The sequence below is a fragment of the Niallia sp. RD1 genome, from assembly GCF_024219955.1.
Lineage (GTDB): Bacteria > Bacillota > Bacilli > Bacillales > Cytobacillaceae > Niallia > Niallia alba.
The window spans coordinates 4,535,148-4,650,490 of the sequence record NZ_CP100420.1 but is presented as its reverse complement, the minus strand read 5'-3'; the positions used below and the strand labels follow the sequence as shown (position 1 = coordinate 4,650,490).

The window sequence follows — 115,343 nt, the reverse complement described above, 5'->3', positions numbered from 1 at the left end:
TCTAAATTGTTTATATAAAATGAATGGAGAAAGGACAATATACTCTATTCTTCATATATTGAATGGAAAAAAATCATCCCAAACTATCCAAGATATTCATATTTTTCAGTTGACCTCCTTATTTCAGGCATTTCCTGTATTAACAAGAGAAAAACTGGATCAAGTTGTGTATGAATTGATTCAAGAGGATTGGCTTGAAAAAACAGGAGAAAATCACTATTTAATTAAAGAATGTAGAAAACTAGAATTAGATAAGTTATTAAAAGCGAATCCTTTATCACTTCATTTAAAAGGCTGGAGGTATCATTCGTATACTCTCCCCTTTTGGGAAAGATTATCTTTATTCGTCCAAGTTTCTTCCCACTTGTCGGAAAAAAGTATACGTTATATGCCAGTCCAGAGAAATCTTGTTACACAACTGTGGCTAAAAGATACATTACATACTGTTTCTTTGGAAAGAAGTGAAATCAATCACTATCTGTATCAAGAATTAGTTAAATGTCTAGAAGAGGAAGAATTGAATCCTTCCATTCTCATAAACCGATTAACAGGGATTCATAGAATAGGACTTACTGGAGAACAAGTTGCTTTAGAATTGAATATGGATCCAGATTATTATCAGCTATCCTTCCTTGCTATTCTTCATTTTATGATAGAAAAAATCCTATCAAATAAGGAGGAATATCCACTGTTAAGCCAATTGATTAAGGAAAGTAAGAAACCATTAACACTAACAGAGTCAACAGCAAAGACGTTTGATTTTATACAAAAAGGCTATAGTATTGATGATATTGTTGTGGTAAGAAATTTAAAGCAAAGTACAATAGAAGATCATATAATTGAAATTTTATTAAATGTCCCTGACTATCCCATTCGTAATTTAGTAAGTAACGAAAACATAATAAAAATAAAAGCTTGTATTCAACAATCATCTTCTAAATCTTTAAAGGTAATAAAACAACAATTATCAGATGTTTCTTATTTTGAAATACGTGCTGTGATGGCAGGGTACGGTGATTTTTCATGAATTTAGAAGCAGCATTAAGAAAGTATTATCAACTAAGTCATTTTCGAAGTGGACAAAAAGAAACAATCCAATCCATTTTGAAGCAAAAGCATACTTTAGCTATGTTACCTACGGGAACTGGAAAGTCATTATGTTATCAGTTGCCAGGGAGAATTCTGGAGGGAGCAGTGATTATTATCTCTCCTTTGTTATCTTTGATGCAGGATCAAGTAGAACAAATGAAGATGAAAGGGGAAAAAAGAGTTGTTGCTTTAAATTCTTTCCTTACCTCGGTAGAGAAGAGTAGAGTACTACGACAAATTAGTCAATATAAGTATATTTTTATTTCCCCAGAAATGATTTCCTTACCATATATTCTTGATAAGCTTCAAAGAATGGAAATTAGTCTTTTTGTTATCGATGAAGCACATTGCATTTCACAATGGGGGTATGATTTTCGACCAGATTATCAAAAATTAGGGTATATTCGACAAAAATTGAATAATCCATTGACGTTAGCCTTAACTGCAACCGCAACGGAAGAGATTCGTAAAGATATAATTAACTCCTTACACTTAGATGAGGTAGAGGAGATTATTTATTCCGTTGATCGCCCCAATATTGCGATTAATATTGAAGAGTTAGTACACGGTCAAGAAAAAATGGAAAAGCTTCTTGACTATATTCAAAAACTAAATGGACAAGGGATTGTGTATTTCTCCAGTAAAAAGCTGGCTGAACAAACGGCAGCTTTTTTGAAGGAAAGATCGTCAAAACGCATGATGGCTTATCATGGCGGGATGTCACAGGAAGATCGAATCCTAGTACAGCAGCAATTTCAAACAGGACAGTTAGACGTAATCTGTGCTACTAGTGCATTTGGTATGGGGATTAATAAGGAAGATATTCGCTTCATTATTCATTTTCATCTGCCAACACAATTGGAGTCTTATTTACAGGAAATTGGTAGAGCGGGAAGAGATGGGCGTCAGAGTGTTTCATTCATTCTCTACACTCCTGGGGATGAGTGGATTGCTTATCAGTTAATCGAGTCAGAGTTAGCAGATGAATTACAAATAAATAAATGGAAATTATCTCTGAAAAAATATCCAACTTTTGAAGCTTGGCAGAAAAAAGAAGGTTTCCAATTAGAAATGTTATTTACAGAAACACAGTGGCGTGTGTTGGAGTCTTATTTGGAACCGAATAATAAAACTGTACCAGAATTATTGAGTTCGCTTGAAATGTATAATAATTTTAGGAATGAGCGCGTAACGGAAAAAAAACAAAAAGTCCAAGAGCTTATTGGCTGGTTACATTCTGCATCTTGTCGAAGAATGTATATAATGGATTATTTCGGAGAAAAGTACGAAAGCAAAGACAAAGAAAATTGCTGTGATAGATGTGGATTGGATTTATCTGCTTTCTTTAACAGCAGAAACACGAATCAACATAAAGTACAGGTGGATTGGCAGGAACAGTTAGCTTTTATTTTAAATATTAAAAAGTAGGCAATGTCGATGAATAAAGCAAAATATACAGCATTAATTAACCAATTGACAGACCGTGAACTATTAAAAAATGTTTATATGACACAGGTTATACTCATAATTGTAGCTTTTATTCTGCATATTATCGTTTTTCATTCGAACCCCCCCATTACTAAAGTTTTTAAGTATGAACGAACAGATTTTATCATTGGTATTATAGCTGGGTTAGTAGTAGTAGGGATAGATATTTTATTAATGCGTCGTTTTACTGAACAGTACCATGATGATGGCGGTGTGAATAAGCGGGTTTTTCAAAATAGACATCCATTACATATTGCGTTCATAGCATTAATTGTAGCGTTTAGCGAAGAATTACTTTTTAGAGGGGTAATACAGTCAAATATAGGCTTGTTATTAAGCTGTCTCCTTTTTGCCATTCTGCATTATCGCTATTTATTTAATCCGTTTTTATTTACCAATGTAGTATTAGTAAGTATTGGAATTGGTGTGCTATTTGAAGTGACAGAAAATCTTTGGGTTACAGTCATCATGCATTTTCTTATTGATTTCCTGCTTGGCTGTATTATTCGGTTCAATTTATTTCAAAAGGGTTAAAGATAAAAAGAGTACGCTTTGTGAAGCAGCTGCTTTATCCCACTCTTAATAGACAGTAAGACTCCCAAGCTTGTGAGGATACGAGGAATAGGTGGGAGATCAACTCCCATGAAAATAAACGGTTGTCACCTCGATTTTCATCCTTGTTGGTGAAGTTTGCTTCATGGATGGCTGTCCGTAAAGTCCGATTGGCTTAACTAACCATCAGTGGGGGAGGAAGGAAAACCCCACTGATGGAAGTTTCACTTTATGTTTAGGAAATTATGGGGAATTGTAAGGATGGGATGTTTATGAAAAAAGAAGATCCATACAGGGTTCAAGCAGAAACACAGAAACAACGATTAAAGAAAGTGACAAATGAAGAAGAAGCAACAGAAAAACTCCAAGAGAAGGAATCGTCTTTACCTTCAAGAAGTACTGTTCATAAGAATAAAAAGAAAAAAATAAAAATACCGGTAATAAGCTTATTAGCATTTTTATTTATTTTATTACCAGTAACCTTATTATTAATAAATAGTTTGTTAAATGGGAAAGATTTTTCCAATCTTTTATCAACAGAAAGTACGACTGGGTTATTTGAAAATGTTAATATTCAAAAAGAAAATCGAATGAATAATAATGATGAAACACTCAGTGACGATAAGGGGGATGAACAAGAGGATATAGTGATAGAAAGTAATTCAACAGTTGAAGAAGAAGAGATAGCAACAGATAATATAAAAGAAAATGATATAGAACAAGAAGAGGATAAATCCAAAGAAAATAAGACTAATTCTGAGGAACCGGTAAATAATGTACCGAAGGAAGAAGAAAAGCAACAAGAGAAGCAAGAAGAAAAGAAAACGGAAGAAGACACTCAGCAAACTAATTCTAAAGAAAAGATTGTCTATCATACAGTAGCAAAAGGAGAAAATTTATATCGAATTGCATTAAAATATTATCCTAGTGGAAATGGGATGGAAAAAATCAAAGCAGCCAATAATATGACATCAGATCAGGTTCAACTCGGGCAAACGTTAAAAATTGTAATCGAACCATAATAATTCTATTCTAACTTGTCCTTTATCTACATATAGTTAAATAAAGCATGATTTAAGTGTTAGATTTATAAATTTAACATGTGCTATTTAAAGGAGGGAGTGACTATGGAACGCTCGATCTTCCCTGAAAGCTATGAGTTAGATGGAACAACAAAAAAAGTTTTGCTGAAAATTATAGAGAAAAAAGAAAAATATGATAAGTTAAAAAACAGGCATTTACTGGTTATGTGGTTTACAATCTTTGCTGCTTTTTGTTATTTCATTTGGTTGTATAAGCACATTGCTATCCCGTATTCCCATTCATTCGCAGTCATGTTTTCTGTGTATGTTCAAGAAACGTTGAATTTATATATTCTCCTATTAATTATAGGTGCTTTTGGATATATGAATGTCGTTAGGCAAAAAAGGGATAAAGCGGAAAAGGAGTTCCATGATCTTCGTTGTGAATTTATCGATAAAAGCAAAGATCTATTCGGAAATAGTGAGACTTGGAATGTCCGTCATGAAATATATAATACAATCAAAAATACCTATGATATTAATTTATTTCATCAAGCTAAGTAAAAAATAGGTTGTTGCAGAAAAATATACTAATTAGTCAAAAATTAAAGCTGTTTAAAAGAATAAATAGACAAAAAGATACCTAAATAAAGGAGGGCACTGAAAAAGTCCTCATAGGGATTTCATAGCGGGTAGATGAACGATTTGTCGTTCATCTACCCGTTTTTTTGGAATCCGTTGATTTCCGTTCCAGGCGGACGCTTTCCGCGGGCGAGGCCAATCCTCCTCGTCGCTGCGCTCCTGCGGGGTATCGGCTGTCTCGCTTTTCCCGCAGGAGTCGCCACCTTCCACTCCAATCAACTAGTGTTATTACCACGGAAAACCTATCTTTTCTCTAAAAAACGCCATTTTTCCTGTATACTAAAATAAATAAATACAGGTGGTGCTCCTCATGATTTCAAACCAAGAAACACTCAATTTAAGTCCATACATGGAGATTTATGACATCGTCGTGCCAAAAGATAACATGCTTCGTCAGATTAATGAACTGGTCGATTTTTCCTTTATTCTAGATGAGTTAAAAACAAAATACTGTTTAGATAATGGTCGAAATGCGATTCCGCCTATCCGTATGTTCAAGTATTTATTATTAAAGGCGATTCATGATGTATCGGACATTGATTTAGTAGAGCATTCTAGATACGATATGTCCTTTAAATATTTCTTAGATATGGCGCCAGAAGATGACGTCATCGATCCAAGTTCACTGACAAAATTCCGTCGACTGCGTCTAAAAGATGTCGGTTTATTAGATATGTTAATTGGGAAAACCGTTGAAATCGCACTGGAAAAGAACATCATTAAAAGTAGCACAATTATTGTGGATGCCACGCATTCAAAAGCACGTTACAATCAAAAGTCACCAAAAGAGTTTTTACAAGAGAAATCCAAAAATGTTCGAAAAGCAATCTATAAAATTGATGAATCGATGAAAGAAAAGTTTCCTGCAAAAAATACTACTAATGATGTAAAAGATGAAGTAACTTACTGTGAAAAATTAATGGAAGTGATTGAAAAGGAACCAAAAATCGCACAAGTACCCGCTGTCAAAGAACGCTTAAATATGTTAAAGGAAGTTGTCGAGGATTACCAAGTGCACCTTTCCTATTCGTCAGATGCCGATGCACGAAAAGGTCATAAATCAGCTGACTCTTCTTTCTTTGGCTATAAAACACATATTGCGTTAAGTGATGAACGAATTATTACAGCCGCAGTCATCACGACAGGTGAAAAAAGTGATGGGAAGTACTTACAAGAATTGATCGAAAAAAGTAAACAAACAGGTATGGAAGTAAACACGGTAATTGGAGATACAGCTTATTCAGAGAAAGCGAATATTGACTATACGAAAAAAGAAAAAATTGCACTTGTTTCAAAGTTAAATCCAGCTATATCAGAAGGTAACCGAAAAGAAGAAGATACATTTGAATACAACAAAGATGCCGGACGATTTGTTTGTAAAGCAGGACATTTAGCAGTACGAAAAGCACGAACTGGTAAAAAGGGACAAACTAAAAACCACCTGAGTCCGTGACGTAATTAATAATAAATGTGCCCACAAAGCCTGATATAATAATGTTATCAGCTGATTTATGTTGATAATTTTATTTCACCAGGCAGGTGTTGAAATTGGTTAAGTTTATTTTAGAAGATTCCGATGATACATTAACGACCCATTCGGGTCTAGGTTTAATAGGTTTGCTTTTATCAAAAACAAAATTTTACAAACGTTTTTCATCCTTAAAGGTCCCAGAAATCAAGTCGTCTCCGGCCATTCTTAATGGGGATGTTACCACTTCTTATGTGGGTCTATTGTGCCAAGGTAAGAATGATTTCGACCATATCGAAGAATTTCGAGATGATCCCTTCTTTTATCGTGCATTGGATATTCAAGTGGTTCCATCAAGTCCCACACTACGGCAACGACTCGATCAAATTGCCAAGGTGACTGGATGGAAATCCATTGTTCTGGAAGAATCGGCTAAACTAATACGGCAATTTGATTCTCCTGTCACTCCAACAATTACTAGTGACAAAAAATCATACGTACCTCTGGATATTGATGTATCGCCATTTGATAACTCAAATACTAAGAAAGAAGGGGTTAGTCGCACATACAAAGGATGTGACGGGTATTCCCCTAACTTCTCCTATTTGGGTCAAGAAGGCTACGTTGTAAATGTGGAACTTCGGGAGGGAAGCACACACGTTCAAAAGGATACTGAGAAATTTCTCGAGAAAAGTATTATATATTCTCGGATGATTACTGATCTATCGTTATTGGTCCGTATGGATGCAGGAAACGATAGTGTCGAAAACCTAAAAGTTTGTGTGAATGAAAAGGCCGATTTCATAATTAAACGAAATCCTCGCCGTGAAAAGCCTGAAAACTGGCTCATGGTAGCTGAACAATTCGGTAAATGCGTTCAGGAGCGAGAAGGAAAACGTGTATTCTATGGTGCTTTAGAAACAACTCCAAAGGGAATGAAAAAAGCCATTCGCCAAGTCTATAAAGTAACAGAAAGAACGATTGATAAAAACGGCCAAATCCTCTTAATCCCAGATGTTGAGTTTGAGAGCTATTGGACTACCCTACCTAATGAAACAGAGGAAATAATTAGCCTTTATCACGAACATGCCACTTGTGAACAATTCCACAGTGAATTAAAAACGGATTTAGACCTAGAACGTTTCCCTTCTGGGAAATTTGCCACCAATGAATTAATCTTACATCTTGGATGTTTAACCTACAATCTCCTTCGGATTATTGGCCAAGAAAGCCTGAAATCAGGGGATGCGCCGCTTAAAAGAAAGGTCTTCCGTCGCCGAGTAAAAACGGTTATCCAGAATTTGATTACATTAGCTGCAAAATTGGTAAAGCATTCCCGAAGAATTTACTTAAAGTTTGGAAATCATAGTCCTTGGTTTCCTACTTTTAAACGACTGTATCTTTCATTTACAACATAAGCCTAGGAAACTGAATAGGTAATAAGACCTGAAAAAAATTATAGGTAAGCAGGTTTTATTTAGTGTACACAAAAAACAATCAATCCAACTTAAATTAGTACGAATGGCAAGAAAATAAGGAATTCCTAAAATTATCGGAAGAATTATTTTTTATCACGGATTCAGGAACCAAGTAGAAACACATTATTTTGATATTGAAAAATGCAAGGTATGTCCATTACGGGATGGATGTTACAAGGAAGGTGCGAAAAGTAAAACCTATTCGGTAAGCTTAAAATCCGAAACACACGCAGAACAATTGGCCTTTCAACAAACGGATAAATTTATCCAGTTAGCGAAGGAGCGCTATAAAGTGGAAGCAAAAAATAGTGAGTTAAAAAATGGACACGGGTACGATACGGCATCGTCTACGGGTCTATTTGGCATGGAATTTCAAGGAGCCACAACAATATTCGCAGTGAACCTCAAGCGAATATTGACGCTATTAAACGAAAAAGAGTAAGAAATAGACAAAGAAAGAAGGCACTTTCTGTTCAAAATCGAACAGAAAGTGCCTTCTTTTTATTCTGAAAAACCGATACGCAATAAAAAGCGTAAGTTTTTCAGTGCCCTCAAATAAAGGAGGTATCTTTTTGTCTATATAAGAAAAAACATAATTAAACCTAGATTATTCACCAACCAACACGAAATCCCACTGAAAAGCTGACTTATCGGCTTTTCAATGGGATTCTCTTTTTCACTTAAAAGATGAAAAAAGAATCCTTTTCTGTTAAGGTTATTGCGACTTACAAATACCAAAGAAAGGATTCTTATGATGACAACTTTAACGCAAAAACCTTTACATTTCAATCGTTCTATTAAATTATCCAATGATGGAGGTGCACTTTCTTCTGACACAGGTGAATTGATCTTCCGTGAGTTTGATGAAAAAATCGGCTTTTCTCAAACTATTGCCAAGCATCTTTGTTTGAAGGATACACGCACGTATTGTATTCATGAAAACGAACAACTTCTTCGTCAAAAAATCTATCAGCTCATCGCCGGCTATCACGAGGACGATGCAGCGGACCGTTTGACACATGATCCGGTTTTTACACAAATTCTTGGTACCCCTGCACTCGCTTCTCAACCGTCGTTATCTCGATTTTTTAAGCGCTTTGACACGCAAGCACTGGACCAACTTCAAGAGGCAAATCAGAAGTTACTTGATCGGGTTCATCATGCCCGACAATCCAAGACACTGATTTTTGATTTAGATTCAACACATGCCGATACATACGGAAATCAAGAAAATTCGTCCTACAACGCGCATTATCGCACAATGGGCTTCCATCCACTTGTCGCATTTGATGGGCTAACCGGCGATTTCTTGAAAGCTCAATTGCGCCCGGGGAGCGTTTATACTTCCAATGGTGTAGTGGATTTTATGCGCCCACTCATCGAACACTATAACGAAGTTTTTCCTGAAAAGTCTTATCTTGTCCGTGGGGACAGTGGCTTTGCGGTGCCTGAGCTATATGAATTGTGCGAAAAGGAATCGGTATACTATATCATTCGTTTAAAAGCGAACGCCAAGTTAAAAGCACTTGCGGAAGAACTGCATCCAATACATGAAATTCGTGATGTGTCCGTGACAGAAAGCTATGTGGAAGAATCTATTTATCAAGCATCGTCTTGGTCAAAGCCTCGTCGTATTGTTATTCAATCGACCCGCCCAGCAGGTGAACTATTCTTTTTACATGCTTTTTTTGTGACGAGTCTCGGTGAAAGCTTTTCGCCTCAAGCGATTGTCACGTCCTATCAACAGCGAGGCACAATGGAAAATTTCATCAAAGAAGCAAAAGATGGCTTTGGCTTGGATCAGATGAAAAGCCATCATTTCCTCGTCAATGAAGCTCGGATGATGTTAAGTCTGCTTGCCTATAACTTCACAAACTGGCTACGTACACTAAGTTTTCCAGCTGCCTATAAAAGCATTCAAATTCAGACGATTCGCACACGTTTGATTAAAGTAGCGAGTAAATTGGTGAGATCCGGACGCTCACTGTATTTCAAAATGTCCTCGAGCTTTGTTTATGAACGCTTCTTTTGGGACGTACTGACTCGGGTGCAGCAGCTAAAATTCAACTAAATAGCCTTTTTAAAAAATCGAACCCGTACCAAGGGAGGAGTCTGTCTAAAAATCAGTTTTCTCCTAAGACTCGTTTCAAACCTTCTCTAACTAGGCTATTTTCTTGGTACAAATTTACCTTAGCATTACTAATCTAATGAAATCCTTAAAAATTTTAGATTGCGGTGAATAATTCAGGTTAAAAAATCTTTCGTTGCTGGCGATCTTCTTTAATAATTTCAACTGCTTCTCTAAAACGTTGAGAGTGTACGATTTCGCGTTCTCTTAGAAAACGGAGACTATCATTTAAATCAGGATCATCACTCATATTGATGATCCATTGGTATGTCGCTCTTGCTTTCTCCTCGGCTGCTATATCTTCATAAAGATCAGCAATTGGATCACCTTTTGCTTGAATATAAGCGGCAGTCCAAGGGTTGCCGGAAGCATCATGATAGAATAGCGCATGGTCATGATTAACATAGTGGTCACCTATACCGGCTGCCTTTAGTTGTTCGGGTGTAGCATCTTTTGTTAATTTATATATCATGGTAGCGATCATTTCTAAATGAGCAAATTCTTCTGTACCTATGTCTGTTAATAATCCAATAACGCGATCAGGTATAGAGTACCGCTGATTTAAGTATCTTAATGCTGCTGCAAGTTCTCCATCAGCACCTCCATATTGTTCAATTAAAAATTTGGCAAGCATTGGATTGCAAGTACTTACTTTTACGGGGTATTGTAATTTTTTTTCATATAACCACATAAGATTCCATTCTCCTTTATCGCAAAATTAAATTTTTGACATCATACTTGCCAAGGCCAAGGGGCAGAATCCCAATCCCATGGCGAACCAGATGGGCTGTTTCCATATTGCAATAAAGGACCATAGTTACTTTCATATAATTTTTTGAACTTTTCACGTTCTTTCACATAATGATTAAATTGATTAATGGCATCTTGATCATAATGGTGGGTATCTAAGTATAAGGTGAGTTCAACTAGTACAAAATCGATTGCTTGGAGTTGTTCTAATAATTGATAGTATTCCGGTGGAAGCTGCTTCATTCAATATCACTCCCTTAGCTCTTTTTTTCGTTAGGACCGTAGTAAGGATCGTAAAATGTTTTCCATAAGGTTCCTGCTTTTAATGCTTCCATTGGACTAAACTGAGGAAGATGTGGTGGCTGAAAACCTAAGTATAAATTCGGCGGGGTTGAATATACTTTTGTTTTTATTGGTGGACAAGGATCAAATGGGCTGATATAAGGGTGATATTCTTTGTAGAATGACGGCATAGAATTCCCTCCTTTTCTGGGGTTTACTATACATCCTATGATAAAATTTTTATTTCCATGCTTGCTTTTAAAAAAGCTTCAACTACCCTTGTTGTTTTAGTAAAAAACATTTAAAAGGTAAAAAAAGCGGGCAACTTTATATTTTGCCGATAAATATTCAGCAATCGTAATAAAAGAACTTAAACAGTGGTATATAAAGGGGAGAAGATTTTTCTTAAAAATGGTAATTCATGTAGAAGGTGTATTAAAATATAAGAATCATTCAATGAAAAAAGAGGAATTTTAGGGGGACTTTATGATATTCTTACTTGTTACTTTCATTTTACTTGTTTTTTTAGGGGTGGCTTTATTAATATATATGAGAAAAATTGCAAATGAGAATAATGTAAAATATGAGATTTTTTATTTTCCAAACTTTCCATCTTCAATCCGAGAAATTACCCTTTTCTTTATTTCAGATATTCATCGAAGAACTGTTGATGATACCATCATTGATGAAGCAATCAATGTTGCGGAGATTGTCATAATAGGTGGAGATCTTTTAGAAAAGGGTGTAAAGTTGGAAAAAACCCGGGAGAATCTACGGAAGTTAAAAAAAATTGGTCCTGTTTATTTTGTTTGGGGGAATAATGATTACGAAATTGAACGAGATGTTTTAGAAACTTTATTGAAAGAAGAGGACATTATCTTATTGGATAATAAAGCAGTTTCTTTCCGATCAGATAAAGGAGAAAGTTGGTCCTTAATTGGGATTGAAGATTATTCTTTAGAGCATGATGATTTAGAAAAAGCGTTAGAGCAAACAAATGCCAATGATTTTAAACTCTTAGTGAGCCATAATCCGAAAATAATAGAAAAAATGAATGAGGTAGAACAGATTCCCCTCATATTAAGCGGGCATACTCATGGAGGGCAAATACGAATATTTGGTTTCGGACCATATGAATTAGGTGGAGCAAAAGTAATTGAAAATACGACTGTATTTGTTAGTAATGGGTATGGAACAACTAGTATTCCGTTAAGATTAGGAGCAAAGCCAGAAACACATATTATAAGTATTAAACATAAACAAAATGATGAATGAATTAAGATGTTTGTAGTAAGTACAATCAACCGTTCTTAGCGAAATATTGGCTTTTCAAGCAAAGCCTGAACCACTTTGGAATATTACTCACCGATTACTCCTTCCTTTCATAAACTGCAGTAAGAGTTTTTTCAAGGAGCAGGCAGGAGGCGTAGTCATGCGTTTGGAGAGATTAAATAGCAACAGAATTAAAATCCATCTGACCACCGATGATTTGTATGAACGTGGATTGACAAAGGAAGATATATGGAAAGACTCGATAAAGTGGCAGTATTTTTTTCATGAAATGCTTGAAGAAGCCAATGATTTATTTGACATGGAGATACACGGATCGGTAGCTGTTGAGATATTTTCAATGAAAGCTCAAGGCATGGTTATGATTTTAACAATAAGTGAAAGTGAATTGGATACGGAAGAATTATTATCTGAAGGTTTCTTAGAGATGCAAGTAACAGTAGAAGAAACAGTGGATATATTATATGAGTTTAAGGATATAGAAGATGTAATAAATGCCGCAAAGCAGTTAGTGCAAAATGCCTTTTATGGCGGTTCTTTATATCATTTTAATGGAATGTATTATTTATGCTTTGTTGATATTTCTTCGTTTAAAGAGGAACAAATTATTGCCATCCTAAGCGAGTATGGAGAAGTAAGTTTAAAGAGCATATACATCATTGAAGAATATGGAAATATAATAAAAAAAGAGAATGCATTGGAGACATTGGTGCATTATTTTTAATCCTCCATAAAGTAGATAGAATGATTCCATTTTTTTGAAGTTGTTCTCGGAGACACGAGATATGGAAACTTCAGCAGTTTATTGGAATTGTCTATCTTTTTTATGTGTTTAAAAGAACTTTAATACATAAAAATTTAAAACTTGATGATTGGTAAAACTTGTTGAAAGTGTTAAAATGAAATAGGGAAGATACATAAGATTATTCCCCTTCTTTCATCTTTTTTGTTTAGCAACAATTATTTTTATCGTATAAGGAAATAAGTTTTAGAGACTAATGAATTGATGATAATTAAATGAGGGTGAGGTAGGACAAAGAATCGTTTAATTGAATATACTGATATTAAAGTAAGGAATAAAAAACAGTTATCCACAGTGAAAAAATGATATTTGTAGACCTGCCGTAACGAATAATCGTAAGATGATAGTGAAACTAACAAGTTCCTGAATAATTATGTTATTTCAATTGTATAATTTTGCTTGCATCTTGCAGGTAAAGGTGTATACTATGCTTTGAATTAGCTATAAAACCTAAAATTATGTTTTCCATTTATCCCACTCTTAACGGACAGTAAGACTCCCTCCTCAAGTTTATGAGAATACGAGGAAGAGAGGTGGGAGATCAACTGTCCGTAAAGGTCCGATTGGTTCAACTAATCATCAGTGGGGGAAGAAGGAAAACCCCAACTGATAGAAGTTTCACTTTATTAAAAATGCTAAATAATTATTCTTATAAAGAAGAACTACGGTTTATAAATTAGTAGTTTTTTAGGAGGATTTATTAATGGTAGCCAAAAAATCTAATGAGAAGAATCATGTAGAAGAGCAACACGATGTTTTGAAATCAACACAAACAGTAATTCATAAGGCTTTAAACAAACTTGGTTATTCAGATGAAGTTTATGAATTATTAAAAGAGCCGATTCGAATGATGACAGTTAAAATTCCTGTGAGAATGGATGATGGAACTGTAAAAATCTTCACAGGCTACCGTGCTCAACATAATGATGCAGTTGGTCCAACAAAGGGTGGTATTCGTTTTCATCCTAATGTTACCGAAACAGAAGTGAAAGCACTCTCTATCTGGATGAGTTTAAAATGTGGCATTGTCGACCTTCCTTATGGTGGCGGAAAAGGAGGAATTATTTGTGATCCTCGTGATATGTCTTTTAGAGAATTAGAAAGATTAAGTAGAGGCTATGTACGAGCAATTAGTCAGATCGTTGGCCCAACAAAAGATATTCCTGCTCCAGATGTTTTTACTAATTCGCAGATAATGGCATGGATGATGGACGAGTATAGCCGAATTGATGAATTTAACTCTCCAGGTTTTATAACAGGTAAGCCACTTGTATTAGGTGGTTCACAAGGACGAGAAACAGCTACTGCAAAAGGTGTAACCATTTGTATTCGCGAAGCAGCAAAAAGAAGAGGCATTTCCATTGAAGGAGCACGAGTAGTTGTCCAAGGATTTGGAAATGCAGGGAGTTTTCTAGCAAAATTCATGTATGATGCGGGTGCAAAGATAATTGGAATTTCTGATGCGTATGGAGCATTGCATGATCCTGAAGGGTTAGATATAGATTATTTATTGGATAGAAGAGACAGCTTTGGTACTGTTACAAACTTATTTAACAATACCATTTCGAATAAAGAATTATTAGAATTAGATTGCGATATCTTGGTTCCAGCAGCAATTGAAAACCAAATAACAGAACAAAATGCGCCGAATATTAAAGCAAGCATTGTTGTGGAAGCTGCTAATGGACCGACAACATTAGAAGCTACTCGTATTTTAACAGAAAGAGGAATTTTATTAGTTCCAGATGTATTAGCTTCAGCTGGCGGGGTAACTGTTTCTTATTTCGAATGGGTTCAAAATAATCAAGGATACTACTGGACAGAAGAAGAAGTGGAAGAAAGATTAGAAAAAGTAATGAGCAAATCATTTAAAAATATTTATGATACTGCTGAAATACGTCGTGTCGATATGAGACTAGCAGCATATATGGTGGGAGTTAGAAAAATGGCGGAAGCATCTAGATTCCGCGGTTGGATATAAATTTGACTAAACCTATTGCTGATTTTATAAAAAGAGGCTGGGACATAAGTATTCCAGTCATAGATAAAACCGAACAACTATCAAATAATCCTAAATGATTGTTCGGGTTTTATTAGTTTTATAAAAGGCTGTTTCAGTACAGTTAGTGTTAATATCCGCAGCCTGAATACACTTCGCTTTCCATGGGGCGAGCGCCGAGCCGCTTCGGCCTCTGGCCTGCAGGGTCTCGGACTTTCTCGCAGCTCCCATAGGAGTCTACGTGTATTCAGGCTGCTCCATATTTCCTACTAATTCATTTTTTCTAAAAAAACAATATTTTTTAGGGAATTGCCTTTAAAAACAGAGTGGAATGGAGCGGAAGACACTCGACTCCTGCGGGAAGTAGAGCAAAACCTAAGACCCCACAGGCTTTAGCCGAGGAGGCTTAGGTTGCTCCCCGCGGAAAGCGAGTTTCTGTAGCGCAATGGAACGAATTAGTTTTTACACTTGACTATATTTAAAAACATAAATAACCATTGTATAAAAGGAACCTTTATTTAAGAGATAAATTAGAGATTGTTCGTCTTTACAGATTGGCTATCTAGTTTTGTCCCAGCCTCTTTTTTATTTTGGAGCTTTTTGGGGAAAACGTTAATCTTATTTATCCCACTCTTAACGGACAGTAAGACTCCCCCCCTCAAGCATATGAGAATACAAGGAAGATAGGTGGGAGATCAACTGTCCGTAAAGGTCCGATTGGTTCAACTAACCATCAGTGGAGGATGAAGGAAAACCCCCACTGATGGAAGTTTCACTTTATCATTTTGTTAAAGGTTTAAAGGGGAAGTAATCCCGTTTTTTGTAAAAGGTTAGGAGTGAACGGTTTTGAAAAGAGAACAAGCAATTATCATTGGTGCAGGTCCATGCGGTCTTGCAGCAGCGATCGCTTTAAAGGAAATAAATATAAATCCACTAATTATTGAAAAAGGAAATGTCGTAAATGCGATACATGGTTATCCTACACATCAGACATTTTTCAGTACAAGTGAAAAATTAGAAATTGGCGATGTCGCTTTCTTAACAGAACAATATAAGCCTAATCGCAATCAAGCGCTCGTTTATTATCGAGAAGTAGTAAAAAGAAAAGAACTTCGTATAAATGCATATGAAGAAGTAATAGAAGTACAAAAAACAGAGGAACAGGATTTTATTGTAAAAACGAAAAAGTCCGAATACTTAGCTCCATATATTATTGTTGCAACTGGTTATTATGATCATCCGAACTATATGAATATTCCGGGCGAAGAATCGGCTAAGGTAATGCATTATTTTAAAGAAGCACATCCTTATTTTAACCATGATGTAACAGTAATCGGCGGGAAAAATTCAAGCGTGGATGCTGCGATTGAACTTGTGAAAGCCGGAGCAAGAGTAACGGTTTTATACAGGGGCAGCGAATATTCTTCTAGTATCAAGCCTTGGATTTTACCAGAATTTGAGTCCTTAGTGCGAAAAGGAACTATTAAAATGGAATTCCAAGCAAGTGTTGTAGAAATAAAAGAAACCTCTCTTTTATATGAAGTAAATGGAAAGCTTCATGAAATTAAAAATGATTTTGTGTTTGCGATGACAGGATATCATCCTGATCACGAATTTCTGAAAAAAATGGGAGTGGAAATCGAAAAGGAAACGGGGAGACCTGTGTTTGATCCAGAAACAATGGAAACAAATGTGAATGGTATATTTATTGCTGGGGTAATTGCAGCAGGAAATAACGCAAATGAAATCTTTATTGAAAATGGAAGGTTTCATGGTGTGCAAATTGCGAATGCTATTCTAGAAAAAACTAGATAGTCGAACACTCAGAAACAGGGGAAAAGGGGAAATGAAATGTTGGCGATTTTTTCAGCCGGAATAGCACCTGGTTTAGCATTGTTAAGCTATTTCTATTTAAAAGACCAATACGATTCCGAGCCAATATCGCTTGTCATGCGGTCTTTTATAACAGGTGCACTTCTTGTTTTTCCAATCATGTTTATTCAATACGTTTTTCAAGCAGAGAATGTCATTCCAGAAGGGATTTGGAGTGCTCTACTTACAACCAGTTTATTAGAAGAATTTTTTAAATGGTTTATTCTTTTTTATACGGCAGTAAAGCATGCTGATTTTGATGAGCCTTATGATGGAATAGTATATGGCGTTGCAGTGTCATTAGGGTTTGCAACCATGGAAAATATTCTATATTTAGTGGCAAATGGACTGGAGTATGCGATTGGAAGAGCTTTGCTTCCTGTATCAAGTCATGCCCTTTTTGGGGTTATAATGGGTTATTATTTTGGAAAGGGTAAATTTATTGTGCCTAGAGGGAAATGGCTTGTTTATTCCCTGCTTGTTCCTTTTCTGCTTCACGCTGTGTATGATTATATTGTATCTTTAGAGAAAAATTGGCTGATCTTGATTACCCCATTTATGTTTTATTTATGGTGGTTAGGCCTTAGAAAAGTAAAAAGCGCAAGAGAACTAAGTAATGAACCTATTCAAAAAATGACAGGAACTTAACGTTAAAAAGGCTAAAGGGTAATATTTACCATCTGGTAAAAGGAAGTTTCACAATCCTCTTTGGAATAGGATTGTGAAGCATATAGTATGTAAGAAAGTAGAGTGGAGTACATCCCTCTACTTTTTTTTTTGTATAAAAAACCAATTGCTACAAAAAATACAGTTAATGTTAATAGTAATTAGTTATGGGGGTAATAAGCATGAATAAAAAGTTTTTACTCACAAAAATAGCGATCATCTTTTTTGTTATGACAGGATTACTAGCTGTTCCTTTACATGAACAAAAAGTACATGCTTTTTCCGATCAAGTTATTCAGCATGGAGCAGTAGGGGATGACGTTATTGAATTACAAGCTAGACTACAATATGTAGGATTTTATAATGGGAAAATTGATGGTGTATTTGGTTGGCAAACCTATTGGGCATTAAGGCACTTTCAATATGAATTTGGATTGCCGATTGATGGTTTAGCTGGCGCGAAAACGAAAGAAAAGTTAGCTCGCGCAACTAAATACAATGAGCAATTTGTAAAAGAACAAATAAATCGTGGGAAAAAGTTCTCCCATTATGGAGGGGTTGATTTAAATAAACAAAAGACTCCTTCTCCTAAAAAAGGAACAACACAAAATCAAGCAAAAAAACAAACGAATAACAAAGTAAAAAAACCAAATACTACTGCGCAAAAAAAGAAAAATCAAAATGGTGCTGCACAAAAGCAAACAAATAATGCAGCAAAACCAAAAAACGCAACAGAAAACAAATCTGGTCAGACAGGAACAAATAATAATAACACTCCTGCACCGCAAAATACTGCCAATACGAATGGCGGCGAAAACACAACTGGGAAAAAAGTAACTGCAGCAAATGTTCCGAATGGGTTCTCGCAAAATGATATTCAATTGATGGCAAATGCAGTATATGGTGAAGCAAGAGGAGAGCCATATGTAGGTCAAGTAGCTGTTGCAGCAGTTATTCTCAACCGAGTTAACAGTCCAACATTTCCAAATACGGTTTCAGGGGTTATTTTTGAACCACGCGCATTCACTGCTGTTGCTGACGGACAAATTTGGTTAACTCCAAATGAAAGGGCAAAAGAAGCAGTATTAGATGCTATTAATGGATGGGATCCTACTGGACATGCTTTGTATTATTTTAATCCGGATACCGCAACAAGCGGATGGATTTGGGGTCGACCACAAATTAAACAAATAGGTAAGCATATATTCTGTAAATAGTGGGGTGAGACGATGTTAAGAGGAATATTAATAGGAGTATTAACACTCGGGATCGCAGGGGTAGCCTTTTGGGGCTATCAGGAGCACAAAGAGAAAAATGCAGTTTTATTAAACGCAGAGAATAACTATCAAAGGGCTTTCCATGATTTAACGTATCAAGTAGATTTGCTACATGATCAGATTGGTACAACTTTAGCAATGAATTCACAGGAATCCCTATCTCCTGCGTTGGCAGAAGTATGGCGAATTACTTCAGAAGCACATTCAGATGTAGGTCAACTACCATTGACACTGCTCCCGTTTAATAAAACAGAGGAATTTTTAGCGAACATTGGTGATTTTAGTTATCGGACAGCGGTGAGAGACTTAAATAAAGAGCCATTATCGGAAGATGAGTATAAAACGTTAAAGAAATTGTACAAAGAAGCTGCAGATATCCAAGACGAATTACGCAATGTTCAGCATTTAGTGCTGGAAAACAATCTCCGTTGGATGGATGTTGAAATGGCATTGGCAACAGATAAGCAATTAGATAATACCATTATTGACGGTTTGAAAACAGTGGAAGATAAAGTAAAAGGATATCAGGAAACGAGCTTTGGCGTTACAAGTGTAAATATGGAAAAGAAAGATGAGAACTTCAAAAACTTAAAAGGAAAGACAATATCAGAAAAAGAAGCAGAAGAAATTGCGAAAGAATTTGCGGAATTTAAAAATCCAGTTGAAGTGAAAATCACGGAAAATGGAAAAGGATCAAATTATGGCTTTTATAGTGTTACATTAAAAGAAGAGGGAACAGATGTAGAAGCAAGCATGGATATCACCAAAAAAGGAGGATATCCTATCTGGTCCATCGTATCCCGAGAAGTAAAAGAAGATAAGATAAGCCTTAATGAAGCGAATAATCAAGCAGTTAAGTTTTTAAAAGATCATGATTTTAAAAACTTAGCACTATTTGAGAGTATGCAATATGAAAATATGGGTGTGTTTAATTTTGTTACCGAGATTGATGGAGTAAAAATTTATCCAGATAGTATTAAAATGAAAGTGGCCCTAGATAATGGAAATGTTATTGGGTTTGCTGCAGAAGATTACTTGATGGCAAATACAGAAAGAGAAATCAAAGATCCAGCGATTTCTAAAGAGGAAGCATTAAAGAAAATCAACAAACAGGTAGATATTATGGATGATGGTTTAGCAATAATCCTAAATGATCTGAATGAAGAAGTTTTATGTTATGAATTTATTGGAACATTAGGGGAAGATACCTATCGGATTTATATTAATGCCGATAATGGAATCGAGGAAAAGGTAGAGAAATTAAAGAATGCTGAACCAGTTTATGAAGAAGTAGTTTAAAGAAAAAATAGCTGTCGACATACTCTAATACGAGAATGTTGGCAGTTTTTTTATCCTTCAAATCAAGTGGAAAGACCTGCATGGATAGAAGTTATACTTTCTGAATGGGTAGTATTGCCAAATATAAAACATTCATGCAATAATGATACTTAAATATAGGTATTTTGTTATAGGTATAAAAATAATGAGTCTTAATGACTATTATTAAGATATCGGTTTATCAAGTGATTGTGATAATTTACTCATTTCTTAAAGAGGAGTGAGACTCAACCGCAAGCTGAGGAGAATCGAATCGAGGAAGCTAGCTCCCGTAAACGTCCGATAAACGCAATTAGCCAGCAGGGAAGGGGAAGGAAAAAGCCCACTGATGGAAGTTGTATTTATATAAACATAAATACATTATGGATAAAAAATCTTAAGGTATTCATACCGTTAAAAAGAAAGTGTGAGAAAAAGTGATTTTTATTGGAGATACATTAATTATTGAACCGATTCATGGGGAATCAAACGGTGACCAATATAAAAGTCGTGTATTAGGAATAGCAGAAAAATCGATATACATAGAGTATCCTATTCATCTTGTAACAAATAAACTACTTTTTCTTATGAATGGTGCTCAATTGAGGGTTAATTTTGTGACAAGTGAAGGGATTGCTTATTTATTTCATTCCGAAGTGATTGGAAGGAAAAAGGATAATAATGTACCAATGCTTATTCTTTCATTGCCTGCAGAAAATCAAATGGTTAAAATTCAGCGTAGACAATTTGTAAGAATTGAAACGAGTGTTGATATCGCAATCCATCCATATGAGAAGGACGGTCAATTTGAACCATTTACAACCGTTTCTTTAGATTTTAGTGCTGGTGGGGCTGCTGTTATTGTGCCTAAGCATATAAGATTACAGGAAAATAGTAAATTAAAAGTTTCATTAGTTCTGCCTTTACAAAATGGAGAGTATAATTATTTGCATTTGATGGCAGAAAGCAAAAAAATCTTTGATTATAATGAACATAGCAATAAAATGACGATTGAATTTTTAGAAGTTGATCCTGCGGATCGCCAATCAATGTTAAGGTTTAGCTTTGACCGTCAACTTTCCTTGAAAAAGAAAGGGATTGAAATCTGAATAAAGGCTTATGAATACTCCGATACTAGTCATATAAACTAAAAACGAAAAAGCAAAATAGCTAAGTTTTTAAGTATATGAAAGCTTTTTGGAAAGCAAAAAGGAGTTGCGTAAAGTGAAAACGGTGGAAAGAATTATAATGAAGATTATCATGTTTCAAATCGTTTTTTTTATAGTTGGTCAAATGCTTCATCAGTGGGATTTTATCCCGGAAATAAGAACAATCACTCAATATGAAGGTGTTATGGATTCTAATTTTATTTCCTTTCTCGAGACATTCGGAAGATAATAGCGATGTTTATTTTTTGTTGTCATATAGAAGAGATACATAAAAGAGATGATATTTTTAATAAAAAAGTCTAGAGATTATGGTAAAATAAAAGATAAGTAAGCCATTTAAAAATAAGGGCTAGGCTTGTACTCCACATTAAAAATCATGTTTGGATGTAAAAATGCTACAAGCATAATAATTGCCTACTATACTTTAGGAGGCATTAATAGTGTAGAGTGAATATTATAAGAGAATTGGTATAATTGAGCCAGTAGTTCAGGAGGAATTATGGAAAAGAAAATTAGCATTGCAATAGATGGACCAGCAGCAGCAGGGAAAAGTACTGTTGCAAAGATTGTTGCCGAACAATTAGGATACATTTATATTGATACAGGAGCGATGTATAGGGCTTTAACCTATAAAGCAATAAACCATAACTTAAATTTAGAAGATGAAAAAAGTTTAATAAATATGTTAAATGAAACAGTTATTGAATTGTTCCCAGGTGAACAAGGTCAATTAATTTTTCTAGATAACAAAGATGTTACAAAGGAAGTTCGTTCAAGTGAAGTGACGAACTCGGTTTCTATCGTTTCCAAGCATAAACTTGTTAGGGAAGAAATGGTAAGAAGACAACAAATGTTTGCAGTAAACGGTGGTGTGGTAATGGATGGTAGGGATATTGGTACCCATGTGATTCCAGCCGCTGAAGTAAAAATATTTCTTTTAGCTTCTGTAGATGAAAGAGCAATTAGAAGACATAAAGAGAATGTACTAAAAGGTTATGAATCCGATTTAGAACAATTGAAACAAGAAATTGCTGCCCGGGATAAATTAGATTCAGAGCGTGAAATTGCTCCGTTAAAGAAGGCGGATGATGCAATTGAAATGGATACGACTTCACTATCTATAAATGATGTAGTTGAAAAAATCATGGAGCTAACACGAGAAAAAATTAGTAATTGATCTTTAACATATGCAAGCTTCAGGTAATCTTATAAACTAGTCTAGTAGTTCTTACTTGACAAAAAAACAAGTTTGTAAGAACTTTAAAGAGAAGGATTATAAAAATCGTATGCATGATTAATTTATTTTAAGCTGCATGTTCATTTTCGAAAGAGAGTGCATGCAGCATAGAGTCGAAGGAGGAGTACATATGTCTGAGGAATTAAATGATGTAGTTGTAAATAATTATACTGTTGGAGACGTAGTAAATGGTCAGATCACGAAGGTGGAAGAAAAACAGGTAATTGTTGCAATTACGGACAGTAAACTCGATGGGATTATACCAATAAGTGAATTATCTAGCTTGCACATTGAAAAGGCAAGTGATGTTGTTTCAGAAGGGGATCAGCTTGAATTAGAAGTGATAAAAGTAGAAGAAGATGCTCTTGTTTTATCCAAAAGAAAAGTTGATGCAGAAAAAGCTTGGGATCAACTTGAAGAGAAATTTAAAGCAGGCGAAGTTTTTGAAGCAGAAGTAAAAGACGTTGTAAAAGGCGGACTTGTTGTTGATCTTGGTGTAAGAGGCTTTGTACCTGCCTCCTTAGTAGAAGCTCATTATGTAGAAGATTTTTCTGATTACAAGGGTAAAACAATTTCTTTTAAAATTGTGGAATTGGAGAAAGATAAAAGTCGTCTTATTTTATCCCATCGTGCCGTTGTAGAGGAAGAGAAAAGCAAACAAAAGCAAAATCTCCTAGACTCAATAGAAGTTGGACAAACCCTAACAGGAACTGTTCAAAGAATCACGGATTTTGGTGCATTTGTTGATTTAGGGGGCATTGATGGATTAGTCCATATTTCTCAATTGTCATATGATCACATTTCTAGTCCAACAGATGTCGTTCAAGAAGGGCAAGAAGTAAAAGTAAAGGTGTTAAGTGTAGACCGTAATAATGATCGCATATCTTTATCTATTAAAGAAACACAACCTGGACCTTGGGCGAACATTGCAGAACGTGCAGAAAAAGGTAGTGTACTAGATGGAACAGTCAAACGTATTGTTTCCTATGGTGCGTTTGTTGAAGTGTTCCCAGGTGTCGAAGGACTTGTTCATATATCCCAAATTGCACATAAGCATATTGGAACACCTCATGAAGTGTTGAAAGAGGGGCAAGAAGTCCAAGTAAAAGTATTAGATGTAAATGAAGCGGAACAGCGTCTTTCTTTAAGCATTAAAGAACTAACAGAAAAAGAAGTAGACGAGGAAGAAGTTTATGAGCTTCCAGAAGAGTCAAAAGGATTCCAATTAGGTGATATGATTGGGGAACAATTGAAGAAATTGAAAAACTAATCATTTCTTTCTCTTATACAAAAGAAATTTGTAGGGGTGGCCATTGAGGTCACCCTTATTGTGTGTTTTCTACTTATTATCGTTTAATAATCTGCCTTCTTCTGGACTTTGTAATCTAGTTGCGCCATTGTAATGAAGTGCTTGATCACGGTCTGATTCAACTCTGTTGCTTTTTTTTAATTTTTTTTCCTGTCTATCCTTACCCATAAAAAAACTCCTCCTACCAATAATAAATTTGAAACGTTCGACTTCCTTTACAGAAGTTTAATTTTATTATTCTACATCGTGCAGAAAACTACTTAATGAAAAAAATTCCTACATAAAAATACAAATACAGTTCCATTTGTTACTTCTATCTTTTTCGTTTAAATTACATACTTCCGAGACATAATGGAAAAATAGGAGAGTGAGAATGATGGCAGGATCAATTTTTTTATTTTGTACCTGGTTTCTTTGGATATTTACGACTTTTTTTATGGATAAAAGGAACCAAAAGCGAACGGAATATTCCATTTATTTATTATTAGCGATTGTTTTATGTGGGTTGAATTGGGAGTGGCAACATGTGCGTTTTTCGATTTTACCCCTAGTTGTATTGGTCATTTCATTTTTTTATACAAGTCGTCTACACTGGAAAAAATCTATGTACTGTATAGTTTCGTCTTTTTTTGTGATGTTAGCTTATATTACATATGAGCTAATGGCGATTATTGATCCGATATGGGTATTTATCCCGGGCGTATGGCTTAAGGCAAGTATATTATTTATACTAGTCATCCTTTTACATAGAAATATCGTTTGTCAAATCCTTATTCTGTCAATCGGAAGTATGATGGGGGATATAGTATTAAGTTTTGTTTTAAGGAGCTATCAGATGAATTATTCGATTGGCTCTATGCATTTTTTTGATTCTTTTATGCTTGGTATGCTGGGAATGATATCTCTTTTTTATCTAAAAATGACGCTTGCAAGATGGGAACAGTATGTATTTATGCTTGAAAAGGAGAGAAAAAATAACGTATGAGTAATTTCGCTTATCCAATTCTATTTGGGGTAATTGTCGGGACACTATTAAGGATATATATGCTTCGAACTGATTATAGACAATATCCTACTTATTTACATGGGAAAATAATTCACATTGCCTTAGGCTTTATCGCTGCTGGTTTAGGTTCAGTAGCTATTCCATCTATTTTAAACAAAGACTTTACGGCAGTAACATTCTTAACTGTTGCTGCTTCCCAATTTCGTGAAGTTAGGAACATGGAAAGAAATACACTTACTGAATTAGATAGTTTTGAGATGGTTCCAAGAGGAAAAACATATATTGAAGGAATAGCCATTGCTTTTGAAAGTCGAAATTATTTAGTGATGTTTGCAGGTCTGGTCAGTACATTTGGCTATATTGCTTTCAACATCTGGACAGGAATCCTCGCAGCTATTTTCTCGGCAGTGGTAGCAAAAAAACTAATGTCTGGTGGACATTTAAAAGATATAGTAGATATTCAATATGTACAACCAACGTTTGCGGGTGCTGGTTTACATGTTGATACAATTTATATCATGAACATTGGTTTACCGGAGCGACAGAAGGAAGTATTAAAATATGGAATGGGGTTTATTTTAACCCCTAAGAATTTTAATGCAAGAACGACTATTGCAAACTTAGGCCAAAGACAAGCTATTCTTTATGATGTTACTACAGCACTAGGCGTTTACCGCGACTCAGGAACACCTGCGTTAGTGCCGCTAGCTAAAAGAGATCTGGAAGATGGGAGAGTAGCAATTTTCGTATTACCACAAATACAAAATGAAAAGAAAGCCATTCGAATTATCGGTGCAGTCCCAACATTAGAAAATGCTATTCGAATGCCAAGTAAGCGTGAAGAAAGAGAGGAAGAGTTAGAATGAATGTAGAAAAATACATTTTAGCCTCCATAACTACGAATCCTAATAAAGTTGCACCAGGCAGTGGTGTGTTTTATTGTGAAGATACAAAGGAACTGGAAACAATAGCGACTAATTTAGAAGCTATACTAGATGGGATTGCGCATAAAATCAGTGAAGAAGTCTTTATAATTGTTAAGCATTAATATCGAAACAACGCTATATAAATGATTGTTATGGAAAGAAATGCAGTTTTATGTTGCTAGGATAACTTCTCTTTGATAAAATGTTTTAGTTAGGGGTCTACCTTACAGTTTTCGGGTTAGCCCCTATTTTACTATTTTTTGTTAAAGGGTATTACTTGAACAGTCGATTATTGATTTCGTTCTTGATAGAATTTAGGAATAAGTTTAAATAATTTCTACTAAAAAACGGAGCTGTAAAAACGGAAACTACTAAAAAAATTAGTAGTTACGTTCATAAAAGCAAGAAATAATCTAAGAATGTTCTTTAACATCGTGATTACCTTACGCTTGAAAGCATTTAATCGTAGGAATCATGTTGCATGGATAGAATGATTATGTATGAAGGGATGATAGCGATGGCTAAACCAGTTATTGCAATAGTTGGACGACCGAATGTCGGTAAATCAACTATTTTTAATCGGATAGTAGGAGAACGTATCTCCATTGTAGAAGATATACCAGGAGTAACAAGAGATCGTATCTATAGCTCAGCAGAATGGTTGAATCATGATTTTAACCTTATTGATACAGGTGGAATTGATATTGGAGATGAACCTTTTTTAGATCAAATACGTATGCAAGCGGAAATTGCAATTGAGGAAGCAGATGTAATCATCTTTATAACAAATGGTCGTGAGGGCGTTACAGCTGCAGATGAAGAAGTGGCAAAAATTTTATATAAAGCGAAAAAGCCTGTTGTCTTAGCTGTAAATAAAGTGGATAACCCAGATATGCGAGAACAAATTTATGATTTTTACGCCTTAGGTTTTGGAGAACCATTCCCAATTTCTGGATCACATGGTTTAGGATTAGGGGATTTATTAGACGAGGCGGCAAATCACTTTCCAAAGCGTGATACGAAGGATTATGATGATGATGTCATTAAGTTTTCCCTGATTGGGAGACCGAATGTCGGTAAATCTTCGTTAGTAAATGCAATGCTAGGTGAAGAAAGAGTAATTGTTAGTAATGTGGCTGGTACTACACGAGACGCAATTGATTCTGAAGTTACGGTTAATGGCGAAAAGTTTGTTATTATCGATACAGCAGGAATGAGAAAAAAAGGTAAAGTATATGAGTCTACAGAAAAATATAGTGTATTAAGAGCATTACGTGCCATCGAACGATCCGATGTCGTTTTAGTGGTTATTGATGGAGAAGAAGGAATTATTGAGCAGGATAAAAAAATTGCAGGTTATGCTCATGAGGCTGGAAGAGCAATTATTATTGTAGTGAATAAATGGGATGCTGTAGAAAAAGATGAAAAAACAATGAAAACATTTGAACAAACAATTAGAGAACATTTCCTATTCTTAGACTATGCACCAATTGTTTTCCTTTCTGCAAAAACGAAAAAACGTATTCATACATTAATACCGATGATCAAGGTTGCCAGTGAAAATCATACACGCAGAGTAGAAACAAGTGTGTTAAATGATGTTATTATGGACGCTGTTGCAATGAATCCTACTCCAACTGATAAAGGAAAAAGATTGAAAATATACTATACTACCCAAGTTGCGGTAGGACCACCTACTTTTGTTGTATTTGTGAATGATCCAGAATTGCTTCACTTTTCTTATGAGCGATTTTTAGAAAATCGGGTTAGAGATGCCTTTGGTTTTGAAGGAACACCGATTAAAATATTTGCAAGAGAAAGAAAATAAAGAGGTGTAAATGATGAAAGATAAGAAATCCGTAGCAATGATTGGTGCTGGTAGCTGGGGAACAGCTCTATCATTAGTTCTTGGCGACAATGGTCATACTGTTCGACTTTGGGGAAAAGATGAGAAAAACATTGCAGAGATAAATAGCTTACATCAAAATAGCAAATATTTGCCTGGGATTACCCTGCCTAACGAAGTAGTTGGAACAACTTCGTTAGAACAGTGTATTCAGGAAGCAGATATCATTGTATTGGCCATACCAACCAAAGCAATGCGTGAGGTTATTCCGCAAATGCTTCCTTACATTAAAAAGCAGAAAACATTCGTTCATGTTAGTAAAGGAATTGAGCCAGGCACATTAATGAGAATTTCTGAAATAATGGAGGAAGAGATACCTGAAAGCATGCGTAAAAGTATTGTTGTGCTCTCAGGTCCTAGTCATGCGGAGGAAGTAAGCCTACGTCATCCAACAACAGTTACAGTATCTTCTAAGAAGATGGATGAAGCTGAACTTGTTCAAGATTTATTTATCAATCATAATTTCCGAGTATATACAAATCCGGATCTTATTGGGGTCGAAATTGGCGGTGCCTTGAAAAATATCATTGCAGTATGTGCAGGAATTGCAGATGGATTAGGATTTGGCGATAATGCTAAGGCGGCATTAATTACAAGAGGTCTTGCTGAGATGGCAAGATTAGGAACAAGAATGGGTGCAAATCCTCTTACCTTTGCTGGTTTAACAGGGATTGGAGATTTGATTGTTACTTGTACAAGTGTTCATTCTAGAAACTGGAGAGCAGGCAATATGCTTGGAAAAGGTCATGCGCTAGAAGAAGTGCTGGACCAAATGGGAATGGTTGTGGAAGGTATACGTACTACAAAAGCAGCACATCAGCTTTCTGAAAAATATGGAGTAACGATGCCTATTACAAATGCTTTGTTCCAGATTTTATTTAATGGACAAGATGCCAAAGCAGCAGTAGAGAGCCTGATGGCAAGAGGGAAAACGAATGAAATGGAAGATTTAATAAACATTCTTGCCTCTCAGTACATAGAATAAAAAAAGATGTTTAATTGCACTTACCCCTGTCAAGTAGACAATGAAAAAAAGAGTATATTAAGCTGCGGCCTTTTCTCGATATTCAATCGGGGAAAGGTCGTTATATTTTTTCTGAAATCGTTCGTGATTGTAATAGAAAATATATTCGTTTACAGCTTTGTAAGTTTCCTCATACGTTTTTGGTGCAACTAAATAAAGCTTTTCTGTTTTTAAATGTGAAAAGAACGACTCTATACATGCATTATCAAAACAATTTCCTTTTCTAGAATGGCTACCGACTATTTTCATACCTTCTAAAAGCTTTTGATATCGCTTAGTTGTATATTGAAATCCTTGGTCAGAATGTAAAAGTGTTTCTCCATTCTTAATTAAAGATGGATTTAATTTAATTACTGTATTTTGCACTAATTCTAAATCATTTCTAGTAGACATTTCCCATGCTACAATCTCATTATTATAAAGGTCCAAAACGGCTGATAAATAAACAAATGAATTATGTCCAATTCGAATATATGTAATATCCGTCACAAGCTTCTGATAGTAATTTTCTGCGTAGAAATTTTGATTAAGAATGTTAGGAAATACTATAGAGCCTCTTCTTCCATAGAAAGGACGTTTTTTTCGAATAACAGAACGAATTCCTAAATCTCTCATTAACCTTCTAACACGTTTGTGGTTTATAAAAATCCCTTCTCGTTTTAAAGCTGTAGTCATGCGTTTGTATCCTAAATGGGGGTGCAATTTATGAATAGCTAAAATGTGTTCCTTGAATAAACCATCCTCGTTTAGACGAATAGCTCTCTTTGAATGAGTTTTCCTCCACTTATAAAAGCCTGCTTTTGAAACTTCAGCTATTTGAAATAACCAACTTAATGAATGTCTTGATCTTAATTTATCAATGATTTCAAACCGATTTACTTTGAGGACCACTCCTTCCCATGTAGATTTGGATTGCGCTTTTTTAAATATTCTACCTGCGCTTTCAAATAGGCATTTTCCTCTTCTACACTTGAAAAGTTTTTCCGATTCCAATTTCCTCTTTGATCATCAAAGGACTCTCCATTTTTTACTTTCTTAACCCATTCTGCTATTTGGGCATCACTCTTAATACCGAACGTTTCCCATAACATTCGGTAAGACCAACCTTCCTCCAATTTTAAACGCACTACTTCCTTTTTTAGACCTTCTGTATATTGTGAAAAGGTTTGTCCTTTTTTGGCCATAAAAAATCCCCTCCAGATAGACTATTAAGAACATAATAACATGCTCTCTCTTTTTTTACAGTCTACCTGTAGGGGATAATATCAAATTCATAAAGCCTTTCTTTTGAAAGGAAGAAACAAACAAAATCTTTTTATGGAAATTTAGGCGTTTTAATGGTTCGAAAATGTATGTTATAACATAAAATGCTTTGAGCAACCTAGTGGAATGAACAGGGTTTGGGTCAAATAGTCGATGGAAAATCAAAGTAAAAAGTTTCCCCTACTTTTTACTTTGATTTTTTTTATTTTCCATTTTTTAATCTAATCGATTGGTTTCACTCTCTATTGGGTCATGTGCACCCTTTTTATCCCACTCTTAACGGGCAGCCATCCATGAAGCAAACTTCACCAACAAGGATGAAAATCGAGGTGACAACCGTTTATTTTCATGGGAGTAAGAAGCCCATTGATGGAAGTTTAAATGAATGTTTGTACACCATGTGGGCTCGTTTTAATAGACTGGCTGCCCTGCTTTATGGTTATTTACTTGTCTTCCTAGCTGTTTTCCTAACAAAAAGTGTCATATCCCTTCTCTTCTTGTATATATTGAAGAGAAGGTTTTTTATTTTATGCATAAAGAAACAAATAGTCTTATGCTAGTTTCAATAAATATAACGTATGGATGGATATCATTTTTACGTTCATAAACAGAGAAAATGCTACTTTCAAATAAAACTAGCAAAAAAAAGGAGGAGAAAATAAAAAATAAGTCATAAAGAGATAGGACAACATCATAAATATATATTGTCTAATAGTATTAAATGGATAATTCTATCCCATGTACTAGGAAAAGTTCAGGAGGGGATCACTTGGAAAAGGTAAATATTTTTAAAGATATTGCCGAAAGAACGGGCGGTGATATTTACTTAGGTGTAGTAGGTGCAGTACGTACTGGAAAATCAACTTTTATAAAAAAATTCATGGAATTGGTTGTTATCCCGAACATGGAAAATGAAGGAGATAGAGCTCGTACAAAAGATGAGCTTCCTCAAAGTGCAGCAGGAAAAACAATTATGACAACAGAACCAAAGTTCGTTCCTAATCAAGCGGCCTCTATTAAAGTAGATGAGGGATTAGAAGTGAATATTAGGCTTGTTGATTGTGTTGGGTACACTGTACCAGGAGCACAAGGCTACGAGGATGAGAATGGTCCTAGAATGATCAATACACCTTGGTATGAGGAACCTATTCCGTTTCATGAAGCTGCTGAAATAGGAACAAGAAAGGTTATTCAAGAGCACAGCACAATTGGAGTGGTGATTACAACCGATGGTACGATTGGTGACATTCCAAGAAGTAACTATTTGGAAGCTGAGAATAGAGTAATTGAAGAATTAAAAGAGGTTGGAAAGCCGTTTATCATGATTATAAACAGTGCGCAACCATATCATCCTAATACAGAAGCTTTAAAAACAGAGCTTTCTGAAAAATATGATATCCCGGTTATTGCTATGAGCGTAGAAAGTATGCGTGAAGCAGATGTATTAAATGTTATGCGTGAAGCATTATTCGAGTTTCCGGTCTTAGAAGTAAATGTTAACTTACCAAGCTGGGTAATGGTTTTAAGAGAAAATCATTGGTTAAGAGATAGTTATCAAGAAGCAGTTAAAGAAACGGTAAAAGATATTAAGAGATTAAGAGATGTAGATAGAGTTGTTTCACAATTTAGTGAATATGAATTTATTGAAAATGCTGGTCTGGCTGGCATTGAAATGGGGCAAGGAATTGCGGAAATTGATCTATTTGCACCAGATGAGTTATATGATGACATCCTGAAAGAAATTGTTGGGGTAGAAATTAGAGGAAAAGACCACTTATTAGAATTAATGCAAGATTTTGCTCATGCAAAAACGGAGTATGACCAAATATCAGATGCATTAAAAATGGTAAAACAAACAGGTTATGGCATAGCTGCACCATCATTAGTGGACATGAGTTTAGATGAACCAGAGATTATTCGTCAAGGCTCGAGATTTGGAGTCAGACTGAAGGCTGTTGCACCTTCTATTCATATGATTAAAGTAGATGTAGAGAGTGAATTTGCTCCTATTATTGGATCAGAAAAGCAAAGTGAGGAATTAGTAAGATACTTAATGCAAGATTTTGAGGATGATCCGTTATCCATTTGGAATTCAGATATTTTTGGAAGAAGCCTAAGTTCCATCGTGCGGGAAGGAATCCAAGCCAAACTTTCATTAATGCCAGAAAATGCCCGTTATAAACTAAAAGAAACATTAGAAAGAATCATCAATGAAGGTTCTGGTGGATTAATAGCAATTATTTTGTAAGAACTCTATTTTAGAGTTCTTTTTTTTGTGTATTTAAAGAACAAAAATTTTTTAAAGGTAGATGAGATTTTAGAAAAAATATCCTATTATTTGTTTATATACCCGCTATTGATATAACGGAAACTACAGAAATATAGTAACATTTTCGCTCGGTTTTTGGATGTAAATGGAAATTTTATGGTTTTAATGTTACGCTTTTATTTCAAAATAAGAAAATATTGCTATCAATTTATAAAATTTCTTGATATGCACAAATGATTATGATAATCTTTTAAAGGAATTAGCGTTATAAAAGGATTCTTAATCTTTTTTATAAAAGTTAAGTCTCTTAATACTTGAATAGTTCTTAGTGTGATCAAATGCATGACATTTAAGAAAAAATTCAGTAGGACGTATATAATTCCGTTAATTTGTTTACAAATAAAGATATGAAACTAATTTTAAGCTTTTATTTGAAACACTCGGGAGGAGGTGAAAGGCATGAACAAGACAGAATTAATCAATGCAGTTGCTGAAGCAAGTGAACTATCAAAAAAGGACGCTACTAAAGCAGTTGATGCTGTTTTCGATACAATTTTGAATGCTTTAAAAGATGGTGATAAAGTACAACTTATCGGTTTTGGTAACTTTGAAGTACGTGAGCGTGCGGCTCGTAAAGGTCGTAACCCACAAACTGGTGAAGAAATTGAAATCGCAGCAAGTAAAGTTCCTGCTTTTAAACCAGGTAAAGCACTTAAAGACGCAGTGAAATAATTACATACAATAATAGTATTTCACTAAAACCGCGAAATTATCGCGGTTTTTTTATGTTATTTTTTAGTATAGTAAAGAAAAGATACTGCATTTTGATGCTGTAGATTAAATTAGTTACAACAAAACAGAGAGTGGAATCTTTCCCAAGTGGTATGAGTAAAATGTTTGTGGGAGAATAAATATCCTTTTTGTCTAGTTGGGGGACGAGTCCCCCAACTAGACAAAAAGGCCACCAAGCGAAAGCGCGGTAGCTGGAAAAAATTAAGTATTAAAAAAGAGAGCTTCCTTTTGTAAAGTAGAGTTTGACTAGAAAACTACGAAAAGGAGAGGCTCTCATGAATCAATGTAACATAAAAATGCCATCATTAAAAGAATTGGAAAAAACTTTATTTCGAACACTACAAATGACGTTTCAAGAAATCCTTATTCAAACGTTAGAAAATTGGGATCAAGAGATTGCCAAGCAACGAGACAAAAGAAGATTTGCTTTACGTGATAAACGAGAAATACGATTAGATACAGCGTTTGGAGCTGTGGAGCTGAAGCGTAATTATTATTTTGATCGTGTGACTAAAAAATATATTTGTCTATTAGATCACTATTTACAGTTTCAGGGGAATAAGGGATTTAGTCCGCTACTAGAAGAATGGGGGTTAGAACTAGCGACGAATGGCTCCTCCTATCGAAAGGCGGTGGAAACGTTCGAACAATTTTTAGGCTATTCGGCGATGAGCCACGAAGCATTACGGCAACATCTTCTTCAAACAAGCGTACTTCCCGCTAAGGAAAAACGCCCTTTTCAAAAGGTATTGTTTGTCGAAGTAGATGGATTATATGTGAAGAGTCAAGAAAAGAAAAAGCGTGGATGGGAGTTGAAATTCGCCGCTGTACACGAGGGATGGAAAGAAAACGGAAAGCGAATCAGGCTCCGAAATAAAAGGCATTTTCTTTATGAAGGAAAAGAACCCTTTTGGGAAGCCTTTGAAACGTTCTTACAGAATCATTATGCGTATGATCCAACCCAAACCTTGCTTATTATTAATGGCGATGGAGCAGGCTGGATAACGGCATGTCGGGAGTATTTTCGGGAACGCGCCTTTTTCACCATGGACCGTTTTCATGTCGCTCGTTCGATGAAGCAACTAATGAAGAGCCATCCTCGATACCGCTACATGAAAAGAGCGTTAAAAAACTACCAGGTAGAAACATTACTTCTAGAGTTGAATAGCGCAGTAGGAACAATGGATACACCAGAAGAAGAAGAAAAACTAGCACATTTCCTCGGCTTTTTAACGCATCATCAGGAAACCATAAAAGATTACCGTAGTTGGTTACAGGAGAAAGGCGTGGACACGACAGCGTATCGTCCAATGGGAAGTGCAGAAGCAATGATGAATCAATTAGCCAAACGATTAAAAAATGGAAGAGCATGGAGCAAAAAAGGCGTCATGAGCATGGCACGTTTGTGGATTGGGTTGAAGGATGATCTATCTATCCAAACGATATATGGAAAATGGGAAAAAGCCACGGAAAAATCAAAGAAAGAGCATCGACCGAAAAGAAAAATACCCACAAAATTAGTAACAGAAACCGTGCGTCAGAACATGCCATACTTAAATCAAGCGATTGGAAAACCCGTTCACTTTGCCTTACAGGGATTAAAAGGTTTTTAAAAAATGAGAGAATCAACAGTTGGAAGAACAAAACCAATTGGAAAGCGGATACAAACTTAGAGGTTTTACTTTATAAAAAAGGGAGCTAAAAAAACTCCCACAAAAACTTGACTCAATCTCCCAAGTGGCTATTGTATCCCTTTACTTTCTGTTGTGATATAATATTTAAAAGATATGATAGAAATTCAAATGAACTTTTACGTAAAGTTGTTGCACGGAACTTTAAGTTAAGTCTAATGAAGATGGCTTTGGCTTTTTACTTCTGTGCGTAGCAGTAAACAGCTTTATACTTATTAAGCTATAAAGCAAAAGTGAGGATATTTATTTTCCATAAACGAGTATGAAACGATAATCAGGAATAAATGGGAACAAGGGTGATGTTATGGCTATTCAAGAATTATTAGAAAGTGTAAAAAGAAGAGTGGTTGAAAAAACCTCGAATCATTATTTGCAAAAGCATATACCAAATCCAATTTTAGATGAACATAAGCTTCTACTAACAATATCTGTTCTGTTACAGGTAAAGATAAAAAAACAAGACATTATTACATATGCAACAACAATTACACTTATTCAGATTGCCCTTGATACCCATGAGCTTATTACAAATGAAAAGATGCATAAAGGGAACGAAAGAAATAGACAGCTAACTGTATTAGCAGGGGATTTATATAGTGGGCAATATTATAAAATATTAGCCGAAATCGAAGACTTTAGAATGCTAAAATTCCTAGCGGAAGGAATTAAAGAGGTTAACGAGAATAAAATATTCTTTTATCACCAGAATGCAAACTCAATCGAGCAGCTAAAAGAAAGTCTGAAAACTATTGAGGGAGCGTTAATCCAAAAACTTGTCGACTATTATCAATTGGATGGATGGAAATTATTCGTCAGAGAATTTTTATTTCTTTCTCGAATCCGAAAAGAAAAAGAGGAATACAATCATACAAATAGTTCAATAGTAGTCGATGCTTTTTGTGAGTATGAGAATAAGAAATTATTACCTATAAATAGTAATAAAGTAGCGGTGTTAGATAAACATATAAAAGAGACAAGTTTTCGCTTAGAAGAGTTGCTAGAAAATCTTCCTGATTTACAAGCAGAGTTGAGAGAAAATGTCTATCAATTATTGAAAGTAATAAACAAACAACAATTGTACGTAGAGGAAGGGTAATAAAATGCAAGAGCAGCAATCTAAAGAAGAAAAGGTACATAATGTATTTGAAAAGATTTATGGTAATTACGATAAAATGAATTCTGTTATTAGTTTTCAACAACATAAATTGTGGCGAAAAGACACAATGAAAAAAATGAATGTACCAAAAGGAGCAGCATGTCTGGATGTATGCTGTGGAACAGCTGATTGGACAATTAGTCTAGCCGATCAGGTTGGGCCTTCTGGTAAAGTGATTGGGCTTGATTTTAGTGAAAATATGTTGAGTATTGGGAAAGAAAAAACAGCTGATTATCAAAATATAGAACTTCTTCATGGTAATGCAATGGAATTACCCTTTCCTGACAATCATTTTGATTTCGTGACAATTGGCTTTGGCTTACGAAATGTTCCTAACTATTTAACTGTTTTAAAAGAAATGAGAAGAGTAGTAAAACCAGGAGGGATGGTAGTATGTTTGGAAACATCTCAGCCAACAATGCCGATTTTTAAACAAGGATATTATGTATATTTTCGATATATCATGCCTCTTTTTGGTAAATTATTTGCGAAAAGTTATAAAGAATATTCTTGGCTCCAAGAATCTGCACGTGATTTTCCAGGAATGAAAGAACTTGCTACTATGTTTAAAGAGGCTGGTCTACATAAAGTGACTTATAAACCGTATTTCGGCGGAGTTGCTGCAGTTCATTTAGGTTATAAGTAAACGAGTCAGAATTAGGATTTAAACAGTCTAAATACGTGTGCACTTATAGTGTCTAATCGTGAAATCTTACAACACAAATGTTGAGTATTTCAGTAAACTTATCGTCATGTATTTAGACTACATGTTAATAATCCTAAACCATTTGAGACAGATTATTTTTACTTAAGCATTTTATAATGTGAAACAATACTTAATTATTTCAAAATATCGATACAAGTTGGGTGAGTAGTTGGTGAAATTAAAAATGATGTACTCATTTTTGAATTCGGATATAGAAAAAATTGAGCGAGCATTGGAAGAAACAGTACAGGCAAACTCTTCCATATTACATGAATCTTCCTTGCATTTATTGCAAGCGGGCGGAAAAAGAATTCGACCGATATTCGTATTGCTTGCTGGACAATTTGGGAACTATGATATTCAAAAAATAGAGAAAGCAGCAATTTCTTTAGAATTAATTCACATGGCTTCTTTAGTTCATGATGATGTTATAGATGATTCGGATTTAAGAAGAGGACAACCTACGATTAAAGCAAAATGGGATAATAAAGTTGCCATGTATACAGGGGATTATATTTTTGCCAGGTCAATGGAAATAATGAGTGAGATAGATAAGCCTGCTGCTCACCGAGTCCTTGCTAATACAATAGTGGAAGTATGTATCGGAGAAATACAGCAAATTAAAGACAAATATCGATTTGATCAGAATATCAGAGATTATTTTCGGAGAATAAAACGGAAAACGGCTCTATTAATATCAGCAAGCTCTTTAGTTGGTGCAATAGTCTCTGATGTAGAGGAAAAGTATCAGCAAAAGTTATATCAATTTGGCTACTATGTGGGAATGTCCTATCAAATCATTGATGATGTGCTTGATTTTGTCGGGACGGAACAAGAATTAGGGAAACCTGCTGGAGGAGATTTACTTCAAGGCAATATTACCTTACCTGTTTTGTTTGCGATGGAATATGAGCAGGTTAGGCAAAAAGTGATAACTGTTCACGAAACGATGCCTAAGAACGAATTAATGGACATTATTGATAGTATTAAAAGTACAGATGCTATTGATCGATCTTTACAGGTTAGTGATATGTATTTAAACAAAGCGTTGCATACCATTCGTGATTTACCAAGCGGAAAAGCAAAATCAGCACTTACTAATATTGCAAAGTATTTAGGAAAACGCAAATTTTAGAAGAAATGGGAATTTCCCAAAGTAATCATCCTATATGAAAGCGTTTGAAAAAACTTTTGCAAAATTTGGATTTTTATGTTAAGTTTTTCATGAATGACCATGTTTACTAGTCTAATACATATGGTAGGAGTGAGCTTATGGAAAGAACATTTCTAATGGTAAAGCCAGATGGGGTACAAAGAAATCTAATAGGAAAAATAGTAACCCGATTCGAAGAAAAAGGTTTTCAGCTTGTTGGCGCAAAGTTTATCCATGTTTCTGAAAATATAGCTGAACAACATTATGCAGAGCATAAGGAAAAGCCTTTTTTTACAGAATTAGTAGATTTTATCACTTCTGGTCCTGTTTTTGCTATGGTTTGGCAAGGAGAGGGAGTAATTGCAAAATCAAGACTAATGATGGGCAAAACCGATCCTTTAGAAGCTTTACCAGGAACCATTCGAGGAGATTTTGGCGTAGTAAAACATAAAAATATTATCCATGGATCAGATGGAAGAGAAAGTGCGCAAAGAGAAATTTCCCTTTTCTTTCGAGAAGAAGAGATAGTAGAGTATAACAAATTATTAGATAGTTGGATTTACTAATATTAGCTTACGATAGCTGTCCTATGCAGGGCAGCTATTTTATTTCACTACACACGCCACTAACCGGGCCCTGCGCTTTTCTTGTCTCCCAAGGGCTGATGGGCTTTTCTAGTAATTATATGAATTATCGGAATAAAATTTGGCCCTTTTGCGGGAAAATCGTATATACTAAAAAAGAAGTAGATATTATGATGGTTGAGAGGAATTTACATGGAGAAGGATTTTCAAGATTTTATAAAGAATTTCTATCGAATATCAGGAATAGATTTATCTTTATATAAAGAAGCTCAAATGAAAAGAAGGTTAACCTCTCTTTATGAAAAAAGAGGCTTTACTTCCTTTGCAGAGTATTTTAAGGCAATACATACAGATAAAAATTTGTTAGACGAGTTATTAGATCGAATGACAATCAATGTCTCCGAGTTTTATCGAAACTTTAAACGCTGGGAGGTATTGGAGAAAAAAATATTGCCCGATCTCCTCCAATCAAAATCACAGCTAAAGGTTTGGAGTGCAGCTTGCTCAACAGGAGAAGAGCCGTATACTTTATCCATGCTCTTAATGAATGAAATGAAGGCAAGGGACTTCCAAATTCTTGCGACAGATATTGATATTAACGCACTAGAAAGAGCGAAAAAGGGTGTTTATTTAGAACGAGCATTGAATGAAGTGCCAATTGCTCAAAAGGATAAGTGTTTTGAAAAAGAAGGTACAATGTACAAAGTTAAAGAAGAAGTGAAAAAAAATGTTATGTTTAAGCAGCAAAATTTATTATCTGATTCGTTTGGTGGACCATTTGACTTAATTGTTTGCAGGAATGTTCTGATCTATTTTACAGAGGAAGCGAAAGATCAGCTTTATCATAAATTTGCCCAAGCATTAAGACCTGGTGGGATATTCTTTGTCGGTAGTACGGAACAGATTTTTACACCTGCCAAATATGGATTAGAAACAGCGGATACTTTTTTCTATCGAAAAATATAAAAAATTTCCATCCATGGAGTTTTTTTCTTCATCCTCCCCCGGATGGTTAGTTGCACTTATCGAATCTTTACGGGAAAGTTCCAGTCTCGCTTCATCGATTTTCGGCAGTTAGCTGACTGGTTAGCTGCTCGTTAAGAGTGAGGAAAATAATGGCAAAACAATGATGTCATTTTGTCGTTGTTTTGCCATTGTTTGAATCAGTGTTTTTTTCTTATGTGATAGGAAAACGATATTCTAATATTTTGCAAAGATTTTTAGATTTTCTCTATTCATAACAGGATTGGTATGTTATATTGGAACATAATCACTTTAAAGCGTTGAAGGGAGAAAGGATTTATTTATGAGATACTTAACATCTGGGGAGTCGCATGGTCCCAAATTAATTACGATTATAGAAGGACTTCCTGCTGGAATGCCTTTATTAGCAGAAGATATAAATGAGGAACTAGCTAGAAGGCAAAAGGGGCATGGCAGAGGAAGAAGAATGCAAATTGAAACAGATACTGTTGAAATTGGCGGTGGTATTAGACATGGCTATACATTAGGTTCACCTGTTTCTCTAATCGTAGAAAATAATGATTGGAAGCATTGGACCAAAATTATGGGGCAGGATCCGCTTGATGATGCAGAAGCAAATGATATAAAAAGAAAGATTAGCCGTCCAAGACCTGGGCATGCCGATCTAAACGGGGCCATTAAATATGGTCATCGTGATATGAGAAACGTGTTAGAGCGTTCGTCAGCACGTGAAACGACAGTTCGTGTGGCAGCAGGAGCGGTAGCGAAGAAATTACTTGCTTTGTTAGGGATTAAAGTTGCTTCTCATGTAGTGGAAATTGGTGGTATAAAATCAAAAGTTGCAGATTATGAATCGATTGAAAAGCTTAAGGAAATCACAGAAAATTCTCCAGTTCGCTGTTTAGATGAAGAAGCGGGACTGGAAATGATGAAGGCGATTGATGAGGCAAAAGCGAATGGCGATTCGATTGGCGGAGTTGTCGAAGTGATTGTGGAAGGCATGCCGATTGGTGTTGGCAGCTATGTTCATTATGATCGTAAGCTAGATGCAAAGCTTGCCGCTGCCATAATGAGTATTAATGCATTTAAAGGAGTAGAGATTGGCATTGGTTTTGAAGCTGCGAGAATGCCTGGAAGTGAAGTCCATGATGAAATTATCTGGGATAAAGAAACCGGTTATTCACGTAGAACGAACCGTTTAGGTGGTTTAGAAGGTGGAATGACTAATGGAATGCCGCTAGTTGTAAGAGGAGTAATGAAGCCGATTCCGACCTTGTACAAACCGTTAAAGAGTGTTGATATCGATACAAAAGAAGAATTTACAGCAAGTATTGAACGAAGTGATAGTTGCGCGGTTCCAGCTGCGTCAGTAGTAGCAGAGCACGCTGTTGCTTGGGAGCTTGCTTCAGCCATTGTTGATCAGTTTTATTCTGATCGTTTCGAAGGACTTGTAGCTAATATTGCTGAGCACAATAGACATGCGAGGGAATTCTAATGCACACTGTTTCTATTCAAACAGCGTCAAAACAATACGATGTATGGATTGGGGAACATGTTATTAATCAGCTAACTTTTTTTATACAAAAGAATTTTGCTGACGCAACAAAAATCTTGATTATTACAGATGAATCGGTAGAAAAGCTGCATTTGAAGACAGTAGAAAATAAACTTTCCTCTTTTCCTGTTATTACATATACAGTACCAGCAGGAGAAAAGGCGAAAACTTTTGACGTTTTTTATGCTTGTTTGACTTATATGCTCGAACAACATTTAGACCGTAAATCATTAGTGCTAGCATTGGGTGGGGGGGCGGTTGGTGATTTAGCTGGTTATGTAGCTGCGTCCTTTATGAGAGGAATTCCTTTCATTCAGATACCTACAACTATTTTAGCTCATGATAGTGCGGTTGGGGGGAAAGTCGCTATTAATCATCCTCTTGGAAAAAATATGATTGGTGTTTTTAATCAGCCAGAAGCAGTTATCTATGATACAACTTTTCTAACTACGCTACCACTTCAAGAGCTGCGTTCAGGGTTTGGAGAGGTAATCAAGCACGCATTAATAAGTGATGTAGCGTTTTATCATGAATTGCAAAGTCAGATAAGTGATTTATCAAAAGTAAATGTAGGTTATTGGTCAGCGATTCTGGAAAAAGGAATTCTTGTTAAACGGGCAATTGTAGAAAAGGATGAAAGAGAAGCAAATGTACGTGCCTTTTTGAATTTTGGTCATACGTTAGGTCATGCAATTGAAGCTGAGATGGGTTATGGGAAATTTACGCACGGGGAAGCAATTGTTATAGGAATGATTTTTGCGTTAAGATTAAGCAAACAGAAATGCGACTTAGTATTTTCTATTGAGGAATTCATAAAGTGGCTTAAACAGCTTGGATATGCCTATGATATTCCAGAAAATTTAGAAATAGACCGTTTGATTGATCGAATGAGACAGGATAAAAAATCGGTAAATGGAACGATCCGTTTTGTCCTTTTGAAAGAATTAGGAATTCCTGTTCTAGTAGAGATGACTGAAGAGGAAATAAGAAAAGAATTAGCGTTATTCAAAGGTGGGAAGTAGATGATTAGAGGAGTTAGGGGAGCTATAACGGTTGAAAATAATATCGAAGCAGAAATATTATCAGCTACAGAAAGCCTTTTTAAAGAGATGATTAAGGCAAATAAGATAAAAGCAGTTGATGTAGCATCAGTATTCTTATCGGTAACAGATGATATAAATGCTGCTTTTCCAGCTAAAGTTATTCGAATGCAAGAAGATTGGACCTACGTTCCAGTAATGTGCATGAAGGAAATAGCTGTTCCGCAGGCGTTAGAAAAGTGCATTCGTATTATGATGCATTGGAACACTGAGCTTCGTCAAGATGAAATCCAGCATACTTATTTAGAAAAGGCTATTCAATTAAGACCAGATTTAACAAAACAATAAAACTACTCGGGGTGAAAAAAATGAAATGGAAACAGCAGCTTTTAGGTTTAAAAGCTTATCAACCAGGTAGAACGATAGAAGAAGTGAAAAAACAATTTAATTTAGAACATATTGTAAAACTTGCGTCTAATGAGAATCCATTTGGAAGCTCTCCCAAAGTATTAGACGCCTTAAAAAAAGTCGATGGTTCTTATGCTTTATATCCGGATGGATATGCTACAAACCTTCGTTATGCGCTAGCTGATTTCTTAAAAGTTACACCAGAAGAATTAATACTAGGAAATGGTTCAGATGAAATCATTTTAATGATATCTAGAGCTTTACTAAGACCAGGTTTAAATACGGTAATGGCTTGCCATACGTTCGGCCAGTATAAGCATAATGCAATTGTTGACGGGGCAGAAGTTAGAGAAGTTCCACTTACAGAAAAAGCGGAACATGATTTGCCTGCTATGCTTGCAGCAATTGATGATAATACAAGTGTTGTTTGGCTATGCAGTCCGAATAATCCAACTGGCACATATATTCCTGAAAAGGAATTACTCACTTTTCTAGAAAAGGTTCCAGAAGACATTCTTGTTGTGCTGGATGAAGCATATTACGAGTATGTAGTTGCAGGCGATTATTATGATTCTATTTCTCTAACTAGACAGTTTAGTAATCTTATCGTGTTACGAACATTTTCAAAAATATATGGTCTTGCGAGCTTCCGTGTAGGATATGGTGTTGCGAATGCTACACTATTAAACACGTTAGATCCGATTAGAGAACCGTTTAATGTCAATACATTAGGTCAAATCGCAACAGAAGAAGCATTAAAGGATCAGGAGTTTGTGGAAAGTTGTAGACAGAAAAATAGAGAAGGATTAGAGCAATTATATCGTTTTTGTGAGGAAAATAACTTATCCTACTACCCATCACAAACAAACTTTGTTTTAGTTGATTTTAAAATAGACGGCGATGAAGTATTCCATTATTTAATGAGTAAAGGATTTATCGTACGTTCTGGAGTTCCTTTGAAATTCCCTACTTCTGTTCGTATTACAGTCGGATCAAAAGAAGAGAATGAAGGATTGATTAAAGTTATGACGCAATTTCTTACTGAAAAGAAAGTAGCGAAATAATAATGCGAATAGAAGGCGGTGCTAGAATGAACGGTCGCGTCTTCATAATAGGTTTAGGACTTATAGGTGGATCGTTAGCTTTATGCATAAAAAAAGAACACCCAGAAAGCATCATCACTGGTTACGATATTTCACAGGATAATTTGAAATTAGCGAGCATGCTAGGTGTTATTGATGAACGCTCAACAACAATTGAAGAAGGAGCAAAATCGGCTGATCTCATTATTCTTTCTACACCAGTTAAAGAAACAGAAAAAATCATGGAAACTCTTTCTAAAATGGAGTTAAAACAAAATGTATTAATAACAGATGTTGGGAGCACCAAGTCTGTTATAACGAAAAAATCGCAAGTGCTATTAGATAAAGGCATAACCTTTATCGGAGGACATCCGATGGCGGGATCTCATAAAAGTGGAGTGTCTGCTTCAAAAGTGATACTTTTTGAAAATGCATTTTATTTATTAACTCCTCCTGAAAGAGTTAATGATCAGCATGTTCAACACTTGCTGAAATGGTTACAAGGAACGAATGCAAAATTTCTTGTTATTTCTCCAGAAGAGCATGATTTATTAGCAGGTGCAATCAGTCATATGCCTCATATAGTTGCGGCATCTTTAGTTCACCAGGCAGATCATATTAGTGAACAACATAAACTGGTAACAAGATTAGCTGCTGGTGGATTCAGAGACATAACTAGAATTGCCTCTAGCAGTCCTTCTATGTGGCGAGACATATTAATACATAACAAAAACGTATTAATGGAGTTAATGAATGACTGGAAAAAGGAAATGGATAAAGTCCTCTCATTTATTGAAAAGGAACAAGCAGAGGAATTATATGACTATTTCGCTAGAGCTAAAAAGGTAAGGGATGGCTTGCCTCAAGATCAAAAGGGTGCGATACCGGCGTTTTATGATTTATTTGTTGATGTACCCGATTATCCAGGGGTAATATCTGAAATTACTGGTTATTTAGCAAAAGAAAATATAAGTATAACTAATATTCGAATAATGGAAACTCGGGAAGAGATTTTTGGAATCTTGGTTATTAGTTTTCAGACAGAGGAAGATAGAGTAAGAGCACAGAAGTGTATTGCTTCTTATTCAAATTATGATACTACGATTGGATAGAACGAAGGTGAATCAATTGAATTTAATAACACTTAAACAAAATACTTACGGATTAAAAGGAGAAATTACAGTACCAGGTGATAAATCAATTTCTCATCGTTCCATTATGTTTGGATCGATAGCAAAGGGGAAGACGAGGGTTACCAATTTCCTTTTAGGGGACGATTGCTTAAGCACTATCTCTTGTTTTCGAAAATTAGGAGTATTAATAGAACAGAATGAAGAAGAAGTAGTTATCCACGGAAAAGGTACAGAAGGACTACAAGAACCAAAAGAAATTTTAGATGTTGGGAATTCTGGTACAACTATCAGGTTATTAGCGGGAATATTATCAGGTTTGCACTTTCATAGTACATTAATCGGTGATTCTTCGATTGGTAAGCGTCCAATGACAAGAGTGGTTACTCCATTAAGAGAAATGGGTGCGAAAATTGATGGAAGAGAAGATGGTAAGTATACTCCTTTATCTGTTCGCGGGGGCGACTTACAAAGTATAACTTATCGTTTGCCAGTAGCAAGTGCCCAAGTAAAATCCGCTATTCTATTTGCTGGTCTAAATGCAGATGGTGTTACAAAAGTAATTGAGCCAGTCGCTACAAGGGATCATACCGAAAGAATGATAGAGCGATTCGGTGGAGAGATTAGCAGACAAGGAAATGAAATTTATGTAACAGGTGGTCAGAAGCTTACCGGAACGGACATTCATGTTCCTGGGGATATCTCTTCAGCGGCATTCTTCCTAGTGGCTGGTTGTATTGTTCCTAACAGCTATATTACGTTGAAAAATGTTGGCCTAAATCCGACGAGAACAGGAATATTGGAAGTTCTTCAAAACATGGGAGCAACCATGGAATTTCAAAAAAATGATGCTGATATTTTTGAACCTACAGCAACCATTACAGTATCAACAAGTGATTTGAAGGGAACTACGATTGGAGGAAACATCATTCCGAAATTAATCGATGAAATCCCGATTATTGCTTTGTTGGCAACACAAGCAGATGGTGTAACGATAATAAAAGATGCCCATGAATTAAAGGTAAAGGAAACAAATAGGATTGATACAGTAGTGTCAGAGCTAAAAAAATTAGGTGCAGATATACAAGCAACAGATGACGGAATGATCATCAAGGGAGGAAAGAAGCTCACTGGAGCGAAAGTAGACTCTCATGGTGACCATCGTATTGGCATGATGCTTGCAATTGCTTCACAGATTTGCGAAGGAGAACTTATTCTTGAAAATGCGAATGCGATTGCAGTATCCTATCCCTCTTTCTTTTTGCATCTTAATAACTTAGCTGTTTAAAGATAAAAAATCGTCGATGAACTTTATGTTTATCGACGATTTTTTGCTTCTACAGACAATCAGAAAATCTTGATTTGTGGAATATTTGCTAACTCTAAATCATAGCTTGTCTAAAAAGACTAGGTGGTGATTTGGGATGCAATATATTATTGAAGATATACATTTATTAAAGCGGCAAAGGGTAAAAAAGACTTCAATCCTTATCGAGGAAAATCGAATTGAATTGTTGAAAGAAAAATTCCACTCCTACCAATACATGTGAATGGATGGAAATCCTTATATAATGACTCCCACTACAGTTATTTTAGAAAATCAAGTGAAGCAAATTACTTCTACTTCTCAACAAAGAAATTATATAGAAGAGAATTTAATCAAAAAAGGATGTACAACCTTTCTTTTTTATTTAGAAGTAAAAAGAGAAAGGGAATTGCCCATACAATTAAAGAAAATGAAGAATCAACTACTAAATTGTGCAATTGATTATGTAACAGGAGTAAAAATTCCTTTGAAATTATTGTCACCTAGTTTTGTCCGCGCTTGCAAAAGAGAAAAACTTCCCGTCTTATTTATAGAAATTGAGGAAGTAAAGGCATTGTATCAAGTTCCATGGGGCTGGATTAAAGAGGCGCTATTCCCTTATAATGCACCATTAGTTCCGATTTTTTTAATGGAAGATGAGCAAGAAAAGAAAATGGCTCAAAATATATGGTCAAGATTAATGAGAGATGTTAAAATACCAGCTATTCCCCATGAAATAAAAGAAGGGATAGCAATTGCCTATCCTGATTTAGTAAAAATGGGGATATATCCATTTAAAGGAAATATTTATCAAGGTGGAGAAGTAACATATAATTTATTTGCTTTCGACGATTCAATCATAAATATTGAAGAAAATGATTTGTTTCATTATCATTATGATAGAATACAAATGACTATTCACAAAGGAAAATGTATTCGAGCAGGGGATAAAGTATTTTACCGTCCCGGCTATGGTGAATTACTTGAAGTAAAAGTACCTTCCTTCCTGACAATATAGAAGGAGATTAGAGAGGATATCATATGGAAAGAGTTAATGAAATTATCGCTTTATTAGAAGACGGACAACAAGAGAAAGCGTTGAAATATTATCAAGATGTATTGAAATCGGGTAATAATGAAGAAAGATTTGTGCTAGGAGAGGAACTATTCCAGCTAGGATTTTTGGAAGAAGCAAAAGATCTCTTTTTAGTTTTACTGGAAGGTTATCCCGAAGAAGGAGAATTGCTTGTCTTAGTTGCAGAAGCGGAAATGGAATTAGGGAATGAGGAAATAGCGATTTCTTATTTAGAACAAATCAACCCGAATGATCCTTCTTTCCCTCAAGCATTGCTATTGCTTGCAGATCTTTATCAAATGGATGGGCTGTATGAGGTCAGTGAACAGAAATTGAAAGAAGCAAAAAAAATCCTGCCAGATGAAGTGATTATTGATTTTGCGTTAGGGGAATTATATGCCGAACAAGGGAAAATTACTGAAGCAATTAAGTCCTACCAAAAAGTATTACCTACAGAGGAAAATATCGCTGGAGTAAATATCAATGGAAGAATCGCGGATAATCTAAGTGCTGGAGGAGCATTTGAGGATGCTATTTCTTATTATGAAAAAGCATTAGAAGAAAAAATCGAGATAAATACACTTTTTAATCTGGCTTTGACAGCTTCGCAAGCTGGTTTATATACGATTGCTATTAATCGCTTTGAAGAGGTAAAAGGTTTGGATCCCTCTTACCATTCTTTATATCTATATTTGGCTCGTGCGTATGAACATGAAGAAATGCTTGATGATGCGTATAATACGGTAGTCGAAGGGATAAAGCAAGATGAGTTTAATAAAGATTTATACCTATATGGTGGTAAATTAGCTTTAAAACTTGGGGACGAACAAAAAGCGGAGGAACAATTTAGAGAAGCGCTTGCGATTGATCCTGAATTTACAGAAGCAGTTCTTTTGTTGAATAAGTTATTTTTAACACAAGATCGATTTGAAGATGTTCTAGAGCTAATTGAGATGATGGATAAGCTCGAAATAGAAGAGCCACAGCTACATTGGGATGCTGCCAAAGCATTTCATGGAATTGAAAAATATTCAGAGGCATTAAACAAATATCAATTAGCATATACTTTCTTTAAAGAACTTCCAGATTTTCTATATGATTATGGATATTTTCTTTTAGAAGAAGGAAAAAGAAGGGATGCTGCCGAAATTTTTAATATGCTTTTACAAACAGATCCAAGTAATGAGGAGTATATTGAAATATTGCAACGCCTTATGGATAACGAATAAGTGTTTGGATGAAAATCTTTGAAAATCATTGTACCAAGAGGCTTATTGGCCGCTTAAGAATTGTCATTTCCTTAGGAGCGATGCAGGTAAAACAGGTTGGATAATAAAAATTTGTTGCAAGCAGAGGAGGGAATTACAAAATGAAAACCCCTGTATCTGTCAACGAAAAAAAAGACTTCATTCGTTGGTTTTTGAATCACTATCAATTGAAGAGACGGGAATGTGTATGGATTTTAAATTATCTTATGAGTCATGATCAATTGATGGAAAAAGTCCATTTTGTTGAAAATGCAGAAAAATGTCCAAGAGGTTTAATTATGTCCACGCATTGTGTAGATGAAGTACCTTTTAGATTTTATAAAGAAAATGTGATGACAACAGATGCAGAAAAGTCTTTTCATGATATTAGACTAAATCGAGATGAAGATATTTACATTCAGCTCAACTTTTACGCATCAAATCAAGTTCATCAGTATGCGGCTGTGTTGGTAGAAAATCCATTTATGCCGAAAAAGCTGCAAATTACCGAAAAAGATAAAATGATTGCAGAACAGTTTTTAGTAAACAGTATAGAAAAATTCCAAAAGGAAAAAATTCTCCAGTTAATTGATGAAGCGTTAGATAATGGCGATAAAGAGATGTTTAACACCTTAACGAATCAATTAAAATACTTGCAAAATAAATAAAAAATAAATAGTTAATCCCGAATGGTTAGAAACTATTCGGGATTTTTGTATGTACTGTATGAGTAAAATGTTTGTGGGAGAATAAATATCCTTTTTGTCTAGTTGGGGGACGAGTCCCCCAACTAGACAAAAAGGCCACCAAGCGAAAGCGCGGTAGCTGGAAAAAATTAAGTATTAAAAAAGAGAGCTTCCTTTTGTAAAGTAGAGTTTGACTGAACACTACGAAAAGGAGAGGCTCTCATGAATCAATGTAACACAAAAATGCCATCATTAAAAGAATTGGAAAAAACTTTATTTCGAACACTACAAATGACGTTTCAAGAAATCCTTGTTCAAACGTTAGAAAATTGGGATCAAGAGATTGCCAAGCAACGAGACAAAAGAAGATTTGCTTTACGTGATAAACGAGAAATACGATTAGATACAGCGTTTGGAGCTGTGGAGCTGAAGCGTAATTATTATTTTGATCGTGTGACTAAAAAATATATTTGTCTATTAGATCACTATTTACAGTTTCAGGGGAATAAGGGATTTAGTCCGCTACTAGAAGAATGGGGGGCTAGAACTAGCGACGAATGGCTCCTCCTATCGAAAGGCGGTGGAAACGTTCGAACAATTTTTAGGCTATTCGGCGATGAGCCACGAAGCATTACGGCAACATCTTCTTCAAACAAGCGTACTTCCCGCTAAGGAAAAACGCCCTTTTCAAAAGGTATTGTTTGTCGAAGTAGATGGATTATATGTGAAGAGTCAAGAAAAGAAAAAGCGTGGATGGGAGTTGAAATTCGCCGCTGTACACGAGGGATGGAAAGAAAACGGAAAGCGAATCAGGCTCCGAAATAAAAGGCATTTTCTTTATGAAGGAAAAGAACCCTTTTGGGAAGCCTTTGAAACGTTCTTACAGAATAATTATGCGTATGATCCTACCCAAACCTTGCTTATTATTAATGGTGATGGAGCAGGCTGGATAACGGCATGTCGGGAGTATTTTCGGGAACGCGCCTTTTTCACCATGGACCGTTTTCATGTCGCTCGTTCGATGAAGCAACTAATGAAGAGCCATCCTCGATACCGCTACATGAAAAGAGCGTTAAAAAACTACCAGGTAGAAACATTACTTCTAGAGTTGAATAGCGCAGTAGGAACAATGGATACACCAGAAAAAGAAGAAAAACTAGAGCATTTCCTTGCCTTTTTAACGCATCATCAGGAAACCATAAAAGATTACCGTAGTTGGTTACAGGAGAAAGGCGTGGACACGACAGCGTATCGTCCAATGGGAAGTGCAGAAGCAATGATGAATCAATTAGCCAAACGATTAAAAAATGGAAGAGCATGGAGCAAAAAAGGCGTCATGAGCATGGCGCGCTTGTGGATTGGATTGAAGGATGACCTATCCATCCAAACGATATATGGGAAATGGGAAAAAGCCACGGAAAAATCAAAGAAAGAGCATCGACCGAAAAGAAAAATACCCACAAAATTAGTAACAGAAACCGTGCGTCAGAACATGCCATACTTAAATCAAGCGATTGGAAAACCCGTTCACTTTGCCTTACAGGGATTAAAAGGTTTTTAAAAAATGAGAGAATCAACAGTTGGAAGAACAAAACCAATTGGAAAGCGGATACAAACTTAGAGGTTTTACTTTATAAAAAAGGGAGCTAAAAAAACTCCCACAAAAACTTGACTCAATCGTATGTACTCTCCCATTTTCCTGTTCATAGTAAACTATGGTAAAATAGTATGAGAAGGAAAAGGAAAAGGGGAAAATAGAGTGAGATATATTTATATGATATTAAGCAATCGATCTTTTTTAGGATTATTGCTCATTATTAATATAGTTGGAACGGCATATGGGTATTATTGGTACAAAACTCAGTTAGCAGAAACACCGACGAGGTTTCTACTCTTCGTTCCTGATAGCCCGACAGCTAGTCTTTTTTTCGTGTTTGTATTAATAGCATTTCTGTGGAAAAAGAACTGGCGGCTTATGGAAGCATTAGCATTAGTTACATTGTTTAAATACGGAATTTGGGCGGTTGTAATGAATTTTCTTGTCTATTTTGAAACAGGAACAATCGGGATTGATTCATGGATGCTCATTTTTTCACATGGGGCTATGGCGATTCAAGGTTTGCTGTACATTCCTTTTTATCGTTTTAAATGGGTTCACATTATTCTTGCAGCTATATGGACTTTACATAATGATGTAATAGATTATGTGTTTAAAATGATGCCGAAATATAGTGTCTTGGATCAATATATGGCAAATATCGGCTACTTTACATTCTGGCTGAGTATTTTAAGTCTAATGATCGCATTCTACGCATTTAAAAAAAGCGAACAAATGCAGTGGAAGATTCAATAGAATTATGATTTTTTAGTCTAACCTTGTCCAACTCATCATACATTTTTAATAGTAGATAGAGGAGGGACAAGAATGAAGGCTAAATTGGTTATGTTGTTAATGATATTGATTTTACTTTTGCCTATCTCTTATTCTGTGTATGCAGACCAAAAATCGCCTGCTAAAGAATTAGATGAACTAGATACACTGTCAGATGAGGTATTGCAGCTTGTACGATCAGAACGCTATGAGGATGCAAAAAAAATTCTTGACTATTTTTCGAATCAATTTAGCTCAGCAACGGTAAATGGGAGTGCATTTACGCTTGATGAGCGGAGAATTTTAACTGGTACACATGATGAAGCGGTAGAGGCAATTACCAATCCATCGATTAATAACGATGAACGGATTAATTCAGTAACGAAATTTCGATTGGCAGTTGATGCTGTTTCATCGGGGGAACAACCGTTGTGGACACAAATGGAAGAGCCTGTAATGACAACCTATCGAGATATGAAGGATGCTATTATTTCTGAAGATAAAGAAAGATTTAACGAGAAGTTAGATTCTTTCCTATCGTTATATCAAATTATTCATCCGAGTCTTAAGCTAGATGTTTCTACTACGCAATTTCAAGAATTAAATTCCCTCGTTGAATTTATGAATACGTATCGCTTGCAAGTCTTTAATCAAAAAGGTCAGCTAGAAGAAGTAAGTCAATTAGAAGGCGAATTACAAGATGTTTTCAATCAGTTGTATGAAGATGAGGCAGATCCTTCTTTATGGTGGGTAATTATTTCTACAGGAAGTATTATCATCCTTACTTTATCATATGTAGGGTGGCGAAAATACCTCGGGGATAAAGCGGAAAAAAGGCAAGCTAAACAAAAAAGGGATAATATTTGACTTTGGTGTTTTTCCTGCTTACAATAAAAATATACTACAAGATGAAATAGGGGGAAAAAACATGATTTTTGTATATTTCATATTAATAATTCTCATACCTATTTGGGCACAAATGAAGGTGAAAAGCGCATATAAAAAATATTCAAAAGTAGCTTCTTCTTCACAAATGTCTGGTAGAGAGGTAGCGAGAAGAGTATTGGATTCCAATGGGCTATATGATGTATCTGTAGAAGAAACAAGAGGCGTCTTGTCAGACCATTATGATCCTCGCTCTAAAGTGGTGCGTTTATCCACTGAAAATTATCACGGCCATTCTGTTGCAGCAGCAGCTATCGCAGCACACGAAGTTGGTCACGCTATCCAAGATCAACAAGAATATTCTTTCTTGCGATTCCGTTCGGCATTAGTACCAGTTGCTAATTTCGGAAGTAATGCATCTTGGATTTTTATCATGATTGGCATCTTCGCAAGATTGGATGGAATGTTATTACTTGGTATTATCTTAATGGCTGCCGGTGTATTGTTCCAATTTGTTACACTTCCAGTAGAATTTAATGCTTCAAACCGTGCGATGGATCAGGTGGTTTCATTAGGGATTATTAGAAATGATGAAGAGAGAGAAACGAAGAAAGTACTTAATGCAGCAGCACTAACCTATGTAGCAGCAGCAGCAGTAGCGGTTCTCGAGCTAGTTCGTTTACTTTTAATTTATACAGGTATGTCGAGAGACGAATAGAAATTAAAAAAGATGCAAAAGGACTTACCTTTTTGCATCTTTTTTTTGTTGTGATTAATATCTATTTATTTTGATTCTTCGAAAAAATATAGATTCCAAACTTTTCTAGGTGTATAATTAACAATGCCATTTACATAAACGAATAACAAGGAGAAAGAAGGGTTTTTTTGCAAACTGCTGAATATTTACAAGGTAAAAAGCAACAGGAGCTGACGGTTTATCGGATTTTATTTGCGATAAGCCTAGGGCATTTTTTGAATGATTGTATGCAATCTGTTGTGCCAGCTTTGTTTCCTGTTATCCAGCAGTCGATGGGGTTTAATTATACTCAAATTGGCTGGATTGCTTTTACCTTAAACATTACATCATCTATTCTACAGCCGTTTTTTGGGGTTTTGGCAGACAAAAGGCCTACACCTTACTTATTGCCAATTGCTATGTTCTCCAGCTTAATAGGGATGTTTGGGCTTGCACTTGCACCCAATTTTTATTTAGTTTTAGTATCGGTTTTATTTATTGGTTTTGGCTCAGCAATTTTTCATCCAGAAGGTTCACGTGTTTCCTATATGGCAGCAGGAGCAAAACGAGGGCTTGCCCAATCGATTTATCAAGTCGGCGGGAATGCTGGTCAATCATTAGCGCCAGTTTTTACGGCATTTATTTTTGTAAGAACAGGCCAATTTGGAACTATTTGGTTTACGCTTCTGGCTACAATAGGGATCATAGTATTATTTCAAGTATCCACTTGGTATAAAAAAGAACTGTATATTAGAAATCCACAAAAGAAACAACAAACGAAGCGTGCATTTGTTGTCAATAAAGAAATTATTGTTGCGGTATGCTTATTGATTTTCCTAGTATTTGCTCGTTCTTGGTATGGTGCGGGGATCAGCAACTTTCTTCACTTTTATTTAATTGAGAAGTTTGGTTTAAGCATCGAAAATGCACAAATATTTGTTTTTGTGTTTTTACTTGCTGGTGTTATCGGAACTTTCCTTGGTGGGCCGCTGGCAGATCGTTTTGGAAAAAGAACTATTCTTCTATTTTCACTTGTAGGCTCTGCTCCCTTTGCCTTACTTCTACCACATATGCCTTTTTGGCTAATTGGACCTTTATTATTTATAATTGGTTTTATTTTGCAGTCTAGCTTTAGTGTAACCGTAGTTTATGCTCAAGAGCTGCTCCCAGGTATGATTGGTCTTGTATCAGGATTAATTGTCGGATTAGCGTTTGGTATGGGAGCTCTTGGTGCAGTAATCTTTGGCGTTATCGGAGATGCATTTAGCTTGCAAGCGATTATGATTATCTGTAGTATGCTCCCGCTTCTGGGGATATTAACGTATTTACTGCCAAGTGATAAGCGTGTAAGTGAAATTCATTCCACATTAAAATAAGAAAACAGGATAGAAAAGTAATCCTGTAATAGATAGCTTAATTAGATTAGCCTTGAGACAAATACGGTCGATTTTTTTGTGTGAAAAAACTATGGGATCGATCGTATGTTCGTTTTGTGTGGTATAATAGTTTTAAAAACATAGGAGGGCTATGATGATGTTTGCCGCTTTAAATGTGAAGGAACGAATGGAGCATTATAAAATAGCTGGCTTAAGTCTAGCGCTAATCCAAGATGGTAAGATTAATGGTACTGAACAATATGGTTTAAAGGAAGCGGATACAGAAGATAGAGTTAATGAAAATACAAGCTTCCATTCCTGTTCCATTAGTAAATTCATGACAGCAATCCTTGTTTTGAAACTAGTAGAACAAGGTTATCTTGATTTAGATGAAGAAATTAATGCTAAACTTACTTCTTGGAAGTTAAAAGCTAGTGAGCAGATAAAAGGAAAAACGGTTACTTTAAGAGATCTTCTGAGCCATCAATCAGGAATTATTGATCCTGAAGGAAGTTTTAGCGAATGGAAAGAAAACGATGAAGTTCCTACTATATTAGATATTTTGAAGGGGAGCACAACCTATTGTAGGGGGCCGATTAAGGTAGAATGCGAGCCAAAAAGTGAATTTCATTACTCGGATGCAGGATTTTGTATTATTCAACAATTGATTGAAGATACTTTAAAGAAATCTTTTAAAGAAGTGATTAAAGAATCCCTCTTCCAGCCGTTGCAAATGAATAAAAGTTTTATTGATATAACTGGTCTTGAAAATATCTCTTCTGGTCATAACAAAAATGGAGAGCTTATCTCCAGAAAATACCCTTTTTATCCATATCCAGCAGCCTGTGGTATTTGGACAACGCCTTCCGATTTAGCAATATTAGTGTTGGAATTAATGAATGCTTTGGAAGGAACAAGTCAATTAGGAATATCGATAAAAAATGCGAAGGAGTTGGTTAGCCCTCAAGGAAATGTAAATTGGACAGGACTCGGTGTATTTTTAGACAGTTTCGATAAAGATGTTGAAATTTCTTCATTAGGATGGGGGATTGGTTTTCAGTGTATGCTTGTTGCCTACCCGTCATTAAAAAAGGGTGCGGTAATTATGACAAATACAGATTTAGGTGTTCATCAAATGAAAGGGCTGATAGGAGAAATTTATTCTTCCTTTTTTGGGAATTAATAATCAGTTTGGTTAATAGTATAAAATTGTATCCACTTTATATCTATTAAAAAAAGATAGATGTAAAGCTGAATACAATTTTTTTTAAATTATTTCTCGAGAGGCTGTTTATACTCATCTAAAGTAAAACCTTCGCCCATTACATCATGAACGACACTAACAGACACAAATGCATGTGGATCAATGCTTGTAATAATACTTTTTAAACGAACAATTTCTGTTTTTGCTACAACACAATAAAGGACTTCCCGGTCTTGTTTAGTGAAAGAACCATGTCCTTTTAATACTGTAACCCCACGATCCATTTCGCTCATAATTTTATTAGCAATTTTCTCATTTGAGTCAGAAATAATCATCGCTCCTCTTGCCGCATATGCGCCTTCTTGAATGAAATCAATGACTCTTGTTCCTACAAAAACAGCTACTAATGTATACATCGCTTCTCTGTATGAAAGATAGGTAAGTAGTGACAGAGCGATAACACAAAAGTCGAAAACGAACATTGTTTTTCCCATACTCCATCCAAAATACTTAAAACCTAATCTCGCAATAATATCTACTCCCCCAGTTGTCCCGCCATAGCGGAAAATAATTCCTAAGCCGACACCAATAAACGTTCCTGCAAATAATGCCGCAAGAGTTAAATCTTCAGTGAGAGGAATATGTAACTCGATTTTTGGAAGTTGAAAAAACCATAGGAAAATAGACACCGCTACTGTTCCAATAATCGTGTAAATAAACACATTTTTACCTAATAATTTCCACCCGATAAGAAATAAAGGAATATTTAGCAGTAAATTTGTGATCGAAGGATCCCAATTCCATAATGCGTATAATAATAGTGTAATTCCTGTAAAACCGCCTTCAGCCAAATTGTTTTGCATATTAAAATGAACAATACCGAAGGAAAATATCGCAGATCCTAATAGGATAAATAAGACATTTTTGATTTTAATATTTTTAAACATCGATTCGCCTACTTTCTCTCTGTACAAAATGCATTGCTATTAGCGTATCCATTATATCGAATCACATTCAGTTGGGCAATGGAGGAAGAATAAATGAAACATAATAAGAAATAAGAGATGGAACATAAAGTTAGTACATTTTTTACGTAGTTATAGATTTATCCCACTCTTAACGGACAGTAAGACTCAACCGTAAGCTTATGAGAATACGAGGAAGATAGGTGGGAGATCAACTGTCCGTAAAGGTCCGATTGGTTCAACTAACCATCAGTGGGGGAGGAGGGAAAACCCCCACAGATGGAAGTTTCACTTTATCCCACTCTTAACGGACAGTAAGACTCAACCGTAAGCTTATGAGAATACGAGGAAGATAGGTGGGAGATCAACTGTCCGTAAAGGTCCGATTGGTTCAACTAACCATCAGTGGGGGAGGAGGGAAAACCCCCACAGATGGAAGTTTCACTTTATCCCACTCTTAACGGACAGTAAGACTCAACCGTAAGCTTATGAGAATACGAGGAAGATAGGTGGGAGATCAACTGTCCGTAAAGGTCCGATTGGTTCAACTAACCATCAGTGGGGGAGGAGGGAAAACCCCCACAGATGGAAGTTTCACTTTATCCCACTCTTAACGGACAGTAAGACTCAACCGTAAGCTTATGAGAATACGAGGAAGATAGGTGGGAGATCAACTGTCCGTAAAGGTCCGATTGGTTCAACTAACCATCAGTGGGGGAGGAGGGAAAACCCCCACAGATGGAAGTTTCACTTTATCCCACTCTTAACGGACAGTAAGACTCAACCGTAAGCTTATGAGAATACGAGGAAGATAGGTGGGAGATCAACTGTCCGTAAAGGTCCGATTGGTTCAACTAACCATCAGTGGGGGAGGAGGGAAAACCCCCACAGATGGAAGTTTCACTTTATCCCACTCTTAACGGACAGTAAGACTCAACCGTAAGCTTATGAGAATACGAGGAAGATAGGTGGGAGATCAACTGTCCGTAAAGGTCCGATTGGTTCAACTAACCATCAGTGGGGGAGGAGGGAAAACCCCCACAGATGGAAGTTTCACTTTATCCCACTCTTAACGGACAGTAAGACTCAACCGTAAGCTTATGAGAATACGAGGAAGATAGGTGGGAGATCAACTGTCCGTAAAGGTCCGATTGGTTCAACTAACCATCAGTGGGGGATGAAAGAAAACCCCCACTGATGGAAGTTTCACTTTATCGTCAAAAATATTTGTAAAAATGGTTTAGATTAGCTAACATGGAATTGGATAAGATTACTTATTGACTTAAGAGGTGCTTATATTGAATCAGGATAAAACAGTTAAAGATATTCAAAGAGAAGTAGATGAATACATAGGACAATTTAAAGAAGGCTATTTTAGCCCGCTGGCAATGCTTGCTCGTTTGACCGAAGAGTTAGGAGAATTGGCAAGAGAAGTAAATCATTACTATGGAGAAAAGCCAAAAAAAGAAACGGAAAAAGAAAAAGAAATTACGGATGAGATTGGTGATATGCTGTTCGTGTTAACTTGTTTAGCTAATTCTCTAAATATTGATTTGGAAGAAGCACATAATCGTGTTATGCATAAATTTAATACACGTGATAAAGATCGCTGGACAAGGAAAGACCAATAAAAAGCTGTTTTCTAAAGGATTGTTGTTATTCAATAGGAAAAAAGGAGCAGCCGGAATACATGTAGACTCCTGTGGGATTAGCGAGACAGATGAACCCCGGAGGCGAAGCTGAGGAGGCTCATCGCGAGCCCTACGGAGAGCGAATTGTATTTCAGTTGCGGGGATTAGTCACAAACTTTACGAAAACAACCTAAAGAAAAAATACATAGTAAGGAGATAACACATTGAGTAAAGTAAAAATCGTAATCGCAGGACCTAGAGGCAGAATGGGAAAAGAAGCTGTTTATTTAATGGGAAGAACGGAGCAATTTGAGCTTGTTGCAGTTTTAGACCACAAGAATGAAGGGAAAAGCTTAAAGGAGATAGAAGGCTTTTCCTCCTATGATGTACCAATTTATACGGATATTGAAAAATGTTTACAAACAGAAAAGCCGGATGTCCTTATTGATTTGACAACGCCAGAATTTGGAATGCACCATGCAAAAACTGCTTTAAGCTATGGAGTTAGACCAGTAGTTGGAACAACTGGATTTACAAAAGAAAATTTAGCTGAATTAGAAAATTTATGTGAAGAAATGGATCGTGGCTGTATCATAGCTCCAAACTTTGCTTTAGGTGCTGTGCTAATGATGAAATTCTCTAAAATGGCTGCACGCTATTTTGCAGATGTGGAAATTATGGAAATGCATCATGATCAAAAGTTAGATGCACCATCAGGGACTGCTGTAAAAACAGCCGAGCTTATTGCGGAAGTCAGAGAAAGTAAAAAACAGGGTCATCCAGACGAAAAAGAAACAATTCTAGGAGCAAGAGGGGCTGACTTTGATGGTATGCGAATCCATTCCACTCGTTTACCAGGTTTAATTGCCCATCAACAGGTAATGTTCGGGGCAGAAGGAGAATCGCTAACGATTAAACATGATTCCTTTAATCGCACTTCGTTTATGTCAGGCGTTAAATTTGCGGTAGAAGAGGTATTGAAAGTTAATGTATTGATATATGGGTTAGAAAATATAATGGAGTAGGAGTGGATTTAGGATGAACATTGCTTTAATTGCTCATGATAAAAAGAAAAATGATATGGTCGCTTTTGTCGTTGCTTATAAAAAGATATTTGCAAAGCATACATTATACGCAACAGGAACAACAGGTGCGAGAATTCAAGAAGCAACAGGGTTAGATGTACATCGATTTCATTCAGGGCCGCTCGGCGGAGACCAAGAAATAGGTTCATACATCGCTAATAATGATATGGATATGGTGTTTTTCTTTAGGGATCCTTTAACAGCGCAGCCTCATGAACCTGATGTTACAGCATTAATCCGTTTATGTGATGTTTATTCTGTCCCGCTAGCAACAAATATGGGAACTGGAGAAGTATTAATTCGAGGACTCGAGCAAGGAGATATAGATTGGAGAAAAATAGTTCATGGAAAGACAGAACCAGTGGCAAAAAAATTCACAGAAAAACTCAATGACAAGTAATGAAATCGATATACTAGCATTTGGTGCTCATGCCGATGATGTTGAAATCGGTATGGGAGCAACCATTGCAAAATATGCTTCACAAGGCAAAAAAATTATCATTTGTGATTTAACAGAAAGCAATCTTTCTTCAAATGGAACGGTAGAAAGACGCAAACAAGAAGCAAAAGAAGCAGGAAAAGTGTTAGGAATTGTTGATAGAATCACATTACAGATTCCTGATCGTGGATTATATTTAGAGGAAGACATCATTCAACAAGTGGTGGAAGTAATACGTGCGTATAAACCTAAGATAGTTTTCTCCCCTTACTGGGAAGATAGACATCCAGATCATGGGAATTGCACGAATATTGTGAAAGAAGCTGTTTTTTCTGCAGGAATAAGAAACTACAGTGCAGGTAACACAAATGCGCATAAAGTTCAAAATCAATACTATTACATGATAAATGGTTTTCATAAACCCGATTTTGTCATTGATACAAGTGAGTATATGAAGAAGAAGGAAGCTAGTTTAAATTGTTATCAAAGCCAATTTGTAAAAGGCGAAAACAGTGTGGACACTCCGTTGACAAATGGTTACATCGATACAATTGAAGCAAGGGAAAAGCTTTTTGGAAAAGAAGTAGGTGTCCTTTATGCGGAAGGATTTATTAAATCTAACCCAATATTATTAAATCAAGATTTATTAGGTGGAGACAAATGAAAAAATTAAAAATTGGCATAACCTGTTATCCGACAGTTGGCGGCTCAGGCGTTATAGCAACAGAATTAGGAAAAATGTTGGCAGAAAGAGGGCATGAAATTCACTTTATCTCCTCCAGCATTCCTTTTCGTTTAAATAAAATGTATCCCAATATTTATTACCATCAAGTGGAAGTAAATCAATATGCTGTTTTTCAATATCCGCCATATGATTTAGCGCTAAGCAGTAAAATGGCTGAAGTAATTAATCGAGAAGAGTTAGATTTGCTACATGTTCACTATGCGATCCCTCATGCTGTTTGTGCTATATTAGCTAAACAGATGAGCAACAGGGATGTCAAAATAGTTACAACCCTACACGGAACCGATATAACAGTATTAGGATATGATCCATCCCTTGCAATGGGAATTCGCTTCGGAATTGAAAAATCTGATCTTGTAACAGCTGTTTCAAATTCTTTGATTGCACAAACATATGAGGTAATTGAGCCAAATAAAGAAATTATACCTGTTTATAATTTTATTGACGAGCGAATTTATCGAAAGGTCGATGTAAGTCATTTGAAAAAAGAATTCGCTATTTTGGATACGGAAAAAGTCGTTATTCACGTCTCGAATTTTAGAGGTGTGAAAAGAGTTACAGATGTTGTAAAAGCATTTAAACATATATCTGATCAAATTCCAGCAAGATTATTGCTTGTTGGTGATGGTCCTGAAATGTCGAAAGTAACCAAATTAGTAGATGAATTCCAATTGAGACATAAAGTATTGTTTCTTGGAAAACAAGAAAATTTGGAGGAATTATATTCTTTAAGTGATTTAATGCTTCTTCTATCGGAAAAAGAAAGTTTCGGCTTAGTAGCGTTAGAAGCGATGGCATGTGGGGTTCCGGTTATAGGGACGAATGTTGGCGGTATTCCAGAAGTAATCGTTCCAAATGAGACAGGATTTATTTGTGAACTTGGCGATGTGGAAGATATTGCGGAGCATTCAATTAAGCTTTTGACAGATGAAAAGAAACATGCGCAATTTGCGCAAAATTCTATTTCGAGAGTGCGCGATTATTTCCGTGCAGATATCATAGTTGACCATTATATAGAGATTTATAAATCAATCTTAGAAACTGGTGAACCGAATGATAAATCCTTTTAAAGAAGCTCTCCCCATTATTAAAAAAATCGAGGAAGCTGGTTATGAAGCTTATTTTGTAGGAGGAGCAGTACGAGATTATTTATTAAATATACAAATTAATGATATCGACATTGCATCCTCTGCTACACCGGAAGAAATTAAAGCTATCTTTCCTCATACCATTGATGTCGGGATTGCCCACGGGACAGTTATGGTAATATGGAACCAAGATACATATGAAATAACAACTTTTCGAACAGAGTCCACGTATCTAGATTATCGCAGACCCGAGCAAGTATTCTTTGTACGCGAATTAAAAGAAGACTTAAAACGCCGAGATTTTACGATAAATGCAATGGCGATGGACAAAAATGGTCAAATTATCGATTATTTTAATGGCGAAGATGCCTTAAAAAAGAAAGAAATTAAAACAGTCGGCAATCCAAACGAACGCTTTCAGGAAGATGCTTTAAGAATGATGCGGGGAATTCGATTTGTCAGTACCTTAGGCTTCCAGGTAGAGATGGAAACACTAAAGGGGATCGTTGACAATCAGCAATTGCTTTCGAAAATAGCAGTAGAAAGAATAACCGCTGAATTTGAAAAACTTTTACAAGGTCGATGGTGTTCTGACGCTCTAGAAATCATGATAGAAACAAAGCTGTATCGATTTTTACCAATGCTTGAATCAGCTGAAAAAGCGATTTCTCAGTTAGCGAAATTGCATCTGACCAAACTCGAATTGCCTGAAAAATGGGCTGTTTTACTCTTATGTTTGGGAGTAAAGGATAAGCAGCAGATAGAGCTGTTTTTGCGAGCGTGGAAGCTGTCAGTTAAGCAAATAAAGACTGTTCAAAAAATAATCTATTGGATTTTGCAAAGAGAACAGATGTCAACTTGGTCAAGACAAGCGCTTTATTTTGCTACATTATCTATTGCAGTTAGTGCAGAGAAAATATATCACCTTCTATGGAATCAAGATATATGTTCAGATATTTCTAGCTTAGAAGAGCAATACAGGAAGCTGCCAATTAAATCAAAGGAAGAGCTTGCGATTAGTGGGAATGATCTTTTAAGATGGACAGAAAAAAGGCCTGGACCGTGGATAAAAGATGTGCTGTCACTAGTTGAGTCGAAAGTCGTGGAACAAAAACTTCCTAATGACAAGCAATTAATAAAGGAGTGGCTACAACGATGTCATCAGATATAAGAAAAGGATTGATTGAAGCCTTTACTAACAGCCCTGATACGTATTTATCTGGTGAATCACTTGCTGACCTTTTAGGCTGTTCACGAACAGCGATTTGGAAACATATTGAGGCATTACGAAAAGATGGCTTTATTTTAGAGGCTGTCCGTAAAAAAGGTTATCGAATTATAAGTTCACCGGAAAAAATTGTCTCAAATAAAATTTTATTTGGATTAAATACAAAGTTCGTAGGAAGAAATATCCATTTTGAAGAATCAGTAAATTCGACTCAAAATATTGCCCAGAGACTTGCGCTAGAAGGGGCAGAGGAAGGCACGTTAGTTGTAGCAGAAGAGCAATTAGGTGGTAGAGGGCGTTTAGAAAGAAAGTGGCAATCACCTAAATATAAAGGAATATGGATGAGCTTAATTCTAAAGCCTAGTATACCGATAATGAAAACGCCACAGCTAACACTGCTTACAGCTGTTGCAGTCGTTCAAGGGATCCAAGAAGTAACTGGAGTACAAGCAGATATCAAATGGCCCAATGATCTATTGGTGAATGGAAAAAAGTTAACAGGTATCTTAACAGAGATGCAAGCTGATAGCGATAGGGTCCATTCTTTAATCATCGGAATAGGGATAAATGTTAATCAACAACTTGAAGACTTTGCCGCAGAACTTCAGCCTAGTGCAACTTCTATTTATCTTGAAACAAAAACAAGCTGGGATCGAGCAAAAATTATTCAAGGGATTATGATGCACCTTGAAAAATTATATCTTCTATATTTAGAGAAAGGCTTTTATCCTATAAAAATATTGTGGGAAAGCTATTCCATCAGTTTAGGACAAAAGGTGACTGCCAATACGCTAAATGGAAGTATTGTTGGGTTTGCTAAAGGAATTACTGATGATGGTGTTTTATTGCTTGAAGATGAGCAAGGTGTAATCCATTCCATTTATTCAGCGGATATTTTAATGGAAACATAAATTGCCCATAGTCAGTAGAGTAAGGTTTTTGTTATAATGCTTTTGTCGGGCAGTATCTTAATGAACTGCACCCATTTGTTTAAATGTGCATGAACCATAATTTAATCTGCCTAGATCCACAATTGGACAAGGACAGAGGGATGAAAATAGAAACATAAAACAATCCTTCTATGCTTTGTAGAAGGTTTTTTGTTTGGCTGTTTTCTAAAAGGATTGTTGTTTTTTCAATCGGAAAAAAGAATTAGTTGGAAAAATGGAGCAGCCGAAATACGCGAAGACGCCACGCGGGGATTAGCGAGACTGTCTGAGACTCCGGAGGCGAAGCTGAGGAGACTTAAGCCTAGCCCCACGAAAAGCGAAGTGTGTTTCCATTCCCTCTTCCTATTTAAAAGGAGGAAAAACTTAGTGAAAGCTACAACAGACTTTATCAAAATGAAGCAGAAGGCTGAAAAGATTACGATGATCACAGCATATGATTATCCTTCAGCTAAATTAGTTGAACAAGCAGGAACAGATTTAATTTTAGTAGGCGATTCTTTGGGAATGGTTGTACTTGGATATGAGTCAACAGTACCTGTAACGATGGAAGATATGATTCACCATGGAAAAGCGGTAAAACGCGGAGCTAAAGATACGTTTATCGTAATGGATATGCCGTTTATGAGCTATCATTTATCTAGTCGCGATACACTAATTAATGCAACACGCTTAATCCAAGAAACTGGCGCTAATGCTGTGAAAGTAGAGGGCGCGGATGATGTTATTGACCAAATAAAAATCTTAACAAATGCCGGGATACCAGTTATGGCACACTTAGGTTTAACACCTCAATCAGTAGGTGTATTAGGTGGATATAAAGTACAAGGGAAAAGTTCAGATGAAGCAAAACTGCTTGTTGAAAATGCATTGAAATGTCAAGCGGCAGGAGCTTTTGCGATTGTATTAGAGTGTGTGCCGATGCAAGTTGCGAAAGAAGTAAGTGAAAGGCTGGAGATTCCAACAATCGGTATTGGTGCTGGAAGTGATACAGACGGGCAAGTTCTTGTTTACCATGACATTATCACATATGGCGTTGAGCGTGTTGCAAAATTTGTGAAGCAATATACGAATGTGAACGAAGCGATTTCTCTTGCTATCGACCAATATATTTCTGAGGTTAGAATTGGTGCTTTTCCTGAATTAAAGCATAGTTTTCAAATGAAACCTGAAGAAGTGAAAAGCTTATATGGAGGAAAAGCCTAATGAACATTATCACTAACCCACAGCAATTGCAGGAGCTGTCAACTCAATTAAAAAAGGATCAAGTAACAATTGGATTTGTTCCAACGATGGGTTATCTTCATGAAGGTCATCGAGCACTTCTCAAAGCTGCCAGAGAGCAAAATGATATTGTTATCATGAGTGTGTTTGTGAATCCATTGCAGTTTGGACCAAAGGAAGATTTAGCTTCATATCCACGAGACTTTGAGCATGATAAACAGGTGGCAATGGAAGAAGGCGTAGATTATTTATTTCATCCAGCTGTCGAAGCAATGTATCCTGTGCAAATGTCTGTGACAGTAAAAGTGGAACGACGTACAGATTGTCTATGTGGCAGATCGAGACCGGGTCATTTTGATGGGGTAGCAACGGTTTTAATGAAACTGTTCCATTTAGCTCAACCGACAAATGTTTATTTTGGCAAAAAAGATGCACAGCAAGTTGCTGTTGTAGATGGATTAATTGAAGACTTTCATTTTCCTATTAATCTAGTTGCTGTTAATACTGTTAGAGAAGAAGATGGATTAGCAAAGAGCTCTAGAAATATTCGTTTAACTCCAACGGAAAGGCAAGAAGCTGGAATTCTATATAAATCGCTTAGTATTGCTAGAAGTGAATTAATAAAAGGGAATGTTGATGTAGAAGCACTAAAGAATTCCATTATTGCTCTCGTCGAAAAAGAGTCAAGTGGAAAGGTCGATTACTTTGAGATACTAACCTATCCTCAATTAGAGCCGCTAAAGGAGCGAACAGGGAAGGTTATAATTGCGATTGCAGTTCAATTTAGTAATGCGAGATTAATAGATAATATTATCTTTGAATTAAGCAATGCACCTAGATAAACATATTAAGATAATGGAGGGTTATCCAAATGTTTCGGATAATGATGAACGGAAAAATCCATCGAGCAACTGTAACGGAAGCAAACTTAAATTATGTTGGCAGTATTACAATCGATGAGGATATTTTAGATGCAGTTGGAATGGTAGCGAATGAAAAAGTCCAAATTGTAAATAACAATAATGGAGCAAGATTAGAAACATATATTATCCCTGGAAAGAGAGGAACCGGGACTATTTGTTTAAATGGAGCAGCAGCAAGACTTGTACAAGTCGGTGATATCGTTATTATTATTTCTTATTGTTATGTTTCAAACGAAGAGCTAATTCATCATCAACCTAAAGTTGCTATTATGGATGAATATAATCGCATTACAACTATTCTTCACCAAGAACCAGAAAAGACAGTCTTGTAATAAATCGAGGCTGGAATATAAATCTTTCAGCTAAAGATAACCCCCAACAATCATACGAAGTGTTAACAAAATTTCGTATGATTGTTGGGATTTTTTATTGTGTTTTTTCTAATTTTGAATTCAAACTATAGGAAGAACAATAAAAAGAATTCTTACATAAAGAACTAACATCTTTCCCTTTTCTCATTTTTATGATACCGTTTGAATGACTGAAAGTTTGAGGTGGACGTAATGAGTAACAAATTTGTAGTAGTTGATTTGGAGACAAACGGTAATTCACCGAGAAAAGGGGATCGAATTATCCAGTTTGCCGCGGTTGTTATAGAGAATGGGAAAATAGTAGAGGAATACTCTTCGTTATTAAATCCTCTCCAGCCGATTTCACCGTTTATTGAAGAATTGACTGGGATAACAGATGAAATGGTGGATTCAGCACCAATTTTTGAAGAGATAGCTGATAAAATTGTTTGTTTATTAGAAGATGCATATTTTGTCGCACATAATGTGTTGTTTGATTTATCTTTTCTAAATGAAGAGTTAGAACAGGCTGGCTTCAGGCAATTTTATGGACCTATTCTTGACACAGTCGAACTAGCAAGGATTTTATACCCAACTGCAGACAGTTATAAATTAACGGATCTTGCAGCACAAGAAGGGATTGTCCATAGTAGACCACATCAGGCAGATAGTGATGCCTATGTGACAGCAGAACTATTGTTATTATTATTGGAGAAGCTGAACGCACTGCCTCAAGTAACAACAAAAAAATTAGAATTCTTAAGCTCATCGCTAAAAAGCGATTTAGATATTTATTTACAAGCTCTGCTGCAAGAGAAACAATCAAAAGTAGAATATATACCTGAAAACTGGGAGGTATATCGGGGATTAACCCTTAAACGCTTGCTTAATAACCTAGCTGGTAATCAAGGAAAAGACTATTCAGTTTCTTTTGATATGGATATAATTGAAAAACGCATGAGAGATTCATTGTCTTTTTATCAGAAAAGAGAAGGGCAATTAGAAATGATGAATGTGGTTCATCGAGCACTAATGGATAATCAGCATGGACTTATTGAAGCTGGAACGGGCGTTGGAAAGTCACTTGGCTATTTAGTACCTGCTGCTTATTTTGCGATAGAGCATAAAAAACAAGTAATTATTAGTACATTTACTACTCAATTACAAGAACAACTTTTTCGTAAGGATTTGCCGCTGCTTAAAAGTCTTCTTCCTTTTCCCATTACTTATACCTTATTAAAGGGAAGAAATCATTATATTAGTTTAGATAAATTTGAAGTCTCTTTAAAAGAACAAGAAGATAACTATGATATTGTCTTAACGAAAATGCAAATTTTAATTTGGTTAACCGAAACCGAAACAGGCGATAAAGATGAATTGAATTTGACGAGTGGTGGCAGTATTTATTGGGAAAAAATTAAAAATGACGGCAATTTTTCGTTGCCTATTTCAAAAGAGTGGGCACAGAAGGATTTTTATAGAAGGACTCGTAATGGTGCTCAAAAAGCGAATATGATTATTACGAATCATGCTTTGCTAGTAAAAGATCTTACAGCAGATCAACATTTACTTCCTGCCTATGATTATGTCATTGTCGATGAAGGTCATCACTTTGAAAAAACAGCGACAAAGCATTTTGGCTTCCGTTTTTCCTATATAGCTGTTCGTTTAAGTATTAATGCAATTGGAACGACTGATCAAAAGCAGCTTATGTACCATTTAGAAAATATGATTGGTGATTCATCTACATCTGAAAAGATTGAGTTCAATCAGTTTATCCTTGCTCTCCATGTAGAATTAGATGAGCTATTTCGATCAGTGCTTCGTTATGTGAAGAAAACAAATCAGCCAAGAAGAGATGGAAAAGGAAGCTATCGTATAAAGAAAAATGATTTGGGAGATTGGAATGGGGTTAAAAGCGTTGCAGAAAGGCTTGTGTTTCTTTGGAAAGATGGAAGAGAGGCTCTTTTAGAAAAAGTTCAGCGGCTAAAAGATCAAGATAGAAAGATCACCTCATCGCAAATGCTCGTAGTGGAAAGAATTGAGTCTATTTTAAATGATTGGTTAGTGTATATAAATCATTTGCGGGAAATGTTCTTACGAGAAGGAGACCATATTGCATGGTTAGAATCAGATAGAAACAACTACCCGAATAATGCCGTTTTATATACGCAACCTTCATCTGTAGCAGAAACTTTGCAAGATATGTTCTTTAGTAAGAAAAAAAGTGTTGTTTTTACATCAGCAACTATAACTGTTAATAATTCATTTGAATATTATATAAAGGTTTTAGGATTAGGAAAAGATTTATTGCAAGTGCAAATCGATTCGCCGTTTAACTACTCTCAACAGGTACAATTGCTTATCCCAACGGATGTACCAGAAGTTAATACGGTATCATTAAATGAGTATGTGTCAACTATTGGTGAACAAATAATTAAAATCGCTCAAGCTACAAAAGGGAGAATGCTAATTCTTTTCACGGCAAATGATATGCTGAGAAAAACGTATGATTATATGAAAGAAAGTGGCTGTCTAGAAGAGTATGCCATCTTGGCGCAAGGGATAACAAATGGAAGTAGAATGCGATTAACACGTAATTTTCAACGTTACGATAAAGCGATATTATTGGGAACAAATAGTTTTTGGGAAGGGATTGATATTCCTGGAGAGGATTTAACCTGCTTAATCATTGTTCGATTGCCGTTTTCCTCACCGGAAGACCCGCTTACTGAAGCGAAAAATGAGCTAATTAAGAACAAGGGTGGAAACCCGTTTTTAGAAAACAGTCTTCCCGAGGCAGTCTTACGTTTTAAACAAGGATTCGGCAGATTAATTCGTACAGAAGAAGATAAGGGATTTATTATTGTATTTGATCGCCGCATTGTGTCTACATCCTATGGAGAGACTTTTTTGCAGTCCATTCCAGCTGTTCCAATTAAACAGCAAAATAGTGATGAAATGGTTAAGTTTATTGAAAACTGGCTAATGTAGGATATGGTACAAAAGAATGGAGGCATTTTAAGATTGTAATTCTTTTTACATAGGCTGTTTCCCAAAAGATTGTTGTTTTTTCAATAGGAGAAAAGAATTAGTTGAAAAAGTGGAGCAGCCGGAATACATGAAGACGCTACGCGGAAAGCGAAGTGTATTCATGTATTCCGGCTGAGCGTAGTAGGAAACAAGCTTTACGAAACAGCCTTTACTTAAATGCCTAGCAAAACATGAAGGAATCTGTTTGAATAATTAGTTGTTTACAAGACAAAAACAACTAATTATTAAATAAAATAATTTCTTTCTATTTATAAATACTGTTATAATAACCTATGAACAAAATACTGTTTTAAAGAAGTGATATAAAAAATGAAAAAATGGATTTGGATAATTATTGTTGTTTTCCTTATTGGACTAGCTCTAAGTATTAATACATATGTTAAAGCAATGAAGCCTGTCAAATCAGCGAGAGAAACGGCGGAAGAAATTGCTATGAATGAAACAGATTTGAAAAATATGGACAGCTTTCAATTATATAATGGAAAAGAATCCTATTATATTTTAGAAGGAAAAAACGATGATAATGAGGATATTATTGTTTGGATTAATGAAAAAACACATCAAGTAACAGAAAAACGAAAAAAAGATGGGCTGACCAAACAAGAAGCGCTTAATATATTATTATCGAAGCAATCGCCAGAAAAGGTCAATGCTGTCCGACTAGGAATGTATGATGGGTTGCCTGTCTGGGAGATTTTTTCTCATACAGACAAGGATTCCATAAACTATCATTGGATAGATTTTGAAACAGGAGAAATCCTGTTAACAATTGAAAATTATTAACCAATAGGAGTGGTAAATAAAAATGAAAATTCAATTAGCAGAAAGAGTTAATACTTTAACGCCATCAACAACATTGGCCATTACTGCAAAAGCAGCGAGTTTAAGAGCAGATGGTCATGATGTAATTGGTTTAGGCGCTGGAGAGCCTGACTTTAACACTCCTCAAAATATTATTGATGCCGCTGTTAGAAGCATGAATGAAGGGCATACAAAATACACTCCTGCATCAGGTTTACAAGCATTAAAAAAAGAAATTGCTGCAAAATTAAAGAGAGATCAACAGTTAGAATACGAAGCAAATCAGATTATCGTCACAAATGGTGCTAAACATGGATTATACACTTTGTTCCAGGTTATTTTGGACAAAGGAGACGAAGTTATTATTCCTACTCCATATTGGGTTAGTTATCCAGAACAAGTGAAGCTTGCAGAAGGAGTACCTGTTTTTGTGGAGGGGTATGAAGCAAATGAGTTTAAAATTACTCCAGACCAATTAAAAAAGGCAATAACTTCTAAAACAAAAGCTGTTATCATTAATTCACCAAGTAATCCAACTGGAATGATTTACACGGAAAAAGAATTACAGGCGATTGGTGATATTTGTCTAGAACATAATATCTTGATTATTTCAGATGAAATTTACGAGAAATTAGTTTATGGAGATAGTAAGCATGTGTCGATTGCCTCTTTATCACCATCACTAAAAGAAGTAACCATTATAATAAATGGTGTTTCCAAATCACATTCGATGACAGGCTGGAGAATTGGGTATGCGGCGGGTTCTAAAGAAATAATAACAGCAATGACTAATCTTGCCAGTCATAGTACTTCGAATCCAACAACACCATCTCAGTATGCTACGATTGAGGCATATGCAGGTCCACAAGATTCAGTGGAAGAAATGCGCCAAGCGTTTAATGAGCGCTTAGATATTATTCATGGGAAATTAAATAATATTCCTGGTTTTTCTTGCTTAAAGCCGAAAGGGGCATTTTATTTATTTCCAAATGTGCAAAAGGCAGTTGAATTAACAGGCTTTAAGTCTGTTGATGAGTTTTCCACAGCATTGTTAGAAGAAGCACTCGTTGCGGTTGTCCCAGGGTCAGGGTTTGGAGCAGATAGCTATATCCGTCTTTCTTACGCGACGTCCTTGGAAAAGTTAGAAGCTGCTGTAAGTCGAATGGAACAGTTTGTAGAAAAGAAAATGGTCGTTAACAAATAAGCGATTTTTGTAGAGGATGTCAATAAGGATTATCGAATCTTACTTGGCATTCTCTTTTCTATTCACCATTTTTAATGGGAGGACGTGTGAAAATCGCTTTAATAGAGATAGAGGTATTGGTTTTTAAATATGAATTTTGTTACCTAGAAGGATCGATAGTGTTGATTGTCTTAGGATGTAAAGGTATAATGTTTTGGTAGAATATTTTTTATCTTAACTAGTATGTTTTCTACTAAGTCTTCTACTAACGGTAGGAAGAAGCGGTTTTAGATATCCTTTATTTTCGTATAGAGAGAACCGCAGTCTCTATTTAAGTACATATATTTATTTGTTTTTGGAGGAGTTAATTGTGATTAAAGCAACTATTGCCGAGTTACCAAAATATGTTGATAAAGAGGTTAAAGTAGGTGCATGGATTGCCAACAAGCGATCTAGTGGTAAAATTGCCTTTTTACAGCTTCGTGATGGATCAGGATTTGTACAAGGAGTAATTGTTAAAAGTGATGTAGCGGAAGAAGTATTCCAAACAGCTAAATCTATTACACAGGAATCATCTGTATATGTTACTGGTACGGTCCAAAAGGATGAACGTTCTCCGTTTGGATATGAATTACTTGTAACAAATGTGGAATTGATTCATACTTCTACAGACTATCCTATTACGCCAAAAGAGCATGGAACAGAATTTTTAATGGATAATCGTCACTTATGGCTGCGTTCAAAACGTCAGCATGCAGTAATGAAAGTAAGAAATGAAATAATTCGTGCTACTTATGAATTTTTCAATGAAAATGGATTTGTGAAGGTAGATCCGCCAATTTTAACTGGAAGTGCTCCAGAAGGTACAACAGAACTATTTGCAACAAAGTACTTTGAAGAAGATGCATATCTGTCACAAAGTGGACAGCTTTATATGGAAGCTGCAGCAATGGCGTTAGGAAAAGTGTTTTCATTCGGACCAACTTTCCGTGCAGAAAAATCAAAAACGCGTCGCCATCTAATTGAATTCTGGATGATCGAACCAGAAATGGCGTTTGTAGAGTTTGAAGAAAACTTAGAAGTTCAAGAACAATATGTTTCTTATGTCGTTCAGTCCGTGTTGAAAAATTGTCAATTAGAGCTTAAAACACTAGGAAGAGATATTTCTAAATTAGAGAATATTACTGCGCCATTCCCAAGAATAAGCTATGATGATGCGATTACATTCTTACATGAAAAAGGTTTTGATGATATTGAGTGGGGAGATGATTTTGGGTCTCCACACGAAACGGCTATTGCGGAAAGTTTTGATAAACCTGTGTTTATTACACATTATCCAACTAAAATTAAACCTTTTTATATGCAGCCACATCCAGAAAGAGAAGATGTTGTGCTTTGTGCAGATTTAATTGCTCCTGAAGGCTATGGAGAAATTATTGGTGGTTCTGAGCGTATTCATGATATGGATCTTTTAAGTAAGCGCGTCGAAGAGCATCAATTAGATCCAGAAACTTATAAATGGTATTTAGAGCTAAGACAATATGGTTCGGTGCCACATTCTGGTTTTGGTCTAGGGCTAGAAAGAACAGTTGCTTGGATTTCGGGAGTAGAGCACGTTCGTGAAACGATTCCTTTCCCAAGACTATTAAATCGTCTATATCCATGATCAAAGAGTAGGGTAGAAAATACGGAAAGTTAGTCTAAGGAAAACCTCACATCGAATTTTCAATGTGAGGTTTCACCTTGTTCACAATCCTCATTTTCTCCCTTCTTCTTTTTGGTAAGCTCCTCACTTCTAGCAACAAATATTACAAAATAATCTTTTGTTAACTATTGCTAGGTTTGGGTGATTTTCATTATTACATGCTTATGGCCAACATGATATACTTGATTAGAGGTGTCTTTAATGAATCAAACAATTTTTTTAAAATGGTTGCAAGAAGGGAATATCAATATTCCTTCCACACTTCTAACAAATTACAAACAATTGAAAATAAATGAAAAAGAATTAGTCCTTTTGTTACAGGTGCACTATTATTTAGAGCGAGGTAATGATTTTCCGACACCGGCGGAAATATCTGCACAAATGACTATAGATATTAATGAATGTCATGAATTATTGAGCCAGTTAATCAGAAAAGGTTTTATTGAAATACTGGACGGTAACAGTGATACCGGAATTCGGTATGAACGCTATTCATTAGAGCCTCTTTGGAATAAATTAATAGAACAATTTTTGCTAAATAATAAAAAAGAAGAAGAAGCTTTAATAGAAAAAGAGGAATCAGATTTATATACTTGCTTTGAACAGGAATTTGGAAGACCTCTATCTCCTTTTGAAATTGAAACGCTAAATATGTGGGTAGACGATGATCAGCATGAAATGGTTATTATTAAAGCAGCTCTTCGTGAAGCAGTAATTTCGGGTAAATTAAATTTTCGTTATATTGATCGGATTTTGTTTGAATGGAAGAAGAATGGTATTAAGACAATCGAACAAGCGAAAAGCCACGGGAAAAAGTTTAGACAGCATCAGACAGCTGGATATAAAGTCGAGCAGAGAGAGGAATCATCAAGTAAAAAAGCAGTACCGTTTTATAATTGGTTAGATCAATAATGCTAAGATTGATACAGTAAGTAAATGTAAGTGAATGACTGATTATTGTGAAGTGGAAGGCTGACTATTAGAGATAATAGGAAAGTAGGTTGCTTCCTTCCTTTACACAATGTTCATTCATATAAAAGTTTGACTACGTAAAACTGGGATTGTTATAAGAATAAATGGTTTAGACTTCATTACAAGACATATCTAGTAGAAAAAAACTACTTGGATAAATGAAAGAATCTCAATCTATTCTTAGGACGACCTTTTTTTGTATGGTTGTTTTCTAAAGGATTGTTGTTTTTTCAATAGGAAAAAGAAATAGTTGGAAAAATGGAGCAGCCGGGATTAGCGAGACAATCTGAGACCCCGGAGGCAAAGCTGAGGAGGCTTAAGCCTAGCCCCACGGAAAGCGAAGTGTATTCCGGTGCGGGTAATCGCAACAAACTTTACGATAACAGCCTATTGTATAGAAGAAAGTTTATTCATTTCGGAGGATTACATGCTAAAAAAAGATGAAATTAGATATTGTCTGGATACGATGGGGGAAATGTTCCCAGAGGCACATTGTGAATTGGTTCATTCTAACCCCTTTGAATTGGTTATTGCCGTATCGTTATCCGCACAATGTACCGATGCACTAGTTAATAAGGTAACTAAAAATTTATTTCAAAAGTATAAAACCCCAGAAGACTACTTAAGTGTTCCCATAGAAGAATTGCAGAATGATATTCGGTCCATTGGTTTATATCGAAATAAAGCCAAAAATATTCAAAAGCTTTGTCAAATGGTTTTGGAAAAATATAATGGTGAAATTCCAATGGATCGAGATGAATTGATTAACTTACCAGGGGTCGGAAGAAAAACGGCCAATGTAGTCGTTTCTGTTGCTTATAATATCCCCGCTATTGCTGTCGATACACATGTTGAAAGGGTCAGTAAACGATTAGGAATTTGTCGATGGAAAGACTCTGTTTTAGAAGTAGAAAAAACTTTGATGAAAAAAGTTCCGAAAGATGAATGGTCTGTGACACATCATCGTATGATTTTTTTTGGAAGGTATCACTGTAAGGCGCAAAATCCTCAATGTGCGGTTTGTCCACTTTTAGCTTTGTGTAGAGAAGGAAAAAAAAGAATGAAGACTAAAGGTGTTGTATAATGGATAATCATCAATTAGATGCACCAATTGAGCTTTTATATGGACCGTTCCCGGTTGTAAAAAAATTTCCTTCTATCGTGACTGATTGCTTAGTATTAACACCAGCTTTTTTACATGAAGCTAATTATTACCATAATAAAGAAGGTTATCAGCCTTGGAATACAGCAAACTTTTCTGAATGTGTAAAATTGGTTTTGGAAAAGTGGAAACAGCTTAAACAGGAATTACAATCGTTTGCAGAAGAGAGGGATACGATTAGACTTCAGCAGGGACTAACGATTGGAATGGAATACTTTTTAGAATGTTTATATTGGCTTAACGAAAAACCAGTCGTATTAAGAAATGGTTTGGTAGACAGTAGCTTAGAAATAAAACCTTTCAATTTAGAAGATCGGCTCCAGTTTATTCTAAAAAGATTAAATGGGTATCATTCCTATAAACAATTGGATGAGCTGTTTAAAGAATTAGAAAAACAGCATGCGATCAAATTAATAAGATTGAATAGAAAATCTAAATAAAAGAAGAGGACCATTCCGGTTGGAATTGTCCTCTTCTTTTACACGTCAGTTTATCCTACTCTTACTGTCCATAAAGGGGCCGCTTGGTTCAACTAACCATAAGTGGGGACCCACACTTATGGAAGTTTTACTTTATTGGGAATCATTTCGATTCTGTTCTCTATTTCGGCTTTGGTTTTGGTTAGCATCATTGGAATTCGTATTATTTTGACCATTGTTGTTACCAGTATTGTTTCCACTATTATTTCCACCATTATTGCCATTATCGTTGTTATTCCCGTTATTGTTACTTTGATTGTTGTTATTTTCTTCCCCATTATCAGAGTCTTCATTGTCTCCATCATCCTGATTGTCATCAGAATCTTCGCCATTAGGATCGTCTTGGTCATCCTCGTCATCTATTGTCTCATTTGGATCCTCAGGTGGCTGTTCCTCGATTTTTGCTGGGACGGAAATACTGCCAGATGCAGGATCACTATCCTGATCATTTTTAATTGCTTTTACAGTAAAGGTATAGGTGCTGCCAGGCGTTGGTTTGGCAATCTTTAAGCTTGTGTCAGAAGTAACAGTCAATTGCTCATTAGCTCCACCATCAACACTTACACTTACGTCAAATTTGACGCCCTCTTTGTCACCATAGTCCCAAGATAGATCGATTTCATCACTGTTCTCATTATAAGTTGCTTTCACTCCAGTAGGAGTATTAGGTTTATTGTACTTTTGTGATACTTCGTTCAGAATATTTCCTTTAACGGCATACTCGGTTTGGATTTGACTACTTGGTGTATAAGAACTTGCTAATCTTGCCGGAAACGTACCTTTTTCGATTTTTACTGTTTCAACACTATCAGGCTTCTTAAAATCAGCTGTTTCTACATCTTCCGAAATATGGCTCATCACTGCTTTGAAAATCTGTTGAGCAATTTTCTGGTTTGGTCCAGGAGTGAGTGGGTTTTTGCGTTCCGTGTATCCAGTCCATACGGCCATAGTAAAATTAGTTGTATAGCCAGCAAACCAAGCATCTGGAACACTTCTAGAATCTGTTATGCCCCATTTGGTTCGTTCTTCTTGCGAATAGTTGGTCGTTCCTGTCTTACCAGCAACAGGCAATCCTGGAACATTAGCAAGATTTCCCGTTCCATCACTGCTTGTAAGTACACCTTTTAACATATCAGTTATGAGGAATGCGGTATAATCCTGCATCACTACTTTTGATTTAGGCTCCATATTTATTTTAGTACCATCTTTTAATTTAAAGGAGCGCACAGCATGTGGTGTATTATATACACCTTCATTACCAAAGGCACTATATGCTCCAGCCATTTCTAGTGTGCTAGCTTCAAATGCTCCAATAGCATAGGATTCATAGGCATTCTCTAGCGGAATGCCTAGATTTACTGCAAAATCTTTAGCTTTTTCAGCACCGACTGCTTGGAAAGCTTTAAGAGCAGGAATGTTTCTTGACATTTCTAACGCTTTTCGCATAGTCATAGATCCCTTATAGCTATTATCCCAGTTACTAATTGGTGTTCCATTTGAATAGGTAGTACGCTCATCTACAATCGTTTGATAAGTTCCCCATTTTAAATGTTCAACAGCTGGACCGTAGTCAAGGATAGGCTTAGCGGTTGATCCAGGCTGGCGCTTCATATCTGTTGCATAGTTTGTCCCGAGCTTTACATCTGGATCGCGGTCACCTCCAAGAGCTAAAATTCCGCCTGTTTTCGTATCTAGTAAGGTAATTCCAGCTTGGAATTGTTCGTCAGGGAATGGGACAATCTCTCCTTCGTACATTAATTCTTCCACATATTCCTGTGCTTCTTTATCCATCGTTGTATAAATTTCTAATCCATCTGTAAATACATTAACATCTGGATATTTTTTCTCGATTTCGGCAATAACTTGTTTTATAAATGGATCATACGGTAGATCATTTGTTTGACGATCCTCTTTTGCAACTAATGAATCTTCCACAGAAGTCTTTTGTGCTTCTTCCATTTCTGCTTTTGAAATATATCCATGTTGATGCATTAAGGATAAGACAATATTACGTCTTTTTTCTGCCCTTTCTGGATTATTAAATGGATTATAGGCATTTGGCGCCTGTGGCATTCCTGCTAAGAGGGCAGCCTCTGGCAATGTTAACTCGTCTAAGTTTTTATCAAAATAAACTTTTGCTGCGGTTTTAACCCCGCTCATATTTTCAGACATAAAGATTTTATTAACATACATTTCAAATATTTCTTCTTTTGAGTACTTGCGTTCTAACTCTAAGGCAAGCCATGCTTCTTGTGCTTTACGATTTAATGTTTTTTGTGGCTGGTTAAAGAAGAAGTTTTTCACAACTTGCTGTGTTATCGTACTTGCGCCTTCTGAACCAAAACCATTTCTAAAGTTTGCTATTACTGCCCCACCTAAGCGGATAGGATCGATTCCATGATGTTTAAAGAAGCGTGAATCTTCGGTTGCGATAAACGCATCTTTTACTAAATCAGGGATATCTTCATAGTTTACATAGTCCCGATTTACGGCACCTACTTTTGCTATCTCCTTATTATTCTTGTCATAGATCGTAGAAGAAATAGGGTCCTTTAAAGTCTCTGGATTCAATTCGGGTGCATCTTTAACCATTATGGCAAATGTTACTCCGCCTGCAATAATACCAATGATACCGATTGTTAATAAAATAAGCAGAACGCGTTTAAACAAATTCTTACCACTTTTTTTCTGTGCTTTTTTAGGAGCATTTTTCTTTGAGGTTTCCAGTTGTTTGCGGCGCTCCTCTCGCGTTTGATATTTATCTGTCATAATTGTTCCTACCTTTCTTTCTAAAAACAAAAGGAATTAGTTGAATTCATAAATAGTATCAATCACTTTAATATAGTCAATTCGAGGCTGATAACCTAGGCTAATGGAATGACCATTGATTGCTAGTTCTTGTTTTGTGATCGATTTTCTTCCGCCATTTATCATTCTTTCCCAAAATATAAAGAGTTTTCCTGCATCTAAGTAGAATATTTCATTTGTTTCTGAAAAAGAGATAATGACAAAGCAAATTCCTTGTTGTTCACATACCATCCGCATATGTTTAATTTGGTGTTCATGGAAGTTATTAAGCGGAAAAGAAGTAGTATGCTTCGTTTCTTTCGCTTCAAAGTCGACATATTTTCCTTTATAAACACCGTTATAGTCTGTAGTGGAAGCTTGTTTAAAATAGGCTTCTTTAATGACGGCAGCACTTCTCTTCGGATAATCGACTTGAACGATTTGAACAGGTGTCGGCTTTTTATGTATGACGGCCTTCCCAAATTCTAAGTAATACTTATTCGTTTCATTCAAATCATCTTCTAAGTTCATTCCTCGGTTACTATAACTTATTTTTTTTTGCGATTTAGTATTTACATTTTTTACAGGTGTATATCTTTTTCCATTTGGATAATGAATCTTCATTTTTTCACCTCACAAAGATTCTTTCAAAGTATAACTTATTGCAATCAACAAACAATAATACCATAAAGCGTTCATAAGAGGTGAACAATTTGATAGGTAAAAAATCATATTTTTCTTCGTTAGAAGAAGAAAAACTTATAACTAGAATAAGGCTAATTACCGATAAGTGCAACTTAGACAATATTTCAAGGACCAAAGCCTATCTCTGCTATTATAACAAAAATAAAGAAATCCAATGGGCATTTCTTGCAAGCCAAGTTTCAAGAAATGCTGGCTGGAATATGGGTGATTTAAATGGACTATGGCTGCCGCAAGTAGTTAGTCAGGAAAAAAGGAAGCAAATCTACTTGACCTATGAGAAAGCAAACTGGCTTATTTTTAATGATGCATTTCCTCAATTACTACTCTATGAATATTCGACGAAAAAAAACTTGCCAATGTTTCATTTATTAAAGTTTTTTCAAGTTTCCTCTTTTATGGAAGAAGAATGGTTAAAGTATTGGGAGACAAAGAATAAAAAAAGATTAATGAATAGTTTAATTATCAATGAACAAAATGTGATTCAACAACCTGTCATTGAAAACGCAAGAATCAAGCATCATGTCCTTCATTACTTTCCGTATCTTTTTCAGGATTTTCTCCATTTTAATGCCGTACTTTTTCCAACTTTACAAGGGAAACTTTACGGGGCTAGCGTTTCTAACTTCACTTCTCTTAACGAACGAATTAAGCTAGGGAATACATTAGCAAGCCTTTTATTTAAATCTAATTTATATCAAGAGTTCTATGATTTTGCAAGAAAAATAGAACATACTGGTTCAAGATATGATTATGAAAAATATATATACCCAAAATTAGCCAATACGACACCCATACTCCGAGTTGCTTATCCGGTAGTCAAGCATCGTGAAGGGAAAAGAAAGGATTGGTATAAAAAGAAAATAAAGAAAAAGTGGCAAACATGTAGCGAGCATAATGAACCCTTGCTTATAACGGATTGGTACTTGAAAAAGCAGCAAACATTACATGAACTGATTCGTCAGGGAAACAAGTGGTTTTAACACATTAATAATAATTTTTTGTCGAATTTTAAACCAGTTATAAAAAAATAAACTTTCTTTGCCGAATCTCTTCTAGTTTTGTCAACTGAGCAGGATAGTTCATAAAAAAAAAGAAAAGAGTATGTATTAAAAATAGCTTGGAGGGATTTGTATGGAAAAGAATTATACAAAGGAAAAGTTATTGATTATGTTGGAGGAGATTCAAGAGGAATTAGAAATACTAGATGCTACACTTTTGAATGCAAGGAATCAAAAAACACAACTAGTAAAAAAACATATGACTTCATTAAATAATATAGAAAAAGGAATGGCTGCTATGGAGAAAAAAATTGCAGCAAGCCAATCGGGGCTTCCTTCTAATGTTCCTCCAAGACAAATGCCTCTTTACTTGAACTTAGCAAAGTAAATCGTTAAAATAAAGTAATTAACGATAAAGGGTAAATGGAGTGGCAAAATTGACCGAAAACCATCAACTAATGGAACATACAGAAAAACTTCTTGAGGCAGTGGAATATTCAATAGAGACCTTCTATAAAGTGAAGGAAACTGGAGCAAATGGGGATTTTTATGAAACCGTACGCCCGTTTGCGAATCGCATCAAAGATTTAAATGAGGAATGGAAGGAAATGGCTAAATTATGGGTGCAGAAATCAAAGCCTGACTACCTAAATGGCATTCAAATTAATACAGCATCTGATCATATAGAAATTATTTCAATCCAAGCTTTTTTTGCCCAAACGAGTAAGAAACGTTTTCTGGATTCTGCAAAATCTGTAAAGTATATACTGCAAACTTTACTTGATGCTCTAAAAGCGGAAGGTCAATAAGGGAATATCAAAAGGGAGAAGAAAATTCTTTTTTTTTGTCTTTTTATTTATTATATAAAAAACCTAAGTATCAGTGCCTTTTGAAAGGAGTAGTATAGGTAATGAGTAACTGTTAGCAAGAGAAAGCAGGCAAAGGTAACAGAAGAGCCTTTGCTGCCGAAACGTTCCATATGCAGTCAGCAATTAAGGGGAAATATCCCTTACTAAATAAGTGTTTTGGAAAATGAATGCACAGTCTAGGCGAAATCATCATATAGTAGATAAGGATATCTTTAACGTGGGAGGATAGAATTTCATGTATAGAGCATCTAATCGCCAAAGAAGGAATGTACCTTATCAGACCGCTTATACTCAACCAAATATACAACAAATGCCGACCGATAATAGACAGTACCATCCATATATGAACCAAGGACAATGGAATGGGGCAGGAATGAACGGACAAAACTTCTATAACATGCCAATGCATCCGAATTATCCAAACAATCAACCAAGTTATTATCACCCGCAAAATGCTTATAAAAACAATACACAAGACATCTTTCAAAATCCACTTCATTATATGGAGAATGGTGACATGAACCAGTACTCTTCTAATCATATGAATCAAAATCAAGGATTTATGAATCCATATCCAAAGCAATCGTTTATTCCGAAAAAACAAGGCAATATGAAAAGTATCATGAACTCTTTTAAATCACAAGATGGATCTTTAGATTTTAATAAGATGATGGATACGGCTGGTATGATGATGAACGCGATGAACCAGGTGACAGGATTGGTAAAAGGGGTCGGCGGAATCTTTAAAGTATAAGTACATTACGACGAAATAAGAAGAGGCTGGGACAAAACTAAATAGCCAATCTGTAAAGACGAACAATCTCTAATTTATCTCTTAAATAAAGGTTTCTTTTATACAATGGTTATTTATGTTTTTAAATATAGTCAAGTGTAAAAACTAATTCGTTCCATTGCGCTACAGAAACTCGCTTTCCGCGGGGAGCAACCTAAGCCTCTTCGGCTAAAGCCTGTGGGGTCTAAAGATTGCTCTACTTCCCGCAGGAGTCGAGTGTCTTCCGCTCCATTCCGCTCCATTCCACTCCGTTTTTAAAGGCAATACCCTAAAAAATATTGTTTTTTTAGAAAAAATGAATTAGTAGGAAATATGGAGCAGCCTGAATACACGTAGACTCCTATGGGAGCTGCGAGAAAGTCCGAGACCCTGCAGGCCAGAGGCCGAAGCGGCTCGGCGCTCGCCCCATGGAAAGCGAAGTGTATTCAGGCTGCGGATATTAACACTAACTGTACTGAAACAACCTTTTATAAAACTAATAAAACCCGAACAACCATTTAGGATTCTTTGATAGTTGTTCGGGTTTATCTATGGCTGGAATACTTATGTCCCAGCCTTCATTTCTTTTTCTCTACTTACCAGCGGTGTGCTTTTGCATTACTTCTTAGAATAATATTTGTTTGAGACATTTGCGTATGCCCATTAACTTGGGACTTAGAACGTTTCGGTCTCGTCCAATTGTGATGAAAAAGCGCAGAGTGAGAATCCAACTGATCTTTATAACTCATCTTATCACCTCAGGAAGTAAGATTAGAAAGAAATTAAATGGATGTAAAAGGAATCTCTCCTTCTCCGTTAATGGAAGGAGAGTATTTCTTACGTGCATCCACTATTAATATGTGCAGATAATATAATATTTACTCTCTTGGTTTACGGATTTTGATCTTCAATCATTATTTTTTTGCCTTTTTGTTTTGGAACTTTAATTGTTAGCAAGCCATTTTTATAGGAAGCGGTCACTTTCTTTTCGTCTATAGGGTGTGGGAAAGCAATGCTTCTACTCCTTTTATTAAACATTTGACTTGTATGAAAGGTTTTAGCTTGGGTGTTTTCTTCTGTAATGATTTCCTGGTGGTTCACACTGATTGTTAAATAATGGTCATAAATGTCTAGTTGAATTTGCTCCTTATTCATTCCAGGTAGCTCTGCTTTAATCGTTGTTCCCTTTTCCGTTTCATTCACGCTAATTGGAAAAGTCATATTGGGAAATGGATTGCTAAAAAATTCATCCATTTGTTGAAGAAAGTTTTTCACTGGCTTTTCCTGAAAAAACTGATTCATGGAACGCATGAAACCATTAAAGGGTTGAGGGGTTTTCTCTTTTTTGTTTGGATCCATTGGGAAATTTGAAGACATAGTACATCACTCCTTACATAAAAAACATGAACGAAAGATTAATATGTTTTATCCCCATTAAAATAAGGGAAGAAAACTGCAAATGAATAGGCCTTTTTCTACTTATACTATGCCTAATAAAATGGATTGGTGTTTGATTCCTCTTTTTTTACTTCATAAAAAATGAATAAGATTTGCTTATAAAAAAAAGTGGTATATTAAATGAAAGGCAGTTTTCTCAAAAATGTTGTTTCTTCAATAGGAAAAAAGAATTAAAGGCAAAATGGAGCAGCCGGAAAGCAAGTGTATTCCGGCTACGGGGAATAGCCATAAACTTTACGAAAACAGGCTTTAGAATAAAGCCAAATGAAAGGTAGAAAGGAAGTTTGTATAAATGAAAAAAATCACAATTGGAAACGAACAACTATCCTATATAGAGCATGGGCAAGGAGATACGATTGTTTTAATACATGGTTTTTGCGGAAGCGTCGATTATTGGGAGTATATTTTGCCCTTACTATCTGATAAATACCATGTAATTGCAGTAAACTTAAGAGGACATGGCAGCTCAACTTATAGTGGAGCCCCATTTGAGATAGAAGATTTAGCGAACGATATGAATAAGTTATTAAAAAAATTAGGTATCGAACAAGTGTATATGTTTGGGCATTCCCTTGGTGGATATGTAACATTGGCTTTTGCAGAGCTTTTTGGAAAGAGCCTAAAGGGATTTGGTTTAATACATTCCACAGCATACTCAGATACAGATGCAGGAAAAGAAGGAAGATTGAACGCAATACGAAAAATTCAAGATCTTGGAATAGAAGAGTTTGTTAATGGGCTAATTCCTAATTTATTTGCCGACGAATCTCTCATAACTTTACCTAACGAAGTGGAAAAGGCGAAAAGAATTGGCTATGGAACAAACGGAATTGCGGCAATGGAGACACAGGCAGCAATGAGAAAAAGACCAGATAGAAATGGAGTAATCGAACAGGCAAATGTGCCAGTTTTATTGGTAAAGGGGACAAAAGATAAAGTGGTTTCATTAGATCGTGTTGCTTCTTCTTCAAGCCAAAATGTTTCAGAAGTTAGATTAGATACAGGTCATATGAGCATGCAAGAAGCTCCCGAGGAGTTGGCAAAAGCAATTCGTTCATTTATCCCAAGTAAGACTCTAACCTAAAAGCTAATGAGAAATACGAGGAAGATAGGAGGGAGATCAACTGTCCGTAAATCCGATTGGTTCAACTAACCATCAGTGGAGAGGAAGAAAAATCCCCACTGATGCAAGTTTCACTTTATTTCATCAAATAGTAAATAATGGTTCTTTTTTTCTTTTTAAAACCTCTTTCAAATCGAACGTCCATTCGATAAAATAGATATATTAGAGGTGAAACAAATGAAAGTACGTAAAAACCTACAAGAAATTATCAAGGAACTAAAAACAAAGGAAGAATACAAGGAAAGAATTTCCTATTGGCATACAATCGAAGCAAAGGAAGCTGTAACAGTTCCACTACCCGATGATTTATTGCCAAATTTAAAAGATGCTTTGCAAAAGCGAGGAGTAACACGGCTTTATACACATCAATATTCGTCATATCAGGCGATTAGAGAAGGGGAAAGCATTGTAGCTGTTACACCAACTGCATCAGGTAAAACCCTTTGCTACAATCTTCCTGTCATTCAGTCCATTGCAGAGAACAAAAATGCACGGGCGTTATATATGTTCCCTACAAAGGCTCTTGCACAAGATCAGAAAAGTGAATTAAATGAATTAATTGAAAGTGCTGAACTACAGATAAATAGTTATACATATGACGGAGATACACCAGCTTCTATTAGACAAAAGGTTCGAAAAGCTGGACATATCGTTATTACAAACCCAGATATGCTTCATTCTGCCATTTTGCCACATCATACAAAATGGGTATCACTATTTGAAAATCTCAAATATGTCATTATAGATGAGTTGCATATTTACAGAGGCGTTTTCGGCAGTCATGTAGCTAATGTTATCCGCAGATTAAAGCGAATTTGTGCGTTTTATGGAAGTAATCCTATCTTTGTATGCACATCAGCAACTATAGCAAATCCAAAGGAATTAGCAGAGAATTTAACCGAACAACGTGTACATCTAATAAATAATAATGGTGCTCCAAGTGGAAAGAAACATTTCGTTTTTTATAATCCTCCTATTGTGAATATTCCCTTGAATATAAGGAGAAGTGCTACTTTAGAAGTGCGTCAAATAGCAGGAGAGCTGTTGAAAAATAAAATTCAAACAATTGTTTTTGCCAAAAGTCGTGTTCGTGTAGAGATTTTGCTTACCTATTTGCAAGGTCTTGTGAAATTTCAACTTGGTCCTAAATCGATTCGTGGCTATCGAGGCGGCTATTTGCCAACAGAAAGAAGAGAAATAGAGCAAGGGTTGCGACAGGGGAATATTTATGGAGTTGTCAGTACAAATGCATTAGAACTAGGTGTTGACATTGGACAACTGCAAGCCTGTGTTATGACAGGATACCCTGGTACGATTGCGAGTTCATGGCAGCAAGCAGGACGAGCAGGCCGTAGACATGATGAATCCCTTGTCATTATGGTGGCAAGCTCAAGCCCCCTAGACCAGTATATGGTAGCGAACCCTGACTATTTCTTTAGCAGAAATCCAGAAACAGCGAGAATAAATCCTGACAATCTTATTATTTTAATTGATCATATGAAATGCGCTGCATATGAGCTTCCTTTTAAAGAAGGAGATACATTTGGAAAGTGTGAAATTAGGGAAATACTCGAGTTCTTGACAGAAGAGCGAATCCTTTTTCAAAACGGGGATAAATGGTATTGGATGAATGATTCTTTTCCAGCACATAATATAAGTCTTCGTTCAGCATCACAAGAGAATATTGTGATCATTGATATCTCAGATGTAAGTAAAAGCAGAGTAATTGGAGAAAGTGATCGTTTTTCAGCAATGACGCTCTTACATGAAGAAGCAATTTATATGCATCAAGGAATTCAATATCAAGTAGAGAAGCTTGATTGGGAAGAAAAAAAAGCATATGTCCGTGAGGTAAGTGTTGATTATTATACAGATGCAAATTTAGCGGTATCTTTAAAGGTTTTAGAAGAAGATAATAAAAATAACTATCCTAAGGCGGAAACTGGCTTTGGTGATGTTAGCATTATAGCAATGAGCACCATTTTTAAAAAAATAAAATTTGAAACCCACGAAAATATTGGTTCTGGTCCGATTACGCTTCCAGAAGAAGAACTTCATACGAACGCAGCTTGGATTTCCTTTCAGCCAAACGAGCTAGAATGGGAACAAGAGCAAACAGAGCAAGGCTTAATAGGGGCAGCCCATGCCTTAAAGCATATAGCACCATTACTTGTAATGGCAGACCCTCAGGATTTGCATGTAGTTCCACAAGTAAAAGCAGAGCATAATGAAAAAGCAACGATTTTCTTTTATGATCAATATCCTGGTGGAATCGGCTTAAGTAAAAAAATATTTGAAGAAATGCCTGCTGTATTAAGAGAAGCAAAAAAAATGGTGAAAAATTGTTCCTGTGAGTATGGCTGTCCTTCCTGTATAGGTACGGAGAGTCATGGAAATAACAGTAAACGAGATGTAATTAAAATTCTCTCTCTTTTAGAGAATAGTAATTTTTCCATATAAGGGGATTAATATGTCTATTAAAAATAAATTAAGCAGGATGAAGTCTCATTTGAAAAAAGAAGAACAGCCCCTCCTTGTGAAAAATCCCGTGGGAAATAAGAGCATTATCCCATTCATGGAGCAGTGGAAGCAGGAGAATGTGTCTCCTTATTGGTTAGATAACGAGTATTGCTTAATTCGCGAAGTTCGATATTCACTTGATTATACGCATGGCAACTATACGTTCCGAGAGTTTTGCCACGTTGTCGATGATTGGAATAATGCAACCTATGACCATCCACTTTCAGCAAAAGGCCATCAAGCGAGTGATTTATTCTTTTTTGATACAGAAACGACAGGACTTGGAGGAGGAGCAGGGAACACTATCTTTATTCTTGGATATGCACAGCTTATAAAAAATGAGATTGTTTTAAAACAGCATGTTTTGCCACATCCTGGGGCAGAAATACCTTTATTTAATAGTTTCCTAGAGAACGTAGACTATTCGACTTTAGTAACCTATAACGGTAAGGCATTTGATTGGCCTCAGGTGAAAACAAGACATACGTTAATTAAAGAGCATGTACCAAAGCTTCCTGAATTTGGCCACTTTGATTTATACCACGCGGCAAGAAGGATGTGGAAGCATCGTTTAGAAAGAACGAAATTGTCGATAGTAGAAGCAGAGATTCTCGGAGTAAAGCGAGAAGATGATGTACCTGGGTTTCTTGCTCCCATGATTTATTTTGATTTTGTTGAACGAAAAAATCCAGAAGGTATGCTTGGCATTCTTAAGCATAATGAAATAGATATTCTTTCTCTAATCACTTTGTATACACATCTAAGTTACCAATTGTTAAGAAAGGATCAGCAAATTAGTGCGAAAGAAACGTTAGAAGTAGGAAAGTGGTACACGCTTATCGGACAGACAGATATTGCAAAGCAAAATTTACAGAGTATTGATGAACAGAATAAAGAAGAGTTGTTAGAGGCAGCCTTTTTATTGGCCAAACAGTATAAAAAAGAGAAGAAGTTTGAAGATGCCATTATTTTATGGCGGAAAATTATCGAAACTTATACAAAGAAGACAAACCCGGTAGTTGTTATACAATCGCTGATTGAACTTGCTAAGTTTGCGGAACATAAAGAGAAAAATATCCAAAATGCATTAACTTATACAGAAAAAGCGCAATTTATACTTCGAGAGCATCAAGAGCTACTTAGAATAGAACCAGAACTTCAAAAAAGGTACGAACGTCTAGAAAAAAAACTGCATACGATTAAAAGAAATCAATTATTCCATTAATAACCTAGTTGTTTGTATGCTCGTTCCCTATTAAAATAGTAAGTGGTTCATTTATCCTACTCTTAACGGGCAGCAATTCCTCGAGCTCAAGCGATAGTTAGTTAGGGGTTGAAACTCTTGCCTAAAGGTCCGATAAGTGTAACTAACCCATCAGTGGGGAGAAGGAAATACCCCAATGTCATCAAGTTAAGAAACCAGTAATTACCAGTGGTAAACCAAAATTGATGTTTATAATATTCTGATAACTAAAAAAGCCAATAGGATGCCCGGGAAGTGCCTATTTAATTTTTTTGGCATTTCCCTGATTTTCCTATTTGTTCGTTTTGTTAGATAGCTGGTCGTTGTCCAAATCCATGTTTATTCGCATTTAGCCCTCTGGAACGTTTAAATTTCCTTCCAGGTCTAATTGGGACTCTATTTCGCTGAACTTCGTTCAGTAGGTCTTTATACATCTTTTTTCTTCGCCTTTGACTTGGTTCAATGATTAAACAAATGAGCTTATCTTTTAGTGCGCCAATTAAAATATTGGTGTTAGTTTTATATTTGTGCTTTAAGTCTTTATCCTTCTGATCCTCGGCGATGATCACATCTGACTCATGCTTTAGTAGGGAAGCCATGTTGCTTAAAAATAAAGCAGCATAAAACTCTTGTTCAATCGTCTGTTTTGTTTCGCCTGAGAATCTTTCAATCTGTATTTTGTTTTTTAAGACATCGTATTTTGTTTCGATTGACCATCGTTTAAAGTACAACTCTTTAAAAGCCGGAATATCAAAAGACTCATCTAATATATTCGTTATAAGTAATTCATCTTCTCCAGAGCCTAATGGGATACGGACCGCACGCAAACGCATGACGTTGCTTTTATACTTGAGTTCAATGACCTGATCAGGGATCCCTTCTTTTATAGCGGCTCGGTAAAAATTAACTGGCGTTCTAACAACAAAATTCACTTTATTCTTCAAAAGATAGTGAAAGAAATATTGAGATGGATACCCACGGTCAAAAAGAAAAAGGTCGTGGTTAGAACGCAGTTCTAGGAAACTATCAATTAATTCTATCGCTACTGTGCGCTCGCTATCTGTACATTTTGTGATTATCCCCTTTACAAATAAATCATTTCCGATATCATAAATAGTAGATACCATGGCTCTGGCAAGTTCCTTGCCATTGCCCTTTGATGCGCCGAAGGTATCTCTTAGCCTTTGGGAATTGGCTATTTCTATGATAGACGCATCAATCGCATATAACCGGAAGCCCTTATATTTAAAGGAGTTATTTGTCTGATAAAACCACGTCGTAATGGTGTCAAATAACGTCTTGAAGGCTTCTGGTTTTATTTTTTTTCGCGCTTGTGAAAATCCCTGTTTACTTATAATTTCTCCTTCTTTTTTAATCAACTCAAAAAAGTCATTCAACTCAATCTGCAAGCTTCTCGTTACTAGATTTAGCACAAACAAAATTGTTTCTGGGAAAGTCAATTTGCCTCCTTTACGTGTAAAGTAGGTTGATTTCATGCGGGAATCGCACATGAAATGGAAATCGTACAATACCTCCCTACATACTTCAATCGCTTCTAAAAACTTGCTTTTTTTCAACAAAAAAACCCCATTTCGTACGAGATATACCAAGAACTGGTATTCACGCTGATTATGGAGGTGTTTCTGAAAAGTCAAGGGGTTTTTTCAATTTTATACAACAATTTTATGAATCTTTTTTAATATTTACATATTTTTACAATTTAGGTTTATGACATTGGGAAATACCCCCAATAAATGAAATACTAATTTGGAGTGGACGAATTTGTATAAAGTAGTTATGTGTATGTTTTTTGTTCTTGTTTGTTTAACCATTATTTTATTTACAACTCTAAAAGACAGCTTTTATGCACATTTATAAAATGATTTTAGGTAGCTCTTGCATGAAATATAAAAAACCAAAGCAAAATAGGTGTTTGTATTAGTACAAGATTATCCCTTTCTACATAAGTTGTTACTGTAAGATAATTAATTTATTGAGAGGAGATTTTCTTATGCATTGTAAACCTAATAACATTTTACCTGCAGTAGTTCATCCAACTAAATGTTGTGTGAATAGCACATATTCAAATAATATTGTGCCACATATTCATCCCACACATACAACTACTGTAAATCATGTGAACTATGAGCACCAACATTATTTCCCACACACTCAATCTGCTGAGACTGTGGTAACTAACACTCAAGCTAATATGGGTCCTGCTCCAGCTCCATATCCAGTAGCTCCTGTTGCACCTGCTTATCCAACAACTGGAGGAATTCCATTTACTGCTACTGGTCAATTGTTCCCAGGTCAACCTGGAACGCCTGGTATGCCTGGTGCATTTCCTTTTAGAAAAAAATAAGTAAGAGGAAGAGGCTGGGACAAAACTAGATAGCCAATCTGTAAAGACGAACAATCTCTAATTTATCTCTTAAATAAAGGTTCCTTTTATACAATGGTTATTTATGTTTTTAAATATAGTCAAGTGTAAAAACTAATTCGTTCCATTGCGCTACAGAAACTCGCTTTCCGCGGGGAGCAACCTAAGCCTCCTCGGCTAAAGCCTGTGGGGTCTTAGGTTTTGCTCTACTTCCCGCAGGAGTCGAGTGTCTTCCGCTCCATTCCACTCTGTTTTTAAAGGCAATTCCCTAAAAAATATTGTTTTTTTAGAAAAAATGAATTAGTAGGAAATATGGAGCAGCCTGAATACACGTAGACTCCTATGGGAGCTGCGAGAAAGTCCGAGACCCTGCAGGCCAGAGGCCGAAGCGGCTCGGCGCTCGCCCCATGGAAAGCGAAGTGTATTCAGGCTGCGGATATTAACACTAACTGTACTGAAACAGCCTTTTATAAAACTAATAAAACCCGAACAATCATTTAGGATTATTTGATAGTTGTTCGGGTTTATCTATGACTGGAATACTTATGTCCCAGCCTCTTTCGTGTAGACAAAAAAATATTCTAGAACCGATTATTTTCGTTCATTTTATCGAATACTTATCATATAATGAAAACTGTAATTACAGACTAGCAGTAAAAATGAGAGCGATTGTCTCAGAAAAAGCATAATTTCTTTATCCTACGCTTAACGGACAGTAAGACTCCCCCATAAGCTTTTTTAACTAACCATCAGTGGGGGAGGAAGGAAAACCCTAACTGATGGAAGTTTCACTTTATGGGATTGTATATTTATGATATATTTTATAGTAACAATGGTAAAGATGAAGGAGTTACTTATACGATTATGAAAATAGCCGTCATTTTTGGCTATAAGCCTTATGAAATTGGAATTTTTAAGCGAGATGAACTAGCTGCAGAATACATAAAATTAGCAATTAGAAAGAACTTACAGGCAATGCTAGAAGAAGGACTGGAGTGGGTGTTAATTAGTGGGCAGCTTGGTACTGAACTATGGGCAGCTGAAGTGGTATATGATTTGCAGATGGAAGAATACCCAGACCTAAAGCTGGGTGTTATTACTCCGTTTCTTGAACAGGAACAGAACTGGAAAGAGGCAAATCAAGAATGGTATGAAGAAATAATCATGCAGGCTGATTTTGTTGATTCTGTTTCAAAAAAGCCATATGAAAGTCCTCAACAACTAAGAGATAAAAATATATTTCTACTTAAAAAAAGTGATGTGTTACTACTTTTTTATGATGATGAGAACCCTGGTAGTCCCAAGTACTTGTATGAACTCGCACAAATGTATCAGGAACAAAATACTTATGAAATTCGTAAAATTCAATTTTCAGATTTACAAGATATTGTGGAAGAAGCAAGGTTTAATGAAGAGTATTAATAGATTTATTGACAAAAATGCATATATTTGAAAAAATAATTGAGATAAATGGTAATCGACTGAGGTGAGCGATAAATGCTATCAGATAAAATGAAATTAACAGCAAAAGATATTTTAGAGAAAGAATTTAAAACAAGTGTTAGAGGTTATAAACCAGAAGAAGTAGATAAGTTTTTGGATTTAATTATTAAAGATTATGAAACCCTTCACCAAGAAATTGAAGAACTACAACAAGAGAATTTACGTTTGAAGAAGCAGGCAGAGGAAGCTAGCCGCAGACAACCTGCACCAACTACAGCTGGAACTACTAATTTTGATATCTTAAAAAGATTATCTAATTTGGAGAAGCATGTATTTGGAAGCAAGTTATACGATTGATTTCATCACCAAGAAGCTATTCTTTTTATCCACTCTTAACGGCCAGTAAGACTCCCGACTCAAGCTTAGGAGAATAGGAGGGAGATCAACTGTCCGTAAAGGTCCGATTGGTTTAACTAACCATCAGTGGGGGAGGAAGGAAAACCCCACTGATGGATGGTTCACTTTATCCAACAAGATAGAAAGATAATAATTACCTATAATAACCATTGCAATAGATAGGTAAAACAACTATAATAGCTATTGTATCAATAAAACGCTTTGGTAATCGCTGCAAACTTTGTTTGTAGAGGAAAGTCCATGCTCGCACAGGCTGAGATGCTTGTAGTGTTCGTGCCTAGTCAAAAAATAAGCTAGGGCAGCATATCTATGCTGACGGCAGGGAAAATACCTAAGTCTTCGGATATGGTATGAATACCTTGAAAGTGCCACAGTGACGTAGCCTTGTCAGAAATGACAAGGGTGGAACGAGGTAAACCCCACGAGCGAGAAACCCAAATTATGGTAGGGGAACTTTCTCTGAGGAAATGAACGGAAGAGAAGGACAGAAATTATTTTCTGTAGATAGATGATTACCGCCTTAGTACGAGATGAGAGTCGTATGAGTACAAAGGAACAGAACATGGCTTATAAAGCGTTGAGTTGATTTATGATGAAGATAACATTACAAAGGGTGACACGTAGATTTGTGTCTGATATGCTGTAGAATTTCGTTTTAAACAGTATGTCATTCATATAATCTGGTCATCCTTTTTATATGGAATATACTTAATTTGTTGGAAAAAATAGTATCGCATTTATACATAAAAAATTATTTTAATGACGACAAAGGAGATTTTATGAGGGAATTTGACTTAATTGCTACTGCAGCTATGGGCCTTGAAGCAATAGTTGCAAAAGAAGTAAGAGGGCTAGGATACGAGTGTACAGTAGATAATGGGAAAGTTTTATACAAAGGTGATGAAAGAGCTATTGCAAGAAGCAATATGTGGTTACGTACAGCTGATCGCGTAAAAATCAAAGTAGCAGAATTTAAAGCTACTACATTCGATGAGCTTTTTGAAAAGACGAAAGCGATTCGTTGGGAAGAATATCTTCCTGTGAACGCACAATTTCCTGTTTCGGGTAAATCGGTAAAATCAAAGCTGTTCAGCGTATCCGATTGTCAAGCGATTGTAAAAAAGGCAATTGTTAATCGAATAAGCACGCATTATAAGAAAACAGGTTGGCTAGAGGAAAATGGTGCATTATTTAAGATAGAAGTTGCTATTTTAAAGGATATAGTTACATTAACGATTGATACTTCAGGTCAAGGGCTTCATAAAAGAGGCTATCGTGCTGGACAAGGGGAAGCTCCTTTAAAAGAAACACTCGCTTCCTCCTTAATTTTGCTAACAAATTGGACAGCGGATCGACCTTTTGCAGATCCTTTTTGCGGATCTGGGACAATTCCTATAGAAGCTGCATTAATCGGGCAAAATATTGCGCCTGGCTTTAATCGTGATTTTCTTTCTGAAAGTTGGGACTGGATGCCAAGTGAAGTATGGGATGAAGTTCGTACAGAGGCAGAGGATAACGCGAAATATGATCAGCCTCTTGAAATCTTCGGATCAGATATCGATCATCGTATGATTAAAATTGCTCAAGATAATGCCTTTGAGGCAGGACTTGGAGATCTTATTACTTTTAAGCAGATGCAAGTAAAAGATTTTACCACTATGAAAGAAAATGGTGTTATTGTTGGGAATCCGCCATACGGAGAGCGATTAGGAGATAAACCATCTGTTCAAAAAATGTATCAGGAAATGGGACAGGCTTTTGCTCCACTTGAAACATGGTCTATTTACATGCTCACAAGTGACGAGGAATTTGAAACACACTACGGCAGAAAAGCAACAAAAAAACGTAAACTATTCAATGGTTTCATCAGAACAGATTATTACCAGTACTGGGGCAAACGAAAAAGAGACTAAAAATTTGGGAATAGCCCTCCAAAAGATTACATCCTTTAAATAAGTATATTTTCTGAGAAACAGTATATATTTATTCTATACGTAATTTGCTGGAGGGAAAATTTATGAAAGACAGTACTTTAGATTATACAAAAATAATCGGCGCATTAAATTCTTCGATGGATTTAATAGAAGGAGAAGGAATTTCGGATGAAACCGTGATAGAGCAGCTATCGGCAGCTCAACAAATGGTTCAGCAGGCAATGACTTATTCCTTATCAAGAGATAGAGGATAACAAAAGGATTAGATCGTTTTGTTATAACGGCAGCATAGTGCATAGATGTTCTCCTATGAGAAATGCGAGCAAGTCCGAAACCTAGCAAGGAGGCTTTGATCGCCTCGAAAAATAAAGGTAATATTAATTTGACTACCTAAAAGTTTAAATGGAAAGTCTTTAGAAAACAAATCATGGATTGTTTGATATCCAAAAAAATATCCAATTTTGTAAGAGAGGGTGCCTAAATCTTGTGTGGCAACCCTCTTTTCACTTGAATATTGGTCTAAAATTGACTATGATTAGGGTTCGTCATTAAAAACAAGTGTAATAACCCATTACTTATTAAATAGATAAAGATGAAAACAAGAAGATTATTTCGTAAAGTCGGAGGGGTACTCATGCAAAATAGCATGCCATTTGAAGTATCAAAAACAGAATCATTTTATGACAAGTTGGGAGAATGGATCGGGGATGTCTTTTATGACATTCTTCCAGAGGCAGGGTATGAATTACGCGATGAGCAAGTATATATGGCTTATCAATTAGAAAAAGCATTTAAAGACAAGAAAACGATTTTCGCAGAGGCAGGAGTAGGGACTGGAAAAACGTTTGTTTATTTACTATATAGTATTTGTTATGCCCGTTATGTAAACAAGCCTGCTATTATCGCTTGTTCAGACGAAACATTAATTGAACAACTTGTTAAAAAAGAAGGCGATATTGCAAAGCTCGAACAGGCACTTGGGTTAAATATTGATGTTCGGTTGGCGAAATCGCGAAATCAGTATTTATGTTTAACCAAATTAGATCAAAAAATTACATTTGAAGATACGTATAATTCCATTTACGATAGCCTTCCAGATTTCGTGCACGGCACTGGTTCGATGCAATCTTTTGCACCATATGGTGATAGAAAAGACTATCCAGATCTGAACGATAAAGATTGGGAAGGGGTAGCATGGGATTCTATGCAAGATTGTTTTACATGTGATAAGCGCCATCGTTGTGGGCAAACATTGCATAGAGACTATTATCGAAATGCCAAAGATCTAATTATTTGTTCTCATGATTTCTATATGGAACATATTTGGACAAAAGAAGCTAGAAAAAGAGAAGGGCAGCTGCCTTTATTACCAGATAGTGCATGTGTCGTTTTCGATGAAGGGCATTTATTAGAATATGCAGCACAAAATGCTCTAACATATCGTTTGACTGAGCAAAACTTGGAGAATCTATTAACTCGTTTAATGGCAAATGATGTGCGAGAAAAGACATTAAATATTATTGAAGAAACAATCTACCAAAATGAGCAGTTTTTTAGAGAATTAACAGATGCATCTTATAAAACAGAAGGCTCTGATAAACAAGAAATCAAAAAAACGGATCGAGTAATACAAGCAGGTAGAAAATTAGCAGGCTATATTTCAGAGCTAGAAGAAGAGCTTGTCTTCGAAAGCGAAATGTATGTCATCAATGAATACGACTTAAAAGTTGTGGAGGAATATTTAGAACAGATATCTCATTCATTAGGCTTATTTTTAAAAGAAATGAATGGAATAACATGGTTTGAGGAAAACAATGGCGAAAGAACGCTTGTCATTATGCCGAGACTTGTTCAAGATATTATGCAAGAGGAAGTATTTAGTCAACAAAAGCCGATTATCTTCTCCTCAGCGACACTGTCTGACAATAAATCCTTTGAATACATGGCAAATAGTATTGGTGCAACCAATTATTTATCATTTTCTGTGGATTCTCCTTTCGACTATGAAGAAAATATGACTGTTCATATCAAACCATTTGCGAAAGAAGCGGACAAAGAAAAACAAGAATATTGTTATGGAGAATTAATAAAAGCAGAAGGTCGTTCCCTTGTTCTTTTCAATAGCAAAGAGGATTTAGCTAGTTTTCAGGAGAATTTACCCAATGATTTCATGCTGCCAATTTATTTTGAAGGGGAAAGAGAAATCAGTACCCTTGTTTCTAAGTTTCAAAATGAGGAAAAATCAATTCTTTGTGCAGTGAATTTATGGGAGGGGCTAGATGTGCCAGGTAGATCATTAGAAAACGTCTTTATCTATTCCTTGCCATTCCCTCCAAACGATCCTGTGTATAAAAGTAAACGAGAAAATGTAGAAAATCCATTTTTAGAAGTGGATTTACCATATATGATTTTAAGGCTACGTCAAGGCATTGGTCGATTAATTCGTACACATGAAGACAAAGGATCTATTCATTTATGTATGAATCCGGACGAAACTGAACTTGTAAAGAGTTCTGTGCTAAAGGCATTGCCAGTAAAACCAAATTAATTAGTTTGCATGTCCCATAAGTTTATCTAATGTTGTTAAGCAATACTATAGATAAACTTATGGGACATTTTTGTCTCTAAAGGGAAAAGTATTTGTTATCTATGTGGTCTTCAATGAAAATTAATTATTAATCATATTTAGTTCATTAACCAATATGTTATGATAAAAGAATAATAGGAAAGAAAAGAGGAGAGTATATTGTCTACTAATCAAAAAGAGATAGAAATACAATTTTTAGATTATGTGAAGAAAATAGGTGCATATAATGAAGCGCTTGCTTTAATTTATTGGGATTTGCGTACAGGTGCCCCAAAAAAGGGAGTAGACCAGCGAACAGAAGTAATTGGGGTATTATCCTCTGAATTGTTTGCCTTATCAACTTCTACAGAACTGGAATCTTACCTTTCTATTCTCTCTGAAGAAAACATTCAAAAGGAATTATCGCCTATCACAAGGAAAACAGTAGAGGAAATGAAGAAGGACTTTGATCGCAATAAAAAAATTCCAGCCCAAGAACATAAAGAATATGTAATGCTACAGTCGAAAGCAGAAAGTGTGTGGGAAGAGGCGAAAGAGAAAGCTGATTTTGCCCTATTTCAGCCATATTTAGAAAAGTTAGTTGAAATGAATAAACGGTTCATTGAATATTGGGGATATAAAGATAATAAATATGATGTTTTATTAGATATGTATGAGCCAGGAATGACAGTTTCTATATTAGATGAAGTATTTTCAAATGTAAGAGAGAAAATAGTGCCATTAGTACATAAAATTGCAGAATCAACTAATAAGCCATCAACAGACTTCTTATATGAGCCATTTTCCAAAGAAAATCAAGAAGCATTCAGCCTCAAAGTATTGCAGCAGGTAGGATATGATTTTGATGCAGGGAGGCTAGATCAAACGGTTCACCCATTTGCTACAGGAATTAATCCAGGTGATGTTCGTATCACGACTAAATATGACGAATCAGACTTTAGAGTAGCTGTATTTGGAACAATTCATGAAGTTGGTCACGCATTATATGAACAAAATATTTCTAAGGAATTAGTTGGTACGCCATTATGTTCAGGAACATCTATGGGGATTCATGAATCTCAATCTCTCTTCTATGAAAATTTTGTCGGAAGAAATCTTTCTTTCTGGAGACATAATTATGAAACATTAAAATCATATACAAATGGACAATTTGATCAAGTTCCTGTGGAAGAATTCTATCGAGCTATCAATGAGTCAAAGCCTTCACTAATTAGGATTGAGGCAGATGAATTAACATATCCGTTACATATTATGATTCGTTATGAAATAGAAAAGGGATTATTTGATGGGGATATAGAAGTAAAGGATTTGCCGAAGATATGGAACGAGAAATATAAATCATATTTAGGTGTTGTTCCTAAAAATGATGGAGAAGGTGTGCTCCAGGATGTACATTGGGCTGGCGGAAGCTTTGGATATTTTCCTTCCTATGCACTAGGTTATATGTATGCAGCACAGCTAAAACAGATAATGCTAAAGGATATTCCTAACTTCGATGAATTATTAGAACAGGGAAAATTATTACCTATTAAAGAATGGCTTAATGAAAAAATTCATTATTATGGTAAAACGAAAAAACCACTTGAGATATTAAAAGATGTTACAGGTGAAGGATTAAATGCTCAATATTTAATTGACTATCTATATAAAAAATATAGTGATGTTTATCAGTTAGAGCAATAAAGAAAACTTTATCCATGCCCCACCTGATTTCGCGAATTTTCGCAGCTTGCGATTGGAACATACTTCCCATTAAGAATGGGAAAAAGATTAAGCATATATTTGAATAAGCATCTATTTTGTGGATCCATGATAACAACAATTTTGCGAATAGATCGAATATGACAAATCGGTTAATCTTTTCTAGTTTTGGCACATATTCCACGAATGATAAATATACTAATATATGTTTATGAAGAAGTGGGTGTGATAAATATGGTGAATTATTATTGTAGTCACTGCCTGAACATCTATACAGAAAAGACAATATGTAAATGCTGTGGGCATAAAGCGGAGAATCTAATAAAAATTGAAGTACAAAGCCATACAAATAATAAGTAAAACAAAAAAAGCAGAAAAAGTAAGTTACTTTTCTGCTTTTTTGTTTAATTCTGTGACTGATGCAGTCTGCTCAGAGCACCATATGAAGAGCAGAAAGGAGACGATTTCCATCAGTAAAAGAGTATCTAAATGAAAAATCAGTGTTAGGAAAACACTGATGTAGATTTAATTTAAATCTCTAAGATTAATACAATGGTCAATTGACCAATATTTTGAAGTGAAATTGGTAGGCTAAGAGCCTTTTCAAAACCAGATAACTTTGTTTCTCCAGCTAAAACAGTAGGTGGAGTAATATCTATTTCAATTCCATTTTGTGATACAAAAGTAGATAAATTTCCAGCAATCATATTACCCAATTCCCCAGAGAATGATTCAAGCATTTCTCCTTCTAAAAACATACCAAACATAGATTCGCCAATCTTACCAAAAACTTGGTTATTTCCGTCAATAATGATTCTGCCACGGAAATCTCCAGTTAAGCCTATTAATACCCCTAAAGATTGTAAAATAAAGGGTGAAACAGTTAAAGCTGGCTTCTCAATTTGTAGTTCACAGGGAATAACACCTTTTACAGCCTCAATAGTTGCATTTAAGATTTCAGTTGTACTTTTTGTTAATGTCACTTACTATTCCCCCATCCTTCTAATAAAAACATCTTATCATAAAATAGACCTATTTTGTTCAAAATTTTTCTGGGGAATAGGAGGATAATCATGGTACATTTTTCCTAATGGTGTTGATGGATAAGCTTTTCGCCTATGCATATGTGAAAAAATAATCGAAACTTTTTTCTTATTGAAAATGATTTTCATTAATGATACTATATAAATGAGATAGAAAATTATTCTCATTAAGGAAAAGAGGTGTAACGAATGGTAGCTTTTCCAATTGGTTTAACGGTAATTGGTTATTTATTTGTTATGAAATATGTCTTGAATAATACAACGAAGGCAACAAACCCTAAACAATAGATATACATAAACTTTTGATAAATACTGTTTTTTCTTGTCAACACAGCTCACCAAAATAGGTGGGAGTGCTGACAAGGAAAAGCAGTTTTTTATTGTCGTTTTATTCCACTCTTACTATCCGTAATTGTCCGATTGGTTCAACTAACCATCAGTGGGGGAGGAAGGAAAAACCCACTGACGGAAGTTTCACTTTATAAGAATCATGTGATTTTTTGTCTTCGCTTTCAATTTTCAGTTAATTTTTCTTTATTGTTACTTGGAAAATAGTTAAAATAAAAGAAATACAGGATGAAAAGGAGTCTATCATGCTTTCAACGAATACAGATATTTTACATAAATGGACAGCATTTTATCAATATTTTTTGGCACATGGTGATCAGCAAACGGCACAAAGGTTGAAACAACTAATCAAGAAAGCAACAAAAAAAGAATTTATAGTGACTTTTTGTGGACATTATTCTGCCGGAAAATCAAGCATGATTAATAAACTTATTGGTACACAGGTTTTACCAACAAGTCCCATTCCAACAACCGCCAATATTATCCGTGTGAAAAAAGGAAGAAACCAGTTAAAAGTTTCCTACCGTTCTAATCAAGGAGATGTTTATACAGATGTTCTTGATATAAAAGGAGTACTTCAGGCAACAGAAAGAGTTGAGGATATAAAAGAATTGGAAGTTCAGTTAGACACGGAGTTGCTTTTAGAGAATACTATTTTAATGGATACTCCAGGGATAGATAGTACAGATCAAGCTCATCAATTAGCAACAGAATCTAGTATTCATCTTGCAGATATTATTTTTTATGTCGTTGATTATAATCATGTGCAGTCCGAAATAAATTTTGATTTTACGAAACAGTTAGTTGATTCTGGAAAAAAATTTGTGTTAGTCGTTAATCAAATGGATAAGCATCGAGAAGCGGAAATTTCGTTTCAAGATTTTAAACAAAGTGTTTCCGATTCCTTTTTATCTTATGGTATTAAGCCAGAAAAAATATTTTTCACTACATTAATCGAAACAAATTATTTTTATCAAGGATTAGAGGATTTAAAGAGGTTTATTATAAAAAAAATGAATGAAAAAGATTCCATTCTTCCCATTTCAATGGATGAATCCTTTCAAAAACTTTATAAAGACCATATCTCTTTTATTGAAGCAAAGACTGCTGAACTAATCGCTCCTTTTGAGGAACACTTATCAGGTTTAACAGAGGAAGACTATCGTTCTTTAGAATCAACCTTGTGTATAGTCGAAAATGAAATTCGAACAATAGATGATAAAGAAAGTGAAATGGTAGGCTCTTTAGAAAATGAATGGAATTCGATAATTAAAAATGCATATATTATGCCTTTCAATCTTCGTGAATTAGCAAAAGCATATTTGGAAACAGAACAGAAAAATTTTAAAATTGGATTATTTGGCAGTAAAAGTAAAACACAAAAAGAAAGAGAGGAAAGACTTTTAACATTTTACAAAGAGCTAGAAAAACTAGTCCAAATTCAATTGATAACGCCGCTATCACAGTTTTTTGAGAAACAGGGTAAATCCGAGTATTTTTCGATTATTAAAGGGCTTGCGTCTCTTCTCGATGCTCACAAATTAAAGGAGTTAGTAAATAAGGATGCACAGCTTTCGGAAAACTATGTTCTAGTTTATTGTGAGACAGTTGAAAATGATTTAAAGCAGTCTTTTAGAAAAGAAATCGCTCAGCTTTTTGCTCAATGGAAAGAAGAGCGTCAACACCAATTACATAAGGAAAAAGAAACGCTTATTACAGAGCAGAAAAAATGGCAAGAATATGCAAATACTAAGCTAAAAAAAGAAGAGGTAGAGACCGAATGGCAAGAATGGAAAGAGAATCTCGAACAGCTTACTATAGCACAAACAGTTGATGAGAGCATTTTGCGAGTGTTACTAGACTCAGATAAAGAAGAGATAACATATCAATCCTTCTCTTCTATAAAAACAACATCACCGGAAAAGAAAATAAAAATGGCTGAGAATCAAAAGCTAGAGGTAAAAAATGAATTGGATACAGACCTAATAATAAGGCAGTTACGTTTTTTAAGTAGTAACCTTCAAAAGGTAAAGGGATTTACACATATAGCTAAAAATTTACTTGCCAAAGCCTCAAATATTGAAAATCGTACTTATACTATTTGCTTATTTGGTGCCTTTAGTGCAGGGAAGTCTTCTTTTGCCAATGCCTTACTAGATTATCCGATTCTACCAGTTTCACCGAACCCAACGACGGCAACTATAAACCGAATTTTGCCAATTGATGAAGAACATCCTCACAAAACGGTGATTGTTAAATGGAAAACAGAGTCTGAAATGCTTACAGAGATAAATGACTATTTACAGTTAGTAAAGGAAGAAGCTAGCTCTATTGAAGTCGCACAAAATTTGATAAAAAAGCTGGTTGCTAATCCAGTTGAGAGATATGCAAATGAATTTCGCTATCTTCAAGCTTTTATAAAAGGCTATTCTGTTCATCGAGATCACTTGGGCAGTGAAATTAATATTGATTTAGAAGAGCTTTCTAATTATGTTGCAGTGGAAGAGACTTCTTGTTTTGTGGCATCGATTGATGTTTACTTTGACTGTATGATTACTAGAAAAGGAATTACGCTCGTTGATACGCCAGGCGGAGACTCTATTAACAGCAGACATACGGAATTAAGCTTTGAATTTATGAAAAAAGCAGATTGTATTTTTTATGTCAGCTACTATAATCACGCATTTTCCAAAGCTGACCGTGCTTTTCTTGTGCAGCTTGGAAGATTAAAGGATGCCTTCGAAAAAGATAAAATATTTTTTGTAATTAATGCAATAGATTTAGCGAAGGATGAGGAAGAGCAAGCAGCTGTACAGGTGTATTTACAAGAACAATTACAATTATATGGAATTCGCTCTCCGAGAATTCTTCCTGTATCTAGTCTTTATTATAAGCATCATATATATGGGAAATGGATGAAAAAAGCAGAGGAGCAAATGTATGACTTTATCGAACATGAATGGTTATCGATGATGCTTCAATCTGCCAAAAAAGATTATGAGGGAACAAGGGAACTTTTAAAGAAATTAATAGAATCAGCATTTGCAAAAAAAGAAGTAGCAGAACAAGAGTTATTTAGAATGGCGGAAGAAAAACGAAATATTCTCTCCCAAATTGAAACAAAAAGTTTTCAAGATATTTTAGGAAAATTCAAAATGGAAGTAGAGGAACAATTATTTTATTTAAAGCAGAGAGTTATGTTCCGTTTAAATGAATTAATGAAGGAGGCATACCATCCATCCATTTTGCGAGGGGATAATAAGAAAAGAGAAATATCCCTTGCGACGGCTTCCTTTCTAATACAGTTGAATTTTGAATTTGAACAAGAATTACGAGCAGTAAACGTAAGGTTAGATCAACTATTTTTTAAACAAAGAAAAGAAGGTTATGAGGAAGTTCAGCAATTGGTCCAGTCCCACAATGGGGAAATTCGGTTACAGGAAGAAATGGAACATGAATTGGCTTCAAGTTTAACTTATCATGCTCCTTTTAAAGAATTAGATAATGCTCTTAATAAAATCGGAATTAAATATTACAAAAACCCAAAAAGCTTTTTTGAAAATAATGAACGAAAGAATATGGGGGTAGAGTTGGAACAATTAGTTGATGAGCATGGAAATAGTTTTATAAAAGAACAAATCCACTTCTTCTTTACTTTTTATAAAGAGTTATTTGAACAACATATCGATAAACTTCTTAACGATGTAAATGAACAAGTGGCTGAATATTATGATGGCAAAACGGCATTATTGACGGAACATGAAAATATAGAAAAGCTTGAATGGATTTTAAAAGAATCAACACAAATAGATTCACAGCAAACGAGTAAATAGGACTTACTATGGGAGGAATGAAGATGGAAATCGTAAAAAGTGTTGATTGGTTAAAAGAAAATTTAGAAAATGATTCAGTTAGAATTATTGATTGTCGCTTTGATTTAACAAATCCTGACAATGGTACAGACTGGTATAAAGAAGGTCATATTCCGAATAGTGCTTATTTTCACTTGGAAAATGATCTCTCCAATCCAATAAGCGAACATGGGGGAAGACATCCATTACCAGATATGGAAGAGTTTGTGGAGAAGTTAGAACATATAGGGATTGGTCCGGATACTATTGTTATTGCCTATGATAATGGGGAGGGGGCATTTTCTGGGAGATTTTGGTGGTTGTTAAACTATATAGGTCATCCATATACATATATTTTAGACGGCGGCTATAAAGAATGGATAAAGAAGGGCTATCCTATTACAAAAGAAGTCTCAACTTTTTCAAAGACTACTTTCACTCCTGTTATTCAGACACATATGATGGCAACTTATGAGGAAGTCTTAGCCCAAGTAAAGGCAAAAAAGCAAGATAGGATACTAATTGATTCTAGAGAACATAAACGCTATACAGGAGAAATAGAGCCAATCGATAAGAAAAGTGGACATATTCCTGGGGCGATAAACATCATATGGACAGAAGGATTAAAAGATGGATTCTTTTTATCAACTAGTGAGCAAAAAGATAGATTCTCTAGATTAGATCCGAACAAAGAATATATTGTATATTGTGGTTCTGGCATAACGGCTACCCCTAATTATATTTCTTTGAAAATGGCTGGACTAGATAAGGTAAAGCTTTATCCGGGTAGTTTTAGTGATTGGATCTCCTATGAAGAGAATGAAATTGAGACTTGTTTGCCAAGTAAGTCTGAAGAATAAAAAAGTGGGAGACCTTAGGTTTTACACTAGTAGAAACAAAGTTAGATGAAATGGGAAGAGAGTATAATAGTTTTGAACTTATATTAAATAAGCTGGATTAGATGAACAGGAAACTAATGGGAAATTTAGTTTCCTGTTTTTTAACTTACAAACAGCTTATTTTAAATTCAACAAAAAAAGGAGAAGAAAAAGCTACCAGCCACAACCTTGGGTCAATCTGTTATAATATACTAATGGAAATAAAGGAGAGATGAAATTTGAGCAATGAGAAAAAAGCTAACCTAATGCTAGTAGATGGAATGGCTCTGTTGTTTCGTGCATTTTTTGCTACAGCAGTTACAGGTCAATATATGGTGAATTCAAAAGGAATCCCAACAAATGCCATTCATGGTTTTGTAAAACACTTCTTCACAGCAATTGAACATTTTAAGCCCTCCCATGTAGCGGTTTGCTGGGATATGGGAAGTACGACATTTAGAACAGAAATGTATCCTTCTTATAAAGCGAATCGTTCAGACGCTCCTGTTGAACTAATACCACAATTCGATTTAGTAAAAGAGGTTGTTGAAAGCTTTAATGTACCGAATATTGGTATTAGTGGCTTTGAGGCCGATGATTGTATTGGAACGATTGCGAAACAAATGCAAGGTGAAGCGAATGTTACCATTCTAACAGGTGATCAAGATATCCTCCAATTACTGGATGACCATGTTTCTGTTGCCTTATTAAAAAAAGGATATGGTAATTATATGCTTTATACTCCAGTAAATTTTCAAGAGGAAAAGGGAATCACTCCACAGCAAATGATCGATTTGAAGGGATTAATGGGTGATACGAGCGATAATTATCCAGGTGTTAGAGGAATTGGTGAAAAAACAGCTTTAAAGCTTCTTCAAACTCATCAAGATATAGAAGGAATACTTACTAATTTAGCGCTACTAACTAAGGGACAGCGAGCGAAAATTGAAGCCGATCTTGAAATGCTGCATTTAAGTAGACGTTTAGCGGAAATTAAATGCGATGTCCCGGTAAGTTGTTTACTGGAAGAAAGTTTTTTAGACATAAATCCGAATCTTGCTATTCAGAAATTCGAAGAACTAGAATTTAAAAGATTCCATCATTATGTAGAGAAGAAAGAAGAACTTACTTTATTTTAATAAGAAAATAATATTGTGAACTGCCACTACCACTATGTTTAAAGGATGAACAATAATGGTAGTGGCTTTTTATCCCACTCTTAACGGACAGTAAGACCCCACTTCAAGCTTATGAGTATACGAGGAAGCTAGGTGGGAGATCAACTGTAAAGGTCCGATTGGTTCAACTAACCATCAGTGGGGATGAAGGAAAACCCCCACTGATGGAAGTTTCCCTTTATTAATTCTTATTTTGTGTTTTTCTTCTTTGCCGCATTTTCTAATTTGCTTTTGGGAGATGGAGTGATATCTGCATCTTGGCCATAGCCTTGTGGATTGACACCGCCAGCAGCTTTCCCTCTGTTTCGTTGGTTTTTACTCATTATATTCACCTCTTCACCTAATAGTGGAAATAAAAATTCATTCATAGTATGAGCAAGCAAGAATAATATCATCCATAAATAAAGAGACTATTTGTTAGAGGTGATTATATGAATAAGGGTGTCTATGTAGCCTTAATAAGTATTGGAATGGCGCAGTTTCTTAAAATCCCCATTCATTTTTTGAAGACGAAAAAATGGGATAAAGGCTTGTTTTTTCAAACAGGTGGAATGCCAAGCTCTCACTCTGCAGGAGTATCTTCTCTAACGACTTTCATAGCACTAAAAAGAGGCATGCCAACGATTGACTTTGCTTTATCTCTAATTTATGGGTTGATCGTTATGTATGATGCGCAAGGCATTAGAAGACAAACAGGTGAATTAACGTTAAAAGTGAATGATTTAGGAGATTTAGTTGATAAAATTAATACAGATAAAAATATTGCTTTTAAAGAGAAGCAACCAAAAAAATTGAAAGAAATGCTTGGACATCAGCCTCAAGAAGTGCTTGGCGGTGCCTTATTAGGCATACTGATTGGTTTTCTAGGACATATATTAACAAAAAAGAAACGATCGTTTTTACATCGGTAATAAGAGGGATAGAGAGTCGAAAATGATCCATTTGATTCTCTATCCTTTTTTGATTAAATCATCTAAAGAATAGTAATGAATAATATATGACAAACGTCATTAAAGCAGTGGAATAATGTTGAAAAAACTAGAAAATTGTCGTGATATAAAGTAACATATAGGTAAAAGGATAGAGGGGAATGTACATTAAGTTTGAAAACTGTCGAGGAGTATTTGCTCTTTTTAGAAAGTAAAGGCTTTTCCTTTGGTGAAGATGCGATAGGTTTTATTTATTTTGGCAAAGCATATACAAATACTACAGATGAACTTGTTATAACAGCTATTGAATGTACGCTAAAATTACAAAAGAAATTTGATGGAAGTTTTTTTGTTTCCTTACTAGAGATGTTTAACGATAATGAACTGAAAACCAAAAAAGAAGTAATGAGCTTTATAAAAAAAAATCACTTATTTCCGCTTTAACTTGTCTGTATAAAGTGGATAAAGTTATTTTCACTAAACGGAGGCTGTGACAAAAGCATCCCAGCAAGGATAAAACCAAACAATTATACGAAGATACTAATAAAAGTTCCGTATAATTGTTTGGTTTTTTTATTTGTTTTAAAAAGGATGTTTCCATGAATTTGGCTGTGGCTTACTAGCAACAAGCTTTACGAAAAATAAAATAGTACATTATTTCTCCATAACCTTTTGAAAAGCAGCAAATAATACTTTCTTCGGTAATTCAGCAAAAATCATTCCAAGTAAAATCAATATACAGCCGATTGCTGAACTAGTTGTTAATTGTTCATTACTAAATAGGTAAGCAGTTGCTGCTGCGAATACAGGTTCAGTTGCAAAAATTAAAGCAACTCTGGTAGAATTGGTGTATTTTTGCAAACTTGTTTGAATGATAAACGCCAATGCGGTAGCAAGAATAGAAGTGATTAATAAGGCAATGATGACTTCATGATGAAGCAAGATATCGATTTTAAAATTTGCCTTAGGGTTCTCGAATAAAATGCTACCCATTATCCCTAAAACGGATACCGTTAAAAGTTGAACAATCGTTAATAATAAGGTTGGATGTTCTTTACTATATTTGCCTGTTAAAATGATTTGCAAAGCAAAACCAATGGCGCAAATGAACACAAAAAAATCCCCTATATTAATGGAAAAGGTATTGCTCATCGTTAAAAGATAAAGTCCTATAGTAGCAATAGCCACACCAATAATATGGTTAACAAGTAAAGCTTGTTTCAGAAAAAGATACAAAAATAAAGGAACAAGCACCACACTCAATCCAGTTATAAACCCAGCCTTCGAGCTTGTCGTATATACTAAACCGATTGTTTGAAAGGCATAACCAATAAATAAACATAATCCTAAGCTTATTCCAGATTTTAAGCAATGTATATTTAATTGCTTTAGTTGGGAAGGCTTAAAAAGAAGTAACCATACAAATAAAAATAGGGCTGCCAAGAAGAAGCGAATCCCATTAAATATAAGTGGTTGTAGAAAAGCAATTGCATTTTGCACGATTACAAAGGTAGCACCCCATACTAGTGCTACAAATAAAAGGGAGACGTCTGCCAACCGAGCGGAAGTATGTATTTTCAATGGACGAATTCCCTTCTTTATTTATTTTTTCTTATTGCAAGTCTTGCTAATTCATCAGCCGTCCTATTATCTTTACTAGGGATCCATTTAATAAAGAATAAATCTAATTCATTTATGAGTTTTAATGATTTTTCTAGCAGCGGAGCAAATTTTTTGTTTTTAGCGAACTCTTTTTCAATTGCACGACTAACAAGTTCAGAATCAGTGCGAAAACTCACTGTTCGATAATCATTGTTTAGGCAGATTTCTAATGCATTTATCAGAGCATGGTATTCAGCTTCGTGATTACTCATTAATCCGAGTGGAATCGAATATTTTTCTGCAGAACCATGGCCTTTTATGAAGATACCAGCACCACTTGGACCAGGGTTTCCAGCACTTGCACCATCAATATAAACTTCAATCATTTTGATACCTCCAAAAAATTTGGTATGATTAAACAATGATTATATACGAATTGTTTTGCTATTTGTTTTCATACAACTCGCATAAAATGTATATATATCATTAAACATATAACCAATTATGAAAAATAATTATTCCTGTTATTAGATGGAAAAATGGTATAATGACAATCCAGTCTTATTTGCAATAAAGTGAAATGAAACATAACAAGCGATGTAAAATATTATAAATGAAAAAAAGCTTAGATGGGAATGTTTTTTATTATTTCTAAGAAGAATGGATATTTCCTCCAATAACGGGGCAATAAGATCCGCAGTATCATTATCGAAGTCACTCTATATGTAGAAAGGTTGTACCGTTATGAAATATAAATTGGAATACAAATTTCAACGAAAGAAAAAGAAGGATTCAATCTATTTTACTTCAGATTGGATACAATCAACTACGGCCCTTGAAGTAGGAGAGGAACTTGAGAAGCGGAATGATGTAATAGATATGCTTTTTTATGATGAAAAAGGAACAAGCTGGACATTAAAAGAATTACGAAAGCTAAATGAAGAAATGGAAGAAGAGCCGCATGACTTTATCATTTATTTTGATGGTGGCTATCATAAGGAAACGAAAACAGCAGGAATTGGAGTTGTGTTATTCTTTCAACAAGGAAAAAAGAAGTTTAGAGTTCGCGCAAATGAGTTATTTCATGATATTCTTTCCAATAATGAAGCTGAATATGCTGCGTTGTTTCACGCCTTAAACCTACTTGAAGAGCTCGATGTGAAAGACGTTACTTGTGAAGTAAAAGGGGATTCCCAAGTAGTTTTGAAACAATTAGAAGGCGAATGGCCATGCTATGAGGAAGAATTAAATAACTGGCTTGATCGGATTGAAGTAAAGCTTAAAAAACTCCATTTAAATATGATATATTCTTCTATTGGAAGAAATGAGAATAAGGAAGCAGATAAATTGGCAACCCAAGCATTAGAAGGGAAACGCATCTATAGTAAAATGCAATTGCTCTAATTGTCAGGTAAAGGTAAAGGAGGGGTGAAGCTTGGAACGAAAAAAACTGATTGAAGAAGCAGATGGATTAATGAAAGACTATTGCAACGACTGTTTTTTATATCGACAAAATAAGATAGAGTATGGGAAAAGAGGAGCTCACCGCTTCTGTATATCACAATGTACAGTTGGGAATAAGCTAAGAGGATATGGGGAGAAACTATCAGGTGCGAAGTGACATATGTGCTTCCACCTTTTAGCATATACCGCGTAAGCCTTTTTGGAGAAGGTATTTGAAAAATAAAAGGGAATTTCTCTAGAAGCACCACTCCTTGAAAAATCCCCTGAATACTATTATTAATATATATAATTATTAATTATAGTTTAACAACATTAGCAGCTTGAGGTCCACGGTTTCCTTCAACGATTTCGAAAGAAACTTCTTGTCCTTCTTCTAATGATTTAAAGCCTTCGCCTTGAATAGCAGTGAAATGTACGAATACGTCGTCTCCACCTTCAACTTCGATGAATCCAAATCCTTTTTCGTTATTGAACCATTTTACTTTACCATTTTGCATAATAAATATCCTCCTAAGCCTTTCAAGACACTAGTTAGTGCCTATAAAATAAATATTCTCATAGAACAAAATAATAATAGAAAGTAATTATTCAGAATTTTGTTAAATGATGTCTATAATATACACGATTACCCATATGTAGTCAAGGTTTCAAAGCGTTTTTTCCGAAAAGTTAATCAAATTAATGGAAGGGCTTTCTTGTTTTGTTCGCAAAAAGTAAGCGGATACAACACTTATTACTTTATTAATAAATTTACCTATGTATCGGTTATTTTTAGCGTGAATGTAAAATCATGATAATGGGTGAATATTCCTATATATATAAGAAATAATGAACATTTGACTCGTTCACTATCTAAAAATAATATATCTCATAAATAATAAATTTCAACATATTATGAAGTAGCAGTTTTGTTTTCAGGAAATAGAATAAGAGGGTGGCTTAATGTATCGATTTTCGATTGAAAAAGAAAATTGGATCTTGCGATTTACACCGAATATTGTTTTGGAGGACGACAGCAAACAAGCAATTGTCAAAAGCATCCTCCAATTAGGAAATGTTTTACCTACATTTTCGCATGGAGAGTCCTTTGTCATAATGGTAAAAAAAATCGGCTTAATCGTATTCAATGTAGAAAAAATCCCATCTCTTATTTTGACGGTAGCAAATATTATTGAAAAAGAAAATTGGTATATACAAACAGACAGTAAGATCAAAAAATACTTTATGTAGAGGATGGGACATAACTAAATAGATACTCTGTAAAGACGAACAATTTCTAATATAGCTAGTAAATAGCGGCTGCTTTTGCATACTTTTTACAAGAGGAAATATAATTAGTTGGAAAAACAGAGCAGCCGGAATACACGAAGACTCCTATGGGATTAGCGAGACAGTCTGAGACCCTGCAGGCCACAGGCCGAAGCGGCTCAGCGCGAGCCCCATGGAAAGCGAAGTGTATTCCGGCTGCGGGGAATCGCACCAAACTTCATGGAAACATCCTTTGAAAAACAAATAAAAGCCCGAACAATTATACGGAACATTCATTAGCATCTTCGTATAATTGTTCGGAATTATCCTTGGCTGGAATACTTATGTCCCAGCCTCTTTTAATGCCTTAATAAAAGTAGGAAGGTTACCTCGTGTTGGTAGTAAATGTATGTTTTCGCTTTCATGCTTGTGTGCAAAGAAGGGAGAGCTGACAGGCGTTTTAGTGAATAGATGGATGCAAAAATTTCCTGTGAAAAAACGAAAAAAATATCCTTGAAATCATTGAATTAAAGGGGGAAATGTGTTTTTATTAACATGATTACTATTATAAAAGCAAGTTTGTTTTTCAATGAAATAAACTTTTGCAAAAATTAATTAAAAAATAATAATAAAAGGGAAGATTTATTAAAATGATTGAAACGATTGTAAAGAGCAGTCAAAGTCCGTATTATGAAATCTCAAGAGAAGACCAGATGATACTAAGTCCGTTTGAAGGAACTGTAGATGAGATCCTAATGAAGGAAAATGCTTATTTCTATGAATGGGAAACAATTTTAACCATTAGAACTTTAGCCGGAGAAATAAAAGATGTGAGCGTTCCTTTTAGTGGATCCGTTGTCCAATTATTGGTGAAACCTGGTGATAAAATTGCTATGAATACGAGGTTAGCTTCTTTACAAGATGATTTACTTGTTACTGGTTGTGATTAATGATGCAAAGAGCATGGCAAAACTTGAAAAAATATAAAATTGGTTACCGAACCTTTAAAACAGCAGTGGCAGTAAGCGTAGGTATATCTATAGCCCAATTTTTTCATTTAGATTTTTATGTTTCTTCAGCGATTATAACCATTCTGTGTGTACAAAATTCTAAGAAAAAATCACTTCATAGTGCATTTTCTCGTTTTATCGCATGTATGCTTGCCATTCCATTTTCCTATATATTCTTTGAAGGTATTGCGTTTGAACCATATATTATAGGATTATTGTTATTGTTATTTATTCCAACAACGGTTTTACTTAAAGTAAATGAAGGAGTAGTAACAAGTACGGTTATTATTCTTCATATCTACTCCACTAATCATATGACTTGGGATGTAGTCCTAAATGAGTTAGGGTTAATTGTAATTGGAATTGGCGCAGCATTACTTGTAAACAGCTATATGCCTAGTTTGGATAAAGAAATGAAAGTACATCAAAAGGATATTGAGCAATATTTTAAAGCGCTTTTGATGGATATGGTTGTATATCTTCGAACAAATGAAATGAAAGAAGATTATGTATTAAAATTAAAACGTGCCTCAGATGAAGTGCAATATGCAAAATCAGTAGCCTATAGAGACGTTGAAAATCATTTTTCTCGTAAAGAGAATTATTATTATAAGTACTTTACGATTAGAGAAAAGCAATTAGAAATTATTTCTAGGCTTTTTGACCGAATTTTAGCTGTGGAAACATTAGATACTCAACGCGAGCTTGTGGCAGACTTTTTAGAAGAACTTAGTTTATGTGTTCATTCAGGGAATACGGCAGTGCTGTTTTTAAGTAAACTCCAACGAGTTGAGGAAATGATTAAACATGACAAGCTGCCAAGTGATTGGCGTTCTTTTGAAGAACAAGCCCATGTCTTTTTTGTCATAAAAGAATTGGAACAGTATTTACAAATTAAAAAATCGCTAAAAGTAGCATATTAACATGCTTTCGTGAACTAAATAGGAGATCGACTGGGACTTAAATGAAAAGAAAAGTCTCGGTCGATATTTCCTTATTCCCCATACTGATTACTTCTTTGTTTGCTATTAACATATTAAAAAAGGAATATACCCTTTAAAAACTAAACTTTCAAAACTACCCCAGTTGCATTTTAACCGTTTTTCCCCATTCTATACAATTCGCTTTATAACGATTATAATATTATTTTGTATAAAAATAGGATGAATATTAGTTGTGAAAAAAGGTGATATAGATGAAATTGATATTAGCAGAAAAACCATCTGTATCGAAAAATATTGCAGATGCATTAAAAATAAAAAATAGACAAGACGGCTATTTTGAAGGAAATGGCTATATAGTAACATGGGCTTTTGGTCATTTGTTACAATTGAATGATGCAAAGGACTATGATGAAAAAATGTCTACATGGAAACTAGAAAATTTTCCATTTGTCCCTACTAAATTTCAATACAAAGTTAAGTCCGATCCAAAAAATAGAGATAAACCGGACCGTGGTGCTGAGAAACAGCTTAAAATAATACATAGACTGATGAAAAGGCCAGATGTAGATACAATTATTTCTGCTTGTGACTATGATCGAGAAGGGCAGCTTATCGGGGACAGTATTATTTATAATTTAAGAACAGAAAAAGAAGTCTATCGTTTACTATTGAATGAATGGACGCCTAAAGAGGTATTAAACGGCTTAGATAATCTTCGTTCCAATAAAGAATTGCGTCCTCTTCAAGATGCAGGAGTTAGCAGACAATGGGCTGATTGGTTAATTGGCATTAACTTAACATCTGTTGCCACTTTAAAATATCAAAAGGGCAAAGGGAAAGCTTTAAATATTGGAAGAGTTTTACTTCCAACACTAAAAATCATTTATGATCGTGATAAAGAAATTGAGACCTTTGTACCAGAAAATTATTATAAACTACAAGCCATGTTTTTAACTGAAAATGGAAGCAATTATATAGGTACCTATTTAGAAAATAAAGAAGAAAAATTTAAAGAGGAACATTATTTAAAAGATTTAGAGGAAAAAATTAAGGGCAAAACAGCGATTGTAACCGAAAAAAAAGTACAGAAAAAAAAGGAATATCCACCCTTCTTATTTAATCTTTCCAATCTTCAAGGCTATATAACTAGTAAATATAAAGGCTGGACAGCAGATAAAGTATTAAAGGTTGCACAAAGTCTTTATGAAAAAAAGTATATTACGTATCCAAGAACAGCAAGTATTGCACTAGAAGAAAGTTTGATTTCGAAAACAGAGAAAGTAGTAAATCTCCTTGCTGACAGTTTGCCTTTCAAAGAGGAAATTAAATTTTTTCCATCCAAACGAATTTTTGATAATAAAAAAGTGGAGAGTCATAGTGCGATTATTCCAACGTATGTGCTACCAAAACGATTAAGTCAAGAGGAAGAACAAGTATATGAAGCAATAAAAAACCGATTATTAATGCAGTTTATGCCGGTTGCTGAAGTAGAAGAAACAAAAATTATTACGAGCATGAATCAAGTAGAACTAAAGGGCAGCTTTATAACGAAGGGGAAAGTCCAATTAGTGGAAGGCTGGAAAAAGATTGAAAAAATTCAATCGAAAGATGTCATGCTTCCATTGGTTCAGTTGCAAGAAGAAGTATTTACAAGTGAAGCAACAACGACCACACATACTACCCAGCCTCCAAAAGAGCATACGGAAAAGACATTGCTTCGATTAATGGAAACGTGTGGGAAAAACTTTGACGCAGAAAAAGAAGAGGATGTTTTGTCTATCTTAAGTGGTTTCAGTATAGGAACGCCAGCCACTCGAGCAGAAACGATAAAGAAATTAAAAGATATTGGCTATATTGAAGCAAAGAATAAGAATTTAGTTTGTACCGATTTAGGAAGAAGAATCGTTGAAATCTTTCCGATTAAAGATCTGTTTAATTTAGATTTCACAGGCAAGCTGGAAAAAGCACTTTATGATATTGAAAAAGGGCAATTTAGCAAACAGCAATTTTTGCAAATTATTAACAACTTCACGACAAACGCAGTAGAAACAATAAAGAAAGAAGAAGAAATCATTATTCAAGAAGTAACCTATACCAAACAAACAACAGAGGTATTAGGGAAATGTCCCCTTTGTGGTCATGCTGTTGTTGAAGGAAAAAAAGGGTTTGGTTGTAGCAATTGGAAAAATGGCTGTAAGTTCGTAATTTGGAAAAATGATAAATTTCTTGCAACCATGAAGAAAAAACCGACGAAAACAATGGTTAAAGCATTACTGAAAAATGGCAAAGCACCCGTTAAAGGATTAGTAAGCAAAAAAGGGAATAAATTTGATGCCATAATGAAATATGAAAAGAATCAAGACAATGAGTATTTTAGCTGGAAAATGGAATTCTCTGAATAATTTTGCTGTGAAATTGTTTCAGTGCTAAAATAGAATGATAAAGTAGCTTTGAATTATACAAGGAAACAAGAGCTCTTTAAGGTAAGCTTTTGATTGAAAGAATCTTGTTTCCCCTTTTTTTTTATAG

General features: G+C 35.3%; 106 protein-coding genes, 1 other RNA gene and 2 pseudogenes (1 of these 109 only partly in view). 93 read left to right on the top strand and 16 right to left on the bottom strand.

Translation table 11 applies throughout. The features are described 5' to 3' along the window. The 9 genes and pseudogenes from NKG37_RS22440 to NKG37_RS22400 all read left to right on the top strand — a co-directional run. A protein-coding gene (locus tag NKG37_RS22440) for a YpbB family protein (RefSeq protein WP_254415356.1) crosses the window boundary here: on the top strand, window positions 1-1,027 show its 3' portion. Its footprint begins 125 nt before the window's first position; only the last 1,027 of its 1,152 coding nucleotides appear in the window; its start codon lies off the left edge, out of view; it ends in the stop codon at window positions 1,025-1,027. Next, on the top strand, window positions 1,024-2,517 hold the full coding sequence (locus NKG37_RS22435) for a RecQ family ATP-dependent DNA helicase (RefSeq protein WP_254415355.1): 1,494 nt from the start codon (window positions 1,024-1,026) through the stop codon (window positions 2,515-2,517). Before NKG37_RS22440 ends, NKG37_RS22435 begins: the two co-directional genes overlap by 4 nt. Before the next feature lie 9 nt (window positions 2,518-2,526). Then, window positions 2,527-3,111: a CPBP family intramembrane glutamic endopeptidase gene (locus NKG37_RS22430; protein WP_016203153.1), complete on the top strand. Its 585-nt coding sequence runs from the start codon at window positions 2,527-2,529 to the stop codon at window positions 3,109-3,111. A gap of 290 nt (window positions 3,112-3,401) precedes the next feature. Next, the gene (locus NKG37_RS22425; RefSeq protein WP_016203152.1) at window positions 3,402-4,151 is read left to right on the top strand and encodes a LysM peptidoglycan-binding domain-containing protein; all 750 of its coding nucleotides are present in this window, start codon (window positions 3,402-3,404) and stop codon (window positions 4,149-4,151) included. Between the two features lie 105 nt (window positions 4,152-4,256). After that, on the top strand, window positions 4,257-4,715 hold the full coding sequence (locus tag NKG37_RS22420) for a DUF2663 family protein (protein WP_016203151.1): 459 nt from the start codon (window positions 4,257-4,259) through the stop codon (window positions 4,713-4,715). A gap of 388 nt (window positions 4,716-5,103) precedes the next feature. Further along, window positions 5,104-6,219, top strand: a pseudogene (locus NKG37_RS22415) (transposase); the annotation flags it as partial. A 116-nt stretch (window positions 6,220-6,335) separates the two neighbouring features. Beyond that, window positions 6,336-7,679: an IS1380 family transposase gene (locus tag NKG37_RS22410; protein WP_118977697.1), complete on the top strand. Its 1,344-nt coding sequence runs from the start codon at window positions 6,336-6,338 to the stop codon at window positions 7,677-7,679. Between the two features lie 178 nt (window positions 7,680-7,857). Then, window positions 7,858-8,181 (top strand): annotated as a pseudogene (locus NKG37_RS22405) (transposase); the annotation flags it as partial. A gap of 312 nt (window positions 8,182-8,493) precedes the next feature. Then, window positions 8,494-9,810, top strand: a complete 1,317-nt coding sequence (locus NKG37_RS22400) for an IS1380 family transposase (protein WP_254416399.1) — start codon at window positions 8,494-8,496, stop codon at window positions 9,808-9,810. 178 nt (window positions 9,811-9,988) lie between these two features. On the opposite strand, the gene NKG37_RS22395 is transcribed toward NKG37_RS22400, so the two are convergent. The 3 genes from NKG37_RS22395 to NKG37_RS22385 are packed head-to-tail and all read right to left on the bottom strand — an operon-like array spanning window position 9,989 to window position 11,090. Continuing rightward, the gene (locus NKG37_RS22395; RefSeq protein WP_016203150.1) at window positions 9,989-10,558 is read right to left on the bottom strand and encodes a manganese catalase family protein; all 570 of its coding nucleotides are present in this window, start codon (window positions 10,556-10,558) and stop codon (window positions 9,989-9,991) included. A gap of 41 nt (window positions 10,559-10,599) precedes the next feature. Next, entirely contained in the window at window positions 10,600-10,860 is a 261-nt protein-coding gene (locus tag NKG37_RS22390) for a spore coat protein CotJB (protein WP_016203149.1), read from the bottom strand. Window positions 10,861-10,874: 14 nt separating this feature from the next. Beyond that, window positions 10,875-11,090: a spore coat associated protein CotJA gene (locus NKG37_RS22385; RefSeq protein WP_016203148.1), complete on the bottom strand. Its 216-nt coding sequence runs from the start codon at window positions 11,088-11,090 to the stop codon at window positions 10,875-10,877. Between the two features lie 295 nt (window positions 11,091-11,385). On the opposite strand from NKG37_RS22385, the gene NKG37_RS22380 reads away from it, so the two are divergent. The 11 genes from NKG37_RS22380 to rpsA all read left to right on the top strand — a co-directional run bounded on the left by NKG37_RS22380 (window position 11,386) and on the right by rpsA (window position 23,798). Continuing rightward, window positions 11,386-12,174 (top strand): metallophosphoesterase, encoded by a 789-nt coding sequence (locus NKG37_RS22380; protein WP_254415354.1) that lies wholly within the window; start codon window positions 11,386-11,388, stop codon window positions 12,172-12,174. Window positions 12,175-12,331: 157 nt separating this feature from the next. Beyond that, window positions 12,332-12,913 (top strand): adaptor protein MecA, encoded by a 582-nt coding sequence (locus tag NKG37_RS22375; protein ID WP_169188786.1) that lies wholly within the window; start codon window positions 12,332-12,334, stop codon window positions 12,911-12,913. A 781-nt stretch (window positions 12,914-13,694) separates the two neighbouring features. Then, window positions 13,695-14,972: a Glu/Leu/Phe/Val family dehydrogenase gene (locus NKG37_RS22370; RefSeq protein WP_254415353.1), complete on the top strand. Its 1,278-nt coding sequence runs from the start codon at window positions 13,695-13,697 to the stop codon at window positions 14,970-14,972. A gap of 864 nt (window positions 14,973-15,836) precedes the next feature. Further along, the gene (locus NKG37_RS22365) at window positions 15,837-16,805 is read left to right on the top strand and encodes a YpdA family putative bacillithiol disulfide reductase (RefSeq protein WP_016203143.1); all 969 of its coding nucleotides are present in this window, start codon (window positions 15,837-15,839) and stop codon (window positions 16,803-16,805) included. A gap of 36 nt (window positions 16,806-16,841) precedes the next feature. Continuing rightward, window positions 16,842-17,510, top strand: coding sequence for a glutamic-type intramembrane protease PrsW (gene prsW / locus NKG37_RS22360; RefSeq protein ID WP_016203142.1), 669 nt, complete (start codon window positions 16,842-16,844; stop codon window positions 17,508-17,510). Between the two features lie 248 nt (window positions 17,511-17,758). Beyond that, entirely contained in the window at window positions 17,759-18,745 is a 987-nt protein-coding gene (gene sleB / locus NKG37_RS22355) for a spore cortex-lytic enzyme (protein WP_169189694.1), read from the top strand. Window positions 18,746-18,757: 12 nt separating this feature from the next. Continuing rightward, on the top strand, window positions 18,758-20,104 hold the full coding sequence (gene ypeB / locus NKG37_RS22350; RefSeq protein ID WP_169188784.1) for a germination protein YpeB: 1,347 nt from the start codon (window positions 18,758-18,760) through the stop codon (window positions 20,102-20,104). Between the two features lie 455 nt (window positions 20,105-20,559). Beyond that, window positions 20,560-21,231 carry a flagellar brake protein gene (locus tag NKG37_RS22345; RefSeq protein WP_169188783.1) on the top strand — a complete coding sequence of 224 codons (672 nt, stop codon included), beginning with the start codon at window positions 20,560-20,562 and terminating at the stop codon, window positions 21,229-21,231. Window positions 21,232-21,346: 115 nt separating this feature from the next. Continuing rightward, on the top strand, window positions 21,347-21,520 hold the full coding sequence (locus NKG37_RS22340) for a DUF5359 family protein (protein WP_169188782.1): 174 nt from the start codon (window positions 21,347-21,349) through the stop codon (window positions 21,518-21,520). Window positions 21,521-21,790: 270 nt separating this feature from the next. Further along, window positions 21,791-22,468: a (d)CMP kinase gene (cmk, locus tag NKG37_RS22335; RefSeq protein WP_169188781.1), complete on the top strand. Its 678-nt coding sequence runs from the start codon at window positions 21,791-21,793 to the stop codon at window positions 22,466-22,468. A gap of 190 nt (window positions 22,469-22,658) precedes the next feature. After that, a complete protein-coding gene (gene rpsA, locus NKG37_RS22330) occupies window positions 22,659-23,798 on the top strand; it encodes a 30S ribosomal protein S1 (RefSeq protein WP_016203025.1) in 1,140 nt (379 codons plus the stop codon). Window positions 23,799-23,867: 69 nt separating this feature from the next. On the opposite strand, the gene NKG37_RS22325 is transcribed toward rpsA, so the two are convergent. Then, window positions 23,868-24,005, bottom strand: a complete 138-nt coding sequence (locus tag NKG37_RS22325; RefSeq protein WP_016203026.1) for a YpzI family protein — start codon at window positions 24,003-24,005, stop codon at window positions 23,868-23,870. A gap of 268 nt (window positions 24,006-24,273) precedes the next feature. Here NKG37_RS22325 and NKG37_RS22320 point away from each other — a divergent pair, with 268 nt between their 5' ends. From NKG37_RS22320 to NKG37_RS22300, 5 genes are all read left to right on the top strand, one after another. Further along, window positions 24,274-24,822: a YphA family membrane protein gene (locus NKG37_RS22320; RefSeq protein WP_254415352.1), complete on the top strand. Its 549-nt coding sequence runs from the start codon at window positions 24,274-24,276 to the stop codon at window positions 24,820-24,822. Beyond that, window positions 24,819-25,709 carry a YIEGIA family protein gene (locus NKG37_RS22315; protein WP_169188779.1) on the top strand — a complete coding sequence of 297 codons (891 nt, stop codon included), beginning with the start codon at window positions 24,819-24,821 and terminating at the stop codon, window positions 25,707-25,709. Before NKG37_RS22320 ends, NKG37_RS22315 begins: the two co-directional genes overlap by 4 nt. Then, window positions 25,706-25,891: a capping complex subunit for YIEGIA gene (locus NKG37_RS22310; RefSeq protein ID WP_016203029.1), complete on the top strand. Its 186-nt coding sequence runs from the start codon at window positions 25,706-25,708 to the stop codon at window positions 25,889-25,891. The genes NKG37_RS22315 and NKG37_RS22310 overlap by 4 nt, the downstream gene beginning before the upstream one ends. 395 nt (window positions 25,892-26,286) lie before the next feature. Then, the gene (der, locus tag NKG37_RS22305; RefSeq protein WP_101731380.1) at window positions 26,287-27,597 is read left to right on the top strand and encodes a ribosome biogenesis GTPase Der; all 1,311 of its coding nucleotides are present in this window, start codon (window positions 26,287-26,289) and stop codon (window positions 27,595-27,597) included. Window positions 27,598-27,607: 10 nt separating this feature from the next. After that, window positions 27,608-28,660 (top strand): NAD(P)H-dependent glycerol-3-phosphate dehydrogenase, encoded by a 1,053-nt coding sequence (locus NKG37_RS22300; RefSeq protein ID WP_040343296.1) that lies wholly within the window; start codon window positions 27,608-27,610, stop codon window positions 28,658-28,660. A 57-nt stretch (window positions 28,661-28,717) separates the two neighbouring features. Here NKG37_RS22300 and NKG37_RS22295 read toward each other — a convergent pair. After that, a protein-coding gene (locus NKG37_RS22295) for an IS3 family transposase (protein ID WP_367976194.1) occupies window positions 28,718-29,883 on the bottom strand; the annotation gives its coding sequence in 2 pieces (ribosomal slippage) (window positions 28,718-29,625 and window positions 29,625-29,883; 1,167 coding nt in all). Between the two features lie 848 nt (window positions 29,884-30,731). On the opposite strand from NKG37_RS22295, the gene spoIVA reads away from it, so the two are divergent. From spoIVA to NKG37_RS22175, 25 genes are all read left to right on the top strand, one after another. Continuing rightward, a complete protein-coding gene (spoIVA, locus tag NKG37_RS22290) occupies window positions 30,732-32,210 on the top strand; it encodes a stage IV sporulation protein A (protein ID WP_169188777.1) in 1,479 nt (492 codons plus the stop codon). Window positions 32,211-32,690: 480 nt separating this feature from the next. Continuing rightward, window positions 32,691-32,963: an HU family DNA-binding protein gene (locus tag NKG37_RS22285; protein ID WP_016203034.1), complete on the top strand. Its 273-nt coding sequence runs from the start codon at window positions 32,691-32,693 to the stop codon at window positions 32,961-32,963. A gap of 356 nt (window positions 32,964-33,319) precedes the next feature. Beyond that, complete coding sequence (locus NKG37_RS22280) at window positions 33,320-34,636, top strand: ISLre2 family transposase (RefSeq protein WP_254415351.1); 1,317 nt, start codon at window positions 33,320-33,322, stop codon at window positions 34,634-34,636. 382 nt (window positions 34,637-35,018) lie between these two features. Further along, entirely contained in the window at window positions 35,019-35,810 is a 792-nt protein-coding gene (locus tag NKG37_RS22275) for a heptaprenyl diphosphate synthase component 1 (RefSeq protein ID WP_016203035.1), read from the top strand. A 4-nt stretch (window positions 35,811-35,814) separates the two neighbouring features. Next, window positions 35,815-36,516, top strand: a complete 702-nt coding sequence (locus tag NKG37_RS22270; RefSeq protein ID WP_169188775.1) for a demethylmenaquinone methyltransferase — start codon at window positions 35,815-35,817, stop codon at window positions 36,514-36,516. Window positions 36,517-36,748: 232 nt separating this feature from the next. Then, window positions 36,749-37,711, top strand: a complete 963-nt coding sequence (gene hepT / locus NKG37_RS22265) for a heptaprenyl diphosphate synthase component II (RefSeq protein WP_016203038.1) — start codon at window positions 36,749-36,751, stop codon at window positions 37,709-37,711. Window positions 37,712-37,848: 137 nt separating this feature from the next. Then, window positions 37,849-38,295 carry a nucleoside-diphosphate kinase gene (gene ndk / locus NKG37_RS22260; protein ID WP_016203039.1) on the top strand — a complete coding sequence of 149 codons (447 nt, stop codon included), beginning with the start codon at window positions 37,849-37,851 and terminating at the stop codon, window positions 38,293-38,295. A 210-nt stretch (window positions 38,296-38,505) separates the two neighbouring features. Then, entirely contained in the window at window positions 38,506-39,279 is a 774-nt protein-coding gene (locus NKG37_RS22255; RefSeq protein WP_016203040.1) for a CheR family methyltransferase, read from the top strand. A gap of 340 nt (window positions 39,280-39,619) precedes the next feature. Continuing rightward, complete coding sequence (gene aroC, locus NKG37_RS22250) at window positions 39,620-40,792, top strand: chorismate synthase (RefSeq protein WP_016203041.1); 1,173 nt, start codon at window positions 39,620-39,622, stop codon at window positions 40,790-40,792. Continuing rightward, window positions 40,792-41,874, top strand: a complete 1,083-nt coding sequence (gene aroB / locus NKG37_RS22245) for a 3-dehydroquinate synthase (protein ID WP_016203042.1) — start codon at window positions 40,792-40,794, stop codon at window positions 41,872-41,874. The genes aroC and aroB overlap by 1 nt, the downstream gene beginning before the upstream one ends. Further along, a complete protein-coding gene (gene aroH / locus NKG37_RS22240) occupies window positions 41,875-42,240 on the top strand; it encodes a chorismate mutase (protein WP_016203043.1) in 366 nt (121 codons plus the stop codon). Window positions 42,241-42,260: 20 nt separating this feature from the next. Beyond that, entirely contained in the window at window positions 42,261-43,364 is a 1,104-nt protein-coding gene (gene hisC, locus NKG37_RS22235; RefSeq protein ID WP_101730956.1) for a histidinol-phosphate transaminase, read from the top strand. A gap of 26 nt (window positions 43,365-43,390) precedes the next feature. Then, complete coding sequence (locus tag NKG37_RS22230) at window positions 43,391-44,494, top strand: prephenate dehydrogenase (RefSeq protein WP_016203045.1); 1,104 nt, start codon at window positions 43,391-43,393, stop codon at window positions 44,492-44,494. Window positions 44,495-44,510: 16 nt separating this feature from the next. After that, entirely contained in the window at window positions 44,511-45,800 is a 1,290-nt protein-coding gene (aroA, locus tag NKG37_RS22225; RefSeq protein WP_016203046.1) for a 3-phosphoshikimate 1-carboxyvinyltransferase, read from the top strand. Between the two features lie 136 nt (window positions 45,801-45,936). Beyond that, window positions 45,937-46,062 carry a hypothetical protein gene (locus NKG37_RS26205; protein WP_302183199.1) on the top strand — a complete coding sequence of 42 codons (126 nt, stop codon included), beginning with the start codon at window positions 45,937-45,939 and terminating at the stop codon, window positions 46,060-46,062. Window positions 46,063-46,083: 21 nt separating this feature from the next. Beyond that, entirely contained in the window at window positions 46,084-46,836 is a 753-nt protein-coding gene (locus NKG37_RS22220; protein ID WP_254415350.1) for a hypothetical protein, read from the top strand. Between the two features lie 23 nt (window positions 46,837-46,859). Then, a complete protein-coding gene (locus NKG37_RS22215; RefSeq protein ID WP_254415349.1) occupies window positions 46,860-48,122 on the top strand; it encodes a tetratricopeptide repeat protein in 1,263 nt (420 codons plus the stop codon). A gap of 140 nt (window positions 48,123-48,262) precedes the next feature. Then, a complete protein-coding gene (locus NKG37_RS22210) occupies window positions 48,263-48,808 on the top strand; it encodes a ReoY family proteolytic degradation factor (RefSeq protein WP_101730957.1) in 546 nt (181 codons plus the stop codon). Between the two features lie 261 nt (window positions 48,809-49,069). Further along, window positions 49,070-49,498, top strand: coding sequence for a UPF0236 family transposase-like protein (locus NKG37_RS22205; RefSeq protein WP_254415348.1), 429 nt, complete (start codon window positions 49,070-49,072; stop codon window positions 49,496-49,498). Next, complete coding sequence (locus NKG37_RS22200; protein WP_254415347.1) at window positions 49,407-50,387, top strand: ISLre2 family transposase; 981 nt, start codon at window positions 49,407-49,409, stop codon at window positions 50,385-50,387. Before NKG37_RS22205 ends, NKG37_RS22200 begins: the two co-directional genes overlap by 92 nt. Before the next feature lie 198 nt (window positions 50,388-50,585). Next, entirely contained in the window at window positions 50,586-51,179 is a 594-nt protein-coding gene (locus tag NKG37_RS22195; protein ID WP_016203051.1) for a lipoprotein heptaprenylglyceryl N-acetyltransferase LhaT, read from the top strand. Between the two features lie 72 nt (window positions 51,180-51,251). Beyond that, window positions 51,252-52,064: a sporulation protein YpjB gene (gene ypjB / locus NKG37_RS22190; protein ID WP_016203052.1), complete on the top strand. Its 813-nt coding sequence runs from the start codon at window positions 51,252-51,254 to the stop codon at window positions 52,062-52,064. 61 nt (window positions 52,065-52,125) lie between these two features. Next, window positions 52,126-52,800, top strand: coding sequence for a zinc metallopeptidase (locus NKG37_RS22185; protein ID WP_169188773.1), 675 nt, complete (start codon window positions 52,126-52,128; stop codon window positions 52,798-52,800). 167 nt (window positions 52,801-52,967) lie between these two features. Continuing rightward, window positions 52,968-54,194 (top strand): MFS transporter, encoded by a 1,227-nt coding sequence (locus NKG37_RS22180; protein ID WP_169188772.1) that lies wholly within the window; start codon window positions 52,968-52,970, stop codon window positions 54,192-54,194. 157 nt (window positions 54,195-54,351) lie between these two features. Then, window positions 54,352-55,377, top strand: a complete 1,026-nt coding sequence (locus tag NKG37_RS22175; protein ID WP_169189692.1) for a serine hydrolase domain-containing protein — start codon at window positions 54,352-54,354, stop codon at window positions 55,375-55,377. A gap of 89 nt (window positions 55,378-55,466) precedes the next feature. On the opposite strand, the gene NKG37_RS22170 is transcribed toward NKG37_RS22175, so the two are convergent. After that, entirely contained in the window at window positions 55,467-56,345 is an 879-nt protein-coding gene (locus NKG37_RS22170) for a YitT family protein (RefSeq protein WP_101730958.1), read from the bottom strand. 1,316 nt (window positions 56,346-57,661) lie between these two features. Between NKG37_RS22170 and NKG37_RS22165 the strand changes: the two genes are divergently transcribed. The 17 genes from NKG37_RS22165 (at window position 57,662) to NKG37_RS22085 (ending at window position 75,340) form a co-directional block, all read left to right on the top strand. Next, window positions 57,662-57,994, top strand: a complete 333-nt coding sequence (locus NKG37_RS22165) for a nucleotide pyrophosphohydrolase (protein WP_016203057.1) — start codon at window positions 57,662-57,664, stop codon at window positions 57,992-57,994. A gap of 224 nt (window positions 57,995-58,218) precedes the next feature. Further along, window positions 58,219-59,019, top strand: a complete 801-nt coding sequence (gene dapB / locus NKG37_RS22160; protein ID WP_169188771.1) for a 4-hydroxy-tetrahydrodipicolinate reductase — start codon at window positions 58,219-58,221, stop codon at window positions 59,017-59,019. Between the two features lie 13 nt (window positions 59,020-59,032). After that, complete coding sequence (gene mgsA / locus NKG37_RS22155) at window positions 59,033-59,479, top strand: methylglyoxal synthase (protein WP_169188770.1); 447 nt, start codon at window positions 59,033-59,035, stop codon at window positions 59,477-59,479. Then, on the top strand, window positions 59,469-60,182 hold the full coding sequence (gene bshB1, locus NKG37_RS22150; RefSeq protein ID WP_169188769.1) for a bacillithiol biosynthesis deacetylase BshB1: 714 nt from the start codon (window positions 59,469-59,471) through the stop codon (window positions 60,180-60,182). Before mgsA ends, bshB1 begins: the two co-directional genes overlap by 11 nt. After that, a complete protein-coding gene (bshA, locus tag NKG37_RS22145) occupies window positions 60,179-61,333 on the top strand; it encodes an N-acetyl-alpha-D-glucosaminyl L-malate synthase BshA (protein WP_169188768.1) in 1,155 nt (384 codons plus the stop codon). Before bshB1 ends, bshA begins: the two co-directional genes overlap by 4 nt. After that, on the top strand, window positions 61,317-62,522 hold the full coding sequence (locus NKG37_RS22140; RefSeq protein ID WP_169188767.1) for a CCA tRNA nucleotidyltransferase: 1,206 nt from the start codon (window positions 61,317-61,319) through the stop codon (window positions 62,520-62,522). Before bshA ends, NKG37_RS22140 begins: the two co-directional genes overlap by 17 nt. After that, window positions 62,507-63,490 carry a biotin--[acetyl-CoA-carboxylase] ligase gene (locus tag NKG37_RS22135; RefSeq protein WP_254415346.1) on the top strand — a complete coding sequence of 328 codons (984 nt, stop codon included), beginning with the start codon at window positions 62,507-62,509 and terminating at the stop codon, window positions 63,488-63,490. Before NKG37_RS22140 ends, NKG37_RS22135 begins: the two co-directional genes overlap by 16 nt. Before the next feature lie 405 nt (window positions 63,491-63,895). Next, a complete protein-coding gene (panB, locus tag NKG37_RS22130) occupies window positions 63,896-64,732 on the top strand; it encodes a 3-methyl-2-oxobutanoate hydroxymethyltransferase (RefSeq protein WP_016203064.1) in 837 nt (278 codons plus the stop codon). Beyond that, window positions 64,732-65,592: a pantoate--beta-alanine ligase gene (gene panC, locus NKG37_RS22125; protein ID WP_254415345.1), complete on the top strand. Its 861-nt coding sequence runs from the start codon at window positions 64,732-64,734 to the stop codon at window positions 65,590-65,592. The genes panB and panC overlap by 1 nt, the downstream gene beginning before the upstream one ends. A gap of 29 nt (window positions 65,593-65,621) precedes the next feature. Then, window positions 65,622-66,005 (top strand): aspartate 1-decarboxylase, encoded by a 384-nt coding sequence (panD, locus tag NKG37_RS22120; RefSeq protein WP_016203066.1) that lies wholly within the window; start codon window positions 65,622-65,624, stop codon window positions 66,003-66,005. 231 nt (window positions 66,006-66,236) lie between these two features. Beyond that, entirely contained in the window at window positions 66,237-69,017 is a 2,781-nt protein-coding gene (gene dinG, locus NKG37_RS22115) for an ATP-dependent DNA helicase DinG (RefSeq protein WP_254415344.1), read from the top strand. 369 nt (window positions 69,018-69,386) lie between these two features. Then, a complete protein-coding gene (locus NKG37_RS22110; protein WP_254415343.1) occupies window positions 69,387-69,860 on the top strand; it encodes a cell wall elongation regulator TseB-like domain-containing protein in 474 nt (157 codons plus the stop codon). Between the two features lie 22 nt (window positions 69,861-69,882). Further along, window positions 69,883-71,082, top strand: coding sequence for a pyridoxal phosphate-dependent aminotransferase (locus tag NKG37_RS22105; protein ID WP_016203069.1), 1,200 nt, complete (start codon window positions 69,883-69,885; stop codon window positions 71,080-71,082). 349 nt (window positions 71,083-71,431) lie between these two features. Then, window positions 71,432-72,727 (top strand): asparagine--tRNA ligase, encoded by a 1,296-nt coding sequence (asnS, locus tag NKG37_RS22100; RefSeq protein WP_016203070.1) that lies wholly within the window; start codon window positions 71,432-71,434, stop codon window positions 72,725-72,727. A gap of 240 nt (window positions 72,728-72,967) precedes the next feature. After that, the gene (locus NKG37_RS22095) at window positions 72,968-73,678 is read left to right on the top strand and encodes a DnaD domain-containing protein (protein ID WP_016203071.1); all 711 of its coding nucleotides are present in this window, start codon (window positions 72,968-72,970) and stop codon (window positions 73,676-73,678) included. Between the two features lie 487 nt (window positions 73,679-74,165). Continuing rightward, window positions 74,166-74,822, top strand: coding sequence for an endonuclease III (gene nth / locus NKG37_RS22090; RefSeq protein ID WP_016203073.1), 657 nt, complete (start codon window positions 74,166-74,168; stop codon window positions 74,820-74,822). Beyond that, window positions 74,822-75,340, top strand: a complete 519-nt coding sequence (locus NKG37_RS22085) for a YpoC family protein (RefSeq protein ID WP_101730969.1) — start codon at window positions 74,822-74,824, stop codon at window positions 75,338-75,340. The genes nth and NKG37_RS22085 overlap by 1 nt, the downstream gene beginning before the upstream one ends. A 132-nt stretch (window positions 75,341-75,472) precedes the next feature. Here NKG37_RS22085 and NKG37_RS22080 read toward each other — a convergent pair whose 3' ends face one another. After that, a complete protein-coding gene (locus NKG37_RS22080; RefSeq protein ID WP_169188764.1) occupies window positions 75,473-78,148 on the bottom strand; it encodes a transglycosylase domain-containing protein in 2,676 nt (891 codons plus the stop codon). A gap of 36 nt (window positions 78,149-78,184) precedes the next feature. Next, window positions 78,185-78,790: a Holliday junction resolvase RecU gene (recU, locus tag NKG37_RS22075; protein ID WP_101730971.1), complete on the bottom strand. Its 606-nt coding sequence runs from the start codon at window positions 78,788-78,790 to the stop codon at window positions 78,185-78,187. 89 nt (window positions 78,791-78,879) lie between these two features. Here recU and NKG37_RS22070 point away from each other — a divergent pair, with 89 nt between their 5' ends. From NKG37_RS22070 to NKG37_RS22055, 4 genes are all read left to right on the top strand, one after another. After that, a complete protein-coding gene (locus NKG37_RS22070) occupies window positions 78,880-79,851 on the top strand; it encodes a DUF2515 family protein (RefSeq protein WP_169188763.1) in 972 nt (323 codons plus the stop codon). Window positions 79,852-80,002: 151 nt separating this feature from the next. Beyond that, the gene (locus NKG37_RS22065) at window positions 80,003-80,257 is read left to right on the top strand and encodes a hypothetical protein (RefSeq protein WP_169188762.1); all 255 of its coding nucleotides are present in this window, start codon (window positions 80,003-80,005) and stop codon (window positions 80,255-80,257) included. Between the two features lie 49 nt (window positions 80,258-80,306). Continuing rightward, the gene (locus NKG37_RS22060; protein ID WP_016203080.1) at window positions 80,307-80,678 is read left to right on the top strand and encodes a YppE family protein; all 372 of its coding nucleotides are present in this window, start codon (window positions 80,307-80,309) and stop codon (window positions 80,676-80,678) included. A 295-nt stretch (window positions 80,679-80,973) separates the two neighbouring features. Further along, on the top strand, window positions 80,974-81,492 hold the full coding sequence (locus tag NKG37_RS22055; RefSeq protein WP_169188761.1) for a YppG family protein: 519 nt from the start codon (window positions 80,974-80,976) through the stop codon (window positions 81,490-81,492). A gap of 614 nt (window positions 81,493-82,106) precedes the next feature. Here the strand turns inward: NKG37_RS22055 and NKG37_RS22050 are convergent. Together NKG37_RS22050 and NKG37_RS22045 are read right to left on the bottom strand one after the other, a co-directional pair. Beyond that, window positions 82,107-82,259 (bottom strand): YpzG family protein, encoded by a 153-nt coding sequence (locus tag NKG37_RS22050; RefSeq protein WP_169188760.1) that lies wholly within the window; start codon window positions 82,257-82,259, stop codon window positions 82,107-82,109. Between the two features lie 142 nt (window positions 82,260-82,401). Continuing rightward, on the bottom strand, window positions 82,402-82,887 hold the full coding sequence (locus NKG37_RS22045) for an Hsp20/alpha crystallin family protein (protein WP_169188759.1): 486 nt from the start codon (window positions 82,885-82,887) through the stop codon (window positions 82,402-82,404). A 373-nt stretch (window positions 82,888-83,260) separates the two neighbouring features. Between NKG37_RS22045 and NKG37_RS22040 the strand changes: the two genes are divergently transcribed. The 3 genes from NKG37_RS22040 (at window position 83,261) to NKG37_RS22030 (ending at window position 87,836) form a co-directional block, all read left to right on the top strand. Then, complete coding sequence (locus tag NKG37_RS22040; protein ID WP_169188758.1) at window positions 83,261-84,052, top strand: alpha/beta fold hydrolase; 792 nt, start codon at window positions 83,261-83,263, stop codon at window positions 84,050-84,052. A gap of 216 nt (window positions 84,053-84,268) precedes the next feature. Next, on the top strand, window positions 84,269-86,551 hold the full coding sequence (locus NKG37_RS22035; protein WP_169188757.1) for a DEAD/DEAH box helicase: 2,283 nt from the start codon (window positions 84,269-84,271) through the stop codon (window positions 86,549-86,551). Between the two features lie 10 nt (window positions 86,552-86,561). Further along, a complete protein-coding gene (locus NKG37_RS22030) occupies window positions 86,562-87,836 on the top strand; it encodes a ribonuclease H-like domain-containing protein (RefSeq protein ID WP_169188756.1) in 1,275 nt (424 codons plus the stop codon). A 326-nt stretch (window positions 87,837-88,162) separates the two neighbouring features. Here the strand turns inward: NKG37_RS22030 and NKG37_RS22025 are convergent, their stop codons facing one another. Then, entirely contained in the window at window positions 88,163-89,350 is a 1,188-nt protein-coding gene (locus NKG37_RS22025; protein ID WP_254414795.1) for an IS4 family transposase, read from the bottom strand. Between the two features lie 515 nt (window positions 89,351-89,865). On the opposite strand from NKG37_RS22025, the gene NKG37_RS22020 reads away from it, so the two are divergent. The 8 genes from NKG37_RS22020 (at window position 89,866) to NKG37_RS21985 (ending at window position 98,301) form a co-directional block, all read left to right on the top strand. Next, window positions 89,866-90,219: a CotD family spore coat protein gene (locus tag NKG37_RS22020; protein ID WP_169188755.1), complete on the top strand. Its 354-nt coding sequence runs from the start codon at window positions 89,866-89,868 to the stop codon at window positions 90,217-90,219. A gap of 882 nt (window positions 90,220-91,101) precedes the next feature. Next, entirely contained in the window at window positions 91,102-91,659 is a 558-nt protein-coding gene (locus NKG37_RS22015) for an SLOG family protein (RefSeq protein ID WP_254416433.1), read from the top strand. A 75-nt stretch (window positions 91,660-91,734) separates the two neighbouring features. Beyond that, window positions 91,735-92,037, top strand: coding sequence for a cell division regulator GpsB (gene gpsB / locus NKG37_RS22010; protein ID WP_016203089.1), 303 nt, complete (start codon window positions 91,735-91,737; stop codon window positions 92,035-92,037). A gap of 256 nt (window positions 92,038-92,293) precedes the next feature. Further along, window positions 92,294-92,672: RNase P RNA component class B (rnpB, locus tag NKG37_RS22005), an RNA gene on the top strand. Between the two features lie 204 nt (window positions 92,673-92,876). Further along, window positions 92,877-94,010, top strand: coding sequence for a THUMP domain-containing class I SAM-dependent RNA methyltransferase (locus NKG37_RS22000; RefSeq protein WP_254415342.1), 1,134 nt, complete (start codon window positions 92,877-92,879; stop codon window positions 94,008-94,010). A gap of 104 nt (window positions 94,011-94,114) precedes the next feature. Next, a complete protein-coding gene (locus NKG37_RS21995) occupies window positions 94,115-94,285 on the top strand; it encodes a hypothetical protein (protein WP_169188754.1) in 171 nt (56 codons plus the stop codon). Window positions 94,286-94,665: 380 nt separating this feature from the next. Then, complete coding sequence (locus NKG37_RS21990; protein ID WP_169188753.1) at window positions 94,666-96,579, top strand: ATP-dependent DNA helicase; 1,914 nt, start codon at window positions 94,666-94,668, stop codon at window positions 96,577-96,579. A 198-nt stretch (window positions 96,580-96,777) separates the two neighbouring features. Continuing rightward, the gene (locus tag NKG37_RS21985; protein WP_169188752.1) at window positions 96,778-98,301 is read left to right on the top strand and encodes a carboxypeptidase M32; all 1,524 of its coding nucleotides are present in this window, start codon (window positions 96,778-96,780) and stop codon (window positions 98,299-98,301) included. Window positions 98,302-98,849: 548 nt separating this feature from the next. Here the strand turns inward: NKG37_RS21985 and NKG37_RS21980 are convergent. Then, window positions 98,850-99,302: a chemotaxis protein CheX gene (locus tag NKG37_RS21980; RefSeq protein ID WP_016203092.1), complete on the bottom strand. Its 453-nt coding sequence runs from the start codon at window positions 99,300-99,302 to the stop codon at window positions 98,850-98,852. A 653-nt stretch (window positions 99,303-99,955) separates the two neighbouring features. Between NKG37_RS21980 and NKG37_RS21975 the strand changes: the two genes are divergently transcribed. From NKG37_RS21975 to NKG37_RS21965, 3 genes are all read left to right on the top strand, one after another. Next, window positions 99,956-103,543 carry a dynamin family protein gene (locus tag NKG37_RS21975; protein WP_254415341.1) on the top strand — a complete coding sequence of 1,196 codons (3,588 nt, stop codon included), beginning with the start codon at window positions 99,956-99,958 and terminating at the stop codon, window positions 103,541-103,543. Window positions 103,544-103,572: 29 nt separating this feature from the next. After that, window positions 103,573-104,421: a sulfurtransferase gene (locus tag NKG37_RS21970; RefSeq protein ID WP_040343328.1), complete on the top strand. Its 849-nt coding sequence runs from the start codon at window positions 103,573-103,575 to the stop codon at window positions 104,419-104,421. A gap of 284 nt (window positions 104,422-104,705) precedes the next feature. Continuing rightward, window positions 104,706-105,578: a 5'-3' exonuclease gene (locus NKG37_RS21965; protein WP_224428192.1), complete on the top strand. Its 873-nt coding sequence runs from the start codon at window positions 104,706-104,708 to the stop codon at window positions 105,576-105,578. A gap of 227 nt (window positions 105,579-105,805) precedes the next feature. Here NKG37_RS21965 and sspL read toward each other — a convergent pair whose 3' ends face one another. Further along, window positions 105,806-105,940, bottom strand: a complete 135-nt coding sequence (gene sspL / locus NKG37_RS21960) for a small, acid-soluble spore protein L (RefSeq protein ID WP_016203098.1) — start codon at window positions 105,938-105,940, stop codon at window positions 105,806-105,808. A gap of 108 nt (window positions 105,941-106,048) precedes the next feature. Here sspL and NKG37_RS21955 point away from each other — a divergent pair, with 108 nt between their 5' ends. Together NKG37_RS21955 and NKG37_RS21950 are read left to right on the top strand one after the other, a co-directional pair. Then, the gene (locus tag NKG37_RS21955; RefSeq protein ID WP_016203099.1) at window positions 106,049-106,528 is read left to right on the top strand and encodes a divergent PAP2 family protein; all 480 of its coding nucleotides are present in this window, start codon (window positions 106,049-106,051) and stop codon (window positions 106,526-106,528) included. A gap of 192 nt (window positions 106,529-106,720) precedes the next feature. Next, window positions 106,721-106,990: a DUF6123 family protein gene (locus NKG37_RS21950; RefSeq protein WP_016203100.1), complete on the top strand. Its 270-nt coding sequence runs from the start codon at window positions 106,721-106,723 to the stop codon at window positions 106,988-106,990. Between the two features lie 210 nt (window positions 106,991-107,200). Here NKG37_RS21950 and NKG37_RS21945 read toward each other — a convergent pair whose 3' ends face one another. Together NKG37_RS21945 and NKG37_RS21940 are read right to left on the bottom strand one after the other, a co-directional pair. After that, window positions 107,201-108,127 (bottom strand): DMT family transporter, encoded by a 927-nt coding sequence (locus NKG37_RS21945; RefSeq protein ID WP_016203101.1) that lies wholly within the window; start codon window positions 108,125-108,127, stop codon window positions 107,201-107,203. Window positions 108,128-108,144: 17 nt separating this feature from the next. Further along, window positions 108,145-108,534 carry a reverse transcriptase-like protein gene (locus tag NKG37_RS21940; protein ID WP_016203102.1) on the bottom strand — a complete coding sequence of 130 codons (390 nt, stop codon included), beginning with the start codon at window positions 108,532-108,534 and terminating at the stop codon, window positions 108,145-108,147. A 358-nt stretch (window positions 108,535-108,892) separates the two neighbouring features. On the opposite strand from NKG37_RS21940, the gene NKG37_RS21935 reads away from it, so the two are divergent. Both NKG37_RS21935 and NKG37_RS21930 read left to right on the top strand, forming a co-directional pair. Then, window positions 108,893-109,552 carry a reverse transcriptase-like protein gene (locus tag NKG37_RS21935; RefSeq protein WP_016203103.1) on the top strand — a complete coding sequence of 220 codons (660 nt, stop codon included), beginning with the start codon at window positions 108,893-108,895 and terminating at the stop codon, window positions 109,550-109,552. 31 nt (window positions 109,553-109,583) lie between these two features. Next, the gene (locus tag NKG37_RS21930) at window positions 109,584-109,769 is read left to right on the top strand and encodes a zinc-finger domain-containing protein (RefSeq protein ID WP_101730984.1); all 186 of its coding nucleotides are present in this window, start codon (window positions 109,584-109,586) and stop codon (window positions 109,767-109,769) included. A 139-nt stretch (window positions 109,770-109,908) separates the two neighbouring features. Here the strand turns inward: NKG37_RS21930 and cspD are convergent, their stop codons facing one another. After that, window positions 109,909-110,109, bottom strand: a complete 201-nt coding sequence (cspD, locus tag NKG37_RS21925) for a cold-shock protein CspD (protein WP_009332654.1) — start codon at window positions 110,107-110,109, stop codon at window positions 109,909-109,911. A 445-nt stretch (window positions 110,110-110,554) separates the two neighbouring features. Between cspD and NKG37_RS21920 the strand changes: the two genes are divergently transcribed. The 4 genes from NKG37_RS21920 (at window position 110,555) to NKG37_RS21905 (ending at window position 115,216) form a co-directional block, all read left to right on the top strand. Further along, on the top strand, window positions 110,555-110,842 hold the full coding sequence (locus NKG37_RS21920; RefSeq protein WP_101730985.1) for a hypothetical protein: 288 nt from the start codon (window positions 110,555-110,557) through the stop codon (window positions 110,840-110,842). Window positions 110,843-111,510: 668 nt separating this feature from the next. Then, window positions 111,511-111,810 carry a hypothetical protein gene (locus NKG37_RS21915; protein ID WP_016203105.1) on the top strand — a complete coding sequence of 100 codons (300 nt, stop codon included), beginning with the start codon at window positions 111,511-111,513 and terminating at the stop codon, window positions 111,808-111,810. Continuing rightward, window positions 111,810-112,793: an aromatic acid exporter family protein gene (locus tag NKG37_RS21910; protein WP_016203106.1), complete on the top strand. Its 984-nt coding sequence runs from the start codon at window positions 111,810-111,812 to the stop codon at window positions 112,791-112,793. The genes NKG37_RS21915 and NKG37_RS21910 overlap by 1 nt, the downstream gene beginning before the upstream one ends. Window positions 112,794-113,065: 272 nt before the next feature. Further along, window positions 113,066-115,216, top strand: coding sequence for a type IA DNA topoisomerase (locus NKG37_RS21905; protein ID WP_016203107.1), 2,151 nt, complete (start codon window positions 113,066-113,068; stop codon window positions 115,214-115,216). Window positions 115,217-115,343: the final 127 nt, after the last annotated feature.

What these genes read in the sequence shown, in the direction of transcription:
- NKG37_RS22435 (WP_254415355.1), top strand. Translation starts at nt 1,024, where the DNA reads ATGAATTTAGAAGCAGCATTAAGAAAGTATTATCAACTAAGTCATTTT.
- NKG37_RS22430 (WP_016203153.1), top strand. Translation starts at nt 2,527, where the DNA reads ATGAATAAAGCAAAATATACAGCATTAATTAACCAATTGACAGACCGT.
- NKG37_RS22425 (WP_016203152.1), top strand. Translation starts at nt 3,402, where the DNA reads ATGAAAAAAGAAGATCCATACAGGGTTCAAGCAGAAACACAGAAACAA.
- NKG37_RS22420 (WP_016203151.1), top strand. Translation starts at nt 4,257, where the DNA reads ATGGAACGCTCGATCTTCCCTGAAAGCTATGAGTTAGATGGAACAACA.
- NKG37_RS22400 (WP_254416399.1), top strand. Translation starts at nt 8,494, where the DNA reads ATGACAACTTTAACGCAAAAACCTTTACATTTCAATCGTTCTATTAAA.
- NKG37_RS22395 (WP_016203150.1), bottom strand. Translation starts at nt 10,558, where the DNA reads ATGTGGTTATATGAAAAAAAATTACAATACCCCGTAAAAGTAAGTACT.
- NKG37_RS22390 (WP_016203149.1), bottom strand. Translation starts at nt 10,860, where the DNA reads ATGAAGCAGCTTCCACCGGAATACTATCAATTATTAGAACAACTCCAA.
- NKG37_RS22385 (WP_016203148.1), bottom strand. Translation starts at nt 11,090, where the DNA reads ATGCCGTCATTCTACAAAGAATATCACCCTTATATCAGCCCATTTGAT.
- NKG37_RS22380 (WP_254415354.1), top strand. Translation starts at nt 11,386, where the DNA reads ATGATATTCTTACTTGTTACTTTCATTTTACTTGTTTTTTTAGGGGTG.
- NKG37_RS22375 (WP_169188786.1), top strand. Translation starts at nt 12,332, where the DNA reads ATGCGTTTGGAGAGATTAAATAGCAACAGAATTAAAATCCATCTGACC.
- NKG37_RS22370 (WP_254415353.1), top strand. Translation starts at nt 13,695, where the DNA reads ATGGTAGCCAAAAAATCTAATGAGAAGAATCATGTAGAAGAGCAACAC.
- prsW (WP_016203142.1), top strand. Translation starts at nt 16,842, where the DNA reads ATGTTGGCGATTTTTTCAGCCGGAATAGCACCTGGTTTAGCATTGTTA.
- sleB (WP_169189694.1), top strand. Translation starts at nt 17,759, where the DNA reads ATGACAGGATTACTAGCTGTTCCTTTACATGAACAAAAAGTACATGCT.
- ypeB (WP_169188784.1), top strand. Translation starts at nt 18,758, where the DNA reads ATGTTAAGAGGAATATTAATAGGAGTATTAACACTCGGGATCGCAGGG.
- cmk (WP_169188781.1), top strand. Translation starts at nt 21,791, where the DNA reads ATGGAAAAGAAAATTAGCATTGCAATAGATGGACCAGCAGCAGCAGGG.
- rpsA (WP_016203025.1), top strand. Translation starts at nt 22,659, where the DNA reads ATGTCTGAGGAATTAAATGATGTAGTTGTAAATAATTATACTGTTGGA.
- NKG37_RS22325 (WP_016203026.1), bottom strand. Translation starts at nt 24,005, where the DNA reads ATGGGTAAGGATAGACAGGAAAAAAAATTAAAAAAAAGCAACAGAGTT.
- NKG37_RS22320 (WP_254415352.1), top strand. Translation starts at nt 24,274, where the DNA reads ATGGATAAAAGGAACCAAAAGCGAACGGAATATTCCATTTATTTATTA.
- NKG37_RS22315 (WP_169188779.1), top strand. Translation starts at nt 24,819, where the DNA reads ATGAGTAATTTCGCTTATCCAATTCTATTTGGGGTAATTGTCGGGACA.
- NKG37_RS22310 (WP_016203029.1), top strand. Translation starts at nt 25,706, where the DNA reads ATGAATGTAGAAAAATACATTTTAGCCTCCATAACTACGAATCCTAAT.
- der (WP_101731380.1), top strand. Translation starts at nt 26,287, where the DNA reads ATGGCTAAACCAGTTATTGCAATAGTTGGACGACCGAATGTCGGTAAA.
- NKG37_RS22300 (WP_040343296.1), top strand. Translation starts at nt 27,608, where the DNA reads ATGATGAAAGATAAGAAATCCGTAGCAATGATTGGTGCTGGTAGCTGG.
- NKG37_RS22285 (WP_016203034.1), top strand. Translation starts at nt 32,691, where the DNA reads ATGAACAAGACAGAATTAATCAATGCAGTTGCTGAAGCAAGTGAACTA.
- NKG37_RS22280 (WP_254415351.1), top strand. Translation starts at nt 33,320, where the DNA reads ATGCCATCATTAAAAGAATTGGAAAAAACTTTATTTCGAACACTACAA.
- NKG37_RS22275 (WP_016203035.1), top strand. Translation starts at nt 35,019, where the DNA reads ATGGCTATTCAAGAATTATTAGAAAGTGTAAAAAGAAGAGTGGTTGAA.
- NKG37_RS22270 (WP_169188775.1), top strand. Translation starts at nt 35,815, where the DNA reads ATGCAAGAGCAGCAATCTAAAGAAGAAAAGGTACATAATGTATTTGAA.
- ndk (WP_016203039.1), top strand. Translation starts at nt 37,849, where the DNA reads ATGGAAAGAACATTTCTAATGGTAAAGCCAGATGGGGTACAAAGAAAT.
- NKG37_RS22255 (WP_016203040.1), top strand. Translation starts at nt 38,506, where the DNA reads ATGGAGAAGGATTTTCAAGATTTTATAAAGAATTTCTATCGAATATCA.
- aroC (WP_016203041.1), top strand. Translation starts at nt 39,620, where the DNA reads ATGAGATACTTAACATCTGGGGAGTCGCATGGTCCCAAATTAATTACG.
- aroB (WP_016203042.1), top strand. Translation starts at nt 40,792, where the DNA reads ATGCACACTGTTTCTATTCAAACAGCGTCAAAACAATACGATGTATGG.
- aroH (WP_016203043.1), top strand. Translation starts at nt 41,875, where the DNA reads ATGATTAGAGGAGTTAGGGGAGCTATAACGGTTGAAAATAATATCGAA.
- hisC (WP_101730956.1), top strand. Translation starts at nt 42,261, where the DNA reads ATGAAATGGAAACAGCAGCTTTTAGGTTTAAAAGCTTATCAACCAGGT.
- NKG37_RS22230 (WP_016203045.1), top strand. Translation starts at nt 43,391, where the DNA reads ATGAACGGTCGCGTCTTCATAATAGGTTTAGGACTTATAGGTGGATCG.
- NKG37_RS26205 (WP_302183199.1), top strand. Translation starts at nt 45,937, where the DNA reads ATGCAATATATTATTGAAGATATACATTTATTAAAGCGGCAAAGGGTA.
- NKG37_RS22220 (WP_254415350.1), top strand. Translation starts at nt 46,084, where the DNA reads ATGACTCCCACTACAGTTATTTTAGAAAATCAAGTGAAGCAAATTACT.
- NKG37_RS22215 (WP_254415349.1), top strand. Translation starts at nt 46,860, where the DNA reads ATGGAAAGAGTTAATGAAATTATCGCTTTATTAGAAGACGGACAACAA.
- NKG37_RS22210 (WP_101730957.1), top strand. Translation starts at nt 48,263, where the DNA reads ATGAAAACCCCTGTATCTGTCAACGAAAAAAAAGACTTCATTCGTTGG.
- NKG37_RS22205 (WP_254415348.1), top strand. Translation starts at nt 49,070, where the DNA reads ATGCCATCATTAAAAGAATTGGAAAAAACTTTATTTCGAACACTACAA.
- ypjB (WP_016203052.1), top strand. Translation starts at nt 51,252, where the DNA reads ATGAAGGCTAAATTGGTTATGTTGTTAATGATATTGATTTTACTTTTG.
- NKG37_RS22185 (WP_169188773.1), top strand. Translation starts at nt 52,126, where the DNA reads ATGATTTTTGTATATTTCATATTAATAATTCTCATACCTATTTGGGCA.
- NKG37_RS22175 (WP_169189692.1), top strand. Translation starts at nt 54,352, where the DNA reads ATGTTTGCCGCTTTAAATGTGAAGGAACGAATGGAGCATTATAAAATA.
- NKG37_RS22170 (WP_101730958.1), bottom strand. Translation starts at nt 56,345, where the DNA reads ATGTTTAAAAATATTAAAATCAAAAATGTCTTATTTATCCTATTAGGA.
- mgsA (WP_169188770.1), top strand. Translation starts at nt 59,033, where the DNA reads ATGAACATTGCTTTAATTGCTCATGATAAAAAGAAAAATGATATGGTC.
- bshB1 (WP_169188769.1), top strand. Translation starts at nt 59,469, where the DNA reads ATGACAAGTAATGAAATCGATATACTAGCATTTGGTGCTCATGCCGAT.
- bshA (WP_169188768.1), top strand. Translation starts at nt 60,179, where the DNA reads ATGAAAAAATTAAAAATTGGCATAACCTGTTATCCGACAGTTGGCGGC.
- NKG37_RS22140 (WP_169188767.1), top strand. Translation starts at nt 61,317, where the DNA reads ATGATAAATCCTTTTAAAGAAGCTCTCCCCATTATTAAAAAAATCGAG.
- NKG37_RS22135 (WP_254415346.1), top strand. Translation starts at nt 62,507, where the DNA reads ATGTCATCAGATATAAGAAAAGGATTGATTGAAGCCTTTACTAACAGC.
- panC (WP_254415345.1), top strand. Translation starts at nt 64,732, where the DNA reads ATGAACATTATCACTAACCCACAGCAATTGCAGGAGCTGTCAACTCAA.
- panD (WP_016203066.1), top strand. Translation starts at nt 65,622, where the DNA reads ATGTTTCGGATAATGATGAACGGAAAAATCCATCGAGCAACTGTAACG.
- dinG (WP_254415344.1), top strand. Translation starts at nt 66,237, where the DNA reads ATGAGTAACAAATTTGTAGTAGTTGATTTGGAGACAAACGGTAATTCA.
- NKG37_RS22110 (WP_254415343.1), top strand. Translation starts at nt 69,387, where the DNA reads ATGAAAAAATGGATTTGGATAATTATTGTTGTTTTCCTTATTGGACTA.
- NKG37_RS22105 (WP_016203069.1), top strand. Translation starts at nt 69,883, where the DNA reads ATGAAAATTCAATTAGCAGAAAGAGTTAATACTTTAACGCCATCAACA.
- NKG37_RS22095 (WP_016203071.1), top strand. Translation starts at nt 72,968, where the DNA reads ATGAATCAAACAATTTTTTTAAAATGGTTGCAAGAAGGGAATATCAAT.
- nth (WP_016203073.1), top strand. Translation starts at nt 74,166, where the DNA reads ATGCTAAAAAAAGATGAAATTAGATATTGTCTGGATACGATGGGGGAA.
- NKG37_RS22085 (WP_101730969.1), top strand. Translation starts at nt 74,822, where the DNA reads ATGGATAATCATCAATTAGATGCACCAATTGAGCTTTTATATGGACCG.
- NKG37_RS22080 (WP_169188764.1), bottom strand. Translation starts at nt 78,148, where the DNA reads ATGACAGATAAATATCAAACGCGAGAGGAGCGCCGCAAACAACTGGAA.
- recU (WP_101730971.1), bottom strand. Translation starts at nt 78,790, where the DNA reads ATGAAGATTCATTATCCAAATGGAAAAAGATATACACCTGTAAAAAAT.
- NKG37_RS22065 (WP_169188762.1), top strand. Translation starts at nt 80,003, where the DNA reads ATGGAAAAGAATTATACAAAGGAAAAGTTATTGATTATGTTGGAGGAG.
- NKG37_RS22055 (WP_169188761.1), top strand. Translation starts at nt 80,974, where the DNA reads ATGTATAGAGCATCTAATCGCCAAAGAAGGAATGTACCTTATCAGACC.
- NKG37_RS22050 (WP_169188760.1), bottom strand. Translation starts at nt 82,259, where the DNA reads ATGAGTTATAAAGATCAGTTGGATTCTCACTCTGCGCTTTTTCATCAC.
- NKG37_RS22045 (WP_169188759.1), bottom strand. Translation starts at nt 82,887, where the DNA reads ATGTCTTCAAATTTCCCAATGGATCCAAACAAAAAAGAGAAAACCCCT.
- NKG37_RS22040 (WP_169188758.1), top strand. Translation starts at nt 83,261, where the DNA reads ATGAAAAAAATCACAATTGGAAACGAACAACTATCCTATATAGAGCAT.
- NKG37_RS22035 (WP_169188757.1), top strand. Translation starts at nt 84,269, where the DNA reads ATGAAAGTACGTAAAAACCTACAAGAAATTATCAAGGAACTAAAAACA.
- NKG37_RS22030 (WP_169188756.1), top strand. Translation starts at nt 86,562, where the DNA reads ATGTCTATTAAAAATAAATTAAGCAGGATGAAGTCTCATTTGAAAAAA.
- NKG37_RS22025 (WP_254414795.1), bottom strand. Translation starts at nt 89,350, where the DNA reads ATGAAATCAACCTACTTTACACGTAAAGGAGGCAAATTGACTTTCCCA.
- NKG37_RS22020 (WP_169188755.1), top strand. Translation starts at nt 89,866, where the DNA reads ATGCATTGTAAACCTAATAACATTTTACCTGCAGTAGTTCATCCAACT.
- NKG37_RS22015 (WP_254416433.1), top strand. Translation starts at nt 91,102, where the DNA reads ATGAAAATAGCCGTCATTTTTGGCTATAAGCCTTATGAAATTGGAATT.
- gpsB (WP_016203089.1), top strand. Translation starts at nt 91,735, where the DNA reads ATGCTATCAGATAAAATGAAATTAACAGCAAAAGATATTTTAGAGAAA.
- NKG37_RS22000 (WP_254415342.1), top strand. Translation starts at nt 92,877, where the DNA reads ATGAGGGAATTTGACTTAATTGCTACTGCAGCTATGGGCCTTGAAGCA.
- NKG37_RS21995 (WP_169188754.1), top strand. Translation starts at nt 94,115, where the DNA reads ATGAAAGACAGTACTTTAGATTATACAAAAATAATCGGCGCATTAAAT.
- NKG37_RS21990 (WP_169188753.1), top strand. Translation starts at nt 94,666, where the DNA reads ATGCAAAATAGCATGCCATTTGAAGTATCAAAAACAGAATCATTTTAT.
- NKG37_RS21975 (WP_254415341.1), top strand. Translation starts at nt 99,956, where the DNA reads ATGCTTTCAACGAATACAGATATTTTACATAAATGGACAGCATTTTAT.
- NKG37_RS21965 (WP_224428192.1), top strand. Translation starts at nt 104,706, where the DNA reads ATGCTAGTAGATGGAATGGCTCTGTTGTTTCGTGCATTTTTTGCTACA.
- sspL (WP_016203098.1), bottom strand. Translation starts at nt 105,940, where the DNA reads ATGAGTAAAAACCAACGAAACAGAGGGAAAGCTGCTGGCGGTGTCAAT.
- NKG37_RS21955 (WP_016203099.1), top strand. Translation starts at nt 106,049, where the DNA reads ATGAATAAGGGTGTCTATGTAGCCTTAATAAGTATTGGAATGGCGCAG.
- NKG37_RS21940 (WP_016203102.1), bottom strand. Translation starts at nt 108,534, where the DNA reads ATGATTGAAGTTTATATTGATGGTGCAAGTGCTGGAAACCCTGGTCCA.
- NKG37_RS21935 (WP_016203103.1), top strand. Translation starts at nt 108,893, where the DNA reads ATGAAATATAAATTGGAATACAAATTTCAACGAAAGAAAAAGAAGGAT.
- cspD (WP_009332654.1), bottom strand. Translation starts at nt 110,109, where the DNA reads ATGCAAAATGGTAAAGTAAAATGGTTCAATAACGAAAAAGGATTTGGA.
- NKG37_RS21920 (WP_101730985.1), top strand. Translation starts at nt 110,555, where the DNA reads ATGTATCGATTTTCGATTGAAAAAGAAAATTGGATCTTGCGATTTACA.
- NKG37_RS21915 (WP_016203105.1), top strand. Translation starts at nt 111,511, where the DNA reads ATGATTGAAACGATTGTAAAGAGCAGTCAAAGTCCGTATTATGAAATC.
- NKG37_RS21910 (WP_016203106.1), top strand. Translation starts at nt 111,810, where the DNA reads ATGATGCAAAGAGCATGGCAAAACTTGAAAAAATATAAAATTGGTTAC.
- NKG37_RS21905 (WP_016203107.1), top strand. Translation starts at nt 113,066, where the DNA reads ATGAAATTGATATTAGCAGAAAAACCATCTGTATCGAAAAATATTGCA.